This is a genomic window from Pseudomonas sp. MWU12-2345 (genome assembly GCF_023242385.1).
GTDB classification, from domain to species: Bacteria; Pseudomonadota; Gammaproteobacteria; order Pseudomonadales; family Pseudomonadaceae; genus Aquipseudomonas; species Aquipseudomonas gingeri_D.
Window position 1 is genome coordinate 1 of sequence record NZ_JALLJA010000010.1, and the last position, 115085, is coordinate 115085.

At 61.4% G+C, this 115085-nt stretch carries 105 protein-coding genes, 1 tRNA gene and 1 pseudogene (1 of these 107 running past the window's edge); 53 read left to right on the forward strand and 54 right to left on the reverse strand.

Features of this window, described 5'->3' with window-relative positions; all coding sequences use genetic code 11:
- Window positions 1-78 precede the first annotated feature (78 nt).
- The gene (tyrS, locus tag M5C71_RS19710) at window positions 79-1278 is read right to left on the reverse strand and encodes a tyrosine--tRNA ligase (RefSeq protein ID WP_103495745.1); all 1200 of its coding nucleotides are present in this window, start codon (window positions 1276-1278) and stop codon (window positions 79-81) included.
- 209 nt (window positions 1279-1487) lie between these two features.
- Here tyrS and M5C71_RS19715 point away from each other — a divergent pair, with 209 nt between their 5' ends.
- Both M5C71_RS19715 and M5C71_RS19720 read left to right on the forward strand, forming a co-directional pair.
- A complete protein-coding gene (locus M5C71_RS19715; protein WP_103495744.1) occupies window positions 1488-2906 on the forward strand; it encodes a peptidoglycan DD-metalloendopeptidase family protein in 1419 nt (472 codons plus the stop codon).
- Window positions 2907-2912: 6 nt separating this feature from the next.
- On the forward strand, window positions 2913-4001 hold the full coding sequence (locus M5C71_RS19720) for an anhydro-N-acetylmuramic acid kinase (protein ID WP_248768560.1): 1089 nt from the start codon (window positions 2913-2915) through the stop codon (window positions 3999-4001).
- A 55-nt stretch (window positions 4002-4056) separates the two neighbouring features.
- Here the strand turns inward: M5C71_RS19720 and erpA are convergent, their stop codons facing one another.
- Entirely contained in the window at window positions 4057-4407 is a 351-nt protein-coding gene (erpA, locus tag M5C71_RS19725; protein WP_007906865.1) for an iron-sulfur cluster insertion protein ErpA, read from the reverse strand.
- Between the two features lie 169 nt (window positions 4408-4576).
- Window positions 4577-5611 carry an N-acetyl-gamma-glutamyl-phosphate reductase gene (argC, locus tag M5C71_RS19730; RefSeq protein WP_103495742.1) on the reverse strand — a complete coding sequence of 345 codons (1035 nt, stop codon included), beginning with the start codon at window positions 5609-5611 and terminating at the stop codon, window positions 4577-4579.
- 134 nt (window positions 5612-5745) lie between these two features.
- On the opposite strand from argC, the gene hemJ reads away from it, so the two are divergent.
- The 6 genes from hemJ to coq7 all read left to right on the forward strand — a co-directional run bounded on the left by hemJ (window position 5746) and on the right by coq7 (window position 10320).
- Window positions 5746-6174 carry a protoporphyrinogen oxidase HemJ gene (gene hemJ / locus M5C71_RS19735; protein WP_248768561.1) on the forward strand — a complete coding sequence of 143 codons (429 nt, stop codon included), beginning with the start codon at window positions 5746-5748 and terminating at the stop codon, window positions 6172-6174.
- A 35-nt stretch (window positions 6175-6209) separates the two neighbouring features.
- Entirely contained in the window at window positions 6210-7181 is a 972-nt protein-coding gene (locus tag M5C71_RS19740; protein WP_248768562.1) for a nitronate monooxygenase family protein, read from the forward strand.
- 57 nt (window positions 7182-7238) lie between these two features.
- Window positions 7239-8195, forward strand: a complete 957-nt coding sequence (locus tag M5C71_RS19745) for a DUF805 domain-containing protein (RefSeq protein ID WP_103495739.1) — start codon at window positions 7239-7241, stop codon at window positions 8193-8195.
- 60 nt (window positions 8196-8255) lie between these two features.
- On the forward strand, window positions 8256-9044 hold the full coding sequence (locus M5C71_RS19750; protein WP_103495738.1) for an SDR family oxidoreductase: 789 nt from the start codon (window positions 8256-8258) through the stop codon (window positions 9042-9044).
- Window positions 9045-9107: 63 nt separating this feature from the next.
- Window positions 9108-9446, forward strand: coding sequence for a histidine triad nucleotide-binding protein (locus M5C71_RS19755; RefSeq protein ID WP_007947975.1), 339 nt, complete (start codon window positions 9108-9110; stop codon window positions 9444-9446).
- A 226-nt stretch (window positions 9447-9672) separates the two neighbouring features.
- Complete coding sequence (gene coq7 / locus M5C71_RS19760) at window positions 9673-10320, forward strand: 2-polyprenyl-3-methyl-6-methoxy-1,4-benzoquinone monooxygenase (protein ID WP_103495737.1); 648 nt, start codon at window positions 9673-9675, stop codon at window positions 10318-10320.
- Window positions 10321-10397: 77 nt separating this feature from the next.
- Here coq7 and speD read toward each other — a convergent pair whose 3' ends face one another.
- Complete coding sequence (gene speD, locus M5C71_RS19765) at window positions 10398-11192, reverse strand: adenosylmethionine decarboxylase (RefSeq protein ID WP_103495736.1); 795 nt, start codon at window positions 11190-11192, stop codon at window positions 10398-10400.
- Between the two features lie 241 nt (window positions 11193-11433).
- Window positions 11434-11856, reverse strand: coding sequence for an OsmC family protein (locus tag M5C71_RS19770; protein WP_103495735.1), 423 nt, complete (start codon window positions 11854-11856; stop codon window positions 11434-11436).
- Between the two features lie 221 nt (window positions 11857-12077).
- Here M5C71_RS19770 and crp point away from each other — a divergent pair, with 221 nt between their 5' ends.
- Complete coding sequence (gene crp, locus M5C71_RS19775) at window positions 12078-12728, forward strand: cAMP-activated global transcriptional regulator CRP (RefSeq protein ID WP_103495734.1); 651 nt, start codon at window positions 12078-12080, stop codon at window positions 12726-12728.
- On the opposite strand, the gene M5C71_RS19780 is transcribed toward crp, so the two are convergent.
- The 14 genes from M5C71_RS19780 to M5C71_RS19845 form a co-directional block, all read right to left on the reverse strand.
- Window positions 12725-13426, reverse strand: coding sequence for a lipoate--protein ligase family protein (locus M5C71_RS19780; protein WP_103495733.1), 702 nt, complete (start codon window positions 13424-13426; stop codon window positions 12725-12727). The two genes, crp and M5C71_RS19780, sit on opposite strands and share 4 nt — an antisense overlap.
- Window positions 13427-13453: 27 nt before the next feature.
- Window positions 13454-14293: an indole-3-glycerol phosphate synthase TrpC gene (trpC, locus tag M5C71_RS19785; RefSeq protein WP_103495732.1), complete on the reverse strand. Its 840-nt coding sequence runs from the start codon at window positions 14291-14293 to the stop codon at window positions 13454-13456.
- The gene (trpD, locus tag M5C71_RS19790; protein ID WP_103495731.1) at window positions 14290-15339 is read right to left on the reverse strand and encodes an anthranilate phosphoribosyltransferase; all 1050 of its coding nucleotides are present in this window, start codon (window positions 15337-15339) and stop codon (window positions 14290-14292) included. The genes trpC and trpD overlap by 4 nt, the downstream gene beginning before the upstream one ends.
- Window positions 15340-15348: 9 nt before the next feature.
- On the reverse strand, window positions 15349-15942 hold the full coding sequence (locus M5C71_RS19795; RefSeq protein ID WP_103495730.1) for an aminodeoxychorismate/anthranilate synthase component II: 594 nt from the start codon (window positions 15940-15942) through the stop codon (window positions 15349-15351).
- Window positions 15943-15955: 13 nt separating this feature from the next.
- Window positions 15956-17443 (reverse strand): anthranilate synthase component I, encoded by a 1488-nt coding sequence (gene trpE / locus M5C71_RS19800; protein ID WP_103495729.1) that lies wholly within the window; start codon window positions 17441-17443, stop codon window positions 15956-15958.
- 73 nt (window positions 17444-17516) lie between these two features.
- Complete coding sequence (locus M5C71_RS19805) at window positions 17517-18335, reverse strand: phosphoglycolate phosphatase (protein WP_248768563.1); 819 nt, start codon at window positions 18333-18335, stop codon at window positions 17517-17519.
- Window positions 18332-19006, reverse strand: a complete 675-nt coding sequence (gene rpe, locus M5C71_RS19810) for a ribulose-phosphate 3-epimerase (RefSeq protein ID WP_100940512.1) — start codon at window positions 19004-19006, stop codon at window positions 18332-18334. Before rpe ends, M5C71_RS19805 begins: the two co-directional genes overlap by 4 nt.
- 117 nt (window positions 19007-19123) lie before the next feature.
- Window positions 19124-20272, reverse strand: coding sequence for an iron-containing alcohol dehydrogenase (locus M5C71_RS19815; protein ID WP_248768564.1), 1149 nt, complete (start codon window positions 20270-20272; stop codon window positions 19124-19126).
- A 110-nt stretch (window positions 20273-20382) separates the two neighbouring features.
- Window positions 20383-21207: an ABC transporter permease gene (locus M5C71_RS19820; RefSeq protein ID WP_103495725.1), complete on the reverse strand. Its 825-nt coding sequence runs from the start codon at window positions 21205-21207 to the stop codon at window positions 20383-20385.
- A gap of 12 nt (window positions 21208-21219) precedes the next feature.
- Window positions 21220-22467, reverse strand: a complete 1248-nt coding sequence (locus M5C71_RS19825) for an ABC transporter permease (protein WP_103495724.1) — start codon at window positions 22465-22467, stop codon at window positions 21220-21222.
- An 83-nt stretch (window positions 22468-22550) separates the two neighbouring features.
- On the reverse strand, window positions 22551-23591 hold the full coding sequence (locus M5C71_RS19830; RefSeq protein ID WP_248746569.1) for an ABC transporter substrate-binding protein: 1041 nt from the start codon (window positions 23589-23591) through the stop codon (window positions 22551-22553).
- A 69-nt stretch (window positions 23592-23660) separates the two neighbouring features.
- Window positions 23661-24785, reverse strand: coding sequence for an ABC transporter ATP-binding protein (locus M5C71_RS19835; RefSeq protein ID WP_103495722.1), 1125 nt, complete (start codon window positions 24783-24785; stop codon window positions 23661-23663).
- Between the two features lie 354 nt (window positions 24786-25139).
- Complete coding sequence (locus M5C71_RS19840; RefSeq protein ID WP_100940518.1) at window positions 25140-25769, reverse strand: response regulator transcription factor; 630 nt, start codon at window positions 25767-25769, stop codon at window positions 25140-25142.
- Between the two features lie 40 nt (window positions 25770-25809).
- Entirely contained in the window at window positions 25810-28203 is a 2394-nt protein-coding gene (locus tag M5C71_RS19845; RefSeq protein WP_248768565.1) for a sensor histidine kinase, read from the reverse strand.
- 72 nt (window positions 28204-28275) lie between these two features.
- On the opposite strand from M5C71_RS19845, the gene M5C71_RS19850 reads away from it, so the two are divergent.
- Window positions 28276-29253, forward strand: a complete 978-nt coding sequence (locus M5C71_RS19850) for an alpha/beta hydrolase family protein (RefSeq protein WP_103495719.1) — start codon at window positions 28276-28278, stop codon at window positions 29251-29253.
- A 10-nt stretch (window positions 29254-29263) separates the two neighbouring features.
- On the opposite strand, the gene M5C71_RS19855 is transcribed toward M5C71_RS19850, so the two are convergent.
- The 3 genes from M5C71_RS19855 to M5C71_RS19865 are packed head-to-tail and all read right to left on the reverse strand — an operon-like array spanning window position 29264 to window position 31730.
- On the reverse strand, window positions 29264-30031 hold the full coding sequence (locus M5C71_RS19855; RefSeq protein ID WP_152741043.1) for a TerB family tellurite resistance protein: 768 nt from the start codon (window positions 30029-30031) through the stop codon (window positions 29264-29266).
- 2 nt (window positions 30032-30033) lie between these two features.
- Complete coding sequence (murU, locus tag M5C71_RS19860) at window positions 30034-30708, reverse strand: N-acetylmuramate alpha-1-phosphate uridylyltransferase MurU (protein WP_103495717.1); 675 nt, start codon at window positions 30706-30708, stop codon at window positions 30034-30036.
- Window positions 30705-31730, reverse strand: coding sequence for a phosphotransferase (locus M5C71_RS19865; RefSeq protein ID WP_248768566.1), 1026 nt, complete (start codon window positions 31728-31730; stop codon window positions 30705-30707). The genes murU and M5C71_RS19865 overlap by 4 nt, the downstream gene beginning before the upstream one ends.
- A gap of 301 nt (window positions 31731-32031) precedes the next feature.
- Here M5C71_RS19865 and M5C71_RS19870 point away from each other — a divergent pair, with 301 nt between their 5' ends.
- From M5C71_RS19870 to M5C71_RS19930, 13 genes are all read left to right on the forward strand, one after another.
- Window positions 32032-32190 carry a hypothetical protein gene (locus M5C71_RS19870; RefSeq protein ID WP_177103792.1) on the forward strand — a complete coding sequence of 53 codons (159 nt, stop codon included), beginning with the start codon at window positions 32032-32034 and terminating at the stop codon, window positions 32188-32190.
- 839 nt (window positions 32191-33029) lie between these two features.
- The gene (gene ltrA / locus M5C71_RS19875) at window positions 33030-34739 is read left to right on the forward strand and encodes a group II intron reverse transcriptase/maturase (protein WP_152741045.1); all 1710 of its coding nucleotides are present in this window, start codon (window positions 33030-33032) and stop codon (window positions 34737-34739) included.
- Window positions 34740-34882: 143 nt separating this feature from the next.
- Entirely contained in the window at window positions 34883-37678 is a 2796-nt protein-coding gene (locus tag M5C71_RS19880; protein WP_248768567.1) for an LPS-assembly protein LptD, read from the forward strand.
- Window positions 37659-38975: a peptidylprolyl isomerase gene (locus tag M5C71_RS19885; RefSeq protein ID WP_177103796.1), complete on the forward strand. Its 1317-nt coding sequence runs from the start codon at window positions 37659-37661 to the stop codon at window positions 38973-38975. Before M5C71_RS19880 ends, M5C71_RS19885 begins: the two co-directional genes overlap by 20 nt.
- On the forward strand, window positions 38972-39961 hold the full coding sequence (pdxA, locus tag M5C71_RS19890) for a 4-hydroxythreonine-4-phosphate dehydrogenase PdxA (protein ID WP_248768568.1): 990 nt from the start codon (window positions 38972-38974) through the stop codon (window positions 39959-39961). Before M5C71_RS19885 ends, pdxA begins: the two co-directional genes overlap by 4 nt.
- The gene (gene rsmA / locus M5C71_RS19895) at window positions 39958-40776 is read left to right on the forward strand and encodes a 16S rRNA (adenine(1518)-N(6)/adenine(1519)-N(6))-dimethyltransferase RsmA (protein WP_103495713.1); all 819 of its coding nucleotides are present in this window, start codon (window positions 39958-39960) and stop codon (window positions 40774-40776) included. Before pdxA ends, rsmA begins: the two co-directional genes overlap by 4 nt.
- A gap of 107 nt (window positions 40777-40883) precedes the next feature.
- On the forward strand, window positions 40884-41264 hold the full coding sequence (gene apaG / locus M5C71_RS19900) for a Co2+/Mg2+ efflux protein ApaG (protein WP_248768569.1): 381 nt from the start codon (window positions 40884-40886) through the stop codon (window positions 41262-41264).
- Window positions 41264-42139 carry a symmetrical bis(5'-nucleosyl)-tetraphosphatase gene (locus M5C71_RS19905; protein WP_103495711.1) on the forward strand — a complete coding sequence of 292 codons (876 nt, stop codon included), beginning with the start codon at window positions 41264-41266 and terminating at the stop codon, window positions 42137-42139. The genes apaG and M5C71_RS19905 overlap by 1 nt, the downstream gene beginning before the upstream one ends.
- A 35-nt stretch (window positions 42140-42174) precedes the next feature.
- Window positions 42175-42504, forward strand: coding sequence for a thiosulfate sulfurtransferase GlpE (glpE, locus tag M5C71_RS19910; protein WP_103495710.1), 330 nt, complete (start codon window positions 42175-42177; stop codon window positions 42502-42504).
- Window positions 42505-42805: 301 nt separating this feature from the next.
- Complete coding sequence (locus tag M5C71_RS19915) at window positions 42806-44728, forward strand: PrkA family serine protein kinase (protein WP_017128689.1); 1923 nt, start codon at window positions 42806-42808, stop codon at window positions 44726-44728.
- Between the two features lie 140 nt (window positions 44729-44868).
- The gene (locus tag M5C71_RS19920) at window positions 44869-46140 is read left to right on the forward strand and encodes a YeaH/YhbH family protein (RefSeq protein ID WP_103495709.1); all 1272 of its coding nucleotides are present in this window, start codon (window positions 44869-44871) and stop codon (window positions 46138-46140) included.
- Window positions 46137-47708, forward strand: coding sequence for a SpoVR family protein (locus M5C71_RS19925; protein WP_103495708.1), 1572 nt, complete (start codon window positions 46137-46139; stop codon window positions 47706-47708). The genes M5C71_RS19920 and M5C71_RS19925 overlap by 4 nt, the downstream gene beginning before the upstream one ends.
- Before the next feature lie 63 nt (window positions 47709-47771).
- Window positions 47772-49001 (forward strand): multifunctional CCA addition/repair protein, encoded by a 1230-nt coding sequence (locus M5C71_RS19930; RefSeq protein ID WP_248768570.1) that lies wholly within the window; start codon window positions 47772-47774, stop codon window positions 48999-49001.
- Here the strand turns inward: M5C71_RS19930 and folK are convergent.
- Together folK and folB are read right to left on the reverse strand one after the other, a co-directional pair.
- A complete protein-coding gene (folK, locus tag M5C71_RS19935; RefSeq protein WP_103495706.1) occupies window positions 48998-49522 on the reverse strand; it encodes a 2-amino-4-hydroxy-6-hydroxymethyldihydropteridine diphosphokinase in 525 nt (174 codons plus the stop codon). The two genes, M5C71_RS19930 and folK, sit on opposite strands and share 4 nt — an antisense overlap.
- On the reverse strand, window positions 49513-49866 hold the full coding sequence (gene folB / locus M5C71_RS19940; protein ID WP_100938508.1) for a dihydroneopterin aldolase: 354 nt from the start codon (window positions 49864-49866) through the stop codon (window positions 49513-49515). Before folB ends, folK begins: the two co-directional genes overlap by 10 nt.
- Before the next feature lie 74 nt (window positions 49867-49940).
- Here folB and plsY point away from each other — a divergent pair, with 74 nt between their 5' ends.
- Window positions 49941-50510, forward strand: coding sequence for a glycerol-3-phosphate 1-O-acyltransferase PlsY (plsY, locus tag M5C71_RS19945; RefSeq protein ID WP_100938509.1), 570 nt, complete (start codon window positions 49941-49943; stop codon window positions 50508-50510).
- A 46-nt stretch (window positions 50511-50556) separates the two neighbouring features.
- On the opposite strand, the gene tsaD is transcribed toward plsY, so the two are convergent.
- Window positions 50557-51582 (reverse strand): tRNA (adenosine(37)-N6)-threonylcarbamoyltransferase complex transferase subunit TsaD, encoded by a 1026-nt coding sequence (gene tsaD / locus M5C71_RS19950; protein WP_103495704.1) that lies wholly within the window; start codon window positions 51580-51582, stop codon window positions 50557-50559.
- A gap of 198 nt (window positions 51583-51780) precedes the next feature.
- Here tsaD and rpsU point away from each other — a divergent pair, with 198 nt between their 5' ends.
- From rpsU to M5C71_RS19975, 5 genes are all read left to right on the forward strand, one after another.
- Window positions 51781-51996: a 30S ribosomal protein S21 gene (gene rpsU / locus M5C71_RS19955; protein WP_002551877.1), complete on the forward strand. Its 216-nt coding sequence runs from the start codon at window positions 51781-51783 to the stop codon at window positions 51994-51996.
- A gap of 241 nt (window positions 51997-52237) precedes the next feature.
- Entirely contained in the window at window positions 52238-54202 is a 1965-nt protein-coding gene (gene dnaG / locus M5C71_RS19960; protein ID WP_152741053.1) for a DNA primase, read from the forward strand.
- Between the two features lie 67 nt (window positions 54203-54269).
- Entirely contained in the window at window positions 54270-56120 is a 1851-nt protein-coding gene (gene rpoD / locus M5C71_RS19965) for an RNA polymerase sigma factor RpoD (RefSeq protein WP_103495702.1), read from the forward strand.
- A gap of 119 nt (window positions 56121-56239) precedes the next feature.
- The gene (locus tag M5C71_RS19970) at window positions 56240-59980 is read left to right on the forward strand and encodes an EAL domain-containing protein (protein WP_248768571.1); all 3741 of its coding nucleotides are present in this window, start codon (window positions 56240-56242) and stop codon (window positions 59978-59980) included.
- A 15-nt stretch (window positions 59981-59995) separates the two neighbouring features.
- Window positions 59996-60072 (forward strand) — tRNA-Ile (locus M5C71_RS19975).
- Window positions 60073-60194: 122 nt separating this feature from the next.
- Here the strand turns inward: M5C71_RS19975 and M5C71_RS19980 are convergent.
- Both M5C71_RS19980 and M5C71_RS19985 read right to left on the reverse strand, forming a co-directional pair.
- Window positions 60195-60620 carry a hypothetical protein gene (locus M5C71_RS19980; RefSeq protein WP_248768572.1) on the reverse strand — a complete coding sequence of 142 codons (426 nt, stop codon included), beginning with the start codon at window positions 60618-60620 and terminating at the stop codon, window positions 60195-60197.
- A 352-nt stretch (window positions 60621-60972) separates the two neighbouring features.
- On the reverse strand, window positions 60973-61155 hold the full coding sequence (locus M5C71_RS19985) for a hypothetical protein (RefSeq protein WP_248768573.1): 183 nt from the start codon (window positions 61153-61155) through the stop codon (window positions 60973-60975).
- A 315-nt stretch (window positions 61156-61470) separates the two neighbouring features.
- Between M5C71_RS19985 and M5C71_RS19990 the strand changes: the two genes are divergently transcribed.
- The 4 genes from M5C71_RS19990 (at window position 61471) to M5C71_RS20005 (ending at window position 64955) form a co-directional block, all read left to right on the forward strand.
- Window positions 61471-61932: an Lrp/AsnC family transcriptional regulator gene (locus M5C71_RS19990; protein ID WP_248768574.1), complete on the forward strand. Its 462-nt coding sequence runs from the start codon at window positions 61471-61473 to the stop codon at window positions 61930-61932.
- Window positions 61933-62221: 289 nt separating this feature from the next.
- Complete coding sequence (locus M5C71_RS19995) at window positions 62222-63904, forward strand: NAD(P)/FAD-dependent oxidoreductase (protein ID WP_103497062.1); 1683 nt, start codon at window positions 62222-62224, stop codon at window positions 63902-63904.
- Between the two features lie 13 nt (window positions 63905-63917).
- Window positions 63918-64712: a carbon-nitrogen hydrolase family protein gene (locus tag M5C71_RS20000; protein WP_248768575.1), complete on the forward strand. Its 795-nt coding sequence runs from the start codon at window positions 63918-63920 to the stop codon at window positions 64710-64712.
- Between the two features lie 48 nt (window positions 64713-64760).
- The gene (locus tag M5C71_RS20005) at window positions 64761-64955 is read left to right on the forward strand and encodes a hypothetical protein (RefSeq protein WP_248768629.1); all 195 of its coding nucleotides are present in this window, start codon (window positions 64761-64763) and stop codon (window positions 64953-64955) included.
- Here the strand turns inward: M5C71_RS20005 and M5C71_RS20010 are convergent.
- The 4 genes from M5C71_RS20010 to M5C71_RS20025 all read right to left on the reverse strand — a co-directional run bounded on the left by M5C71_RS20010 (window position 64952) and on the right by M5C71_RS20025 (window position 67818).
- Window positions 64952-65272 carry a DNA-binding transcriptional regulator gene (locus M5C71_RS20010; protein WP_103497065.1) on the reverse strand — a complete coding sequence of 107 codons (321 nt, stop codon included), beginning with the start codon at window positions 65270-65272 and terminating at the stop codon, window positions 64952-64954. The two genes, M5C71_RS20005 and M5C71_RS20010, sit on opposite strands and share 4 nt — an antisense overlap.
- On the reverse strand, window positions 65256-65648 hold the full coding sequence (locus M5C71_RS20015) for a type II toxin-antitoxin system RelE/ParE family toxin (protein ID WP_248768576.1): 393 nt from the start codon (window positions 65646-65648) through the stop codon (window positions 65256-65258). Before M5C71_RS20015 ends, M5C71_RS20010 begins: the two co-directional genes overlap by 17 nt.
- Before the next feature lie 197 nt (window positions 65649-65845).
- Window positions 65846-67123, reverse strand: coding sequence for an aminotransferase class III-fold pyridoxal phosphate-dependent enzyme (locus tag M5C71_RS20020; RefSeq protein ID WP_248768577.1), 1278 nt, complete (start codon window positions 67121-67123; stop codon window positions 65846-65848).
- Window positions 67120-67818: an MOSC domain-containing protein gene (locus M5C71_RS20025; protein WP_248768578.1), complete on the reverse strand. Its 699-nt coding sequence runs from the start codon at window positions 67816-67818 to the stop codon at window positions 67120-67122. Before M5C71_RS20025 ends, M5C71_RS20020 begins: the two co-directional genes overlap by 4 nt.
- Before the next feature lie 101 nt (window positions 67819-67919).
- Between M5C71_RS20025 and M5C71_RS20030 the strand changes: the two genes are divergently transcribed.
- Window positions 67920-68849 (forward strand): LysR substrate-binding domain-containing protein, encoded by a 930-nt coding sequence (locus tag M5C71_RS20030; protein WP_103497069.1) that lies wholly within the window; start codon window positions 67920-67922, stop codon window positions 68847-68849.
- 232 nt (window positions 68850-69081) lie between these two features.
- On the opposite strand, the gene M5C71_RS20035 is transcribed toward M5C71_RS20030, so the two are convergent.
- The 10 genes from M5C71_RS20035 to bioB all read right to left on the reverse strand — a co-directional run bounded on the left by M5C71_RS20035 (window position 69082) and on the right by bioB (window position 81898).
- Complete coding sequence (locus M5C71_RS20035) at window positions 69082-70860, reverse strand: acyl-CoA dehydrogenase C-terminal domain-containing protein (RefSeq protein WP_248768579.1); 1779 nt, start codon at window positions 70858-70860, stop codon at window positions 69082-69084.
- 380 nt (window positions 70861-71240) lie between these two features.
- On the reverse strand, window positions 71241-73037 hold the full coding sequence (locus M5C71_RS20040; RefSeq protein WP_248768580.1) for an acyl-CoA dehydrogenase C-terminal domain-containing protein: 1797 nt from the start codon (window positions 73035-73037) through the stop codon (window positions 71241-71243).
- Window positions 73038-73126: 89 nt separating this feature from the next.
- Window positions 73127-74419: a GGDEF domain-containing protein gene (locus M5C71_RS20045; protein WP_248746588.1), complete on the reverse strand. Its 1293-nt coding sequence runs from the start codon at window positions 74417-74419 to the stop codon at window positions 73127-73129.
- Window positions 74420-74647: 228 nt separating this feature from the next.
- Complete coding sequence (locus M5C71_RS20050) at window positions 74648-76453, reverse strand: phenylacyl-CoA dehydrogenase (protein WP_103497073.1); 1806 nt, start codon at window positions 76451-76453, stop codon at window positions 74648-74650.
- A 392-nt stretch (window positions 76454-76845) separates the two neighbouring features.
- Window positions 76846-77139, reverse strand: a complete 294-nt coding sequence (locus M5C71_RS20055) for a pyrroloquinoline quinone biosynthesis protein PqqE (RefSeq protein ID WP_103497074.1) — start codon at window positions 77137-77139, stop codon at window positions 76846-76848.
- Between the two features lie 151 nt (window positions 77140-77290).
- The gene (bioD, locus tag M5C71_RS20060; RefSeq protein ID WP_152741072.1) at window positions 77291-77971 is read right to left on the reverse strand and encodes a dethiobiotin synthase; all 681 of its coding nucleotides are present in this window, start codon (window positions 77969-77971) and stop codon (window positions 77291-77293) included.
- The gene (bioC, locus tag M5C71_RS20065; protein WP_248768581.1) at window positions 77968-78780 is read right to left on the reverse strand and encodes a malonyl-ACP O-methyltransferase BioC; all 813 of its coding nucleotides are present in this window, start codon (window positions 78778-78780) and stop codon (window positions 77968-77970) included. The genes bioD and bioC overlap by 4 nt, the downstream gene beginning before the upstream one ends.
- Complete coding sequence (locus M5C71_RS20070; RefSeq protein WP_152741074.1) at window positions 78773-79504, reverse strand: alpha/beta fold hydrolase; 732 nt, start codon at window positions 79502-79504, stop codon at window positions 78773-78775. Before M5C71_RS20070 ends, bioC begins: the two co-directional genes overlap by 8 nt.
- Complete coding sequence (gene bioF, locus M5C71_RS20075; RefSeq protein ID WP_248768582.1) at window positions 79497-80687, reverse strand: 8-amino-7-oxononanoate synthase; 1191 nt, start codon at window positions 80685-80687, stop codon at window positions 79497-79499. The genes M5C71_RS20070 and bioF overlap by 8 nt, the downstream gene beginning before the upstream one ends.
- 155 nt (window positions 80688-80842) lie before the next feature.
- Entirely contained in the window at window positions 80843-81898 is a 1056-nt protein-coding gene (bioB, locus tag M5C71_RS20080) for a biotin synthase BioB (RefSeq protein ID WP_248768583.1), read from the reverse strand.
- Between the two features lie 94 nt (window positions 81899-81992).
- On the opposite strand from bioB, the gene M5C71_RS20085 reads away from it, so the two are divergent.
- From M5C71_RS20085 to rarD, 5 genes are all read left to right on the forward strand, one after another.
- On the forward strand, window positions 81993-82730 hold the full coding sequence (locus M5C71_RS20085) for a ComF family protein (RefSeq protein WP_248768584.1): 738 nt from the start codon (window positions 81993-81995) through the stop codon (window positions 82728-82730).
- Window positions 82731-82922: 192 nt separating this feature from the next.
- Complete coding sequence (locus M5C71_RS20090; protein ID WP_248768585.1) at window positions 82923-83687, forward strand: TOBE domain-containing protein; 765 nt, start codon at window positions 82923-82925, stop codon at window positions 83685-83687.
- Between the two features lie 159 nt (window positions 83688-83846).
- Window positions 83847-85748, forward strand: coding sequence for a PhoX family phosphatase (locus tag M5C71_RS20095; protein ID WP_248768586.1), 1902 nt, complete (start codon window positions 83847-83849; stop codon window positions 85746-85748).
- Between the two features lie 250 nt (window positions 85749-85998).
- Complete coding sequence (locus M5C71_RS20100; RefSeq protein WP_152741079.1) at window positions 85999-86973, forward strand: serine/threonine protein kinase; 975 nt, start codon at window positions 85999-86001, stop codon at window positions 86971-86973.
- Window positions 86974-87166: 193 nt separating this feature from the next.
- Window positions 87167-88054 carry an EamA family transporter RarD gene (gene rarD, locus M5C71_RS20105; protein WP_103497083.1) on the forward strand — a complete coding sequence of 296 codons (888 nt, stop codon included), beginning with the start codon at window positions 87167-87169 and terminating at the stop codon, window positions 88052-88054.
- Window positions 88055-88270: 216 nt separating this feature from the next.
- Here rarD and M5C71_RS20110 read toward each other — a convergent pair whose 3' ends face one another.
- The gene (locus M5C71_RS20110) at window positions 88271-88792 is read right to left on the reverse strand and encodes an ACT domain-containing protein (protein WP_248768587.1); all 522 of its coding nucleotides are present in this window, start codon (window positions 88790-88792) and stop codon (window positions 88271-88273) included.
- A gap of 146 nt (window positions 88793-88938) precedes the next feature.
- Between M5C71_RS20110 and M5C71_RS20115 the strand changes: the two are divergent.
- Window positions 88939-89105 (forward strand): annotated as a pseudogene (locus tag M5C71_RS20115) (IS3 family transposase); the annotation flags it as partial.
- Between the two features lie 20 nt (window positions 89106-89125).
- Here M5C71_RS20115 and M5C71_RS20120 read toward each other — a convergent pair.
- A complete protein-coding gene (locus M5C71_RS20120) occupies window positions 89126-89635 on the reverse strand; it encodes an RICIN domain-containing protein (RefSeq protein ID WP_152741081.1) in 510 nt (169 codons plus the stop codon).
- A gap of 605 nt (window positions 89636-90240) precedes the next feature.
- Between M5C71_RS20120 and M5C71_RS20125 the strand changes: the two genes are divergently transcribed.
- Window positions 90241-92418, forward strand: coding sequence for a malate synthase G (locus M5C71_RS20125; RefSeq protein WP_248768588.1), 2178 nt, complete (start codon window positions 90241-90243; stop codon window positions 92416-92418).
- Window positions 92419-92606: 188 nt separating this feature from the next.
- Here M5C71_RS20125 and M5C71_RS20130 read toward each other — a convergent pair whose 3' ends face one another.
- Window positions 92607-93050 (reverse strand): response regulator, encoded by a 444-nt coding sequence (locus tag M5C71_RS20130; RefSeq protein ID WP_103497087.1) that lies wholly within the window; start codon window positions 93048-93050, stop codon window positions 92607-92609.
- Between the two features lie 251 nt (window positions 93051-93301).
- Here M5C71_RS20130 and M5C71_RS20135 point away from each other — a divergent pair, with 251 nt between their 5' ends.
- The 7 genes from M5C71_RS20135 (at window position 93302) to M5C71_RS20165 (ending at window position 101809) form a co-directional block, all read left to right on the forward strand.
- Entirely contained in the window at window positions 93302-95236 is a 1935-nt protein-coding gene (locus tag M5C71_RS20135; RefSeq protein WP_248768589.1) for a putative nucleotidyltransferase substrate binding domain-containing protein, read from the forward strand.
- Window positions 95233-95940: a 3'-5' exonuclease gene (locus M5C71_RS20140; protein ID WP_248768590.1), complete on the forward strand. Its 708-nt coding sequence runs from the start codon at window positions 95233-95235 to the stop codon at window positions 95938-95940. Before M5C71_RS20135 ends, M5C71_RS20140 begins: the two co-directional genes overlap by 4 nt.
- Window positions 95941-96279: 339 nt before the next feature.
- The gene (locus M5C71_RS20145; protein ID WP_248768591.1) at window positions 96280-96798 is read left to right on the forward strand and encodes an RNA polymerase sigma factor; all 519 of its coding nucleotides are present in this window, start codon (window positions 96280-96282) and stop codon (window positions 96796-96798) included.
- On the forward strand, window positions 96795-97775 hold the full coding sequence (locus tag M5C71_RS20150) for a FecR family protein (RefSeq protein WP_248768592.1): 981 nt from the start codon (window positions 96795-96797) through the stop codon (window positions 97773-97775). The genes M5C71_RS20145 and M5C71_RS20150 overlap by 4 nt, the downstream gene beginning before the upstream one ends.
- Window positions 97776-98033: 258 nt before the next feature.
- Window positions 98034-100439 carry a TonB-dependent siderophore receptor gene (locus tag M5C71_RS20155; RefSeq protein WP_248768593.1) on the forward strand — a complete coding sequence of 802 codons (2406 nt, stop codon included), beginning with the start codon at window positions 98034-98036 and terminating at the stop codon, window positions 100437-100439.
- A gap of 69 nt (window positions 100440-100508) precedes the next feature.
- Window positions 100509-101627 (forward strand): PepSY domain-containing protein, encoded by a 1119-nt coding sequence (locus tag M5C71_RS20160; RefSeq protein ID WP_248768594.1) that lies wholly within the window; start codon window positions 100509-100511, stop codon window positions 101625-101627.
- A complete protein-coding gene (locus M5C71_RS20165; protein ID WP_177102982.1) occupies window positions 101624-101809 on the forward strand; it encodes a hypothetical protein in 186 nt (61 codons plus the stop codon). The genes M5C71_RS20160 and M5C71_RS20165 overlap by 4 nt, the downstream gene beginning before the upstream one ends.
- 181 nt (window positions 101810-101990) lie before the next feature.
- On the opposite strand, the gene creD is transcribed toward M5C71_RS20165, so the two are convergent.
- From creD to M5C71_RS20185, 4 genes are all read right to left on the reverse strand, one after another.
- Entirely contained in the window at window positions 101991-103364 is a 1374-nt protein-coding gene (gene creD / locus M5C71_RS20170; RefSeq protein ID WP_248768595.1) for a cell envelope integrity protein CreD, read from the reverse strand.
- A 92-nt stretch (window positions 103365-103456) separates the two neighbouring features.
- On the reverse strand, window positions 103457-104878 hold the full coding sequence (gene creC, locus M5C71_RS20175; protein ID WP_152741090.1) for a two-component system sensor histidine kinase CreC: 1422 nt from the start codon (window positions 104876-104878) through the stop codon (window positions 103457-103459).
- Window positions 104878-105558 (reverse strand): two-component system response regulator CreB, encoded by a 681-nt coding sequence (gene creB / locus M5C71_RS20180; RefSeq protein ID WP_103499639.1) that lies wholly within the window; start codon window positions 105556-105558, stop codon window positions 104878-104880. The genes creC and creB overlap by 1 nt, the downstream gene beginning before the upstream one ends.
- 58 nt (window positions 105559-105616) lie before the next feature.
- The gene (locus tag M5C71_RS20185) at window positions 105617-106117 is read right to left on the reverse strand and encodes an ATP-dependent zinc protease (RefSeq protein ID WP_177102980.1); all 501 of its coding nucleotides are present in this window, start codon (window positions 106115-106117) and stop codon (window positions 105617-105619) included.
- Window positions 106118-106313: 196 nt separating this feature from the next.
- Here M5C71_RS20185 and M5C71_RS20190 point away from each other — a divergent pair, with 196 nt between their 5' ends.
- Window positions 106314-107219 (forward strand): acyltransferase, encoded by a 906-nt coding sequence (locus M5C71_RS20190; RefSeq protein WP_177102978.1) that lies wholly within the window; start codon window positions 106314-106316, stop codon window positions 107217-107219.
- A 70-nt stretch (window positions 107220-107289) separates the two neighbouring features.
- On the opposite strand, the gene M5C71_RS20195 is transcribed toward M5C71_RS20190, so the two are convergent.
- The gene (locus tag M5C71_RS20195; RefSeq protein WP_103499641.1) at window positions 107290-107832 is read right to left on the reverse strand and encodes a DUF2780 domain-containing protein; all 543 of its coding nucleotides are present in this window, start codon (window positions 107830-107832) and stop codon (window positions 107290-107292) included.
- Window positions 107833-108053: 221 nt separating this feature from the next.
- On the opposite strand from M5C71_RS20195, the gene M5C71_RS20200 reads away from it, so the two are divergent.
- The 3 genes from M5C71_RS20200 (at window position 108054) to M5C71_RS20210 (ending at window position 110143) form a co-directional block, all read left to right on the forward strand.
- Window positions 108054-108641 (forward strand): fasciclin domain-containing protein, encoded by a 588-nt coding sequence (locus M5C71_RS20200; protein WP_248768596.1) that lies wholly within the window; start codon window positions 108054-108056, stop codon window positions 108639-108641.
- 186 nt (window positions 108642-108827) lie between these two features.
- Window positions 108828-109472 (forward strand): sigma-70 family RNA polymerase sigma factor, encoded by a 645-nt coding sequence (locus tag M5C71_RS20205; RefSeq protein ID WP_103499643.1) that lies wholly within the window; start codon window positions 108828-108830, stop codon window positions 109470-109472.
- Window positions 109469-110143: an anti-sigma factor gene (locus M5C71_RS20210; RefSeq protein ID WP_248768597.1), complete on the forward strand. Its 675-nt coding sequence runs from the start codon at window positions 109469-109471 to the stop codon at window positions 110141-110143. Before M5C71_RS20205 ends, M5C71_RS20210 begins: the two co-directional genes overlap by 4 nt.
- Before the next feature lie 48 nt (window positions 110144-110191).
- Here M5C71_RS20210 and M5C71_RS20215 read toward each other — a convergent pair whose 3' ends face one another.
- The gene (locus tag M5C71_RS20215) at window positions 110192-110851 is read right to left on the reverse strand and encodes an AAA family ATPase (RefSeq protein WP_248768598.1); all 660 of its coding nucleotides are present in this window, start codon (window positions 110849-110851) and stop codon (window positions 110192-110194) included.
- Window positions 110851-111195, reverse strand: coding sequence for a type II toxin-antitoxin system Phd/YefM family antitoxin (locus M5C71_RS20220; protein WP_103499646.1), 345 nt, complete (start codon window positions 111193-111195; stop codon window positions 110851-110853). The genes M5C71_RS20215 and M5C71_RS20220 overlap by 1 nt, the downstream gene beginning before the upstream one ends.
- 429 nt (window positions 111196-111624) lie before the next feature.
- Between M5C71_RS20220 and M5C71_RS20225 the strand changes: the two genes are divergently transcribed.
- Window positions 111625-111885 carry a hypothetical protein gene (locus tag M5C71_RS20225; RefSeq protein ID WP_040071331.1) on the forward strand — a complete coding sequence of 87 codons (261 nt, stop codon included), beginning with the start codon at window positions 111625-111627 and terminating at the stop codon, window positions 111883-111885.
- A 243-nt stretch (window positions 111886-112128) separates the two neighbouring features.
- On the opposite strand, the gene fdhA is transcribed toward M5C71_RS20225, so the two are convergent.
- From fdhA to soxG, 3 genes are all read right to left on the reverse strand, one after another.
- On the reverse strand, window positions 112129-113328 hold the full coding sequence (gene fdhA / locus M5C71_RS20230; RefSeq protein ID WP_103498198.1) for a formaldehyde dehydrogenase, glutathione-independent: 1200 nt from the start codon (window positions 113326-113328) through the stop codon (window positions 112129-112131).
- 337 nt (window positions 113329-113665) lie between these two features.
- Window positions 113666-114523, reverse strand: a complete 858-nt coding sequence (purU, locus tag M5C71_RS20235) for a formyltetrahydrofolate deformylase (protein WP_248746613.1) — start codon at window positions 114521-114523, stop codon at window positions 113666-113668.
- Between the two features lie 217 nt (window positions 114524-114740).
- Window positions 114741-115085 carry the 3' portion of a sarcosine oxidase subunit gamma family protein gene (soxG, locus tag M5C71_RS20240; RefSeq protein WP_100938565.1) on the reverse strand. It continues 288 nt past the right edge of the window, so the window shows 345 of its 633 coding nt (coding positions 289-633); the start codon falls outside the window, past its right edge; its stop codon occupies window positions 114741-114743.

A 115085-nucleotide genomic window follows, 5' to 3' on the forward strand; every position in this document is an offset into this window, starting at 1 on the left:
CAAAGGTCAAAAGCACCGCAAAAACGACTATGGGAGCCTGCGGCTCCCATAGTCTTGGTTTCTATCTATAAAGCAGCATTACTCGGCCTTGAGGGTAATCCGCGCAAACGCTTTCTTACCGGCCTGGCAAACATGGGTAGCACCGAGCTTGTATATAAAGGCGCGATCGACAACCTCACCATCTATACGCACGCCACCGGAACCCAGCAGATCACGAGCGACCGCCGAGTTCTTCACCAGACCGGCCTTATTGAGGACGGCAGCAATCGGCATGTCTTCAGTCGCACTGATTTCAACTTCAGGCAGATCATCCGGCAACTCGCCTTCCTTCATGCGATTACCTGCCGCACGATGAGCATTGGCCGCAGCCTCCTCACCATGGAAACGCGCGACGATCTCTTCAGCCAGCTTGATCTTGACATCACGCGGGTTGGCACCCGCCTCGACATCCTTGCGCAGCTGATTGATCTCATCCATCGAGCGGAAGCTCAACAACTCGAAGTAACGCCACATCAGCGCATCCGGGATCGATACCAGCTTGCCGTACATGACACCCGGTGCTTCCTGAATCCCGACATAGTTCCCCAAAGACTTGGACATCTTCTTCACGCCATCCAGCCCTTCGAGCAATGGCATGGTGAGAATGCACTGGGCCTCCTGACCGTAGGCGCGTTGCAGCTCACGCCCCATCAGCAGGTTGAACTTCTGGTCGGTACCGCCCAACTCGACATCCGCGCGCAGCGCAACGGAGTCATAGCCCTGTACCAGCGGGTAGAGGAACTCATGGATGGCGATTGGCTGGTTGTTGGTATAGCGCTTGTCGAAGTCGTCGCGCTCGAGCATGCGCGCCACGGTGTACTGCGACGTCAGGCGAATGAAGTCCGCCGGCCCCATCTGATCCATCCAGGTGGAGTTGAACGCCACCTCGGTCTTGGCCGGATCAAGGATCTTGAATACCTGGGCCTTGTAGGTCTCGGCATTCTCGAGAACCTGTTCACGGGTCAACGGTGGACGCGTGGCGCTCTTGCCGCTCGGATCACCGATCAAGCCGGTGAAGTCGCCGATCAGAAAGATCACCTGATGCCCCAGATCCTGGAACTGGCGCAGCTTGTTAATAAGGACTGTGTGCCCCAGGTGCAGATCCGGTGCCGTCGGGTCGAAGCCGGCCTTGATACGCAGCGGCTGGCCACGCTTGAGCTTCTCGACCAATTCGGACTCGACCAACACCTCTTCCGCACCACGCTTGATCAGCGCGAGCTGCTCTTCAACCGACTTCATAACCAACCTGCAAGGCTCAGATTCAAAGGGGACCAACCATACAAGATCGCCGCCCAAATACAAGTTTTGCCCGGCATACGGGCACGAAACACCCGTCCGCACATGACAGACTTGCTTCAGGGATGATTTGGTTATATTTTATACAGTTATTTCATCTTCATCATGTCATTCATCTTTTCCAATTCATCTTCTTCAAAGTCAAATTACCTATGACCACAGAGCCGACTAAAGCGCCCCCGCTTTATCCGAAGACCCACCTGCTGGCCGCAAGTGGGATCGCCGCCCTTCTCAGCCTGGCGCTACTGGTATTTCCTTCCAGTGACGTAGAAGCCAAGAAGACAACGCTGAACCTGGAGCTGGAAACCCCAGCCGATCAACTGACACAAGACAAAGACGCCGTCGAACTCGATCAAGCCACAAATGAAGGCAATCCATCGCCTTTCGCCCAGATCGACAACAGCGCCGAAGACACCCAGGAAACCGCCAAGACCGCTCCGGCCCCGGCCCCCGAGGAAAAAAAGCTCCCCGGCCATAGGGAGGTCACCGTAGCCCGCGGCGACACGCTTTCCACGCTGTTCGAAAAGGTCGGGCTGCCTGCTGCTTCAGTACATGAGGTCTTGGCCAGCGATAAACAAGCCAAGCTGTTTTCCCAGCTCAAGCATGGCCAGGTCCTGCAGTTCGAACTGACTCCCGACGGCCAGTTGACCAACCTGCACAGCCAGGTCAGCGACCTTGAGACCATCACCCTGACCAAGGGCGCGAAAGGCTTCACCTTCAAGCGCGTGATCACCCAGCCGGTGGTTCGTTCAGCCTACGTGCACGGCGTGATCAACAGCTCGCTGTCGCTCTCTGCCCAACGTGCCGGCATGCCCCACAGCCTGACCCGCGAAATGGCCCATGTATTCGGCTACGACATCGACTTCGCCCAGGACATCCGCCCCGGCGACGAATTCGAAGTGATCTATGAACAGAAAGTGCTCAACGGCAAGACCGTCGGCACCGGCAGCATCCTCTCCGCACGCTTTACCAACCGTGGCAAGACCTTCACCGCCGTGCGTTACACCAATAAGCAAGGCGTCAGCAACTACTACACCGCTGACGGCAACAGCATGCGCAAGGCCTTTATCCGCACCCCCGTGGACTTCGCCCGCATCAGCTCGCGCTTTTCCATGGGCCGCAAGCACCCGATCCTGAACAAGATCCGCGCCCACAAAGGCGTCGACTACGCAGCCCCGCGCGGTACGCCGATCAAGGCCGCCGGCGACGGTAAGGTGATATTGGCTGGTCGTCGCGGCGGCTACGGCAACACCGTGATCATCCAGCACGGCAATACCTACCGGACCCTGTACGGTCATATGCAGGGTTTTGCCAAGGGCATCCAGACCGGCAGCAACGTCAAGCAGGGCCAGGTGATCGGCTATATCGGCACCACCGGCCTGTCGACCGGCCCGCATCTGCATTACGAGTTCCAGGTCAATGGCGTGCACGTCGACCCGCTGGGCCAGAAACTGCCCATGGCCGATCCGATCGCCAAGTCCGAACGCGCCCGCTTCCTGCAACAGAGCCAGCCATTGATGGCGCGCATGAACCAGGAAAAACCCAGCAAAGTCGCCTCGGCCAAACGGTAAACCACAATGCTCTACATAGGTGTGATGTCCGGAACCAGTCTCGATGGGCTGGACATTGCCCTGGTAGCGCTCGACGGTTCCATCCGGCTGCTGGCCAGCCACTACATTCCCATGCCCGAGGCCTTGCGCGTCGAGTTGCTTGGCCTGTGCGCCAGCGGCCCCGACGAAATAGCCCGCTGCGCCATCGCCGAGCAGAACTGGGTGACCCTCGCCGCCCAGGGCATCAATACCCTGCTGGAGCAACAAGGGCTCGCGCCGGGCGCCATTCGCGCCATCGGCAGTCACGGCCAGACTATCCGCCACGAACCGGCACGCGGCTTTACCGTGCAGATCGGCAACCCGGCCTTATTGGCGGAGCTGACCGGTATTACCGTCGTCGGCGACTTCCGCCGCCGCGATGTGGCCGCCGGCGGTCAGGGCGCGCCACTGGTTCCCGCCTTCCATGAAGCACTTTTCGAAGAACGCGCAGGCCATCGCGCGGTACTGAATATCGGCGGTTTCAGCAATCTGAGCCTGATCGAGCCCGACAAGGCGGTCTCCGGTTTCGACTGCGGCCCTGGCAACGTGCTGCTCGACGCCTGGATTCAGGATCAACGCAACGAATCCTATGACCGTAACGGCCAATGGGCGGCCAGCGGCCAGGTGGAGCCCGCCCTGCTGCAGGCACTGCTCAGCGACCCGTTCTTCCAGACCAAGGGGCCGAAAAGCACCGGCCGCGAGGTGTTCAACCTGCCCTGGCTGAAACAGCACCTGAGTCACCTGCCGCCCCTCGCGGCCGAAGACATCCAGGCCACCTTGCTCGAACTCAGCGCACGGGCCATCGTCGAGTCACTGACTGGCGCCCAGGAGAACACCGAAGAATTGCTGGTCTGTGGCGGCGGCGCCCATAACGCGGCACTTATGGCTCGACTCAGCCAATTGCTGCCGGCCACTCGGGTTGCCAGCACCGCCACCCACGGCGTGGACCCCGACTGGGTCGAAGCCATGGCCTTCGCCTGGCTGGCCCGGTGCTGCCTTGACGGCATCGCCGCCAATCGCCCCAGCGTCACCGGTGCCCGCGGCCTGCGGGTACTGGGCGCGATCTACCCGGCCTGACACACAGCAAAACGCCGCGAAATTCGCGGCGTTTAGGGTAAAGCACAAGCAATGATCAGATCGAGAACGACGACCCGCAACCACAGGTGGTGGTGGCATTCGGGTTCTTGATCACAAACCGCGAGCCTTCCAGGCCTTCCTGGTAATCCACCTCTGCGCCTGCCAGGTACTGGAAGCTCATCGGATCGACCACCAGGCTGACGCCTTCGCGCTCGACGATGGTGTCGTCATCGGCCACTTCTTCATCGAAGGTGAAACCGTACTGAAACCCAGAACAACCGCCGCCCGTAACGAATACGCGCAGCTTCAAGCGATCATTGCCCTCTTCATCGACCAGGCTCTTCACCTTGTGCGCGGCACCGTGGGTGAATTGCAAAGCCGTGGGGGTGAAGGATTCGACGCTCATGCTGACTATCTCCCGGCGTTACGCCGCCATAATGCGTGATGACGGGCATTATCCGCTTCTCCTAGAAAAGCGGTCAACTATTGTTATGGTATATCAATCAACCCGGGCGACCTCACAGAATGCAAGAAGGCCCGTTAAACGGGCCTTCTTGGTGAACGCGAGCGACGCCTTACGGCAGCATGCCGGCATGGGACAGGCCCAGACGCTCGTCCAGACCGAACAGGATGTTCAGGTTCTGCACCGCCTGGCCCGAAGCGCCCTTGACCAGGTTGTCGATCACCGACAACACCACCACCAGGTCACCATCCTGCGGACGGTGCACGGCAATCCGGCAGACGTTGGCGCCACGCACGCTACGGGTTTCCGGATGGCTACCAGCTGGCATCACGTCGACGAACGGCTCGTTGGCATAACGCTCCTCGAACAGCGCCTGCAGATCCACCGAGCGGTCGACCACGGTCGCGTATAGCGTGGAGTGGATACCCCGGATCATCGGCGTGAGGTGCGGCACGAAGGTCAGGCCCACATCATGGCCGGCAGCGCGGCGCAGTCCCTGACGAATTTCCGGCAGGTGACGGTGCCCCTTGACCGCATAGGCCTTCATGCTTTCGGAGGTTTCCGAGTACAGCGAACCGACACTGGCACCGCGACCGGCACCGCTGACACCCGACTTGCAGTCAGCGATCAACCGCGTGGTATCCGCCAGTCCCGCCTCAAGCAGCGGCAGGAAACCCAACTGGGTCGCGGTCGGATAGCAACCCGGCACGGCAATCAGACGGGCTTGCTTGATCTTCTCGCGGTTCACTTCCGGCAGACCGTAGACCGCCTCTTCCAGCAACGCCGGGGCACCATGGGGTTGGCCGTACCACTTGGCCCACTCTTCGGCGTCCTGCAGACGGAAGTCGGCGGACAGATCGATCACCTTGGTACCGGCGGACAACAGCTCACCGGCCAGGGCATGGGCCACACCATGGGGCGTGGCGAAGAACACCACGTCGCAGGCAGCAAGGGCATTGATGTCCGGAACGCTGAACGCCAGGCCGTCGTAGTGGCCACGCAGGTTCGGGTACATATCGGCCACGGCGAGGCCCGCCTCGGATCGCGAAGTGATGACTGCCACTTCTGCCTGCGGATGCTGTGCCAACAGACGCAGCAATTCGACACCGGTGTAACCCGTGCCGCCGACGATACCGACCTTGACCATGACCTACCCTCAACGAAACCACTGGAAAGCCCACGATAATAGGGGCCGCGCGCGCCTGCGACAACCGTCAAGGTGACGTGCGGACGCTCAAGCCTCTACTATTCGACCTACCGTGAACCTGGGAATAACTAAAAATGCTCTATCTGTGGGTCAAAGCCTTTCATATCGTCAGTGTCGTCTGCTGGTTTGCCGGCCTGTTCTATCTACCACGCCTGTTCGTCTACCACGCCCAGAGCGAGGACAGCGTCAGCAACGAACGCTTCAGCGTCATGGAGCGCAAACTGTATCGCGGGATCATGGGCCCGGCGATGATCGCCACGCTGATCTTCGGCGGCTGGCTGATCGCTCTCAACCCGAGCCTCTTCAGCCAGGGCGGCTGGATCCACGCCAAACTGACCCTGGTGGTGGTGCTGATCGGCTACCACCATATGTGCGGCGCCCAGGTGAAACGTTTTGCCCGTGGCGAAAACACCCGCAGTCATGTCTTTTATCGCTGGTTCAATGAAGTGCCGGTTCTGCTATTGCTGGCTATTGTCATTCTGGTCGTTGTCCGACCGTTCTAGCTACACGTCACCCATCCCTGATCGGAGCACTCTCCATGTCGCTGCCCGCCCTGCTCGAACAACGCCTGCGCTTGCCCGCGGTGGCCGCGCCGATGTTCCTGATTTCCAACCCACAACTGGTGCTCGCCTGCTGCCGCAATGGGGTGGTGGGCAGTTTCCCGGCCCTGAACCAGCGCGAAAGCAGCGGCTTCAAGGCCTGGCTGGAGGAAATCGAAGCGGGCCTGGCGACCCTGGATAATCCGGCGCCATACGCCGTCAACCTGATCGTGCACAACAGCAACCCACGGCTACAGGCGGATCTGCAGATCTGCATCGAACACAAGGTGCCGATCGTCATCACCAGCCTGGGCGCGGTCAAGGAACTGGTGGACGCCGTACACAGCTACGGTGGCCTGGTGTTCCACGATGTGACTACCCGCCGCCATGCCGAAAAAGCCGCCGAGGCCGGTGTCGACGGACTGATTGCCGTGGCGGCCGGTGCCGGTGGCCATGCCGGCACCTGGAGTCCGTTTGCCCTGATCGCCGAAATCCGCCAGTTCTTCGACAAAACCCTGCTGCTGGCCGGTTGTTTGAACCATGGTCACGAGATTCTCGCCGCGCAGTTGCTTGGCGCGGATCTGGCCTACTTCGGCACGCGATTTATCGGCACTACGGAAAGTCATGCATCCGACGCGTATAAAGAGATGCTGCTCACATCCCAGGCAGTCGATATCGTGCACACTGCGGCGGTATCCGGGGTGCCCGCGAGCTTTATGCGCCAGAGCCTGGAAAACGCCGGCTTCGACCTCGCCGCGCTGCAAGGCAAGGGTGAAGTCAACTTCGGCTCCAAGCTCAAGCCCATCAGCGACGAGGCCAAGGCCTGGAAAACCGTCTGGTCGGCCGGCCAGGGGGTGGGGGGTATCGATGATTTGCCCAGTGTCGACCAGTTGGTCGCCCGGCTCGAGGCCGAGTACCGCAAGGCCCAGGCGCTGGCAGCAGAGTTGCCCCGGCACTGGCCACGCCCGTAATATCTGTGTTGCAGGCTTGCCCTGCAACGCCAATGATTTGTGACAAGGACGCCCTTCATGAGCGACAACCGCTTCAAAATCGTGTTCGACGGCGCCTTGCAGGCCGGCGTGGACAAAACCACCGCCCAGTTCAACCTGGCCGCGCTGTTCAAGACCGACGTCGCTTCGGTGGAACGTTTGTTCAGCGGCCAGCCGGTCGCCCTTAAGCGCGACCTTTCGGCCGCTGAGGCCGAGTCCTACCTGCAAGCCTTGCGCAAAACCGGTATCGAGGCGCGCCTGGAGGCCGAACCACCTACCGTTGAACTGAGCCTGGCGGATATCGATGACCTGCCGGCCAGCACACCGCCACCGGACACCACGACTTACCAATCCCCCTACGCCCCGCCACAAGCCCGGGTCGGCGACAACCTCCCGGCCTTCGGCCAACTCAAGGCCTTCACCACAAACGGGCGTATCGGTCGGCTGCGCTACCTGGCCTGGAGCATGGTGCTGATGTTCGTGACCCTCCCGGTGGCAGGCGCGATCTTCGCCTTCGCCATGGGCGCCGCGGCAGCCTCCGTGAATACGGCGATCGTCATTGGTGTGGTGCTCGGTGGTGCGGCCCTGATTGCCTTCGTGATTTTTTCCGTACAGATCGCTGTGCAGCGCCTGCACGATATCGGCTGGTCCGGCTGGCTCTGGCTACTGACGCTGGTCCCCTTCGTCGGCAGCCTGTTCCCCTTCGTGCTGATGTTCTGCCCCGGCAATGCCGGCGCCAACCAATACGGTGCACCGCCACCGCCCAACAGCACCGCGGTCAAGGTCCTGGCCGTGCTCTCGGTCGTCAGCGGGGTCATCTTTGGCGTTGTAGCCGTGACCGGTGGCCTGACCAACCTGGAAAGATACAACACGGAATCGGCCAGCTATTCCGAAAGCAGCGATGCCGTCAACAGCGATGACGCCGACAGCTCCAGCGATGCAGCAGCCGAATCCGCTCCGCCCGCTGTAGACTATGACAAAGATGAAAAAGAATAACGGTTTCTGAGCCTGCGACCCTCTGTCCCAAGGCTCGCCGCCGTTGTGATGGAGAACTGCATGACCCGTTACGCCCTGATCACCGGCGCCTCCAGCGGCATCGGCCTGGCACTGGCCGAAGCCCTCGCGCGCCGCGGCCGCAGCCTGATTCTGGTGGCCCGCCAGCGTGATCAGCTGGAAACCATTGCCCTCGAACTGACCCAACGCTTCGGCGTCGAGGTGCTGTTTCGTGCCTGCGACCTGAGCGAGCCGCTGCGCCTTTCCGGTTTTCTGCTGGAACTGGAAGAAGGTGAGCGGCAGATCGACCTGCTGGTCAACTGCGCCGGCCTCGGCACCTGCGGCCCGTTCCTGGCCCAGGATTGGGGGACGGAGCAGGATCTGATCGAGGTCAACATCCTCGCCCTGACCCGACTTTGTCATACCCTGGGTAATCTCATGGCAATACAGGGTGGCGGGCAGATCCTCAACGTCGCCTCCGTCGCGGCGTTTCATCCCGCGCCCTGGATGAGCAGCTATTACGCGAGCAAGGCTTATGTGCTGCACTTCTCCGAAGGTCTGCGCGAAGAGCTGAAGAAAACCGGCATCAAGGTGTCGGTACTCTGCCCGGGCCTGACCCGGACCGCGTTCTTTCGCACAGCACAGTTGGCCGTCGAAAAGCTTTCGAACAGCAAGCTGATGATGAGCCCCGAAGAAGTGGCGTTGTACGCCGTGCGCGCGCTGGACAAGAACCGCGCAGTGATCATTCCCGGCTGGCGTAACCGCTGGCTGGCCCGAGCTCCGCGCCTGATGCCGCGCTGGGCGATGCGCAAGCTCGCCGGTGTCGTGACCAAGGCCTATTGTCCGCGCTGAAACTTGAACTCACGGCCTTGTCCGTACAGACTCTGGCCCGACCCACTCAATGGAGAAACAGCTGTGGATACTCTGTTCACCAAGATCATCAACAGAGAAATACCCGCGAAGATCATTTACGAGGATGACCAGGTCCTGGCCTTCCACGATATCGCCCCACAGGCGCCGGTGCATTTCCTGGTCATTCCGAAAAAGCCGGTACGCACGCTCAATGACCTGACCGAAGAGGACAAGGCCCTCGCCGGGCATATCCTGTTCACCGCCCAGCGCCTGGCCCTGGAACTGGGCTGTGAGAAAGGCTTTCGTGTGGTGATGAACTGCAATGAAGAAGGTGGGCAGACCGTCTATCACATCCATATGCATGTGCTGGGTCAGCGCCAGATGCATTGGCCGCCGGGCTGATATCCCCAAGATAATCGCAATCCCCTGTAGGAGCTGGCTTGCCAGCGATGAGGCCCTTGAGTCTTGCATCGCTCTTTCGGACGCCATCGCTGGCAAGCCAAGCTCCTACAAGGTTCGCGGTGTCTGCAATATTGCGGACTACAGCAACATCCCCCGATGACCCAACGCAAACCTTCCGCTCTCGATTGCGGTAAACTGCAGGCCGAGATTTTTCCCGGAGGTCAGCATGACTACCCAACGTCACTACTCGCCGATTGACCGTCTTCTGCTGCAAGCCGATACCGCCATGCGCACCCTGCTGCCGTTCAGCGGCCAGCCTTACCGTCCGTCGCCGGCCATCGTGCAGCCCGACGCGTCGCTGAGCGAGGACGACAGCCGTCACGTCGCCGGCCTGATGCGCATCAACCATACCGGGGAAGTCTGTGCCCAGGCGCTTTATCAAGGCCAGGCCCTGACCGCCAAGCTGCCCCACGTCCGCGCCGCCATGGAAAAGGCCGCTGAAGAAGAAGTCGATCACCTGGCCTGGTGCGAACAACGCATCCGCCAGCTGGGCAGTCATCCCAGTGTGCTCAACCCGCTGTTCTATGGCTTGTCCTTCGGCATCGGCGCCGCCGCCGGGCTGATCAGCGACAAAGTCAGCCTGGGTTTTGTCGCCGCCACCGAAGACCAGGTGTGCAAGCACCTGAACGAACACCTGGAACAGTTGCCGGCCGAGGACGAAAAGTCCCGGGCGATCCTCGAGCAGATGCGCATCGACGAAGAACATCACGCCGAATCCGCACTGAACGCTGGCGGTTTCCGCTTCCCGGCCCCGGTGAAGTTCGGCATGAGCCTGCTGGCCAAGGTCATGACCAAGAGCACCTACCGCATCTGACCCACCGCGACTCCGCCACGGAGCCGACAAAAAGAAGGGCGCCACAGGGGCGCCCTTCTTTTTGTCGGCCGAAAAACCTACGTCGGCATATTTCGCGCGTAGAAGATTTCCAGCATTTCGTGTTTCACCCGTTCAGTCACCTGGCTGCGCTGTTCCGCCGAGAGGTTGCTGGTGGCGTCACCGAACAGGTAGTTGTCCAGTTCAAAGTCCTTGAGCAGCATCTTGGTGTGGAACAGGTTTTCCTGGTAAACGTTCACATCCGTCATCTGATAGCTCTTGCGGCTGTCTTCCGAGAGATAGTTCTGGATCGAGTTGATCTCGTGGTCGATGAAATGTTTCCGGCCTTCGACATCACGGGTGAAACCGCGCACGCGATAATCGACGGTGACGATATCCGAGTCGAACTGGTGAATCAGGTAGTTGAGGGCTTTGAGCGGTGAGATGACGCCGCAGGTCGACACATCGATGTCCACACGGAATGTCGCGATACCGTCGACCGGATGGATTTCCGGGTAGGTATGCACCGTGATATGGCTCTTGTCGAGGTGAGCCAGGATGGTCTCGGGCAACGGGCCCGGGGATTCTTCGATCTGGCTGTCGGTTGGCGTCACCGGCTGCTCGGAGATCAGGATAGTGACACTGGCACCTTGAGGGTCGTAGTCCTGACGCGCGATGTTCAGGATATTGGCACCAATGATATCCACCACTTCCGTGAGGATCTGCGTCAGGCGTTCCGCGTCGTATTCCTGGTTGATGTACTCGACGTAGGCCTGCTGGTCCTGCGGGGTTTCCGCATAGCAGATGTCATAGATGTTGAAGCTCAAGGTCTTGGTCAGGTTGTTGAACCCGTGGAGCTTGAGTTTGCTTTTCACCGTTGGAAACTCTCTATGTCGATGCGGCACCGCCGCGTGATCAAGCATGCCCGTCAGTTGTGAACGACACAGCTGCGTAGGACGGTTAACACCTCTTCGCGATGGCGACTCTGGTTGCTGTTCGGATCCGCGGCCGCAGGCGTGCTGCTGGCCGGGCGCCCTGAAAAAAGTGGCGCGCTATGCAGACCTGAACGAGTGCTCGCCAGAGTCTGCATGGACTTTATGATAGTTGAATGTCGACTCAGCCGAGTTCGATGATCTCGTAGTCGTGAGTGATGGCAACGCCAGCAGCACCGAGCATGATCGAAGCCGAGCAGTATTTCTCCGCCGACAGCTCGATCGCCCGCTTGACCTGGGCTTCCTTCAGGCCACGGCCCTTGACCACGAAATGCAGGTGGATCTTGGTGAATACCTTGGGATCTTCAGTCGCGCGCTCGGCTTCGAGAAAGGCTTCGCAGCTTTCAACCGGCTGACGGGCTTTCTTCAAGATGCTGACCACATCGAAGTTGCTGCAACCGCCCAGGCCCAACAGCAGCATTTCCATGGGACGAACGCCCAGGTTGCGACCACCGCTTTCCGGCGGACCGTCCATGACCACCACATGCCCGCTACCGGACTCTCCGAGGAACATGGCTTCGCCAGCCCATTGGATGCGTGCCTTCATCACCTAGACTCCACTGCTGAAAAAAGGGAGCCAGCTTAGCACAGCCCCCCGCTCCGACAGGAAGCCGACAACGGGCGACGACCGGTTAGTCAGCCACCTAAATTCCCCATTTTCCACACAATGCCTCTGTTATGCTGGCGCCAAATCGCTGGCGTTCTGCCAGCGTTGCAGCTATGCCTAAAAAAACAAACCACACCGCGCAGTCTTTTCGGGATACCACCATGGTTGCTCTGGCTTCCGCTTCCTCCCCCAAGATCAAGAACCTCGACAAACTGCTGATGCATTGTCAGCGCCGCCGCTACCAGGCCAAGAGCAATATCATTTGTGCCGGTGATCGTTCGCAAACCCTGTCGTTCATCATCAAGGGCTCGGTCACGATCCTGATCGAAGATGACGACGGACGGGAAATGATCATCGCCTACCTCAATGCCGGCGATTTTTTCGGTGAACTGGGTTTGTTCGAGCAGGCCGGCCATGAACAGGAGCGCAGCGCCTGGGTGCGGGCCAAGGTCGAATGCGAAGTGGCGGAGATCAGCTACTGCAAGTTTCGCGAACTGGCCCAACAAGACCCGGATATTCTCTACGCCCTCAGCGGCCAGATTGCCCAACGCCTGCGCAACACCACGCGCAAGGTCGGTGACCTGGCGTTCTTCGACGTCACCGGTCGTGTTGCCCGTTGCCTGCTCGAACTGTGCAAGCAACCCGATGCCATGACCCACCCCGACGGTATGCAGATCAAGATCACCCGCCAGGAAATCGGCCGGATCGTCGGCTGCTCGCGGGAGATGGTCGGACGGGTGCTCAAGGATCTGGAAGAGCAAAACCTGGTGCACGTCAAAGGCAAGACCATGGTGGTATTCGGCACCCGTTAAGGCTGGAAGATATCCTGCAACATCTGTTGGTACAGCTCGCTGAGCCGCTCAAGGAATAGCGGCGCGGCATACACCTCATGCAAGGCGACATGGCTTTGCGCCCTGACCCGGGCATCCAGCTGACAGGCCTGGTTGAAGCGATTGACCGCCGCCGCCATCGAATCGCGCTCGTTATCCATCAGCATCGCCCCATGCACCAACCCCACCGGCCGAGTGCCACCCTGGCTCTGGCGCCAGCGCTGGGCGGTGCCGACCATCTTGCGGCCATTGAGGTTGACGTTGAAGCGGCCGTCGCAAAACGCACCGTCGATTTCGCCCAGGGATGACACGCCCCCCAGCTCATCGAGGGCATCGCAGATCGGCTGGCACAGGCGCCGATAACCGGTTTCGATACGATTCTGGTCACCTTCGTGACGGGGCGGAGCATACACCAGGGCAATATTGACCGTGGCGCCGGACTGCGGCACCGGCTCGCCGCCGGTTTCACGCAGCAATACCGGCCAGCCGGTGGCCGCCAGGTCATCGCACGCCGCGTCGAACCCCGGCAAACGATTCAAGCGCCGTGGCATCACCAGGGCACGGTCGCTGGGTTGCCAGAACAACAACCCCCAATCCTGCTCACCGGCACAGACCGAGGCCAGCAAATCCTGCTCGGCGCGCAGTCCAGCTTCTACGGTGAGGGCAACAGCCAGGGGCATCGAGGTCATCCTGATAGCAAGTCCCGGTCAGTCGAGGGTCGAACCGCTGATGGCCGGTGCACCACGCTCGGGGAAAAACAGCCGCTGCAGTTCATCGCCCGGGCTGTCCGCGCGCATGAAGGCCTCGCCTACCAGGAACGAATAGACCTCGCTGATTTCCATCAGCTCGACATCCGCCCGGTTGAGAATACCGCTCTCGGTAATCACCAAACGATCCCGAGGGATGATCGGCAACAGGTCGAGGGTGGTTTCCAGGCTGACCTCAAAGGTGTGCAGGTTGCGGTTGTTGATCCCGATCAGCGGCGTGTCGAGGACCTTCAAGGCCCGCTCCAGTTCGGCGGCGTCATGGGATTCCACCAGCACATCGAGACCGACGCCCTTGGCTACCGCGGCCAGTTCGGCCATCAGCCCGTCGTCCAGCGCCGCGACGATCAGCAGGATGCAATCGGCGCCGAGGGCACGGGCTTCGACGATCTGATACGGGTCGACCATGAAATCCTTGCGGATCACCGGCAACTTGCACGCCGCGCGCGCCTGTTGCAGGTAAAGGTCGGAACCCTGGAAATAGTCGACGTCGGTCAACACCGACAGGCAGGTCGCCCCGCCCTTTTCGTAGCTGCGGGCGATATCGGCCGGAATGAAGTTCTCGCGGATCACACCCTTGCTCGGCGAAGCCTTCTTGATTTCGGCAATCACCGCCGGCTGCTTCTGCTTCGCACGCCCGATCAGCGCCTGGGCGAAACCACGCGGCGCATCGGCGGCCCGTGCCAGCGTCTCAAGCTCGGCCAGACTCACACGGGCGCGGCGCTCAGCCACTTCCTCGGCCTTGCGGGCGAGGATCTTCTCCAGAACGGTTGGCACACTCATCCTTCATTCTCCTGCTTGAATACGGCGGTGAACGCGCCCAGCTCTTCGAGTTTTTCCCGGGCAAGGCCGGTGTGCAGTGCATCGTGAGCCAAGGCTACGCCTTCTTTGAGGCTGCTGGCATGGTCGGCGGCATACAGCGCGGCGCCGGCATTGAGCACGATCATTTCGGCGGCCTTCTGGCCGTTCTCGGTCTTGCGACGACCCAGGGCATCGCGGATCAGTTCCAGGGATGCCGCCGGACTCTCGACCACCAAGCCAAATAGACTCTGGCTTTTTATACCCAAGTCTTCCGGCTGAACCCAGTATTCAGTTATTGCACCATCTTTCAGCTCCGCCACAAAGGTCGGCGCGGCAAGGCTGAATTCGTCCAGGCCATCCTGGGAATGCACCACCAATACATGCTTGCTACCCAGGCGGTGCAGCACTTCGGCCAATGGCCGGCACAAGGCCTGGGTGAAGACACCGACCACCTGATGTTTCACGCCGGCCGGATTCGTAAGCGGGCCGAGCATGTTGAACAAGGTGCGCAGGCCGAGATCGCGGCGCGGACCGGCGGCGTACTTCATGGCGCTGTGATGGGTCTGGGCGAACATGAAGCCGATGCCGACATTGTCGATGCAACGCGCCACCTGGACCGGGGTCAGGTTGAGGTAGATACCGGCGGCTTCGAGCAGGTCGGCACTGCCGCTTTTACCCGAGACCGCGCGGTTGCCGTGCTTGGCCACAGTGCAACCGGCAGCGGCCACCACAAAGGCGGAAGCGGTGGACACGTTGAAAATATTCGCCCCGTCACCGCCGGTGCCGACCACATCGACCACGCCGTCGAGGGTCTTGAGCTCGACCTTGTCGGCCAACTCGCGCATCACCGAGACCGCGCCGACGATCTCGTCGATGCTTTCGCTCTTCATGCGCATGGCCATCATAAAGGCGCCGATCTGCGCCTCGGTGCATTGCCCGGTCATGATTTCACGCATGACGTCGCGCATTTCTTCGGTGCTCAGGTCCAGATGGCCGACGATACGGCCCAGGGCTGTCTTGATATCCATGAAAACTCCTTAGCGCGTGCCGCCGGTCTGTTTGAGAAAGTTGGCGAACAGCTCGTGGCCCTGCTCGGAGAGAATCGACTCGGGGTGGAATTGCACCCCTTCAATGTTCAGTGTCTTGTGCCGCAGGCCCATGATCTCGTCGACCGAGCCGTCTTCCAGTTGGGTCCAGGCGGTCAGCTCCAGGCAGTCCGGCAAGGTTTCGCGCTTGACGATCAAGGAGTGATAGCGGGTAACGGTCAGCGGCAGGTTCAAACCGGCGAACACGCCCTTGCCTTCGTGGAACAGCGGGCTGGTCTTGCCGTGCATCACCTGGCGGGCCCGCACCACATCGCCGCCAAAGGCCTGGCCGATGGATTGGTGACCGAGGCAGACCCCGAGGATCGGCAGCTTTCCGGCGAAATACTTGATGGCCTCCAGGGAAATGCCCGCCTCGGTCGGCGTGCACGGGCCTGGAGAGACGACAATGCGTTCCGGCTTGAGGGCTTCGATTTCGGCCACGGTCAATTCGTCATTACGCACGACCTTGACGTCCGCGCCCAGCTCACCGAGGTATTGCACGACGTTGTAGGTAAACGAGTCGTAGTTATCGATCATCAGCAACATGACAAAAAGCTCCTCAGGCGTCGGACGCGGGGGTTTGTTCAGCGAGGGCGACAGCACGGAACATCGCGCGACGCTTGTTCAGCGTTTCTTCCCACTCCAGCGCCGGCACCGAGTCGGCGACGATGCCGCCACCGGCCTGCACATGCAGCTCGCCGTCCTTGATCACCGCGGTCCGAATGGCGATGGCGGTGTCCATATTGCCGTTCCAGGCGTAGTAACCGACCGCGCCGCCATACACACCGCGCTTGACCGGCTCCAGTTCATCGATGATTTCCATCGCGCGAATCTTCGGCGCACCGGACAGCGTGCCCGCCGGCAGGATCGCGCGCAGGGCGTCCATGGACGTCAGGCCGCTCTTCAGTTGCCCGGTGACGTTGGACACGATGTGCATCACATTCGAGTAACGCTCGATCACCATCTTCTCGGTCAGCTTCACCGAACCGATCTCGGACACCCGACCGGTGTCGTTGCGGCCCAGGTCGATCAGCATCAGGTGCTCGGCGATTTCCTTGGCGTCGGACAGCAGGTCGTCTTCCAGGGCCAGGTCGGCTTCCTCGGTAGCACCCCGTGGACGGGTACCGGCGATGGGGCGGACGGTGATCAGGTTGTCTTCGACCCGCACCAGCACCTCCGGCGAACTGCCGACCACATGGAAGTCGCCGAAGTTGAAGAAGTACATGTACGGCGTCGGGTTGAAGCAGCGCAACGCCCGGTACAGGTCGATGGGCGCGGCCTTGAAATCGATGGACATGCGCTGCGACGGCACGACCTGCATGCAGTCACCGGCAAGGATGTATTCCTTGATGGTGTCGACTGCCCGCTCGTAGTCACCCTGGGTGAAACTCGAACGGAACACCGGGTCGGCGGCCGGTGGCCGGTCGAGTTCCAGGCCGCGACGCGGAATGATCGGCTGGCGCAGTTGTTCCAGCAATTCCTGCAGACGCGCCTGGCCTTGTTCGTAGGCGTTGTCCTGGGACGGATCGGCCAGGACGATGGCGTGCATCTTGCCCGCCAGGTTGTCGAAGACCACCACGGCGTCGGAAACCATCAACAGGATATCGGGTACGCCCAGTGGATCCGGGTTCGGGCATTTACCCAGACGCTTTTCCACATAACGCACACAGTCATAACCGAAGTAGCCCACCAGCCCGCCGTTGAAACGCGGCAACCCGGCGATGGTCGGCACGTTGTAGCGCGCCTTGAAGGTCTCGACGAAATCCAGCGGATCCTCGGCCTCGCAACGCTCGATCTCGACGCCGTCGTGAGTCACGCTGACCTGGTGGTCGTGCACCCGCAGCACGGTGCGGCACGGCAGGCCGATGATCGAATAACGGCCCCATTTCTCGCCGCCCTGCACCGACTCCAGCAGGTAGGAGTTGGGCTGGTCGGCCAGTTTCAGGTAGATCGACAACGGGGTATCGAAGTCGGCCAGGGTTTCGCAGGCAAGCGGGATGCGGTTGTAGCCGGCAGCGGCCAAACGCAGGAATTCTTCGCGGGTCATCATATGCCTCGTGGCTTGAGGGTCGAACAGTCAGGTATGCAAACGCGCCGCATGAGTCGCGGCCAGGATCAAGTCAGGCGCGCCAACGCCAGCGGGCCAGGGCCTTGATGACTTTCATCCAGAGTTTGCGAGTAACCACCACGATGGCGTTTCCAGGAGGGGATTGAACAGAGTCCACCGACATTAGCTCAGCGCCAGCTTCCAGGCAACCGGGAATCAGCGCCCGCAGATCGTCGATGACCAGCGCGGGCTCTTCTTCGGCGATCGGCCGGCCATGGTTGTAGCCATAGCTGAGGGCCACGCAGGTGACGCCGGCGGCCTTGGCGGCCTGCACATCACTGCGCGAGTCACCGATAAACAGGCACTGCGAGGCCGGGATACCAGTCATTTTCATCACATGGAACAGCGCCGCCGGGTCGGGCTTGCGCTGCGGCAAGGTGTCGCCGCCGATGATCAGGCGGAAAAACCGTCCCAGTTTCATTTCATCCAGCAAGGGCGCGACGAACTGCTCCGGCTTGTTGGTGATCAGGGCCATTTCCATGCCCTGCTTGTGCATCCAGCTCAGGGTTTCGTGCACGCCGGGATAGACCTGGGTCAGGTCATGACCACCGGAATAGGCCTCCATGAAGATCGCCAACGCCTGCTCGGCTTCGTCGTCGTCGACGCCCGAGTGATCGATATGACCGGCCAGCGCCCGACGTACCAGGACCAGCACGCCGTTGCCAACCCACTCGCGCACCGCGTGCAGCCCGGCCACCGGACGCCCGAGGGCGAGCAGCATTTTATCCACCGCCAGGGCCAGGTCGGGCACCGAATCCACCAGCGTCCCATCCAGATCGAACATCACCAGCTTGGGCAAACGGCCCGGAAAAAGCTGCTCGAATACGGTCATGATCGAGCCAGCGCCAGTTCGGCGCGCATTTTCTCGATGACTTCACGGTAGTCCGGGGCGTTGAAGATCGCCGAGCCGGCGACAAAGGTGTCGGCACCGGCCGCGGCGATTTCGCGGATATTGTTGACGTTCACGCCGCCGTCGATTTCCAGACGGATATCACGGCCAGAGGCATCGATCAGGGCTCGCGCTTCACGCAGCTTGTCGAGGGTGCCGGGAATGAACTTCTGCCCGCCAAAACCCGGGTTGACGCTCATCAGCAGGACCATGTCGACCTTGTCCATCACGTACTTGAGCACATCCAGGGGTGTGGCCGGGTTGAACACCAGGCCGGCCTTGCAACCGCCTTCGCGGATCAGTTGCAGGGAACGGTCGACGTGCAGCGTGGCTTCCGGGTGGAAGGTGATGTAGGTCGCACCGGCTTCGATGAAGTCGCCGACGATGCGGTCCACCGGGCTGACCATCAGGTGTGCGTCGATGGGCGCGGTGATGCCGTACTTGCGCAGTGCCGCGCAGACCATCGGGCCGATGGTCAGATTAGGCACATAGTGGTTGTCCATGACATCGAAGTGCACGAAGTCGGCTCCGGCAGCGAGCACGTTGTCCACTTCTTCACCCAGGCGGGCGAAATCGGCGGAGAGAATCGACGGAGCAATGACGAAGGGCTGCATGACGCACCTTTTTTGAGCAGAATCACGATGGCGGGCATTGTATACCGCCCGCTTTGCCCCGCCCACCGTGACCGCGACGATTGGCCATGCAAGCCTGGAATGCTTGAGCCAAAGCCCTCAGTAAGCGGCGCGGTAGATCTTTTCGATGTCCACCGCGCTCAGGCGACGGGGATTGTTGCGCATCAAACGCTCGGTAGCGGCCGCCTCCTCGGCCATGGCCGGGATCGCGTCCAGGGGTACGCCGAAGCTTGCGAGACCGGCGGGAATCTCCACCGCGGCGCACAGATCGGTCATGGCGGCGACGGCCTTGTCGGCCGCTTCGATCAGGCTCAGACCCGTGACATTGACGCCCATGGCGATGGCAATGTCACGCATGCGCTCGACACAGGCGATCTTGTTCCAGCTCATGACATAGGGCAGCAACAGGGCATTGCTGACCCCGTGGGCGATATTGAAGCGTCCGCCCAACGGATAGGCCAGGGCATGTACGGCACCGACGCCGGCATTACCGAAAGCCATCCCGGCCATCAGGCTGGCGGTGGCCATTTCCTCACGGGCCTGGAGGTTGGAGGGGTTGGCGTAGGCCTTGGGCAGCGCCGTGGCAATCAGCTTGATCGCGCCAATGGCCAGGGCATCGGTAATCGGCGAGGCATTGAGTGACAGGTAGGCTTCAATCCCGTGGACCAAGGCATCGACGCCACTGGCGGCGGTGACGCTGCGCGGGCAGGTCAGGGTCATCTGCGGACTGACCAGTGCCACATCCGGCAGCAGGTAATCGCTGACGATGCCCTTTTTCAGCTGGGCCTGCTTGTCGGAGAGAATGGCGACATTGGTCACCTCGGAGCCGGTGCCGGCGGTGGTGGGGATGGCGATCAGCGGCGGCCCCTTGCGCGGCACCTGGTCAATGCCGAACAGATCCTCCAGGGCCCCGTGATAACCGGCGTAGGCACCCACGCTTTTAGCGATGTCGATGGCGCTGCCACCGCCCAGGCCGATCAGGCCGTCGTGCCCACCGTCGCGGTAGGCCCGCATGCAGTCCTCGACAATGGCGATTTCCGGGTCGGGCAGCACACGGTCGAAGATTGCATAGGTGCGCCCACCCAGGTGAGCCAGTGCCAGCTCGACGGTCCCTGACTTGACCAGTGCGGCATCGGTCACGATCAACGGATGGTCGACATTCAGCCGGGTCAGCTCATCGGCCAATTGCTCGATGGCGCCACGGCCGGTGATCAGTTTATGGGCGATCTTGAATGAGGAAATGCTCATGCTCGCAGCCTTCTTGTCGTGATGATCAGGGCACGGGCAAGCATAACCGGGATTGGCTTCGCTCTGTCATCCAGAATGATGAATGACAGAGTCGCCAGAAGATGCCTTTATCAGACTTGGGTGGTGCGCAATTTCTCGCTGCGTCCACGCAGCCATTCCAGGGTCAGCAGCAGGATCACCGAGAAGACAATCAGCAAGGTCGCCGCCGCGGCGATGGTCGGGCTGAGATTCTCGCGAATGCCGCTGAACATCTGCCGGGGCAGGGTCGCCTGTTCGGGGCCGGCAAGGAACAGGGTCACCACCACTTCGTCGAACGAGGTCGCAAAGGCAAACAGCGCCCCGGAAATCACCCCTGGCGCGATCAGCGGCAAGGTCACCCGGCGGAACGCCGTCAGTGGCGAGGCCCCCAGGCTGGCCGCGGCGCGTACCAGGTTGTGATTGAAACCCTGCAAGGTCGCCGACACAGTGATGATCACAAAGGGCACGCCCAACACCGCATGCACCACGATCAACGAGAAGAAACTGTTACCCAGCCCCAGGGGAGCGAAGAACAGGTAGCTGGCCACACCGATGATCACCACCGGCACCACCATGGGCGAGATCACCAGGGCCATCACCAGCGGCTTGCCCGGGAAATCGCCCCGGGTCAGGCCGATCGCCGCCAGGGTCCCGAAGACCATTGCCAGCGCCGTGGCCGCCGGAGCGACGATGATGCTGTTGCGCAAGGCCCGCATCCACTCCGCCGAGGCGAAGAAGTCCTGATACCAGTGCAGCGAGAAGCCTTGCAGCGGATAGACGAGGAAACTGCCCGAGTTGAACGACAGCGGGATGATCACCAGCACCGGCAGGATCAGGAACAGCAGGATCAGCCCGCACAGGGTGCGCAAACTGTAGAACCAGACCCGCTCGACGGGCGACATGTAGGGACTCAGCATTTCTTATTCTCCTTAGCTCAGGCGCAGGCGGCTGGCGCCCACCAACCGGCTGTAAATCAGGTACAGGACCACGGTCGCCAGCAGCAGCAGGCCACCCAGGGCGGTCGCCATGCCCCAGTTGATGCTGGTGTTGGTGTAGAAGGCGACGAAGTAGCTGACCATCTGGTCGTTCGGGCTACCGAGCAGGGCCGGGGTGATGTAGTAACCAATCGCCAGGATGAATACCAGCAGGCAACCCGCGCCCACGCCGGCATAGGTCTGCGGGAAGTACACCCGCCAGAAGCTGGCGAACGGATGACAGCCCAGGGAGATTGCCGCGCGCATATAGGTCGGCGAGATGCCCTTCATCACGCTGTAGATCGGCAGGATCATGAACGGCAGCAGGATGTGCACCATGGAGATGTAGACGCCGGTGCGGTTGAACACCAACTCGAGCGGCTTGTCGATCACCCCCATGGCCATCAACGCGCTATTGATCAGGCCACCGGACTGCAACAGCACGATCCAGGCCGCGACCCGCACCAGGATCGAAGTCCAGAACGGCAGCAGCACGAGGATCATCAACAGGTTGCTCTGCCGCGACGGCAGGTTCGCCAGCAGGTAGGCCAGCGGGTAGGCCAGCACCAGGCAGATGGCGGTGATCACCAGGCCCATCCAGAAGGTGCGGGCAAAGATATCGAGGTAGATCGCCTGGTCCGGGGTGGCCGGGGCCAGTTCGCCGAGGTCATCGATCCGATGGTCGACGGCCGCCAGCAGGTAATAAGGGGTGATGCTGCTGGTATTGCGCCGGATCGCCTGCCAGTACGCCGGATCACCCCAGCGTTCGTCGAGGGCTTCCAGGGCTTCTTTATAGGAGGCCGGTTCGGTCTTGAACGGCAGGGCGCGCGCGGTCTTGGTCAACAGGCTGCGATAGCCGGCCAGTTCCATGTTCAGGCGCTTGGACAAATCGCCCAGGGTCTGATTCTTGCGGGCGTCGCCGAGGTCTTCGCTCAAGGCCTTGTAGACCGGCTCGCCGGGAAGGCTCTTGCCGTCCCAGGCGGCGACGGCGACCACGGTGCGCGGCATGGCGCCGACCACTTCCGGGTTACCGACACTTTTATAGAGCAGCGCCACGATGGGCACCAGGAACACCAGCAACAGAAACAGCACCAGCGGTGCAATCAAGGCCTGGGCCTTCCAGCGGTTGACCCGCTCGGCACGCGCCAGGCGCTGCTTCAAGGTGGGACTGGTGACCTCGTTCAGAGGAACGGTGAGGGCCATGGCGAACTCCGGAATTCTTTTATTGTTACAGCGGGCGGTGTCGCGTTGCCGCGCACCGCCCGCTGTTCTTGGGACCTGCTGTGTTACTTGGCAGCCCAGGCGTTGAAGCGCTGTTCCAGCTGCTCACCGTTATCCGCCCAGAAGGCAACGTCGATCTGCACCTGGTTGGCGATGTTTTCCGGGGTGGTCGGCATGTCTTTCAGGATGGCTTTATCGAGCAACGGGACCGCCTGGATGTTGGCCGGGCCGTAGGCGATGTTTTCCGAGTAGACCTTCTGCTGCTGCGGCATCACCGAGAAGGCGATGAATTTCTTCGCCGCTTCAAGACGCTCGCCCTTCAGGCCTTTTGGAATCGCCCAGGCGTCGAAGTCATAGACGCCGCCGTTCCAGACCACTTTCAGGTTGCTTTCTTTCTGTACCGCGGCGATCCGGCCGTTGTAGGCCGAGCTCATCACCACGTCGCCGGAGGCGAGGTACTGCGGCGGCTGTGCACCGGCTTCCCACCACTGGATATTCGGCTTCAGCTCGTCGAGCTTCTTGAACGCACGATCCTGGCCATCCTTGCCGGCCAGTACCTTGTAGACGTCTTTCGGCGCCACGCCATCAGCCATCAAGGCGAATTCCAGGGTGTACTTGGCGCCCTTGCGCAGGCCACGCTTGCCGGGGAATTTCTTGGTGTCCCAGAAATCCGCCCAGCTGGTCGGTGCACTGCTCACTTTGTCAGCGTTGTAGGCCAGTACCGTCGACCAGACAAAGAAGCCCACGCCGCAAGGCTGGATGGCGCCCTTGACGTAATCTTCGCCCTTGCCGAACAGCGCCGGGTCGAGGGGTTCGAACATGTCTTCGTCGCAACCGCGGGACAGTTCCGGCGACTCGACCTCTACCAGGTCCCAGGACACGCTCTTGGTGTCGACCATGGCCTTGACCTTGGCCATTTCACCGTTGTACTCGCCGGCCACGATCTTGCCCTTGCCCGCCGCCTCCCACGGCGCATAGAACGCCTTGACCTGTGCGGCCTTGTTCGCGCCACCAAAGGACACCACGGTCAGGTCGGGCCCCGCCATGGCATTTGCCGCGCACATCAGCCCAAGGGTCAGGGCGCTGAATTTCAGGGATTTAAGCATTTATTCTTCTCTCCACAGTGCAGGTTGGTGAAGCACGGGGCGATGGATTCGCCTCTTGGGTTACCGCGATCAACTGGCGTCCAGTAACGGATCGAGCGCGCGAACGTGCTCCACTTGCCAGCCGATAGGTACGACGTCGCCGACCGCCAGGGCTGGGTCCAGCTCGGCAATGGGCTGTTTCACGAAAAAGTCGGTCTTGCCGCAGACTTCCAGGCGCACGCGCACGTGGTCGCCCAGATAGATGAACTCGGCCACGCGGCCCGAGAAGCGGTTGACGCAAGACTCGCTGGAGCCATTGAGGCTGATGCGTTCCGGACGGATCGACAGGGTCACCGGCTCGCCGGTCTTGCCGACGTTCACCGCCAGTGCCTCGACCTTCTCACCACGGCCGAGCTCGACCACGCAGCGATCACCGCTGTGACTGTGCAGGCGGCCGTTGAGGCGGTTGTTCTCGCCGATAAAGTTGGCGACGAAGGTGTTCTTCGGTTCTTCGTAGAGGGTGCGCGGCGGCGCGATCTGCTGGATCTCGCCCTGGTGGAACACCGCCACGCGGTCGGACATGGTCAGGGCTTCGCCCTGGTCGTGGGTCACGTAGACCACGGTCACGCCGAGGCGCTGGTGCAGGTGCTTGATTTCCATCTGCATGTGTTCGCGCAACTGTTTGTCCAGTGCACCGAGGGGTTCGTCCATCAGCACCAGTTGGGGCTCGAACACCAGGGCCCGGGCCAACGCCACCCGCTGCTGCTGGCCACCGGACAACTGCGCCGGGTAGCGCTGGGCGAACTTGTCGAGCTGGACCATGCCCAGCACCCGCTTGACCCGCTCGCTGACGTCGGTCTTGCTCAAACCGCGCACGGTCAACGGGAACGCCAGGTTCTCGGCGACGGTCATGTGCGGGAACAGGGCGTAGTTCTGGAACACCATGCCGATGTCGCGTTTGTGCGGTGGGACATTGTTGATGGAGCGGCCGGCCAGCAGGATCTCGCCGGCGGTCGGGGTTTCGAACCCGGCCAGCATCATCAGGCTGGTGGTCTTGCCAGAACCGGAAGGCCCGAGCAGGGTCAGGAATTCGCCCTTGCGAATGTCCAGGTTGAGGTCTTTGACGATCAGGTTCTCACCGTCGTAGCTTTTCTGTACGCCACGAAAGCTGACCAGTACATCGTTCGCCCCAGCGCTTGAATCAACCTCGCTCATACCCTCACCTTTTTGTTTTGGACTGCCGTGGGGCTAAGCCTAGTGAAGGCTGATGGCAGCGCAAATCGGGGGGCGGGAGAGATTGTCCTCAGCCGTCTGGAAGAATTGGGGTAGGGATTGCCCTACAAGGATGGCGGGATTGGATAAGCCCATGAAGCGCTCTCGACGGAGAGGCCCGGAACATCGTCAGACGACCATCCAAGGCTGTCGCAAATGGATATGTGCATACCTGTTTTTGTAGGAGCGAGCTTGCTCGCGATGGTGACCCAGGCTCCGCGGGGCATCAGACTTCCCGCGTTATCGTTAACGTCCATCGCGAGCAAGCTCGCTCCTACAAGGTCAGGGAATTCCGCCTCAGAGCAACTTGTGCTCCATCGCGTATTTCACCAGTTCGGCCAGGGAGGTGATGTTGAGCTTCTGCATCAACCGCGCCTTGTGGGTGCTGATGGTCTTGCTGCTCAGGGCCAGTTGCTGGGCGATGTCGTTGACGTTGGCGCCCTGGGCCAGGCGCTCGAATACCGAAAACTCGCGCTCCGAGAGCAAGGCGTGCAGTGGTCGCGAATCGGTCAGGCCGACTTCGAAGACCATGCGGTCGGCCAGGTCCGGGTCAATGTAGCGACCGCCGGCCGCGACCTTGCGGATCGCCGTCAGCAACAGCGCCGGATCGCTGTCCTTGGTCGCATAGCCGGCGGCACCGACCTTGAGGGCCCGAGCCGCCATCTGCGCCTCGTCGTGCATGGACAGCACCAGGATCGCCGGGGGATTGTTCAACGCGCGAATCCGCGGGATGGCCTCCAGGCCGTTGACACCCGGCATCGAGATATCCAGCAGGACCACTTCGCAGGGCGTATGGCGCAGGACTTCGAGCAGTTGTTCGCCATTGCTGGCCTCCCCCACCACGGACAGGTCCTTGGCCAGACCGATCAACTGCTTGATGCCCTCGCGGACAATGGTGTGGTCTTCGGCTACCAGTACGCGGATCAATGTTATCTCCCGGTTGAATCAGTTGAACCGCTATCAAGGCCTACACGTCCAACGGCACCCGTGCGCTGAGGGTCGTCCCCTCACCCACCACGCTTTCCAGGCGCAACGTGCCGCCGAGCATCAATACCCGCTCACGCATGCCGACCACTCCAAAGGAGGTCGGCCTGCCGCTGGCGGAGACGAATCCTACGCCATCATCACTGATGGTCAGGCATAAATCCTCGCCCTCAACGGTCAGTGTCAGCTCGACAGTATGCGCCTGGGCATGGCGCATGACGTTGGTCAGCGCTTCCTGGAGGATACGAAACAGGCCAATGGCCTTTGCATCACTGAGGGCCGGCAGATGCTCCGGCACTTGCACCAGGCAGGGAATCTGCGTCCGCCCCTCGAACCGCCGGGCCTGCCATTCGATGGCCGAGGCAATGCCGGCATCGAGAATCGGTGGGCGCAAGGCCGTCGCCACATCCCGGACCAGTTGGAACAGTTGAGCAATCAGCTTCTTCATGCTGTTGAGCCGATCATTCAGGCCGGGATCGAGCTGAGCATAGGCCAGTTCGCACATGGACGTTTCCAGCTTGAGCACCGTCAGCATCTGCCCCAGTTCGTCGTGAACCTCCCGGGCGATACGGGCCTTTTCCTCTTCACGGACGCTTTCCAGGTGGGCCGACAGCTCGCGCAGCTGTTCGCGGGACGCCGCCAGTTCCAGCTCGATGCGCTTGCTCTCGCTGATATCCCAGACGATACCGTCCCAGACCACGCTGCCATCCTCCAGCCGACGGCTGATGGCCTTGATCTCGGCCCAGCGCTGGCGGCCTTCGCGGGTCATGATCCGGCCTTGCCAGGACCAGTCGCTGTCCGCCTCCAGCGCCCGATCCTGGGTCTGGTGGTAACCGGCCTTGTCCTCCGGATGCACCAGGCTGCGCAAGCCGATCTCCTGCCGGCGCAGGGTCGCCGGGGCATAGCCCACCAGACTCTCGCTGCCTTCGCTGATATAGGGAAAATGCAGCTCGCCGGTCAACGGTACACGCTCCAGTCGGAACACCAAGCCCGGCACATTGGCGGCGATTGCCTTCAAACGCGCTTCGCTTTCCTGGGCTGACGCCAGCGCACGGCGGCGCTCGGTGACGTCGTTGAGGTAGACCACCAGGTATTCGCCCTCGCGAAAACGCAGGAAGCTCAACGACACATCGGCCGGCAGGATGCTGCCATCGGCGCGAACGCATTGGGTTTCCAGACTTTGCGGGCCTTCCTCGCTAGCCCGGGCACGCTTCCACAGGTTCAGCCAGCGGTCCATGTTCAGGTTCGGATCGAAGTCGATCAAGGGGCGGTCGAACACCGCGCCCGGCGGATAACCGAGCATCTCTTCCGCCGCCCGGTTGGCATAACGGACATGACTGTCCCAGTTGACCCAGAGAATCCCCACCGTGCTCTGGTCGATGGAAAACTGGGTCAGGCGCAGGGCTTCTTCACTCGCCTCACGTCGGGCGAGGGCTTCCCGGGCGGCGAGCAGCTCATGCTCCAGGCTGTGCTGCTGGCGACGCAGCCAGAAGATGATGGCCAGGCCCGCGAACAACAACACCGCCAGCAGCAGACAGAGGTTTTGCCAGAAGCCCGGTGACTCCGTCAGGCGCGGGTACTTCGGTTGCAGCCAGCGGGCATGCAGTTGCTCCAGATCCCGCGCCGGGATCGCATGCAGAGCCTTCTCCACAACCCCCGCCAGTTCCGGCCAGTCGCGCCGTGTCGCCACTCGCAGTAGCTGCGGCAAGCCGATATCGCCGACCACTGCCAGCCCGGCAAACTCTTCTTCGTTGGACAGGCGACTGAGCTGCGCCTCATCGATCACCGCGTAGCGAGCCTGCTGGCTTGTCAATAATTGCAGGGCCTGGCGCTCCAGCGGCACACCCTGCAGATTGAGATTGGGGTAGGTGTTGCGCAGGTAATCGGCGACCGTACTGGGCATGCGCACGGCCACGCGGGTCTGGCTGTCGAGTTTTTCCAGCTCCACGGCGCCGGCGCCGTTGCGTTCGCCCACCACCAGTTGCGGTACACGCATATAAGGATCGGAGAACAGCCACAGGCGCAGCCCCGCCGGGGTCTGGGTCAGCCCCGGTGCGAGGTCGATCTCGCCTTCGCGCAAGGCTTTTTCCAGTTGCGTCTGATCGGGAAAGTTACGCCAGGTCAGTTCGACATCGAGGCTCTTGGCCACCCAGGCCATCAGTTCCACATTGGCCCCGGACAAGCGCTGCAGCCGACGGTCGTATTGCGCATACGGCGCCTGCAGGACCAGACCGACCCGCAACTCGTGGTGCTGGTCGAGCCACTCGCGCTGCTCGCCGGACAAGACAACCCCTTGCCCATGGGAAGCAGGCGCCGCCCAGGCAATCAAGGGAAAACACAAACAGCCGATAACCCACAGGCAGCAAAACCGTATCATTCGACGCTCACACACTGACAAATGCTGACCAACCCATTAGGCTGCCAGGATGACTCTGGCCTGGAAAATTCGATGCCTCTTCTCTACCGCCTGGCACTGCCCGCGCTGTGCCTGTCGCTGATACTACCTTGTGCCGCGCCCGTCATGGCCGCCGACCCGGCGCAGAAGCCCGCCGAAAAGCCGGTGGAGCGCCAGCCCCTGCTCGAGCGTAGCCAGGAAGACGCGACCGCGCTGGAACGCCAATTGCCCCAGCAGGAACAACAGCAACTGCAAGCCGGCGGCGACAGTTTCCTGGCCTTGTGGAAACCGGCCAACACGCCTTCGCCCCTGGGCGCGGTGATCCTGATTCCCGGTGCCGGCGAAACCGCTGACTGGCCCCAGGCAATCGGCCCGTTGCGGCGCAAGTTCCCGGATGCCCAGTGGAGCAGCCTGAGCCTGACCCTGCCGGACCTGCAAAGCGACGCGATCCAGCCACGGGTGGACGAAGCGCCCAAGGCACCGGCGGCGACCGCCAGCAACAGCAAGGACGCCAGCACCACGGCCAAGCCCATCGAACAGGCGGCCAGCGCCGAAGCCGAGGTGGTCGACCAGGCCGCCGCGCAAACCGCTGAAGATCAGCTGAAGGCCGACGCGGAACGGATCTTCGCACGAATCGACGCGGCGATTGCCTACGCCAAACAGCAAAATGCCCGCAGCGTGGTCCTCCTGGGCCATGGCACCGGCGCTTACTGGGCGGCCCGCTACATGAGCGAGAAGCCTTCGCCGCAGATCCAGAAACTGCTGTTGGTGGCCGCACAGACGCCGACTACTGCGCCACAGAACCTAGCCCAGATCACCCCCGGACTGAAACTGGCGACGGCGGATTTCTTCTACCAGGACCGGCCGCTGGATCGCAAAGCCGCACTGGAGCGGTTGCAGGCCAGCAAGCGGCAGAAAACCACAAGCTACAACCAGATCGCGCTGAAGGCCCTGCCGGGCAATGCCGGGCAGGAACAGTTATTCCGGCGCATCCGTGGCTGGTTGAACCCGCAGGATGTGGGCGGTCTCTGAAACGTAGCACCTAACGGAAATCCCTGCGCTCGCGAATCAGCACATAGGCATTGTGCAAATCGCGGGTTTTTTCCGTGGCCTCGCGCACTTGTAGAGGCGTGGCACCACTGCCCGCGATCTTGTCCGGGTGGTGGCGACTGAGCAGGCGCCGATACGCCCGCTTGATTTGCGCCGGCTCACTGTTGGCCGCCACGCCCAGTAACACCAGCGCCTCCTCATAAGTCCCGGTCGTGTTCGACAGCACCTTGCGCCCCGGCTCGTAGTCATGGGCCAGGGCCTGGACCTGATGACTGGTCCAACCCAGCCATTTGCCCCAGAGCATGATCAACTCACGCTCCGTCGTCCCGACCCGACCGTCGGCCCAGACCATTCGCCAGCACGCCCGCAAAACGCCTTCGGCGGCATGGGGCTGGGCCTTCAGGTGATTCAGGTAGCCGCGCAGTCGATCATTCCCCGACTTGCCCCGGTTGAACGCGGCAATCGCCCGGCGCCGCGCCGCATCAGCCATATCCAGTTGACGCATTTCCTCGCGCGCCTGCTGGATATGTCCGTCGACCACCTGCCCATCGCTCTTGGCCAGTCGCCCCAGCAAGACAAACAGCAATTCATCGTTGCGTAACGCCGGCTTGCCCCCCAGGCGCTCGCGCAAATGGGCAAGGCTGTGCAATTGCAGGCGCCGATCCAGCGCCTGCCCGAGTAACGCGCCCAACATGGCCCCCGGAATACTGGCGATCGCAAAACCCGCCCCGGCTCCAATCAGAGTCCCTGGCCACAACATAATCAGTGTCTCTCTTTCAACAATTGCTCGACTTGCGCCAGGCGCTCCACGGTGCCGACATCCACCCAGTGTCCGTGCATGTGCTCTCCACTCACCAGCCCCCGCGCCATCGCCTCGCGCCACAACGGCGCGATCTTGAAGGCGCCGTCCGAGCAGGCGGCAAACAGTTGCGGGTGCAGGACTGAAATACCGCTGTAGGTCAGCTTCTCGCCCAGCGCCCCACCGTCATGCAGTTGGCCGTCGAGCAGGTTGAAGTCGCCCCCGGCCGGGTGGTGTGGCGGATTGTCGACCATGACCAGATGCGCCAGACCGGCAATCGGCCGACGTAGCGAAGCAAAGTCATAGTCAGTCCAGATGTCGCCATTGACCACCAGGAAGGGCTCATCACCCAACAGCGGCAACGCACGGAAGATACCACCACCGGTTTCCAGCGGCTCCCCCTCGGGCGAATAGGCGATGCTCAGGCCATAGCGGGAACCGTCGCCGAGGTAGTCTTCGATCTGCTGTCCCAACCAGGCGTGGTTGATCACCACCTCCTTGAACCCGGCGGCCGCCAGCGCCCGCAGGTGATAGTCGATCAGCGGCGTGCCGTTGGCACGGATCAGCGGCTTGGGGGTGTGCAAGGTCAACGGACGCATCCGCTCGCCTTTGCCGGCAGCCAGGATCATTGCCTTCATACCTCGGCCCCCACCGGCCGACGCAGGCTGGCCAGCAACTCGCCCAGTTCGGCCAGCTCCGGACGGCGCGCTACCACCGCTTCTATATAAGCGAAGAAGCGCGGTACATCGGCCAGGTAACGTGGCTTGCCGTCACGATGGCAGATGCGCGCAAAGATCCCGATCACTTTCAGATGACGTTGCACGCCCATCAGGTCGCTGGCCCGGAGGAATTCCTCGAAATCGGCCTGTACCGCGATACCGGCACCTGTCGCCTTCTGCCAATAATCCTGCAGCCAACCACGTACCCGGGCCTCGGGCCAACTGAGGAAGGCGTCCTTGAACAGGCAGGTGATGTCGTAGGTCACCGGCCCATAGACCGCATCCTGGAAATCCAGCACACCAGGGTTGGGCTCGCTGGCCATCAGGTTGCGCGGCATATAGTCACGGTGCACCAGCACTTTCGGCTGGGCCAGGGCGCTGTCGATCAGCCGGTCGCTGACTCGTTGCCACATCGCCAACTGCGCGGGATCGAAAGCGCGGCCCAGCTCATGCCCGACGTACCACTCGGGAAACAGCTCCAGCTCACGGCGCAGCAAGGCCACGTCATAACTCGGCAGTTCGCTGTCCATCGGCAGTTGCTGGAAAGCCAGCAAGGCGTCGATGGCATCGGCGAACAACCCATCGGCGTTGTCGCTGTCGATCACGTCCAGATAGGTCTGGTTGCCCAGGTCATGGAGCAAAAGAAAACCGTTTTCCAGATCCTGCGCGTGAATTTTCGGCACGTTGATTCCGGATTTCGCCAGCAAATGGGCGATATCCACGAAGGGTTTGCAGTTTTCCCGGGGTGGCGGGGCATCCATGACGATCAAACTACGGCCCCCGCCCTCCCAGCGGAAGTAGCGTCGAAAACTCGCGTCACTGCTGGCCGCGGTCAACGTAGCCGGGGGGATGGTGCCCCAGCCTTCGCCCAGAAAGAGCGTTTCCAACTGCCGATCCAGCCAAACTTTCAGGTGTTGCAAGCGTACATCTTGGTCAGGCATTACATGGGTCTCCGACGACGCTAGCCGTCAAGCGGGTGTTGCTTTATTATCCAGCATCTTGTGCGACACGCGTAGCGTGCCTCCAGCTTGGCGATGAGGAGTCATCGTCAGGGGTTTCTCTACTGAGAACCAATAGTCCGGCACCCAATCCGGGAAACAAAACCGCCCAAGAGGTCCATCGCTTAAAAGGACTCGTTGACGCTGCGGCGCAATAGCGAAACCCAAAGGCCGCCCAGCACTCGGACGCGCGGCTATGGTCCCTCAAGGACCGGGAGTGCTCTGTCACAGCGCAGGAATCGACATGCATAAGCGTCGAATTCATACAGCAGATGTATCGGCAGGCCAGGCAGATCTCCACAATTGTTTTTCAGGAGTTCTGTCCAGACTGACCGGCAACTTTGGCTTGATGATTGCCGTTTTCACAGCAGTCATGGTTATGGCCATCCATCTCGACAAGTAGCGCTTCACATCGGCCGTTTGGCCTCACCCTGGCGGGAAGAATCCCCGCAGGGGTTCCTCTTGCCTGAAAACAGGAGGAAACATCATCTCGACAGGCCGCTCAAGGTCCCTGTCAATTTCCAACCGGAGACACGAGCGAAAGCTCTGTCTGTCATTGTCCAACCATTGCCTTCATGGAGTGGGAGCGGACTCGTTGTGCGACCAACGATAGCCTAGGAAGACATGCGTCACTGGTAACGGTGAGGTATGAAGCTCTTCCAACAACGTAGCCCCCGCAAGGGCATGAACTTACCGCGAGGTAAGCCATGGATGCTCGGAGCAGTACCGGGTTGAGGCGCTAGGCTGGCTGGCACGGGTAACGTAAGTGAACTGCTGATAAACGCCGTAAGGATAACCATGCCCAAACTGCTGTCAGGCATGAACCAAAAAGGTGCGGGGCCAGTTATTCCTGTGGGATGTGGGAATACGTCGCTACAAAGGCCCCCGGTGGAAAGGCAGACCCTAAACCAATCGTGTGACAGGCAGGGAACGTGGTAAGCCCGTATGGCTGCCTTCGGGCAGGTGAACCGCAAGGGGATCTGTTGGCTATGCGGGTATGGGATCGCAGAGAAAGCGAACGCCGGACTGTAATCGTTCGGATAGGGGTTGGAACATCACCCCACGGGAAACCGGGCAGACTTCTGCGTGGTCTTTTATCGCATGAATGCTGAGTGAGACTGTCTCAATGAACACGGAGGTCCCGCGGTAGCGGACCTTCTATTAACCCACCCTGACGGGGACGTCCATTCCCGTCAGGGGATGCATACGTCTTCGCTTGGGGAAACTTGAGAGGAAGGCAGCATGTTAGAACACAGCCAAATGGCCGTGTCTGCGCCTTCCGGCGCTCCGCAACAATGGCACGACATCGATTGGTGCCGAGTCCAGCGGAACGTCCGGGCGATGCAGTTACGGATTGCGAAGGCTTGTAGGGAAGGCGACTGGCGCAGAGTGAAAGCCCTGCAACGAATGCTGACCCGCTCACCCTCGGCCAGATATCTGGCCGTACGGCGAGTCACTGAAAACCAGGGCAAGCGTACGGCGGGAGTCGACCGCGTGCTCTGGGATACACCCGACGCCAAATGGAAAGCGGTCGATGGAATGAAGCGGCACGGATACAAGCCCCGGCCCTTAAGGCGGGTATTTATTCCAAAGTCGAATGGAAAGGAACGCCCTCTGGGCATCCCGACCATGGCGGACAGAGCAATGCAAGCGCTGCATCTGCTAGCTCTGGCCCCCATTGCTGAAACTACCGGTGATCCGAACAGCTACGGCTTTAGGATCGAAAGATCCACGGCGGATGCAATGGGACAGCTGTTCGTTTGCCTATCCAAGAAGCTCTCAGCCAAATGGGTTTTGGAAGCGGACATAAAAGGTTGCTTCGACCATATCAACCACGACTGGCTGATCAACAACGTCCCTACGGACAAAGTGATCCTTCGGAAATGGTTAAAAGCTGGAGTGATTCATAAAGGCCAGCTACAGGCAACGGATGCCGGTACGCCACAAGGCGGGATTATCTCGCCGACCTTGGCAAACATGACGTTGGATGGCCTGGAAACACAGCTCAAGCAACATCTGGGCGTGACAAAGGCCAAGAAGCTGAAAATCAACGTGGTGCGGTATGCGGACGATTTCGTCATCACCAGCGACTCGAAAGAGGTACTGGAAAATGAGGTCCGCCCTTGGATAGAGCATTTTCTGGCGGTACGCGGACTACAGCTCTCTCCCGAGAAAACGCACGTCATTCACATTGAGAAGGGCTTTGATTTTCTGGGTTGGAATTTCCGCAAGTACGATGGGAAGCTTCTGATCAAGCCAAGCAAGAAAAACGCGAAAGCGTTCTACCGCAAGGTAAAGGAGGTCATCAGTACCAACAAAGCGGTATCACAGGAGGATCTGATCCACCTGCTGAACCCAATGCTGCGGGGCTGGGCACTGTATCACCAACCCGTAGTAGCCAAGAAAGCGTACAGCCGCATGGATTTCCAAATATTCCAAGCAATATGGCGCTGGGCAAGACGGAGGCACTCGAACAAAAGCCTCGACTGGATCAGAAAGAAATATTTTCAGACCGTCGATGGCCGAAATTGGGTGTTCTGCACCACGTTACTGACAGAGGCAGGTGACAAGAGGGCGATCAGGCTGTACACCCTGGAGGATACGCCGATCGAGAGGCACAGAAAAATCAGCGGGGAATACAACCCGTTTGATCCTGAGATGGAAGAAATGGGCGAGAAGCTTCGGATGTCCCGGATGTTCGGGAAGCTGAAATACCGCAAGCAGGTATCAACCCTGTTTCAATCACAACAAGGGCTCTGTCTACTTTGCAAGAACCCCATAACTAGGGAGACTGGGTGGCATGACCACCACATCATTTATCGCTCACAAGGCGGTGGTGACTCGCTAAACAACCGGGTACTATTGCATCCCATTTGCCACCAGCAGCTTCACGCTCGTGGTTTGACAGTGTGCAAACCGGCTCCCGATTCTGGGGGTTCAATAAAGACTTGAGCCGTATGCGCTGAAAGGCGCACGTACGGTTTTTAGGGGGGAGCAGGCCAGAGATGGTCTGTTCCTACCCAACTTTCTGACCATCGATAGGCGTGTGACCCCCACCGCGGGCAGATGGCACGCAGGAAGCCCGGACTAATAAGATGGCATTGAAATCCCCCGCGTTTCGTAAAAAATTCCCGTTGCTGGTTACCGGCGGTTTGCTGGCTCTGCAACCTCTTGCCACCCCGTTCGCGGTCGCCGCGGAACAGTATGACTGTTCTGTCTCTGCTTCCGGTGCCTGGGACTGTGCGCCCAAAACCACTACGGCCCAGTTGCCACCTCGCCCCGTGCATGACGGTAATGCCGAGGCTTTGGGCACTGCCGCCACGGCGGACAGCGGTTCCAGCAGCGAGAAGGCTGCGGGCCCGGTACTGGTCACCGAGGCCAAGGGTCGTGGTCTGAAGTCGCGCAGTGCCGACTACAGTCACCTCGACTGGGTCCCGCGTGACAAGCTGACGCCTGCCCAGTTGGCCGAAACCGGTCCTTATTGCTCTGGTTCCTATATCGAACCGATTCGTCCTGGCATGAATGACACGACGAATAAAAGTGATGCGCCGACCTTCATCGGGGCCAAGGCCTCGCGTTATGAACAGGACAAGCAGGTCGCGACACTGGCCGGCGACGTGGTCATGCGCCAGGGCAGCATGCAGGTCGAGGCTGATGAAGCCAGCCTGTACCAAGCGGAAAACCGTGGCGAGCTGAACGGCAACGTTCGGGTTCGCGACCAGGGCGCCCTGCTGGTCGGTGACCATGCCGAGGTGCAGCTGGACACGGGTGAATCGCGGGTCGACAACGCCGAATACGTGATGCACAAGTCGCGGGTCCGCGGTAACGCGCTGTACGCCAAGCGCGCCGAGAACTCGATCATTCGCCTCAAGGACGGTACGTACACCACGTGCGAACCGAACAGCAACGCCTGGCAGCTCAAGGGTAATAACATCACCCTGAACCCGGCGACCGGTTTCGGTACGGCGACGAACGTGACCTTGCGGGTCAAGGACATTCCGGTTCTCTACACCCCGTACATCTACTTCCCGATCGACGACCGTCGCCAGTCCGGTTTCCTGCCGCCGAGTTTCTCCAGCGACAGCACCTCAGGCTTCAACCTGACCACGCCTTACTACTTCAACCTGGCACCGAACTACGATGCCACGTTGTATCCGCACTACATGAGCAAGCGCGGCATGTTGACCGAAGGCGAGTTCCGCTACCTGACCAAGTCCAGCGAAGGGCAGTTCGGCGGTGCGTACCTGAACGATGAGAGCAATGATCGCTCCCTGCAGTCGGACGCCACTAAAGATCGCTACATGGTCAACTGGCAGCACAAGGGCGGCTTGGATTCCCGCGTACTGACAACGGTCAACTACACCAAGATCAGCGACCCGTACTACTTTCAGGATCTGCAGACCAACCAGATCGGCGTCAAAGGTGCTGACTATGTAAATCAGCAGGCCACGGCGAGCTATCGTGGTGACGACTTCACCGCCCAGGTGAACGTGCAGGCCTATGAGTTGGCGAGCGTGGCGGTTATCACACCATACAACCGCCTGCCACAGATCACCTTCAACGGTAGCCTGCCTTATCATCCGGAAGGCCTCAATTTCACCTACGAAACTGAAGCCGTTCGCTTCGAGCGGAGCCTGGAAGACGGTACCTTCTCTGACAAGAATGGCGTTACCTCTCCACGCCTGGACACCAACGTGACCGGCCTCGCCCGTGCCAACGGTGACCGACTGAACCTCAAGCCGGGGGTCAGCCTGCCGCTGAACTGGACTTATGGTTTTGTAACGCCGTCGCTCAAGTATCAGTACACCCAATACGATCTGGATCTGAGTTCGCAGGGCCAATCTCAAATCGCAGTGGCCCAGACCAGCCCAAATTACGTCGGCGGCACCTACAGTAGCTCACAAAGTCGTGGCGTCCCTATCGCCAGCATCGACAGCGGCCTGTACTTCGACCGTAACACGCAACTGTTCGGCACCAACTACCGCCAGACCCTGGAACCTCGCCTGTTCTATCTCTATGTACCCGAGAAGAACCAGCAAGACATTCCTGTGTTCGACACCGGCGAGTACAGCTTCAACTATGCCTCGCTGTTCCGTGACAACCGTTTCTCCGGCTCCGACCGTGTCGGCGACGAGAACAAACTGTCTCTGGGCATCACCAGCCGCTGGATCGAAGACAACGGTTTCGAACGTCAGCGCGTGAGCATTGGCCAAGCGTACTACTTCAAGGATCGCACTGTGCAGTTGCCGGGCGTTGATTTCACTACCCGTGCCGACGCCAAGACCAATGTCTCGCCGTACGCCCTGGAATACGCCTACAACTTCAACCGCGACTGGCGCGCCACGGCCGACTACAACTGGGATCCGAAAAGTCACCAGCCACGTTCCGGCAGCGCGATGTTCCACTACCAGCCTGAAGACAACCCGAACAAGGTCATCAACGCCGGCTATCGCTATCGCAACGACCAGGTGATCTACAACCAGAACACTGGCCAATGGCAGTTCGGCGGCGACTACGGCACACCTGGCCAACCCGGCTACGTGAAGGACTACTACAAGATCGAGCAGCACGACTTCTCGGTCATCTGGCCGGTCGTTCCACAGTGGAACGTCATCAGCCGCTGGCAGTACGACTACAACCGCAACCGTACCCTGGAAGCCTTCGGTGGCTTCGAGTACGACAACTGCTGCTGGAAACTGCGCCTGATCAACCGCTACTGGGTCCAGTATGACGAGTTCAGTCAACAGGCCCCGCAAAACGAACGAGGCGACCACGGTATCTTCCTTCAGTTTGTACTGAAGGGCCTGGGTGGCGTCATGGGCAACAAAGTCGAGAGCTTCCTCGACAAAGGCATCCAAGGTTATCGTGAACGTGAAGATCAAGCTTTCTGATTGTCTGCGCCCGCTGATGCTGGGCGCGCTGGTCCTGAGTGCGGCGGTTCACGCCGCTGTGCAGCCCCTCGACAACGTCGTGGCCATCGTCGACAACGATGTGATCATGCAGAGCCAACTGGACCAGCGTGTCCACGAGGTTCAGCAGACCATCGCCAAGCGCGGGGGCGGCGTGCCGCCCACCAGCGTCCTCGACCAACAGGTCCTGGATCGCTTGATCGTCGAAAACCTGCAATTGCAGATCGGCGAGCGCTCGGGTATTCGCATCAGCGATGATGAGTTGAACCAGGCCATCGGCACCATTGCCCAGCGCAACAACATGAGCATCGATCAATTCCGCGCGGCCCTGACCCACGACGGCCTCTCCTATGAGGACGCCCGTGACCAGGTTCGCCGGGAAATGATCATCAGCCGTGTGCGTCAGCGTCGTGTCGCCGAGCGGGTCCAGGTGTCGGAGCAGGAAGTGAAGAACTTCCTCGCCTCGGACCTGGGCAAGATGCAGCTCTCCGAAGAACTGCACCTGGCCAATATCCTCGTGTCGACCCCGGACAGCGCCAACTCGCAAGTCATCCAGGCCGCCGCAACCCAGGCTCAGGACCTCTACCGGCAACTCAAGCAAGGCGCTGACTTCAGTCAGTTGGCCATTGCCCACTCCGGCAGCGATAACGCCCTGGAAGGCGGCGACATGGGCTGGCGCAAGCCGGCTCAATTGCCACCACCGTTCGACCACATGCTCAGCAGCATGGCGGTTGGCGACATCAGCGAACCGACACGCACCCCAGGGGGCTTCATTATCCTGAAGGTCCTGGAGAAGCGCGGTGGCGAAACGCAGATGCGTGACGAAGTGCATGTTCGTCACATCCTGATCAAGCCCAACGCCATTCGCAGCGAAGCCGACACCCAAGCCCTGGCGCAGAAGCTCTACGAGCGGATCTCCAACGGCGAAGACTTCGCTACGCTGGCCAAGAGCTTCTCGGAAGACCCGGGCTCGGCGCTTAACGGCGGCGACCTGAACTGGGTCGACCCGAACGCACTGGTACCGGAATTCCGCGAAGTGATGGCCAAGACCCCGCAAGGTGTCCTGTCCAAGCCGTTCAAGACCCAATACGGCTGGCACGTACTGGAAGTCCTTGGCCGTCGCGCCACCGACAGCACCACCCAGGCACGCGAACAGCAAGCCATGACCGTGCTGCGTAACCGCAAATACGATGAAGAGCTGCAAACCTGGCTGCGTCAGATCCGCGACGAAGCCTACGTTGAAATCAAGCTCCCCGGCGCGGAACAGGCGCCAAAGTGAAACCCCGGCGTTTCGCGTTGACACCCGGCGAGCCGGCGGGCATTGGTCCAGACCTTTGCCTGCTGCTCGCCTCGCAACCCCAGCCTTACCCCCTGATTGCCATTACCAGCCGCGACCTGCTCTCCGAGCGGGCCGCGCAACTGGGCGTGGCCGTCGATCTGCTGCCAGTCGCGCCGGGCCGGTGGCCTGAGCAACCGGCAGCGGCGGGTAGCCTGTATGTCTGGGACACCCCGCTGGCGAGCCCGGTCATCGCCGGGCAACTGGACCAGGCCAATGCCGCCTTTGTCCTGGAAACCCTGACCCGTGCCGGTCAAGGCTGCCTGGACGGCGATTTCGCCGGCATGATCACCGCCCCGGTGCACAAAGGCGTGATCAACGACTCCGGGATCGCCTTTTCCGGCCACACCGAATTCCTCGCCGACCTGACCCACACCCCCCAGGTGGTGATGCTGCTGGCAACCCGGGGACTGCGCGTGGCCCTGGTAACCACCCACCTGCCCTTGCGGCAAGTCGCCGACGCCATTACCCCAGAGCGCCTGGAGCGGGTCACCCGTATCCTGCATGGCGACCTGCGGGAAAAGTTCGGCATTGCCAACCCTCGTATCCTGGTCTGCGGGCTCAACCCCCATGCCGGCGAAGGCGGGCACCTGGGTCACGAAGAAATCGACATCATCGAACCGACATTGGAGCGCTTGCGCGGCGAGGGCATGGACCTGCGTGGCCCGCTGCCTGCCGACACTCTGTTTAACCCCAAATATCTGGAGCACTGCGACGCGGTGCTGGCGATGTACCACGACCAGGGCCTGCCCGTGCTGAAATACAAAGGTTTCGGCGCCGCAGTCAACGTGACCCTGGGCTTGCCGATCATCCGCACGTCGGTCGACCACGGCACTGCCCTGGACCTGGCCGGCAGCGGCAACATCGACACCGGCAGCCTGCAAGTCGCCCTGGAAACCGCCTACCAGATGGCCGAGACCCGTTTATGACTGAGCAATACCAACACCGGGCGCGCAAGCGTTTCGGGCAAAACTTCCTGCACGACGCCGGCGTGATCGACCGCATCCTGCGCGCCATCCATGCCAAACCCGATGACCGCCTGCTGGAAATCGGCCCGGGCCAGGGCGCCCTGACCGAAGGCCTGCTCAACAGCGGTGGACAGCTGGATGTCGTCGAGCTGGACAAGGATCTGGTACCGATCCTCAATGAGCAATTCGGCAGCCGAGCCAATTTCAACCTGCACCAGGGCGATGCGCTGAAGTTCGACTTCACCAGCCTCAACCCGGCACCCAACAGCCTGCGGGTGGTCGGCAACCTGCCCTACAACATCTCCACGCCGCTGATCTTCCATCTCCTGCACAACGCCAGCCTGATTCGCGACATGCACTTCATGCTGCAAAAGGAAGTGGTCGAGCGCCTGGCTGCCGGCCCCGGCGGTGGCGACTGGGGTCGCCTGTCAATCATGGTCCAGTACCATTGCCGCGTGGAACATTTGTTCAACGTCGGCCCGGGCGCCTTCAACCCGCCGCCCAAGGTCGACTCGGCCATCGTGCGCCTGGTGCCCCACGCCGTCCTGCCCCACCCGGCCAAGGATCATCGCCTGCTGGAGCGCGTCGTGCGCGAAGCCTTCAACCAGCGTCGCAAAACCTTGCGCAATACCCTCAAGGCGCTGCTCAGCAACGCCGAGATCGAAGCCGCCGGCGTCGACGGCAGCCTGCGTCCGGAACAGCTCGACCTGGCCGCCTTCGTGCGCCTGGCCGACAAACTCAGTGAGCAAGCCGTCACCGCCCCCGACGTCGACTGACCCCATCGGTAGCAGGCCAGCGCGCATGTCTGGCCTACTACCCGGGACTTGACCTAGACTGGGCTTCGTCCAGCGTCTCTTGCGCTTCAGCTTCCAAGGCCTCTTGCATGTCCGATCCTCGTTACCAGGTCGACGTCAGCGTCGTCACCCGCTTCCTTGCAGAACAATCGCAACCCGAGCAGAACCGCTTTGCCTTTGCCTACACCATCACGGTGCGGAACAACGGCGAACTGCCCGCCAAGTTGATGTCGCGGCACTGGGTGATCACCGATGGCGACGGTCACGTGGAAGAAGTTCGCGGTGCCGGTGTCGTCGGTCAGCAACCGCTGATCGAGGTCGGCCAGAGCCATACCTACAGCAGCGGCACGGTGATGACGACGAAAGTCGGCAACATGCAGGGCACCTACGAGATGGTGGCCGAGGACGGCAAGCGCTTCAACGCCGTGATCGCCCCCTTCCGCCTTGCCGTACCCGGGGCCCTGCACTGATGGCGGTGTATGCCGTCGGTGACCTGCAAGGCTGTCTGGAACCGCTCAAGTGCCTGCTCGAACGCGTCAAGTTCGACCCTACCTGCGATAAGCTGTGGCTGGTGGGCGACCTGGTCAACCGGGGCCCGCAATCCCTGGAGACCCTGCGCTTTCTCTACGGTATGCGCGAATCGCTGGTCTGCGTGCTGGGCAATCATGACCTGCACCTGCTCGCCGCCGGGCACAATATCGAGCGCCTGAAAAAAAGCGACACGCTGCGTGAGATCCTCGACGCCCCGGATCGGGCCGATCTGCTGGACTGGCTGCGCCGCCAGAAGCTGCTGCACCACGACGCCGAGCGCAACGTCGCCCTGGTCCACGCCGGCATCCCCCCCCAGTGGACGCTGAAGAAAGCGCTCAAATACGCCGCCGAAGTGGAAACCGCCTTGCGCGACGACAACCTGCTGACGCTTTTCCTCGACGGCATGTACGGCAATGAGCCGAACAAGTGGGACGGCGATCTGCAGGGCGTGGCCCGCCTGCGGGTGATCACCAACTATTTCACGCGGATGCGCTTCTGCACCGCCGACGGCAAGCTCGACCTCAAGGGCAAGGAAGGCGCCGACACCGCCCCCCGCGGCTACGCCCCCTGGTTCAGCTACAAGGAGCGCAAGACCCAGGGCCTGAAGATCATCTTCGGCCACTGGGCCGCCCTTGAAGGCCGATGCGACGAGCCCGGGATCTTCGCCCTCGACACTGGTTGTGTCTGGGGCGGGGCCATGACCCTGATGAACGTCGACACCGGCGAGCTTCTGACCTGCAAGTGCGATGCCCAGGGTGGCGTTGCTCCGCCACCGACCCTGGCCGAGCGCTTCCGGGCCTGGTTATATCGCTAGACTGTACGACCTACCTGCCCCAGATGGAGCCCATCATGACCGAATTCAAACGTATCCCGCCCGAACAAGCCCAGGCCCTGCGCGAGCAGGGCGCCGTGGTCGTCGACGTCCGCGACCCGCAGACCTTTGCCCTGAACCACATCAGTGGCGCCCGTCACCTGGACAACCACAACATCGCCGATTTCATTCGCGCCGCCGACCTCGACGCACCCACGGTGGTGTGCTGCTATCACGGCAATTCGAGCCAGAGCGCGGCCGCCTACCTGGTCAGCCAGGGCTTCAGTGACGTCTACAGCCTGGACGGTGGCTTTGAGCTGTGGCGCACGACCTATCCGTCAGAAATTGCTCAAGATATTTCCGAATAATTTTTTTCTGCTGCTGGAGCCCGCGGGATTCCCGGGCTAGAGCCTTTCCTGACGAACGGTCAGGCGTAACTAATTGCTCATCTTGACTTGCCCCCGCCGATTCCGAACTATCCTTAAGCGCAGGCCATCCAAATCAGGGGAGAGCCGGTACACCGGCGTACGGGTCATCGGTAGTAATTTTCAAAGTGATCATCGCTTTGAAGGTGTTCTGGGGGGTAAACGGCAACGGCTTTCGCGGTTGCATGCCAGCACTGGACTGACTGATCCGGCACCGGCTCCACGTATCGAGCGAGGTGACGTCATGAGCATTTTCAGCCATTTCCAACAACGCTTCGAATCCACACGGCAAGAAGAACTCACGCTGCAGGAGTACCTTGAGCTGTGCAAAAAGGATCGCAGTGCTTACGCGTCGGCAGCTGAACGGCTGCTACTGGCAATCGGCGAACCCGAACTGCTGGATACGTCCACCAACTCACGGTTGTCGCGCATCTTCTCCAACAAGGTGATCCGGCGCTATCCGGCCTTTGAAGACTTCCACGGGATGGAAGAATGCATCGACCAGATCGTTTCGTATTTCCGCCACGCCGCCCAAGGCCTGGAAGAGAAGAAACAGATCCTTTACCTGCTCGGCCCCGTCGGCGGCGGTAAATCGTCCCTGGCCGAAAAGCTGAAACAGCTGATCGAGAAGGTCCCCTTCTACGCCATCAAGGGCTCGCCGGTCTTCGAGTCGCCCCTGGGGTTGTTCAACGCCACTGAAGACGGCGCGATCCTCGAGGAAGACTTCGGGATTCCACGGCGTTACCTGAACACCATCATGTCGCCCTGGGCGACCAAGCGCCTGGCCGAATTCGGCGGCGACATCAGCCAGTTCCGGGTGGTCAAGCTCTACCCCTCGATCCTCAACCAGATCGGCGTGGCCAAGACCGAACCGGGCGACGAAAACAACCAGGACATCTCGGCCCTCGTGGGCAAGGTCGATATCCGCAAGCTGGAAGAGTTTCCACAGAACGACGCCGACGCCTACAGCTACTCGGGCGCCCTGTGCCGGGCCAACCAGGGCCTGATGGAGTTCGTGGAAATGTTCAAGGCACCGATCAAGGTGCTCCATCCATTGCTCACCGCGACCCAGGAAGGCAACTACAACAGCACCGAAGGCCTGGGGGCCATTCCGTTCACCGGGATCCTGCTGGCCCACTCCAACGAATCGGAGTGGCACACCTTCCGTAACAACAAGAACAACGAAGCCTTCATCGACCGGATCTACATCGTCAAGGTCCCGTACTGCCTACGGGTCAGCGACGAAGTGAAGATCTACGACAAACTTCTGTTCAACAGCTCCCTGGCCAAGGCCCACTGCGCACCCGACACCCTGAAGATGCTCGCCCAGTTCACCGTGCTCTCACGCCTCAAGGAGCCGGAAAACTCGAACATCTACTCGAAAATGCGCGTGTACGACGGCGAAAACCTCAAGGACACCGACCCGAAAGCCAAGTCGATCCAGGAGTACCGCGACAGCGCCGGTGTCGACGAAGGCATGAATGGCCTGTCGACCCGTTTCGCCTTCAAGATCCTCTCGAAAGTCTTCAACTTCGATCCCCACGAGATCGCCGCCAACCCGGTACATTTGCTGTATGTGCTGGAGCAGCAGATCGAACAGGAACAGTTCCAGGCCGAAACCCGTGAGCGCTACCTGCGCTTCCTCAAGGAATACCTGGCACCGCGCTATATCGAGTTCATCGGCAAGGAAATCCAGACCGCGTACCTGGAGTCCTACAGCGAGTACGGCCAGAACATCTTCGACCGCTACGTGCTGTACGCGGACTTCTGGATTCAGGATCAGGAATACCGCGATCCGGAAACCGGCGAAATCCTCAACCGCGTGGCCCTGAACGAAGAGCTGGAGAAAATCGAAAAACCGGCCGGTATCAGCAATCCGAAGGATTTCCGCAACGAGATCGTCAACTTCGTCCTGCGTGCCCGGGCCAACAACAACGGCAAGAATCCGACCTGGCTCAGCTACGAGAAGCTGCGGGTGGTGATCGAGAAGAAAATGTTCTCCAACACCGAGGATCTGCTGCCGGTCATCAGTTTCAACGCCAAAGCCAGCAAAGAGGATCAACAGAAGCACAACGACTTCGTCACCCGCATGGTCGAACGTGGCTACACCGACAAACAGGTACGACTGCTCTCCGAGTGGTACCTGCGGGTCAGAAAATCGCAGTAGTAACGGCAGCTGCAAGCGGCTCGCGACAAGCCGCAGGCACGTTTATCGACGTGCCTGCGGTGCAGGAGCTGACCGCTTGTCTTTAAGCTTCCAGCTTGGCGCTTGAAGCTTGTAACTTGAAGCTGTCCGGAGGGCTCCTCATGAGCTATGTGATCGACCGACGTCTCAATGGCAAGAACAAGAGCACGGTGAACCGTCAACGCTTCCTGCGGCGTTACCGTGACCATATCAAAAAGGCTGTCGAGGAAGCCGTGAGCCGGCGCTCCATTACCGATATGGAGCATGGCGAGCAAATCAGCATCCCCGGCCGCGATATCGATGAACCCGTGCTGCACCATGGCCGTGGCGGCAAGCAGACCGTGGTGCATCCCGGCAACAAGGAATTCACCAGCGGCGAGCATATCCCCCGGCCACCCGGCGGCGGTGGCGGCCGTGGTCCGGGCAAGGCCGGCAACTCGGGCGAAGGGATGGACGAATTCTCCTTCCAGATCACCCAGGAAGAGTTTCTCGAGTTCATGTTCGAGGACTTGGAGCTGCCGAACCTGGTCAAACGCAACCTCACCGGCACCGACACCTTCAAGACCGTTCGCGCCGGGATCAGCAACGAGGGCAACCCCTCGCGCATCAACATCATCCGCACCCTGCGCTCGGCCCACGCGCGGCGGATCGCCCTGTCCGGCAGCAGCCGGGCCAAACTCAAGGAAGCCAAGGCCGAGCTGGAGCGTCTGAGACGCGAAGAGCCGGACAACTTCGGCGATATCCAGGAGATCGAGGCGGAAATCGAGAAACTCAGCGCGCGTATCCACCGCATTCCGTTCCTCGACACCTTCGACCTCAAGTACAACCTGCTGGTCAAGCAACCCAACCCCAGTTCCAAGGCCGTGATGTTCTGCCTGATGGACGTGTCCGGCTCCATGACCCAGGCGACCAAGGACATCGCCAAACGCTTCTTCATCCTGCTGTACCTGTTTCTCAAGCGGAACTACGACAAGATCGAAGTGGTGTTCATCCGCCATCACACCAGCGCCCGGGAAGTCGACGAGGAGGAGTTCTTCTACTCGCGGGAAACCGGCGGCACCATTGTTTCCAGTGCACTGAAGCTGATGCAGGAAATCATGGCCGAACGCTACCCGACCAATGAATGGAACATCTACGCCGCCCAGGCTTCCGACGGCGACAACTGGAACGATGACTCGCCCATCTGCCGCGACATCCTGATCAACCAGATCATGCCGTTCGTGCAGTACTACACTTACGTAGAGATCACCCCCCGCGAACATCAGGCCCTGTGGTACGAATACGAGCGCATCAGCGAGGCGTTCGGCGATACGTTTGCCCAGCAGCAGCTGGTGTCGGCCGGCGATATCTACCCGGTCTTCCGTGAACTCTTCCAGCGCAGGTTAGTGACATGACCGCCAGAGAGCCGAAACAACAGAAGCGCCAACCCCTCTCCACCGGTTCGGAGTGGACCTTTGAGCTGATCCAGGCCTACGACCGCGAAATCAGTCGTATCGCCAATCGTTATGCCCTGGATACCTACCCCAACCAGATCGAAGTCATTACCGCCGAACAGATGATGGACGCCTATGCCTCCGTCGGCATGCCCCTGGGTTATCATCATTGGTCCTACGGCAAACACTTTCTAAGCACGGAAAAGTCCTACAGCCGCGGCCAGATGGGCCTGGCCTACGAGATCGTGATCAACTCGGACCCGTGCATTGCCTACCTGATGGAAGAAAACACCATCTGCATGCAGGCACTGGTGGTGGCCCATGCCTGCTATGGCCACAACAGCTTCTTCAAGGGCAACTACCTGTTCCGCACCTGGACCGACGCCAGCTCGATCATCGACTACCTGGTCTTCGCCAAGCAGTACATCATGCAATGCGAGGAGCGCCATGGCATCGACGCGGTCGAAGACCTGCTCGACTCCTGCCACGCCCTGATGAATTACGGCGTCGACCGCTACAAACGCCCCTACCCGATTTCCGCCGAAGAGGAACGGCGGCGGCAGAAAGACCGCGAAGAACACCTGCAAAAGCAGATCAACGACCTGTGGCGCACCATCCCCAAGGGCGCGGACAAGTTCAGCGACAAGGACAATGCACGCTTCCCCGCCGAACCCCAGGAAAACATCCTCTATTTCATCGAAAAACACGCGCCGCTGCTGGAACCCTGGCAGCGGGAAATCGTTCGGATCGTGCGCAAGATCGCGCAGTACTTCTATCCCCAGCGCCAGACCCAGGTGATGAACGAAGGCTGGGCAACCTTCTGGCACTACACCCTGATGAACGATCTCTACGACGAAGGCCTGGTCACCGACGGCTTCATGATGGAGTTCCTCACCTCCCACACCAGCGTGGTCTTCCAACCGGGCTTCGACAGCCCCTACTACAGCGGCATCAACCCCTATGCCCTGGGCTTTGCCATGTACCGCGACATTCGGCGGATGTGTGAATCCCCCACGGAAGAAGACCGTCACTGGTTCCCGGACCTGGCCGGCAGCGACTGGCTCTCGAGCATCAAGTTCGCCATGAGCAGTTTCAAGGACGAGAGCTTTATCCTGCAGTACCTGTCACCCAAAGTGATTCGCGACCTCAAGCTGTTCAGCATCCTCGATGACGACCAGCGCGACGACCTGCTGGTGCCGGCCATCCATGACGAAGGCGGCTACCGGACCATCCGTGAAACCCTGGCCGCCCAGTACAACCTGGGCAACCGCGAGCCCAACGTGCAGATCTGGAGCATCGACCGCCGTGGCGACCGTTCGCTGACCCTGCGTCACCAGCAGCACGACCGCAAACCCCTGGGCGACTCCACCGAGGAAGTGCTCAAGCACCTGCACCGCCTCTGGGGCTTCGATATCCACCTGGAGACCCTGCAAGGCGACCAGGTCATGAAAACCCATCACGTCCCACCCAAGGGCGAGCACGGCGAAGGGGAGTACGGTCGACTGGACCTGGCCGTGATTCATCTCTGAGCAGCTCCTCACCTCCGTTGACGCGATTCACGGGTTATCCTGTCGTGCCAACGGAGGTTTTTCATGCAGATTTATAAAGTCGGCGGCGCGGTCCGCGATCGCCTGCTGGGTCAGCCGGTTACCGATATCGACTGGGTGGTGGTGGGTGCCAGCGCCGAAGAGATGCTCGCCAAGGGATTTCGCCCGGTCGGTGCGGACTTTCCAGTTTTTCTTCATCCATCCAGTGGCGAGGAATATGCCCTGGCCCGAACCGAACGCAAAAGCGGACGCGGTTATGGCGGGTTCACGTTCCACGCCAGTCCCGATGTCACCCTGGAAGAGGACCTGATCCGCCGGGACCTGACCATCAATGCCATGGCTGAAGACGAGCACGGCAAGCTGACCGACCCCTATCATGGCCAGGCGGATCTCGCCGCCCGCCTTCTACGTCATGTTTCCCCCGCATTTGCCGAAGATCCTCTCCGTGTTCTGCGCGTTGCCCGCTTTGCCGCGCGCTATGCCGCCATGGGTTTCAAGGTGGTCCCCGAGACCCTGGCCCTGATGCGTCAACTGGCCGAATCGGGCGAACTGCAGGCCCTGACACCAGAGCGCAGCTGGAAAGAAATCTCCCGGGCCCTGATGGAAGACCAGCCCCAGGTGTTTATCCAGGTGTTGCGCGACTGCGGCGCGCTCGCCGTGCTGTTTCCGGAAGTCGACGCGCTGTTCGGGGTGCCGCAACCCGAGGCCCATCACCCGGAAATCGACAGCGGCGTACACACCCTGAGCGTCCTGGAGCAAGCCGCACGCCATCAGCAACCACTGACCGTGCGCTGGGCCTGCCTGCTGCACGACCTCGGCAAGGGGCTGACACCCGAAAGCGAGTGGCCCAAGCATATTGCCCACGAGTTCAAGGGACTGAAGCTGATCAAGGCGGTGAACGAGCGCTACAAGGCGCCGCGCGACTGCCAGGAACTGGCCTTGCTGGTGGGCGAATACCACACCCATGGCCATCGTGCCCTGGAGCTCAAGGCTTCGACCTTGCTGGAGTTGTTGCAGAGTTTCGATGTCTATCGACGCCCGCAACGTTTCGAGGAGTTTATCGCCTCGTGCGAGATGGATGCGCGGGGACGCCTGGGGCTGGAGGAGCGGACTTATCCACAGGCGGATTATCTACGCGGGGCGGCGGCGGCCGCCAAGGCGGTCGCGGTTCAACCGCTGCTGGAGCAAGGCTTCAAAGGGCCGGAGTTGGGTGAAGCGCTCAAACGTGAGCGCCTGAAAGCCCTCAAGGCCTACAAGGAGCAGGCCGCAGGCTAGGTGCGCAAAAGATCAGGGGGCGTCAGTTGCCCCCCACGCCATTCAAACGCCACGGGGGCCAGCACCTGATCGATCTGCGCCTCTTCCCACAACATTGCGAAAGACTTCCCCGCCTCTGGATGCAAACGGTCCGGCGCAATCAGCGCCAACGGCCACAACACAAAGGCATTCTTGAGAATTTCCGCCCGCGGCAGGATCAGCCCGTCGAAATTCCCGACCTGCTCACCATACAACAGCACATCGATATCCAGCGGCAGGCCCTTGCGGTCCGGCGCATAACGGCCATTGTCGGCCTCGATGAACTTCAACCGGCGGTCCAGCTCCAGCAACGGCAGGTCGGTAAACGCCGACACCACCAGATTGAAGAACGGCCCGCTCTTGATGCCCACCGGCTGGCTTTCGAACACCGCCGAACAGCGGATATCCACCAGGAACGCGGCCAGTGCGTCCAACCCGGCACACAAGTGGGTTTCGCGCTCGATATTACTGCCGAGCCCGAGATAAACCTGAGTTAGCGACATCCGCGCTCAATCTCCACGCCCACGCCCCTGGCCGCCGCAACGGCCCCCGGCTTGGTCAGTTTGAGGTGCAACCAGGGAATCTGGAACTCGCTCATCAGCACCTGGGCCAGACGTTCGGCGAAGGTTTCCACCAGTTGGAACTGCGACTGCTCGGCAAACAGCTGGATGCGCGCAGAAACACTCGCATAATCGAGAGCCAGGCTCAGATCGTCGCCGGCCGCCGCCGGGCGGTTGTCCCAGGCAAAACTGAGATCAAGGCGCAGGCACTGACGGATGCCGCGCTCCCAGTCATAGGCACCGATCACGGTGTCGACTTCCAGGCCCTCGATAAACACTCTGTCCAAGCACTTCTCTCCGCAGCACGACAAGGGCGCAATGCGCCGTTAGAATCAGGGCGTCCCCGCCCGGAATAGTTAGCATGTTTTGGTTACTGGCGATCCTCGCCTACCTGCTCGGCTCTCTGTCCTTTGCCATTTTGCTCAGCCGCCTCACGGGAAATCCCGATCCGCGAATGAGTGGCTCGGGCAATGCCGGCGCGACCAACATGCTGCGCCTGGCCGGCAAGAAGCTGGCCATCCTGACCTTGCTCGGCGACCTCTGCAAAGGCCTGCTGCCGGTGCTGATCGCCGGCTACGCCGGGCTGTCGCTCCAACAGCAAGCCTGGGTCGGGCTCTGCGCCGTCCTCGGCCACCTGTTTCCGTTGTACTTCCGCTTTCGCGGCGGCAAAGGCGTCGCCACGGCCGCCGGCATGCTGCTGGGGCTGTATCCCCCCGCTGCCCTGCTGGCCCTGCTGACCTGGCTGCTGACCTTCTACCTCACCCGCACCAGCTCGCTGGCCGCCCTGATCGCCACGCCACTGACCCTGCCGCTGCTGGCCTGGCAGGAACCGGCCGCATTGCTGCCGATGAGCGTGGTGACCGGGCTGATCGTCTGGCGCCATCGCGGCAATCTACGCGACCTTTTCGCAGGGCGCGAACGACATTTCTGATCCTGATCGTGAAGGTGACTCACGCGCCACCTTGCACCGATCCCACTCAAATCGCCGACAACTGCTCCATCGGCCAGCGTGCCTGCACGCTGATCGCCAGGCTTTCCTTCTGTCCGGCCTGCAAGCGCTGGCACCCGGCAAACGCAATCATCGCGCCATTATCGGTGCAGAACTCGGGACGGGCATAGAACACGTCGCCCTTCATCTCACCGAGCATCTTTTCCAACGAAACACGCAGGGCCTTGTTGGCGCTGACGCCCCCGGCGATCACCAGACGCTTCATGCCCGCCTGCTTCAACGCACGCTTGCACTTGATGGTCAAAGTCTCCACCACCGCCTGCTGGAAGGCCAGCGAGATGTCGCAACGGGTTTGCTCGCCGTCGTCTCCAGTGCTCGCGCACTGCTGCCAGGTATTCAGGGCGAAGGTTTTCAAACCACTGAAACTGAAATCCAGCCCCGGGCGATCGCACATCGGCCGCGGGAAGACGAAGCGCCCCGCTACACCCTGCTCGGCCAGGCGGGCGATTTCCGGACCGCCCGGATAATTGAGCCCCATCATCTTCGCGGTCTTGTCGAAAGCTTCGCCGGCCGCGTCATCCAGGCTTTCCCCCAGCAACGCGTATTGGCCGATGCCATCGACCCGAACCAACTGCGTGTGCCCGCCGGAGACCAACAAAGCGACGAACGGAAACTCCGGCGGTCGCTCCTCCAGCATCGGCGCCAGTAAATGGCCTTCCATGTGATGCACACCCAGGGCCGGTATATCCCAGGCAAAAGCCAGGGCCTGGGCGCACGAAGCCCCGACCAGCAAGGCCCCGACCAGGCCCGGACCGGCCGTGTAGGCAATCGCGTCGATCTCGGTCGGCGCGCAGTCGGCCTCGGCCAGGACCTGGCGGATCAACGGCAGCATGCGCTTGACGTGATCGCGTGAGGCCAGCTCCGGCACCACGCCACCATAGGCGCGATGCAAGTCGATCTGACTGAACAACGCATCGGCGAGAAGCCCGCGTTCACTGTCATACAGCGCGACGCCGGTTTCGTCGCAGGAGGTTTCTAATCCCAGTACTAGCATGGGTTTGCGCCTTGTAGAGGCTAGATTCGAAGGCGCGCATAATAGTCGTCACTCCAGGCCCCTACCAGCGGTTTTCGATCAGAGGCTTTGCATTCCGCGTCATGAGGGGTTAACATCCGCAACCCTTAAAAACCGACGATCTCCAGTGCGCTTTTGCCTGAGGACGTCGACCCCGGTAATGAATGAAGGTAGCTCTGGATGCCAGCCGTCAAAGTTAAAGAGAACGAACCCTTCGACGTAGCTCTGCGTCGTTTCAAGCGCTCCTGCGAAAAAGCCGGTGTTCTGGCTGAAGTTCGTAGCCGCGAATTTTACGAGAAGCCGACTTCGGAGCGTAAGCGCAAGGCAGCAGCTGCTGTTAAGCGTCACGCCAAGAAAGTTCAGCGCGAACAGCGCCGCGCCGTTCGTCTGTACTAATACACAGACGTTCGTTGCAAGCTTCTGCCAAGCCCGGCCCTCAGCCGGGCTAATGGCATTTGCGGATATCGCTTGATGCTTCACCGTCGAAGCCGCCGATGCGACCCAGACGAACCTGCTTGACCCCGTCAGACCTGGCACTTGCCAGCGGTGCGCGTCTTTCTGACGAGCCTTCCAAGGCTACCGACGAGCACACCCTTTCCGTTCCAGCTATCGAGCACTCTGCGATGATGAGAACGCCATGGCCGGGCTAATTCCCCAAAGCTTTATTGACGACCTTCTCAACCGCACCGACATCGTCGACGTGGTGAGTTCCCGTGTGCAACTGAAAAAAGCCGGCAAGAACTACACCGCCTGCTGCCCGTTCCACAAGGAAAAGACACCGTCCTTCAGCGTCAGCCCGGACAAGCAGTTCTACTACTGCTTTGGCTGCGGCGCTGGCGGCAACGCCCTCGGCTTCCTCATGGACCACGACAACCTGGATTTCCCCCAGGCGATCGAGGACCTGGCCAAAGCCGCCGGCATGGAAGTACCCCGCGAGGAAAGCGGACATGCGCGCAAACCGCGCCAGCCGACCGATTCGCCGCTCTACCCGCTCCTGACCGCGGCCGCCGACTTCTATCGCCAGGCCCTGAAAAGCCATCCGGCGCGCAAGGCGGCGGTGGACTACCTCAAGGGCCGCGGCCTGACCGGTGAAATCGCCCGGGATTTCGGCCTGGGCTTTGCCCCGCCGGGCTGGGACAACCTGTTCAAGCACCTGTCCAGCGACACCCTGCAGCAGAAAGCCATGATCGACGCCGGCCTGCTGATCGAGAACGCCGAAACCGGCAAGCGTTATGACCGTTTCCGCGACCGCGTGATGTTCCCCATCCGCGACAGCCGCGGCCGGATCATCGCCTTCGGCGGCCGAGTACTGGGCGACGACAAGCCGAAATACCTGAACTCCCCGGAAACCCCGGTGTTTCACAAGGGCCAGGAACTCTACGGCCTGTTCGAGGCGCGCAAGAACAACCGCAACCTCGACGAAATCATCGTCGTCGAAGGCTACATGGACGTCATCGCCCTGGCCCAGCAAGGCCTGCGCAATGCCGTCGCGACCCTGGGCACCGCCACCAGCGAAGAACACCTCAAGCGCCTGTTCCGCGTGGTGCCCAACGTATTGTTCTGCTTCGACGGCGACCAGGCCGGCCGCAACGCCGCCTGGCGCGCACTGGAAGCGACCCTGAGCAGCCTGCAGGATGGCCGCCGCGCGCGCTTCCTGTTCCTGCCCGAAGGCGAAGACCCGGACACCCTGATTCGCGCCGAAGGCACCGACGCCTTCCGCGCCCGGATCAACCAGCACGCGCAGCCCCTGGCGGATTACTTCTTCCAGCAACTGACCGAAGAAGCCGATCCACGCTCGCTGGAGGGCAAGGCGCACATGGCCACCCTCGCCGCGCCGTTGATCGACAAGGTGCCGGGCGCCAACCTGCGAACCCTGATGCGCCAGCGCCTCACCCAGATCACCGGCCTGACCCACGAAACCGTCAGCCAACTGGTGCACAGCGCACCGGCCGATGCGCCGCCGGCTTATGACCCCGGTATCGACTATGACGCCATGCCCGACTATTCGGACTATCATGTTCCCCAGCAGGAGGCTTACGCGCCCCAGCAGGAGTGGACGCCGAAAAAGCCCGGTGCGGGCGGCAAGAAGTGGGACAAGAAGCCCTGGGACAAGAACGGCAAGCGCGGCGGCGACCGCGACGAGCCCCGCGGCCCGCGCATCCCGGCCGCCGTCGAGCCGCCGACGCTCACCGCCCTGCGCACCTTGGTCCATCACCCGCAACTGGCCGGCAAGGTCGAGACCGCCGGTCACCTCGCGGACGAAGAAAACACCCATGCACAGCTGCTCGTGGCCTTGCTCGAAGCCGTGCAAAAGAATCCTGGGCTAAGCTCATTTCAACTGATATCGCGTTGGCACGGCACTGACCAGGGTCGATTACTCACCCGTCTGGCGGAAAAGGAGTGGCTGATTGAAGGAGAGAACCTTGAACAACAGTTTTTCGACACCATAACCAGCTTGTCAGCCCGTCAAACCGAGCGAAAGCTGGAACAACTCATCAGGAAGTCGCGACAAGGCGATTTGAGCGCTGAAGACAAAATTCAGCTGCTTGAGCTGCTAAAACGCAATCTTCCTGCATCAAACCCGACCTCAACTGGCGCGTGAGGTCATAGCTCGGGTATAATCCTCGGCTTGTTTTTTGCCCGCCAAGACCTTCAGTGGATAGGGTGTTATGTCCGGAAAAGCGCAACAGCAGTCTCGCCTCAAAGAGTTGATCAGCCGTGGTCGTGAGCAGGGTTACCTGACTTACGCCGAGGTCAACGACCACCTGCCGGAGGATATTTCAGATCCGGAACAGGTGGAAGACATCATCCGCATGATCAACGACATGGGGATCAACGTATTCGAGAGTGCTCCGGATGCGGATGCCCTTTTGTTGGCCGAAGCCGATACCGACGAAGCCGCTGCCGAAGAAGCAGCGGCTGCGTTGGCGGCCGTGGAAACCGACATCGGTCGCACTACTGACCCGGTGCGCATGTACATGCGCGAAATGGGTACGGTAGAGCTGCTCACACGTGAAGGCGAAATCGAAATCGCCAAGCGTATCGAGGAAGGCATCCGTGAAGTGATGGGCGCAATCGCGCACTTCCCTGGCACGGTTGATCACATCCTCAGCGAATACGATCGTGTTACCAGCGAAGGCGGTCGGCTGTCCGACGTCCTGAGCGGCTACATCGACCCGGACGACGGCATTGCGCCGCCGGCCGCCGAAGTACCGCCGCCTGTCGACGCCAAGGCCGTTAAAGCCGACGACGACACGGACGACGAAGAAGCCGAAGCCAGCACCGACGACGAAGAAGAAGCCGAAAGCGGTCCCGATCCGATCATTGCCGCACAGCGCTTCGGCGCCGTGGCCGAGCAAATGGAGATCACCCGCAAGGCCCTGAAAAAGCACGGTCGCAACAACAAGGCGGCGATTGCCGAACTGTTGGCCCTGGCCGAGCTGTTCATGCCGATCAAACTGGTACCGAAGCAATTCGAAGGCCTGGTCGAGCGTGTTCGTGGTGCCCTGGATCGCCTGCGTCAGCAGGAACGCGCCATCATGCAGCTGTGCGTGCGTGATGCCCGCATGCCGCGTGCCGACTTCCTGCGCCAGTTCCCGGGCAACGAAGTCGACGAAAGCTGGACCGATGCACTGGCCAAGGGCAAGAGCAAATACGCCGAAGCCATTGGTCGCGTACAGGCCGATATCGTTCGCTGCCAGCAGAAGCTGACCGCGCTCGAGACCGAAACCGGCCTGACGATTGCCGAGATCAAGGACATCAACCGTCGCATGTCGATCGGCGAGGCCAAGGCCCGCCGCGCGAAGAAAGAGATGGTTGAAGCGAACTTGCGTCTGGTGATCTCCATCGCCAAGAAGTACACCAACCGCGGTTTGCAGTTCCTCGACCTGATCCAGGAAGGCAACATCGGCCTGATGAAGGCCGTGGACAAGTTCGAATACCGTCGCGGCTACAAATTCTCGACTTATGCCACCTGGTGGATCCGTCAGGCGATCACTCGCTCGATCGCCGACCAGGCCCGCACCATCCGTATTCCGGTGCACATGATCGAGACGATCAACAAGCTCAACCGCATTTCCCGGCAGATGTTGCAGGAAATGGGTCGCGAACCGACCCCGGAAGAGCTGGGCGAACGCATGGAAATGCCTGAGGACAAGATCCGCAAGGTATTGAAGATCGCTAAAGAGCCGATCTCCATGGAAACCCCGATCGGTGATGACGAAGACTCCCACCTGGGTGACTTCATCGAAGACTCGACCATGCAGTCGCCAATCGATGTTGCTACCGTTGAGAGCCTTAAAGAAGCGACACGCGAAGTACTCTCAGGCCTCACTGCCCGTGAAGCCAAGGTTCTGCGCATGCGTTTCGGCATCGACATGAATACCGACCACACCCTTGAGGAAGTCGGCAAGCAGTTCGACGTTACCCGTGAGCGGATTCGCCAGATCGAAGCCAAGGCGTTGCGCAAGCTGCGCCACCCGACGCGAAGCGAGCATTTGCGCTCCTTCCTCGACGAGTAAGACCAAAACCCCCGGCTCGCCGGGGGTTTTGCTTTCTGCAGTTTCCCTTCTCTCTGCCCGCCGTCCGTGCGCTGCCCGTCTACACTCGAATCATTCCTCCGAGCCATAACGAGACCGTTATGCCCAGACTGTCGGCCCTGCTTCTGTTTTTGCTGCTTACCTGGACCGCTACGGCTGGCGCGTTGAATCTTACCGATGATGAACGTGACTGGCTGAAAGCCCACCCGCAATTGCGCCTGGGTGTGGATGCCTCATGGCCGCCCTTTGAGTTCAGGGGCGAAAATGGCGCTTACCAGGGACTGACGAGCGATTACGTTCACCTGATCGAAAACCGCCTGAACATCACGCTCAACCCCATCGAGCCGGTGAATTGGACCGAGGTGCTGGAACAGGCGAAGGCCGGCCAGATCGACCTGCTGCCCGGCATCATGTCGACCCCGGAACGGCAAGCCTATCTGTCCTTTACCCGCCCTTACCTGGATTTTCCGATTGTCATCCTGGCCCATGAAGGCGGCGCCAACCCCCATGACATGAAAGAACTCTATGGCCTGAAAATAGCCGTGGTGGAGAACTACGCACCCCACGAGCTATTGCGCAGCCATCATCCGGACCTCAACCTCGTCCCCATGCCCAATATCAGCTCGGCCCTGCAGGCCCTGGCCACCGATGAGGTCGATGCGGTCATCGGCGATCTCGCCTCCAGTGTCTGGAGCCTGAACCAGCTCAAGCTCGAAGGGCTCTACGTCAGCGGTGAAACGCCCTATCGCTACCAGTTGGCGATGGCCGTGCCCAAGGAACAGAAAGTCCTCGTGGGGATTCTCGACAAGGTCATGGCCGACATGACCGTCGCCGAAAAGGAGACGATCCAGAACCGCTGGGTGGGCAACGTCCTGACCAGTCGCTCCATCTGGGCCGATCTACTGCTTTACGGCTTGCCCTGTGCCCTGCTGCTGATCGCCATACTGGCTGCGGTCATTCGCATCAACCGCCGCCTGAGCTCGGAAATATCCCAGCGCGTGGCCCTCGAGCAGGAACTGCGCAGTAGCGAATACCATTACCGCGGCCTGGTGGAGAGCCTGTCGGCCATCGCCTGGGAAGCGCGCATGGACTTCACCTACACCTACGTCTCGCCCCACGCCGAAGCCTTGCTCGGTTATCCGCTGGCCCATTGGCTGATTCCCGGCTTCTGGCGCAGCATCACCCACCCTGCCGACCTGACCCGTGCCCAGGCCTTCTGCGACAAGGAGATCATCGAGGGCCGCGACCACACGCTCGACTACCGGGTGATCAGCGCCGACGGTCGCACGCTCTGGGTCCGCGACCTGGTCAGCCTGATCGAACACGACAGTGAGCCGCTTATCCGTGGCCTGATGATCGACATCAGCGAAACCAAACGGACCGAAGAGGCGTTGCGCCTGTCCGAACAGAAATTCGCCTCGGTCTTCCAGCAATGCCCGGACATCCTGGTGATCGCCCGCCTGTCCGACGGCCACCTGCTGGAAGTCAACACCGCCTTCGAGGAACAGATCGGCATGAGCGCCCGGGAGGTGATCGGGCATACCGCTACCGAGCTCAATATCTGGGGCATCGACGGTGTCGGCTCGGGACTGCTGGAGCGGTTAAGGGGCGGCAGTATCCGTAACCTGGAGATGCCCTTCAGGCGCAGCAATGGCCAAATGTTCACCGGACTGATCTCCGCCGAGCCCTTCGAACTCGACACCACGCCGGCCCTGGTGGTGGTGGTCAGGGACATCAGCCAGCTCAAGCAAACCCAACAACAACTGCAAACCTCCGAAGAAAAGTTCGCCAAGGCCTTCCACGCCTCCCCCGACGGTTTGCTGTTGAGCCGGCAAAGCGACGGCCTGCTGCTGGAAGTCAATGAAGGTTTCAGCCACCTCACCGGCTACAACAGTGCCACCTCGCTGGATCGATCGACCCTGGAACTGGGCATCTGGGTCAACCTGAACGAACGCAAACACATGCTCGAACTGATGCGGCGCGATGGTTTCGTCCGCGATTTCAGCTGCCATATCCGCCGCAACGATGGGCAGATCCGCCTGTGCGAAGTGTCCAGCCGGCCGCTGCCGATCGGCGGAGAGGATTGCATGCTGACCATCGCCCGGGACATCACCGAACGCCACGTCATGCAGGAAAAGCTGCAACAGGCCGCCACCGTCTTCGAAAGCACTGCCGAAGGCGTACTGATCACCGATATCCAGCAACACATCAGTGCGGTCAATCGGGCCTTCAGTGAAATCACCGGCTACAGCGAAACCGAGGCCCTGGGCCACACCCCGCGCCTGCTTGCCTCCGGCCAGCATGACAGCGCCTTCTATGCGGCCATGTGGCACCAGTTGACCGCCGAAGGTCATTGGCAGGGGGAGATCTGCAACCGGCGCAAGAACGGCGAGCTCTATCCTAGCTGGCTGACCATCAGTGCCGTGCGTAACCGCGAGAACGTCATCACCCACTTCGTCGCCGTGTTCGCCGACATCTCCAGCCTGAAACATGCCCAGGCGCGCCTGGACTACCAGGCCCACCACGACCCGCTGACCGGCCTGCCCAACCGCACCCTGTTCGAAAGCCGCCTGTTGGCCGCCCTGAACAGCCAGGCCGAAAACGGCGGCCAGGGGGCGGTGCTGTTTCTCGACCTCGACCGTTTCAAACATATCAACGACAGCCTCGGCCATCCGGTTGGCGACCTGCTGCTCAAGGGCATCGCCGTCAGGCTCAAGGAGCAACTGCGCGACGTCGACACCGTGGCCCGACTGGGCGGCGACGAGTTCATCATCCTGCTGCCGGGCCTGCACCAGGCCAGCGACGCCACGCACTTGGCCAACAAGCTGCTGGGTTGCTTCGGCGCACCGTTCCAGGCGGGTGAACACGAGTTTTTTATCAGTGCCAGCATCGGCACCAGCCTCTATCCCAAGGACGGCAATGACGTCGCCAGCCTGATCAAGAACGCCGATGCGGCGATGTACCGCTCCAAGGCCAAGGGTCGTAACCGGGTCGAAAGCTACACCCGCGACCTCACGGCCCAGGCCAGCGAACGCGTGGCTCTGGAGCACGAACTGCGCCGGGCCATCGAGCGCCAGGAACTGCAACTGCTCTACCAACCCAAGATCAGTCTCCACGGCGGTCAACTGGTGGGGGCCGAGGCCTTGATTCGCTGGCAGCATCCGACTCTGGGCGAGGTACCACCGGAGCATTTCATTCCGCTGGCCGAAGAAAACGGCATGATCCTGCAGATTGGCGACTGGGTGCTGGAGCGCGCCTGCCGGCAGATGCAGCGCTGGAACAGGACCCATGGCGACTTCGGTCCGCTCTCGGTCAACCTCGCCGGCGCGCAGCTACGCCAACCGAACCTGCTGGCACGGATCGAGCAATTGCTCAGGGATTACCGGCTTGAGCCCGGCTGCCTGCAGTTGGAGATCACCGAAAACTTCATCATGAGCCAGGCCGAGGAGGCCCTGGAGGTCCTGCATCAACTCAAGCACCTGGGGGTGCAATTGGCCATTGATGACTTCGGCACCGGCTATTCGTCACTGAGCTACCTCAAGCGTCTGCCGTTGGATGTGTTGAAAATTGACCAGTCGTTCGTCCGTGGTTTGCCGGACGATCCCCATGATGCCGCTATTGTGCGCGCCATCATCGCCCTGGGCCGCAGCATGCAGTTCACAGTGATTGCCGAGGGTGTGGAGAACCAGGCACAGCAGGATTTCCTGGCTGTCGAAGGGTGCGAACAGATCCAGGGTTACATCGTCAGCCTGCCGCTACAGGCCGAAGAATTCGCCGCGACCTTCCTTCATATGAGGCTTTCGGAGTTTTCGGATAGCCCCCGCGAGAAACCATCGCTATAATTCGCGGCCTACTGAGGGCCTATAGCTCAGTTGGTTAGAGCAGAGGACTCATAATCCTTTGGTCCACGGTTCAAGTCCGTGTGGGCCCACCACCTCTGAAGGCCGCGTGTTACGCGGCCTTCGCATTTCTGGCACAGCGCATTTTCCGGCTCTAAAAAGGGCCAAAAGTCGCCTTCCGTCCAAGATTCGTCCAATCTCAAAAATTCACACCATTTCAAGCAAATGGTCGGTCATCTAGATGGGATGAGGTCGATCCCTCGAGCAGAGCATCCACAACAGCCCGAGCCATTTCTACCGAGTGAAGCATGCCCCAGAACAGGGATCGCTCCACCGGATTCGTATGCAAGCTGATTTCGTCACCGTTCAGTTCGGCTGCTTCGAGCAATTTCGAGACGTAGATCAGCGCGTCCTGAGCCTTGACGCCTGGTTGGATGGCAAAAATCGAGGGTTTGAGAGGGTCAGCGTGGTCGATGGTTTTGGATACGGTTAAAGAGAGGGTATCCAGCAAGCGAGCTGTATAAGGCGGAATTGTTTTTACTGGAGTGTTGGCACTATCCGCAATGCCATGGGGAGCACTGCCACCATCTGGCTTAGAATCTTTGGACGAGGGAGGCGGATCGGGGGTGATTTTCTTGACCACGAGTAAAACTCCTTCCGAATTACTTGGGGAGTTCGCCAACTTTCTCTTGTCCAGTGAAAAGGTGGCGAACTGTACGCGGGTGGACAAACCGGGGGATTAGGACCCGGCACACACAAAGTGTCCCACGCACAGCCCGCCATAACGCAGGCACAACGACACCGCTCTCACGGCATTGTGCGATTAATCCTAAATAAACCACGGGTGTCCAGTCCGCATCGCTGATTTTGCAGCGATGGTCAAAATGTAGTTTCCGTACTTGGTTGGAGCAACTTGAAAAACGTATGCAAATGTATGTTCCTCAAGAAGCACACACCCAATGCTGAAATCATCTGCTGGAGGCGACTCTTCCAGATCACTCCTTTTTCGACAGGATGTGCAACGTCTTGGCCAAGGCATGCTGATTTAGCCGTTGCTCCTGGCGAACACCATGCAACGGTATTTCAACACGTAATTGTTGATATATGGCATAGACGCGCACGCGTGATTCAGGCGGGCGACGTGCCACCAAATCGGTGAATTTCTTAGTCATTGTCATAACCCACTTCCTCAAGGTATCCAGGGAAATTTTCCACGGTTTGAGACCTGCAACAATAGAAGTAAACAATGAGAAACAATAAAATCAGAGTCTAGCCCTATCTTAACGCCCTCTCCCTTCTCCTCGTGGTAGGACGTGGTCAGCACGGCCTATTCATAGAGCTATCCAGCTATTCGGCTCATTCAGTGAGCCGAATAGCTCATTTATTCGGCTCACAACAGCCTGCGCACCACTCGCACGAGCGCTTCGAATCCCGCCCATGCACCCGAATCTGTAACATGTGAGGTCTTCAACACCCTTCACCGGAGCCCGACCTTGTCCGACACCCGCCCTCCCGCCCTCGATGAAATCGACCGTCAGTTGATTTCCGCCCTGCAGATCAATGCCCGCGAAAGCGTGGCGATGCTGGCACGGCAGTTGGGGATCGCGCGCACCACGGTCACCTCGCGGCTGGCACGTCTGGAAAAGGCCAAGGTCATTACCGGTTATGGCGTACGCCTGGGTCAGCGGGTGGTCGATGGCGGTTTGCAGGCCTATGTCGGGATCACGGTCCAGCCACGTTCGGGCAAGGAGGTGGTGCGGCGCCTCAGTGCCATGGCGCAGATCCAGCAGCTCTGTGCCGTGAGCGGCGAGTTCGACTATGTGGCCTGGCTGCGCAGCGATTCGCCGGAACAGCTGGACCAGTTGCTCGACCAGATCGGAAGCGTTGAAGGGGTGGAGAAGACCACTACCTCGATCATTCTCAGTAGCAAGGTGGATCGGGGGCAGCCGATTTAACCCCGCAAATTTGCTGGCTGAATGCAGTATCTGTAGGAGCGGCCAGTCGACGCTCGATTGCCCGCGGAGCTTTTAGCGCCCTCAAGGTCCTCTTCGCGGGCAAGCCCTGCTCCTACAGGTACGCGTCGTTTCGAACAGACAGTTCGTCACAAAGCATCATGCAAGATCAAAACGACGACACTTTGCGTCTTATTAACGCACTCCCCGCTCCCTACAATGGCCTCAGTCTTTTCCTATCTATACTCCAGCCGGACACACCGCCCGGCCCGAGTCGCCAGCAAGGTCAGCCATGAACAAGAACAATCGCCATCCTGCCGACGGTAAAAAACCCATCACTATCTTTGGCCCAGACTTTCCTTTCGCCTTCGATGACTGGATCGAGCACCCGGCCGGACTGGGTAGTATCCCGGCAGAAAATCACGGGGCGGAAGTGGCGATTGTCGGTGCCGGGATCGCCGGGCTGGTGGCCGCTTACGAACTGATGAAACTGGGCCTCAAGCCGGTCGTCTACGAAGCCTCGAAAATGGGCGGACGCCTGCGCTCCCAGGCCTTTGAAGGCGCCGAAGGCATCATCGCCGAACTCGGCGGCATGCGTTTCCCGGTCTCGTCCACGGCGTTCTACCACTACGTCGACAAGCTCGGCCTTGAGACCAAACCCTTCCCCAACCCGCTGACCCCGGCCTCCGGCAGCACGGTGATCGACCTCGAAGGCGAAACCTACTACGCCGAGAAACTCGCCGACCTGCCCGCCCTGTTCCAGGAAGTCGCCGACGCCTGGGCCGACGCCCTGGAAGACGGTTCGCGCTTCGGCGATATCCAGCAGGCCATTCGCGACCGCGACGTGCCGCGCCTGAAAGAACTGTGGAACACCCTGGTCCCACTGTGGGACGACCGCACCTTCTACGACTTCGTCGCCACCTCCAAAGCCTTCGCCAAGCTGTCGTTCCAGCACCGTGAAGTGTTCGGCCAGGTCGGTTTCGGCACCGGCGGCTGGGACTCGGATTTCCCCAACTCGATGCTGGAAATCTTCCGCGTGGTGATGACCAACTGCGACGACCACCAGCACCTGGTAGTCGGCGGTGTGGAGCAAGTCCCCCTGGGCATCTGGCGCCATGTGCCGCAGCGGTGTGCCCATTGGCCGGCCGGCACCAGCCTGAGCAGCCTGCACCACGGCGCGCCACGTACCGGCGTCAAACGTATTACCCGCGATGCCGACGGTCAGTTCGCGGTCACCGACAACTGGGGCGATACCCGTCAGTACGCGGCCGTCCTCGTCACCTGCCAGAGCTGGCTGCTGACCACCCAGATCGAATGCGAGGAGTCGCTGTTCTCCCAGAAGATGTGGATGGCCCTGGACCGTACACGCTACATGCAGTCCTCGAAGACCTTTGTCATGGTCGACCGGCCGTTCTGGAAGGACAAGGATCCGCAAACCGGTCGTGACCTGATGAGCATGACCCTCACCGATCGCCTGACCCGTGGCACTTACCTGTTCGACAACGGTGACGACAAGCCCGGGGTGATCTGCCTGTCGTACTCATGGATGAGCGACGCCCTGAAAATGCTTCCGCAACCCATCGAAAAACGGGTGAAGCTGGCCCTGGACGCGCTGAAGAAGATCTACCCGAAAGTGGATATCGCCGCGCGCATCATCGGCGATCCGATTACCGTGTCCTGGGAAGCCGACCCGCATTTCCTCGGTGCCTTCAAAGGCGCCCTGCCCGGCCACTACCGCTACAACCAGCGGATGTACGCGCACTTCATGCAGGCCGATATGCCCGCCGAACACCGCGGCATCTTCATTGCCGGTGACGATGTGTCCTGGACGCCGGCCTGGGTCGAAGGCGCGGTACAGACTTCGCTCAATGCCGTGTGGGGCATCATGAACCACTTCGGTGGACGCACCCACGCCGAGAACCCGGGACCGGGCGATGTCTTCAAGGACATCGGCCCGATTGCCCTGGCCGACTGAAAGGAACGCGCCTGTGCAGATCGCTCTCTATCAATGCCCGCCGCAACCGCTGGATGTCGCGGGCAACCTGCAACGCTTGCAGCGCCTGACCGTCGAGGCCCGTGGCGTGGATGTGCTGGTGCTCCCGGAAATGTTCCTGACCGGCTACAACATCGGTGCCGAAGCGGTAGGTGCCCTGGCCGAAGCTAGCGATGGCACCAGCGCACAGCATATTGCCGCCCTCGCCCGGGCGGCGAACATGGCCATTGTCTACGGCTACCCGGAGCGTGCCGAGGACGGCCAGATCTATAACGCGGTGCAGTTGATCGACGCCCAGGGTCAGAGCCTGTGCAACTACCGCAAGACCCACCTCTACGGCGACCTGGATCATTCGATGTTCAGCGCCGGGCCCGACCACTTCCCGGTGGTGGAACTGGGCGGCTGGAAACTCGGACTGTTGATCTGCTACGACGTCGAGTTCCCGGAAAACACCCGGCGCCTAGCCTTGAGCGGCGCCGAGGTGATTCTGGTGCCCACCGCCAATATGGTGCCGTTCGACTTCGTCGCCGATGTCACCATCCGCGCCCGGGCCTTCGAGAACCAGTGTTTTGTGGCGTACGCCAACTACTGCGGGAACGAGGGCGATATCCAGTACTGCGGCCAGAGCAGCATCGCCGCACCGGACGGCAGCCGCCTGGCCCGCGCCGGCCTGGATGAAACCCTGATTGTCGCCACCCTGGACCGTTCGCTGATGCAGGCCTCACGGGCCAGCAACCGCTATCTGCTGGACCGCCGTCCGGAGCTCTATACGGACCTGAGCCAGGACTGAGCGAGCGTTATCCGCTAAAATGGGCGTTCCTCTTCCAAGGAAACGCCCATGTCCCTGCCAACCGCTCCCGACTCCGAAGGTCCGGTGTCCTCGAACGAATCCGGGGAGCCAGCACAAAGACCGCCGCCCGTAGCGCCCTCAGAACCTGCCGATCGCGCCGGTTTGATTCGCGGACAAACCAGCGCCCACCGTGGGCTGCGCACCTTTGCCCAGGACCGCTCACGCAATCGCCGCGAACGTTAGGCCAATATCTGCAAGCCGTATTTCTGCACGATGCTCAACAATTTGAGCGCCATGCCGCTGGGTTGCTTGTCGCCCGCCTCCCACTGCTTCACGGTCGAGGCGCTGGTGTTCAGGTAACGGGCAAAAACCGGCTGGCTGACGTGGTTACGCTCACGCAGCTGCTTGATCTGTTCCGGCGCGATTTCATCCGGGACCTGCGCCAGGCAGGACTCATCGAACTCACGCATGGTCGCTTTGCTGATCGCCCCAATGGCCTGCAACGCGCTGGCCGATTCATGAATCGATTCCAGTGCCTCGCTTTTAAATGTCTTGGTCATGACCTATCTCCACAAACTCTTTCATTTCCACTAGCTGTTGGACCTGCTCTTCGCTGAGTCCCTCATAGGCTTTGGCCAGCGCCTTGAAGGCACTGAGCTCCTGTGCCGTGATATTGCTCTGATCGCTTTTGGCGAACAGAAACTGGAAGACCCAGTAACAACGCCCCCTCGCCAATACAATGGAGCGATGACGGTTCTCGTTGAGCCGCTTCTTCCAGACACCGCCGCCCAGATTGTCCGCCTGACCACTAATGGCTTCCCTCATAGCCGCGACTAGCGCTGCATCGGTGATCCGTGCCTTTCTCGCATCGACGCTGAAGCGCCGAGTTTTGAAAAACCTATCTATATGGCATGGAAATCTTTCCCCAAAAAACATACCACTCAGTGGTATACAAATTCAAGTCCGTCACACACCTCGTTGGTCGGACTCCTGAAGGAGCGTCCTTGTGTAAACAGTGCGCCCTGAACGCCGCCCACAAAAAAACACCCCGTGCCAAAAGAGTCAGGCACAGGGCGACGCGTTATACCGCGAGACGGTTCTTGAATTCGTTGGGGAAAAGGCGCCAGTCAATATCAGACGGCAATGCCCTTGCGGCACTGGACCTGAGCGGTCCGCACTCGGGAAAAGGCGCGGGCCAGGCGCAACAGCATCTCGTCGATGTCGCCCTTGCTGACGTTCAGTGCCGGTGAAAAACGCAGGCAATCGGCTTTCGGCGCATCCAGCAGCAGCCCTTCCTGCAGCGCCGCCTTGAGCAGCGCATCCGCCGAATCATCCCCCAGGGTCAGGCCCCAGAGCAGGCCCGTACCGCGCAACTCTCCCTGTGCATAACGTTGGGCCAGGCGCGTCAGCCCATCACGCAGGTACTGCCCGGTTTCGCGGACCCGTGTGAGAAAATCACCCGCGAGCAGCGTCTCCAGCACCGCCAGCCCGGCACTGCACATCATCGCATTGCCATGGTGACTGCCACCGATTTCGCCGGGTGCGAAGCAGCAAGCCTTGCCCCGCGCCAACAGGGCGGCCAGCGGCACGCCGCCGCCCAGGCCCTTGCCCAGGGTGACGATGTCCGCCGTCACGCCATACTGCTGTTCGACCAGCAAGGTGCCACAGCGCCCCATGCCGGTCTGCACTTCATCCAGGATCAGCAGGATGCCCAACTCACGGCATAGCCGTTCGACCCCCTTGAGGTAGTGCCCGGTCGCCGGAATCACCCCGGCGGCACTCTGGATCGGTTCCAGCATGATCGCGACGGTCTTGGCATCCACGGCGGCATGCAAGGCCGGCAAATCATTGAATGGCACCTGGCTGAAGCCCGGCAGTTGCGGCTCGAATCGATTGTCAAAAGCCTCCGACGCGGCCATGGCGCCGAAACCACTGCCGTGACAGGCGTTGCTTACCGAGATGATCCGAGACGCGCCACCGCGATTTAGTTGCCCCCACTTGCGTGCCAGCTTGATCGCGCCGTCGCAGGCTTCGGAGCCGCTATTGAAAAAATGTACCTGGTCGCAGCTGGTGCTCTCGCACAGTCGCTGGGCCAGATTCAACTGCCCTTGGTTATGAAACCCTGCCCCGACATTGATCAACCCGAAGGCCTGGTCGGACAAAGCCCGGGCCAGAACACCGGGGCTGTGACCGAGACTGTTGCTCCCACCACCCTGGCTGAAATCCAGATAAGCCTGGCCCTGCGTATCCCATACCGAAGAGCCCTGGCCACGAACGAACACCGGAGCGAGACGCGCATTAGCCGGCATCAGGTATTCATGGCTGACACTGTCTTGCCGGGAGACTTGCCGGTACTCTGCCGTCAGGTCATCGAGACTCGGCGGCGTACGACGTAAGCTGAACAGGTTCATGCGCGCAGACCTTCCAGCGGCAGGCCGAGCAACCGCGCCGACCAGTCTTCCACTCGCCCGCTGCGCAGGCGCTTGATGGCCGTGTCGCGCCAGCGCGAAGACAGCGCAGGACAATCCACCAGCATCTTCAAGCCCGCCTGTTCCAAGGGCTCCTGGAAGAAGGCCTGCAGCGCCCAGGCCACGGTCAAGCCGGGATAGCTGCGCTGAATCAGTTCGAACGGTTGGTCGGCGCTGACAAAGCCCGACTTGAGCACCCGGTAGAACCAACCGCAGCGCCCTGTGTCCTGGGCCTCTTGCGGCAGGTCCGGCAAGGTTCCGAGACGACTCAGGCGATAACAGGCCGAGCGCGGCTGGCTGACCTGCAACAACGCACCGCCCCAGCGAAACAGATCGCCCAGGCAGACCTGCTCCTCGGTCAGGCCCCGCGTCGACAAGTTCTCGCCAAAGGCCGGTGCCGCCCAATCGAGCTGTGGATAACGTTGCCGCCAGTAGGCGTAATGCTCGGCGGGATAGTGATGCAGCGCCCGCTCGGGCCCGGTATGGAAGCGCGGATCGCCGTGCTCGTCGCTGCCCAGGCCCTGTGGCCACAACCAGAGCCGGTTGGCAACCCGGTGTTTATCCGTATCGCCGAGCAAACCCTGTCCGAGATTTTTTGCCTTGCCTATGTAAACACCGTCCACGCAAACAGTATTCATCGCGTTCTATGGCCCTGTAAGCCTTGTGATTGGGGTTAGACTAGGCTTCCCCGGCACTCGCGGCCATTTCGTTTTTCGAGCATTTTCGATAAGTACAGCTTATGGATTTCAAGCAACTGCGTTATTTCGTCGCGGTGTATGAAGAAGGCCATGTCGGCCGGGCCGCCGAACGCCTGTCGATCTCGCAACCGGCCCTGTCGCAGCAGATCCGCCAGCTCGAACACAACCTCGATGTGGGCCTGTTCGAACGCAGCAGCAAGCGCCTGCTGCCGACCCTCGCCGCCCATACGCTCTACAACCACGCACTGCCGCTGCTCGATGGTCTGCAACGGGCCCGCGACGACCTGCGCAACTTCCAGGGCCAGGCCCTGCGCACCCTGGCCATCGGCGTGCTGCAGACCGTGCACACCAGCCTGGTACCGCAGATGCTGGAACGGGTGCGCAAGGCCCAACCGCACCTGGTGGTGCAGATCTACGAATTGACCGGCATGGAGATCGAGCGACGCCTGCTCAATGGTTCGCTGGATATCGGCATCAGCTATCTGCCGCCGCGCCAACCTGGCTTGCATGGGGTGCTGTTGTACGAAGATGAGCTGCAACTGGTGATCCCGAGCGATCATCCACTGCGCGAATTCAAGAAGGTCTCCTTGAGCCAGGCCGCCGAACTGCCGATGTTGCTGCTCGGTGAGGAATTCCAGATCCGCCAGATCTGGCAGGGGCAACTGGCCAATCTGGGGCGACGCCCTCAGGTCCAGGCCGAGCTGAACAATATGGCCGGCATCCTCGACAGCCTGCCACACACACGATTGGCAACGGTGCTGCCGGGCCGCTCGCGCCATGAACACGACGACGACCTGTTGCTGTGGAAGCCGCTGACCGAACCGCGGGTAGCCTTGAAAGTCGGGCTGGTATGTCGCGATGTGCAGCGCCAGCAGGCAACACTGGAGTTGTTGCGCAACTTGCTCGAAGACGTGATGGTGACGAACCGCCCGGGCGGGCATCCGCCGCCAGTACGAGAAGGGCTGAACTGACCGCTACTTTTTCGCGGGCAAAAGAAAACCCCGCCTAAGCGGGGTTTTGCAGACTGTTTCCCTGACATCCCTTTCACTCCGCCGTCCTGGCAGAATCCTACGTGTCCCTGTTGTTGCTTTTGAGCTTCCTGCTCGACGTCCTTGTTGCAAAGATTATCGCTGGATCCAATTTGGCGATAGGGGCAAAAAGCAGCGCGTTATGTAAGTAAATGCTTACATAGCATCCGAAGAATCAAAATTGCTCGGCATCCAGTAGGAACAACGACTCGCTCCCGGCTTTCACCGAGGCTGTCAGCGAGTGAATACGCGGCAACAGACGTGCGAAATAGAACCGCGCGGTGCCCATTTTGCTCGCGTAGAACGTCTCCTGACTCTCCTTGCCCAACGCCGCCTTGGCCATCAGTGCCCACATGTAGGCATAGGTGGTGTAACCGAAGGCTTGCAGGTATTCGACAGATGCCGCACCGATCTCGTCTGGATTGGTCTTGGCGCGCTCCAGGACCCAGGCGGTCAGGTCATCGAGGTTATCCAGCGCGGCGCCCAGCGGCTGGGTGAACTCGGCCAGCCCGGCGTCGGCGGTCTGGATGAAATGGCGAATCTCTTCGGCGAACAACTTGTAATAGGCGCCGCCGTTGCCGACGATCTTGCGCCCCACCAGGTCCAGGGCCTGGATGCCGTTGGTGCCTTCGTAGATCTGGGTGATGCGCACATCGCGCACCAACTGCTCCTGTCCCCACTCGCGGATATAGCCGTGGCCGCCGAACACCTGCTGGCCGTGCACAGTGGTTTCCAGGCCGAGGTCGGTGAGGAAGGCCTTGGCCACAGGAGTCAGCAAGGCCACCAGGCCATCCGCGCGTTCGCGGGTGGTGGCGTCTTCACTGAATTTGGCGGTGTCCAACTGCATCGCCACATAGGTGGAAAATGCCCGGCCACCTTCGTTCGAGGCTTTCATGGTCAACAGCATGCGCCGTACATCGGGGTGCACGATGATCGGATCGGCCACCTTGTCCTTGGCCTTTGGCCCGGTCGGCGAACGGCTTTGCAGGCGATCACGGGCGTACTCGACCGCGTTCTGGTACGAGCGCTCGCCCGATGCCAGACCCTGGATGCCCACCCCCAGGCGCTCGTAGTTCATCATGGTGAACATCGCCGCGAGGCCCTTGTTCGGCTCGCCGATCAGGTAACCCACGGCTTCGTCGAAGTTCATCACGCAGGTCGCGGACGCCTGGATACCCATCTTGTGTTCGATGGAACCACAGCTCACCGGGTTGCGGGCGCCGAGGCTGCCGTCGGCATTGACCATGAACTTCGGTACCAGGAACAGCGAGATGCCCTTGGGACCGGCCGGGGCGTCCGGCAGCTTGGCCAGCACCAGGTGAATGATGTTCTCGGTCAGGTCGTGTTCGCCGCCGGTGATAAAGATCTTGGTGCCGGTCACCTTGTAGGAACCGTCCGCCTGGGGCTCGGCCTTGGTGCGGATAATCCCCAGGTCAGTGCCGGCATGGGGTTCGGTCAGGCACATGGAGCCGGCCCAGACACCCGAATACATGTTCGGCAGATAAGTGGCTTTCAGCTCTTCGCTGGCGTGGGTGTTGATCGAGACACAGGCACCGGCCGTCAGCATCGGGTACAGGCCGAAGGCGAGGCTGGAGGAGTTGATCATTTCTTCGACCTGGGCCGACACCGCCTTGGGCATGCCCATGCCACCGAAGGCCGGATCACCGCCGACGCCGACCCAACCGCCTTCGGCGTAGGTCTGATAGGCCTGGGGGAAACCGGCGGGCGTGAACACCGCGCCGTTGTCCCAGCGGCAACCTTCCTCATCGCCGCCACGGCTCAGGGGCGCGATGCTCTTGGCGGTGACCTTGCCGGCCTCTTCGAGAATCGCTTCGACGGTTTCGGCGTCGACGGTCTCGGCCAGGGCAGGTAGTTGAGCCCAGAGTTTCGCGACCTCGAACACTTCATTGAGGACGAAGCGCATATCGCGCAGGGGCGCTTTGTAGTCAGCCATGGCAAACCTCGCAGGATCTAAACGACGGGCCCCGGATGGGGCCGATTTTCTATGGTTCGAGTTTACCCTAACAACTTTTACGACACATAGGGTCTATGTGTGACTTTTTTGTTATTTTTAGTCACGTGCATATCCGAGGCATGAGGTGTCTGTTCTGACGCCTTCGCGGGCAAGCCCTGCTCCTACAGTTTTTCGGTGGGCACGATATCTACGTCCGGCACAAAACCTGTATTTCGGCGACCACAATATCTGCGCCCGGCACAAAACCTGTATTTCGGTGGGCACCATATCTGCGCGCAACACAAAACTGTAGGAGCAGGGCTTGCCCGCGAAGAGGCCCTCAAGAGCACCCACACTCCTTCGGGCCCACTCGAAAGCAGCTACAACGCAAACAACTCCGCCGGCAAACGCATCAAACACTCACTCCCCGCCTCCACCGCCGCCCGATGTGCGGTCGTGCGCGGCAACAGCCGCTTGAAGTAGAACTCGCAAGTCGCCAGCTTGCCCTGGCAATACTCGGCATCGCCGCTCCCCTCATCCAACTGGGCCTGGGCCACCAGCGCCATGCGCAGCCAGAGGTAAGCAAGAATGATGTAGCCGCTGTACATCAGATAATCCAACGCCGCCGCCCCCACTTCATCCGGGTTCTTCATCGCCGCCATCCCGACCTGAGTCGTCAGCTCACCCCACTGCTGGTTCAACTCCCCCAGCTGCGCCACATACCCCTTGAGCTGCGGATGCCCGGCATTCGCCAGACAGAACCGGTGCACGATCCTGGTAAAGCCGCGCAGCAACTTACCCTGGCTGCCAAGCACCTTGCGCCCCAGCAGATCCAGCGCCTGAATCCCGTTGGTACCCTCATAGATCGGCGCAATCCGACAATCACGAACCAACTGCTCCATGCCCCACTCACGAATAAAGCCGTGGCCACCAAACACCTGCATCCCATGGTTGGTCACCTCAAGACCGGTCTCGGTCATAAAGGCCTTGCAGATCGGGGTCAGGAAGGCCAGCAGGTCCTCGGCCTCCTGGCGCTGAGTCGCATCGCTACCCAGATGGGCAACATCCAGCCACTGTGCGGTGAAGTAGGTCAGCGCCCGGTTGCCTTCGTTGAAAGCCTTCATGGTCAGCAGCATGCGCCGCACATCGGGATGGACGATGATCGGATCGGCCACCTTGTCCGGCGCCTTGGGACCGGTGAGCGAACGCATCTGCAGTCGATCGTTGGCGTACCGGACCGCGCCCTGGAAACTGCTCTCGCCCAGGCACAGGCCCTGCATCCCGGTGCCGAGCCGGGCATGGTTCATCATGGTGAACATGCAGTTCAGGCCCTTGTTGGCCTCGCCGATCAGATAGCCCTTGGCATCATCGAAGTTCAGCACGCAGGTCGCGGAAGCCTTGATCCCCATCTTGTGCTCGATGGAGCCGCATTGCACACCATTGCGCTCGCCCGCATCACCGGCGGCATTGACCAGGAACTTGGGCACGATAAACAGGGAAATGCCCTTGGTCCCCGCCGGCGCGTCCGGCAGCTTGGCCAGCACCAGATGCACGATGTTCTCGCTCATATCGTGCTCGCCGGCGGAGATGAAGATCTTGCTGCCGCTGATGGCATAACTGCCGTCGGCCTGGGGCACGGCGCGGGTCTTGATAAGCCCCAGGTCAGTGCCGCAATGGGCCTCGGTCAGACACATGGTGCCGGTCCAGCGACCCTCGGTCAGTTTGCTCAGGTAGGTGTTTTTCTGTTCCTCGGTGCCGTGGGCATGGATCGCCGACATGGCGCCGTGGGTCAGGCCCGGGTACATGCCCCAGGAAGTATTGCTGGAGCCGATCATCTCGCTGATCACCAGCCCCAGGGACAGCGGCAGGCCTTGCCCGCCATAGGCCGGGTCCGCCGCCAGGCCATGCCAGCCGCCTTCGACATACTGGGCAAAGGCCTGCTTGAAGCCCTTGGGCGTGGTCACCACGCCGTTGTCGAAATGGCAGCCTTCTTCATCGCCGGAGCGGTTCAACGGCGACAGCACCTGCTCGCAGAACTTCGCGCCCTCTTCGAGGATCGCGCCGACCATATCGGGGCTGGCATCGTTGGCGCCGAGGGCGAGGTAGTGGGCGTGGAAATCGAAAACGTGGTCGATCAGAAAGCGCATATCCCGTAGCGGGGCTTTGTACTCAGGCATGGTCATTTCTCCGGCAGCAGATACCTCAACCTACTGCCCTGCCCGGCCCCGGACAATCACCGTCCAACCGCTGAATGCTCCACCATCACTCAGCCGACAGCTTCTCCCGTGCGAACCGCGCCACGCCGGGTCTGTCCTGCCGCGACCACGCAGTTACGCCCCGCCCCCTTGGCGGCATAGAGCGCCTGGTCGGCGGACTTGAGCACTTCTTCCGGGGTGCGCTGCTCCGGCTGACGCTCGGCGACCCCGATACTCACAGTCACCGAGACACTGGTCGCCCCACTGCCGGCCCGGCGTTGACGACCTTGCTGGTCGTCCTGGGGACGATTGTCCTGGTTGCGCAACTGGATATGGTAGTTGGCGATCACTTCGCGAATGACCTCCAGGTGCGGCATGCACTCTTCCAGCGTCTTGCCGGCAAACACCACCGCGAACTCTTCACCGCCATAGCGATAGGCACGACCGCCACCGCTGACCTTCGCCAGCTTGCTCGCCACCAGGCGCAACACCTGGTCGCCGACGTCGTGACCGTGGGTGTCGTTGAATTTCTTGAAGTGGTCGACGTCGGTCATCGCCAGCACATAGTTGCGCCCCAGGCGCTGCATGCGTTCGTTCAGCGCGCGGCGTCCCGGCAGGCCGGTGAGCTCGTCGCGGAAGGCCATCTGATAAGCCTCATGGGCCACCGCCGCGGCAATCATCAACATCACCTGGCTGCACATGATATTCAGGGTGAACGGCAGGATGAAGGTCTTGGGCAACATCCAGAACAACCCCAGCAGCCCGGTCAGTTGCGCCGCGTGCAGCGGTCGCGGGTGGCGCCAGTACTGGACCGTGAGCAACAGGAAGGACGCGAAGAACACCGGATAGGACAGCTGGATCAGGCTCATCCAGTCCCCGTGCAGCGCCGGCCAACGGATTTCCGCCAGCCAGTCGAGCAAGGTCTGCGGATAACTCTGCTCCAGGCCCAATGCCACACTGCCCACCGCCAGCAGCACGGCGAACCGCGCGACCATGTCCTGGAACAGGTGCGTGCGCTCCTCCCAGGCGGCGTAAACGCCAAACAGCAGGGGCAGCAGCAGGCAACAGAGGTGGAAGACCACCGCGGCGTCCTCGCGGACCTTGCCGTGATCGCGGTAATAATCGGTCTGGGTGGAGAGCAGGAAATAGGCGATATACACCGTCACCATCAGGAACAGTTCGCGCTGACGTCGGTACACCGCGCAGTAGGACCCGCCCAGCAACAGCACCAGAGTCGGCAGCACATTGAACAGCGAGGTGAAGAAGACGTTGAGTTCCTTGACGTAGGCAGCCGCGAGCCCCGCAAGCAACAACAGGAGGGAGGGTAAAAAATGACCAGCATGGACAGTGGAAGAACGCGGCAAGGGTAAAGCTCCGACCGGCAACGCAATAAATGGCATTGTGCCTGTATTGTAAAACCTAAGGTACGGCAATGTGACATCAGTCACAAATGCCATCTCTTTAACGGCAGCGCGGCGATTCTTCTTAGCGATTTAGTCAGGAATTTTTTCTCCGCCCGTCGCCAAGGGCCACACGCAAAAAAGCCGCTTCCCCCGAAGGCGAAGCGGCTTTTGCAGAAGGCTCAGTGAGGCTTAGTAGCCCAGGCTGAAGTTCTCTTCTTTCATGTCCATCAGGTTGTTCGCGCCCGACAGCATGGTTGCCACGTGAGTGCGGGTACGCGGCAGGATGCGCTGGAAGTAGAAACGCGCGGTCTGCAGCTTGGCGGTGTAGAAGCCTTCCTCGCTGGTACCGGCCGCCAGTTTCTCGGCAGCCAGGCGCGCCATGTCGGCCCAGAAGTAAGCCAGGCAGGCATAACCGGAGTACATCAGGTAGTCCACCGAAGCGGCACCGACTTCTTCACGGTCCTTCATCGCGGCCATGCCGACTTTCATCGTCAGCTCGCCCCATTCCTTGTTGATGGCCGCCAACGGAGCGACGAACTCGCTGACCGCTTCGTTGCCTTCATTGGCCTGGCAGAACTTGTGGACGATCTTGGTGAAGCCCTTCAGCGCTTCGCCTTGGGTCATCAGCACCTTGCGGCCCAGCAGGTCGAGGGCCTGGATACCGGTGGTGCCTTCGTACAACATCGAAATGCGGCTGTCGCGAACGTTCTGCTCCATGCCCCACTCGGCGATAAAGCCGTGGCCGCCGTAGATCTGCACGCCATGGTTGGCCGCTTCGAAGCCGACTTCGGTCATGAACGCCTTGGCGATCGGAGTCATGAAGGCCAGCAGTGCGTCGGCTTTCTTCTTCTCTTCTTCATCCTGGCCGTACTTGACGATATCGACCTGCTTGGCAGTGAAGTAGACCATTGCCCGGTTACCTTCGGCGAAGGCCTTCATGGTCAGCAGCATGCGACGCACGTCAGGGTGCACGATGATCGGGTCGGCGGCCTTGTCCGGCGCTTTCGGGCCCGTCAGGGAACGCATCTGCAGACGCTCGCGCGCATATTTCAGGCCACCCTGGAAACCGATCTCGGCGTGGGCCAGGCCTTGCAGCGCGGTCCCCAGGCGAGCGGTGTTCATGAAGGTGAACATGCAGTTCAGGCCCTTGTTCGGCGGGCCGATCAGGAAACCGGTGGCCGCGTCGAAGTTCATCACGCAGGTGGCGTTGCCGTGGATGCCCATCTTGTGTTCGAGGGAACCGCAGGAAACGGCATTGCGCTCACCGACGCTACCGTCGGTGTTCGGCAGGAACTTGGGCACGATGAACAGCGAAATACCCTTGGTGCCGGCCGGTGCATCCGGCAGGCGGGCCAGGACGATATGGACGATGTTGTCGGCCATGTCGTGCTCACCGGCCGAGATGAAGATCTTGGTGCCGCTGACCTTGTAGGAACCGTCGGCCTGAGGCTCGGCCTTGGTCCGCAGCATGCCCAGGTCGGTCCCGCAGTGCGGTTCGGTCAGGCACATGGTGCCGGTCCACTCGCCGGAGACCAGCTTGGTCAGGTAGGCCTCTTGCTGCTCGGGGGTACCGTGTTCGGAAATGGTGTTCATCGCGCCATGGGACAGGCCCGGGTACATGCCCCACGACCAGTTGGCTTCGCCGACCATTTCGCTGACCGCCAGGCCCAGGGACTCCGGCAGGCCCTGGCCGCCGTGTTCGACGTCGTGGGCCAGGCTTGGCCAGCCGCCTTCGACGAACTGCTTGTAGGCTTCCTTGAAACCGGTGGGCGTCTTAACGCCGGACTCGCTCCAGGTGCAACCTTCGGTGTCGCCGACCCGGTTCAACGGGGCCAGTACCTGCTCACAAAACTTGGCGCCTTCCTCGAGGATGGCGTCAACCATGTCCGGGGTAGCGTCCTGGCATGCCGGCAGGCTCTGATAGTGCGCTTCGTAACCGAGCAGCTCGTCACGGACGAAGCGAATATCACGCAAGGGGGCCTTGTAGTCAGGCATAGCGATAAACCTCTGCTGATGAATCCTGGAATGAGCGACCGCGTCGATTTGCCACGCCGGTCAAACGGTTGTTTGAAACATACGTTTGCGCTCAATTCTTGTCAAGTGTCGTTCATAGTCCATTCGTCATACATGGATGAAGGAGGCGCAGGAAAAGGCCGGCAGCCTTGAGGGCAGCCAGGGGACACGTCATTAGAGAATAGTCGAGGGGGAGAATGGGTTATGCGAGGGAGCGACTAAAACCGAACATTTAAAAACGCAGCAAAACCCTGTAGGAGCCGGCTTGCCGGCGATGAGGCCAGTAAGTCTTGCATCAACTTATCGGCCGCCATCTCTGGCAAGCCAGCGCCTACACAGGATCGCGTTTCAATTCTGATGGAGAGGTGAAGCTATCAAGCGTAGGTATCGATCAACGTACCGAGGGCCTGATCCGCGGCCTTGGCCACCTTGGCACCCGCTTCGACCTGAAGCTTGCCCTGGGTCATGTCCACCATGGTGCTCGACAGATCTTGCTGGCTGCGGTCCACCGACAGCAGCCGGTTGACCTGGGTATCGGACGATTGGCTCTTCAGCGAGCGTCCGTCTATGGTATCGGCGACTTGACTGGCCGACTGGTCAACGCGGTTCTGCCCGGACCGAATAGTGCTCAGACCGGCATAAACAGCGGTATTTCCTGAGATTTCCATGGGCAGACTCGACTGAAAACGGGATCGACAGCCTGCATTTAAGCAGACCTGTCAAAGAAACACCCGTCAAAAACAATAATGGCAGATTGCCTGTTGATAGGCAGAATCTTAGGAAAGCCTCAACCAACCCGCGAACGCCGCAGCCCGGCGCCTAGTCCAGCAGATCCAACTGCAGGTACTGCGCGACCGCTTCGGCGCTCGCCGCCTTGAGCCTCGGCACCCGCCCCAGGCAAGGTGCCGGCAGGCGTTCGGCCAGGGTCGCGAGGTTCTCTTCCAGGCGCGAAGTCTTAGGTTCGATGATATTGGCGACCCAGCCGGCCAGTTGCAGACCATCTCGCTCGATGGCTTCGGCGGTCAGCAGGGCATGGCTGATGCACCCCAGGCGCACCCCCACCACCAGGATCACAGGTAAGGCCAGCGCCTGGGCCAGATCCGACAGGCTGGCCTGATCCGCCAAGGGCACCCGCCAGCCCCCGGCGCCTTCGATCAGGGTGAAGTCGGCCTGCTTGGCCAATATCCGCTGCATCGGTCCCAGCAAGGACTGCACGGTCAACTTCACCCCCGCCTCGCGCGCCGCTAGATGCGGGGCAATCGCCGGCTCGAAGGCCACTGGATTAACCTCGGCATAGGCCAGCGGCAGCGAACATTCGGCCAGCAACGCCAGGGCATCGGCGTTGCGCAGCCCTTCGGGCGTCACCTCACAGCCGGACGCCACCGGCTTACCCGCCGCGGTGCTCAGGCCGGCCTGACGGGCCGCGTGCAACAACCCGGCGGCAATCGTGGTCTTGCCCACGTCGGTGTCGGTGCCGGTAATGAAATAGGCAGCATTCATAATGGCTTCTCCAGAATGGCATAGACCACCTGATAGGTCGCCGGCAAACCCTCGGCCTGGCGAAACGCTTCATAGGCCTGCACCAACCCGAGAATCCGCGCCCGCCCGGTCAAACCGCCCGGCCGGCCAGGATTGAGGTTATGCGCGCCCAGCGCCTTGAGTTCATGGGTCAGCCTGCGCACATCGGGGTAGTGCAGCACCTGCGGCCGGCTTTCCAGGCTGACCACGCACAAACCGCTGTCCCGGCACAACTGCTGATAGTCGCTGAACAACCGGAAGCGGTTGACGTGCACCAGGCCATCCACCGCCCGCCAGCTTTCCCGCAACTCGTGCAGGGTACCAACGCACAGACTGGCAAAGGCCATCACGCCGCCCGGTCGCAGTACCCGGTGGGCCTCGCCGAGTACCGCGGCAAAATCGGCACACCACTGCACGGCCAGACTGGAGAACAGCAGATCGCAACTGCCGGCCTGCAATGGCAGGCGCTCGGCATCCCCGGCGACAAAGTGCCGGGCACCGCCGAGCGGACGCGCGTGCTCCAGCATGCCCTGGGCAATATCCAGTGCCACGCCTTCGCTCTGCTCGAAACGAACGGCCAAGGCCCGGCTGAAGTAGCCGGTACCGCAGCCCATATCGAGCCAACGGGACGGGCTCAACTCCTCCGGCAAGCGTGCGAGCAATTCATGACCGATATCGCGCTGCAATTGGGCGACGCTGTCATAGCTGGCCGCCGCGCGGGAAAACGAGGCAGCAACCTGACGCTTGTCGGGCAAGCCGCCCGACAAGACAGGGTGGGAAAGATCAGTCATCACCGGACTCATGCAAAAAGGCCTGGATCGCCCCGGCCACTCCATGGGGGTCATCCAGTAGAAAGGCGTGGCCGGCCTGTTCGATCAGGCCGATTTCGACATCCGGCAGCAGCGCCAGCAAATCACTGGCGGCCTCGGCCGGCACCAGGCCATCCTGGCCGGCGAACAAGTGCAATTGCGGACCGCGAAAAGCCTGCAGGGCCTGGCGGGTATCCAGTTGTGCCAGCACCTCCAGCCCGTTCAACAGGGTCTCGGGGGTAGTCTGCGGCGCACCGGCCAGGAGCAGTCGCGCCTGGCCGCGCGGGTCCGCCGAACCCTGGGCACAGAGCAGGCTGAAACGCTTGAGGGTCGTTTGCGGATCGGCGCGGCAGCCGGCCAGGAACAGGTCGAAGGTGTCGTTGGCCATCGCCCCGGACCAGCCGTCACTCACCACAAAACACGGGTTGCTCGCCAGGGTCAGCAGACCACAGCAGCGCTCACCACGCCGCGCCGCCAGCGCCGAGGCGAGCATACCGCCCAGGGACCAGCCGCCCAGCCAGGCATTGTCCGGCAGGGTGGCGTCCAGTTCGTCGAGCCACTCTTCGGGGTCACCGCTGGCCAGTTCCGGCAAGGGTTCGATTTCCACCCGCAGGTGTTCATCCAGCCCGCGCAAGGCCGCCGCCAGGGGCTCCAGCGGCGAGATGCCGAGGCCCCAACCGGGCAACAGGATCAGACGATCACGCATGGTTTGGCTCCACTGGATCAAAGGGGCCCAACAGGCTGAAACACTCGGCCAGCCTCTCTAACAATAGCTGCACCTGCGCCTCGCTGTGGGCCGCGGACAAGGTCACCCGCAGCCGGGCACTGCCCGCCGGAACGGTCGGTGGACGAATCGCCGTCACCATCAGCCCGCGCTCACGCAGCAACTGCGAGAAGCGCAACGCCCGGCCGCTGTCACCGATCAGGATCGGCTGGATCGGCGTGAAGCTGTCCATCAGGGTCAGGCCGATCTGTTCGGCACCCTGACGGAACTGGCGAATCAACGCATTCAGGTGCTCGCGCCGCCAGTGCTCGGTGCGCAACAGTTCCAGGCTTTTCAACGTCGCGCAGGCCAAGGCCGGCGGTTGGCTGGTGGTGTAGATATAGGGCCGGGCGAACTGGATCAGGCTTTCGATCAACTCTTCACTGCCGGCGACAAAGGCCCCCGCCGTGCCGAAGGCCTTGCCCAGGGTGCCGACCAGTACCGGCACGTCCTCCTGGCTCAGACCGAAGTGCTCGACGATCCCGCCACCGTTGGCCCCCAGCGGGCCGAAGCCATGGGCATCATCGACCATCAGCCAGGCGCCCTTGGCCCGGGCTTCGCGGGCCAGGGCCGGCAAGTCGGCCAGGTCGCCGTCCATGCTGAAGACCCCGTCGGTGACCACCAGGGTATTACCGGTGGCCTTTTCCAGGCGCTTGGCGAGACTGGCGGCGTCGTTGTGCAGATAACGATTGAAGCGCGCGCCCGAGAGCAAGCCGGCATCCAGCAGCGACGCATGGTTGAGACGGTCCTCCAGCACCGTGTCACCCTGCCCGACCAAGGCCGTGACCGCACCGAGGTTGGCCATATAACCGGTGGTGAACAGCAGCGCCCGCGGGCGCCCGGTGAGATCGGCCAGAGCCTCTTCCAGCGCGTGATGCGGCCCGCTATGACCAATCACCAGATGCGAAGCACCGCCGCCGACACCCCAGCGCGCCGCGCCGGCCTGCCAGGCTTCGATAACCTGCGGATGATTGGCCAGGCCCAGGTAGTCGTTATTACAGAAGGCCAGCAGCGGCTGGCCATCGACCACCACCTGCGGACCTTGCGGACTCTCCAGCAGCGGACGCTGGCGATAGAGGTTTTCGGCGCGCCGGGCGGACAGCCGGGCGCTGAGATCGAAGGACATTGGAGCCTCGCAAATGCGATCCGAAGAACACGGCATAACCTTGTAGGAGCAGGGCTTGCCCGCGAAGCTTTTAGCGATCCCAAGGACGCCTTCACGGCGTCCCGGCAAGCCCGATTCCTGCAAACCCCCTGTTCCCGCAGGAAGGACGGTATGGATCAAACAGCGGCGTTATAGAACTGCTCGCTGCTCTTCTGCTCCACCAGCGCCTGCTCGATGGCCGCCTGGTGCACTTCGTCAGCGTGCTCTTCACGGGCTTCGGGGAGGATGCCCAGGCGCGAGAACAACTGCATGTCCTTGTCGGCCTGCGGGTTGGCGGTGGTCAGCAATTTATCGCCGTAGAAGATCGAGTTCGCGCCGGCAAAGAACGCCAGGGCCTGCATCTGATCGTTCATCGCCTCACGGCCCGCCGACAGGCGAACGTGGGATTGCGGCATGAGAATCCGCGCCACCGCGAGCATGCGGATGAAATCGAACGGATCGACGTCATCGGCGTTTTCCAGCGGCGTACCGGCAACCTTCACCAGCATGTTGATCGGCACCGACTCCGGGTGTTCCGGCAGGTTCGCCAGCTGGATCAGCAGCCCGGCGCGGTCGTCGAGGGACTCACCCATGCCGAGGATACCGCCGGAGCAGATCTTCATCCCGGCATCGCGAACATAGGCCAGGGTCTGCAGGCGCTCGCCGTAGGTGCGAGTGGTGATGATACTGCTGTAGAACTCCGGCGAGGTGTCGAGGTTATGGTTGTAGTAGTCGAGGCCGGCGTCAGCCAGGGCAGCGGTCTGGTCCTGGTCGAGCTTGCCCAGGGTCATGCAGGTTTCCAGGCCCATGGCCTTGACCCCTTTGACCATCTGCAGCACGTACGGCATGTCCTTGGCCGACGGGTGTTTCCACGCCGCGCCCATGCAGAAACGGGTCGAACCGATGGCCTTGGCCCGCGCGGCCTCTTCCAGCACCTTCTGCACTTCCATCAGCTTTTCTTTTTCCAGCCCGGTGTTGTAGTGGCCGGACTGTGGGCAGTACTTGCAGTCTTCCGGGCAGGCGCCGGTCTTGATCGACAGCAGGGTCGACACTTGCACGCGATTGGCGTCGAAGTGCGCGCGGTGCACGGTCTGGGCCTGGAACAGCAGGTCATTGAACGGCTGGACGAACAGAGCCTTGACCTCGGCCAAAGACCAATCGTGACGCAAAGTGGCGGTGATGCTGGCGCTCATCGGCGGAGTTCCTTGTTTTATGCTGGGCAAGCGCCTGGGGCAAAGGAATACCCACAGGCGCGACACGGATGCTCGGCATATTTAAGGAAGACTCATGCGCTGTCAACCACGATACGAAGGACCGGTTTACATCTGGTTAAAAAGCAAACAGGGCTGTTTGTTGTGCGATGAAGCCACCGATACACCCCACCCGATCTGTACGCCCTGCGAGAGCGAGCTGCCCTGGCTGATGGACGCCTGCCAGGTCTGCGCCCTGCCCTTGGCGGCGACGGGGCTGACCTGCGGACAGTGCCTCAAGCAGCCGCCAGCCTTCGAGCAGGTGATTGCGCCCTGGACCTATCGTTTTCCACTGGACAGCCTGATCACCCGCTTCAAGCACCAGAGCCAATGGCCGCTGGGGCGACTGCTGGGTGAATTGCTGGCCCAGGCGTTGCGCGAGCGCTTTGACGATGGCTTGCCGCGACCGGACCTGTTGCTGCCGGTGCCCATGGCGACCCGGCGCTTGCGTCAGCGGGGTTATAACCAGGCGGCGATGCTGGCGAACTGGTTGAGCCAGAGCCTGGAAATCTCCGCAGATGAACACCGTTTACAGCGTGTTCAGGACACCATCGCGCAACAGGAACTGGACGCCAGGGCTCGCCGACGCAACCTGCTGAACGCCTTTGCCCTGGCGCCTGGGGCGAAAGTCGAAGGCCTGCACCTGGCGCTGGTGGACGATGTACTGACCACCGGCGCCACCGCCGAAAGCCTGGCCCGCTTGCTGATGAAGGCGGGAGCGCGGCGGGTCGATGTCTATTGCCTGGCGCGTACACCGAGCCCGGAAAATCGCTAGCCGTCTCAAAGACACCACAAACCCTGTAGGAGCCTGGCTTGCCAGCGAAGAGGCCCTTGAGCCTTGCGGCGATCTTGCGGCCGCCATCGCCAGCAAGCCGGCCACAGAAACCGCGTTTGGCTTGCGGCGGCTTGACGTCGAAAGCACCGAGAGGCACCTTGCCCAATACCCCCGCCGCCCGAAGTCCGTCCCATGTCCCTGCCCGTCCTGTTGACCCAACACATCGTCCGCCGCCCGCAGCGTATCGCCCTGCTGCAACATATCGCCGAACAGGGCTCCATCACCCGCGCCGCGAAAAGCGCAGGCTTGAGTTACAAGGCGGCCTGGGACGCCATCGACGAGTTGAACAACCTGGCGCAAAAACCCCTGGTGGAACGCAGTGTCGGCGGCAAGGGCGGCGGTGGTGCCAAGCTGTCGGCGGAAGGCGAACGGGTGCTGCGTCTCTATCAACGCCTGCAAACCCTCCAGGCCCAGGTCCTCGAAGCCGCCGAAGACAGCGGCGACCTCGATCTGCTCGGCCGCCTGATGCTGCGCACCAGCGCCCGCAACCAGCTTCACGGCACGGTGCAGGACATCACCCGCCACGGGCGCAACGACCTCGTGCACCTGACGTTGGCCGGCGGGCTCACCCTCCAGGCACAAATCACCCACGACAGCACCCTGCGCCTGGAGCTGGAGAGCGGCACCGAAGTCGTCGCCCTGATCAAGGCTGGTTGGTTGGAATTGAGTGCCATCGGGCATCCCGCAAAATCCGGACACAATTCTCTAAGTGGTAAAATCGAGGGCATTTCCGAGGATGAAGACGGCCCTTTGGAGGTCAGAATCGCCCTGCCGAACGGACAAATTCTCTGTGCGCTGGCGCAACCGGAGCAGATAAAAAGCCTTGCTCTGAACGTGGGAAGCCCCGTGCAGGCGGTGTTTTCGCCGTCCCTGGTGATTTTGGGTACACCGTTATGACGCCATCGCCAGCAAGCCGGCTCCTACAGAAGAACATATCCCACCTGTAGGAGCCGGCTTGCCTGCGATCGATCGCGCAGCGATCCCCCCGCTTTTCCTGCAACAAATCCGTCACAACGCATTACTAAGGTGACCCCCTGACCCGCAGGGAGCCTGATCATGAACCTCTTAGAAGAAAACCAACCCACCGACCTGGAACAGATGGTCGGCCTCAGCCGTCGTGGCTTTATCAGTGCCGGCGCCTTGTGCGGCGCGGCGATGTTCCTCGGCGGCAACCTGCTGAGCCGCAGCGTGATGGCTGCCAGCGTCAGCGCCGCCTCCGGCCAACTGCTGGGTTTCGACAGCATCGCCGCCGCCACCCGCGACACCCTGACCTTGCCGCCCGGCTATACCTCGTCAGTGCTGATCAGTTGGGGCCAACCCCTGGCCAAGAACGGCCCGGCCTTCGACCCGAGCGGCAACGGCAGCGCCAAGGCCCAGGAAGTCCAGTTCGGCGACAACAACGACGGCATGAGCCTGTTCCCCTTCCCCGGCGACGACAATCGCGCGCTGATGGCGATCAACAACGAATACACCAACTACCGCTACCTCTATCCCCATGGCGGCCAGCCGCAATCGCTTGAAGACGTGCGCAAGGCCCAGGCCAGTGAAGGCGTGTCGGTGATCGAAATACAGCGCAAGGACGATCAATGGCACTTCGTCCAGGGTTCGGCCTATAACCGGCGGATCCACGGCAACACACCGATCAAATTCGGCGGCCCGGCAGCCGGTCACCCCTGGTTGCAGACCCAGGCCGACAAGCAGGGGCGCAAAGTCCTCGGCACCTTCCAGAACTGCGCCAACGGCAAGACCCCCTGGGGCACCTACCTGACCTGCGAAGAGAACTTCACCGACTGCTTCGGCAGCAGCCATACCGAACAGAAATTCGATGTCGCGCAAAAGCGCTATGGCGTCGTGGCCACCAGCAAGGAAATCAACTGGCACGCCCACGATCCACGTTTCGACATGGCCCTGAATCCCAACGAACTGAATCGTCATGGCTGGGTGGTGGAAATCGATCCGTTCGACCCGCAGTCCACCCCGGTCAAACGCACCGCCCTGGGCCGGTTCAAACACGAGAACGCCGCCCTGGCCGAAACCCGTGACGGCCGCGCCGTGGTCTATATGGGCGACGATGAGCGCGGTGAATTCATCTACAAGTTCATCAGCCGCGACCAGATCAACCACAAGAACCTCAAGGCCAACCGTGACCTGCTGGATCACGGCACCTTGTATGTCGCACGTTTCGACAACGGCGACGGCAACCCTGATCGTCCGAAAGGTTCGGGTGAATGGGTCGAGTTGACCTTCGGCAAGAACGGCATCGACGCAGGCAGCGGTTTCACCAGCCAGGCCGAAGTGCTGATCCATGCCCGACTGGCCGCCAGTGTGGTCAAGGCGACGCGCATGGACCGTCCGGAATGGATCGTCGTCAGCCCCATCGACGGCCAGGTCTATTGCACCCTGACCAACAACGCCAAGCGCGGTGAGGACGGCATGCCGGCCGGCGGACCGAATCCCCGGGAGAAGAATGTCTACGGGCAGATCCTGCGCTGGCAGGCCGCGGGCAATGATCACGGTGCCCACACGTTTGGCTGGGACCTGTTCGTGGTGGCGGGCAACCCGGCGGCGCATCCCGGCACGGCCAAGGCCGGTTCTTCCAACATCACCCCGCAGAATATGTTCAACAGCCCGGACGGCCTGGGTTTCGACAAGGCCGGCCGTCTGTGGATCCTTAGCGACGGCGACTACAGCAACGCCGGGGATTTTGCCGGCATGGGCAATAACCAGATGCTCTGCGCCGACCCGGCCAGCGGGGAAATCCGTCGATTCATGGTCGGCCCGGTGGGTTGCGAAGTGACCGGTATCAGCTTCTCGCCAGATCAGAAGACCTTGTTCGTCGGCATCCAGCATCCGGGTGAAGCCGGCAACTCGACCTTTCCCGAGCATCTGCCGAACGGCAAGCCACGCTCATCGGTGATGGCGATCCGGCGGGAGGATGGCGGGATTATCGGCGCCTGATCAACCGCCCTGGCGCTCAACTCAAAAACGCCACGCCCCCTGTAGGAGCTGGCTTGCCAGCGATGAGGCCCTAGAGCCCTGCGCCGAACTTGCGGACTCCATCGCCAGCAAGCCGGCTCTCACAGGGCCCGCGCTACACCCTGGCATCCTCATGGCCCGGCCACAAACCCCAACAGCCGCCACACCTGCCACCCCGTCTGCGCTAACATGCTTGGCCGGACGCGGCCGCCTGCCGCTCGCAGGAGTCAGCATGTCCCACCCGTTTGAAACACTCACCCCCGACCTGGTGCTCGACGCCGTGGAAAGCATCGGCTTTCTCAGTGACGCCCGGGTCCTGGCGCTCAACAGCTACGAAAACCGTGTCTATCAGGTGGGCATCGAAGACGGCGAACCCCTGATCGCCAAGTTCTACCGCCCCCAGCGCTGGACCAACGAGGCCATCCTCGAAGAACACCGCTTCACCTTCGAACTGGCCGACTGCGACGTCCCGGTCGTCGCGCCGATGATCCACAACGGCGAAAGCCTGTTCGAACACGCCGGTTTTCGCTTCACCCTGTTCCCCCGGCGTGGCGGCCGGGCCCCGGAACCGGGCAATCTCGACCAGCTCTATCGCCTCGGACAACTGCTCGGCCGCCTGCACGCCGTGGGCGCCACCCGTCCGTTCGAACACCGCGAAGCCCTCGGTGTGAAGAACTTCGGCGAAGACTCGCTGACCACCCTGCTGGAAGGCAACTTCATTCCCCGCAGCCTGCTGCCGGCCTACGAGTCCGTGGCCCGCGACCTGCTCAAGCGGGTGCAACAGGTCTACGCCGAGACCCCGCACCAGAACATCCGCATGCACGGCGACTGCCACCCCGGCAACATGATGTGCCGCGACGAGATGTTCCATATCGTCGACCTCGATGACTGCCGCATGGGCCCGGCGGTGCAGGACCTGTGGATGATGCTCGCCGGCGACCGCCAGGAATGCCTCGGCCAACTGTCGGAACTGATGGACGGCTACAGCGAGTTCCACGACTTCAATCCCCGCGAACTGGCGCTGATCGAACCCCTGCGCGCCCTGCGCCTGATGCACTACAGCGCCTGGCTCGCCCGCCGCTGGGACGACCCGGCGTTTCCCCACAGCTTCCCGTGGTTCGGTAGCGAGCGTTACTGGGGCGACCAGGTCCTGGCCTTGCGCGAACAACTCTCCGCGCTGAATGAAGAACCGCTGAAATTATTCTGACGGTTGTGGCAGGATTTAGCGGTGTCGGCGTCTAAAAAGACGCCATCGCGAGCAAGCTCGCTCCTACAGTAATGGATTGCATCCCCCCTGTAAGAGCGAGCTTGCTCGCGATAGGGCCCTCAGCCCCACCGCACCAGCCAAGACCAGCGCACCAACCCCCATAATTAGTTAGCAGCCTAAGCAAGGACTCTGCATGCAAGCCGCCAACCCGCGTCGCGGGTACATCCTTGGCCTCAGCGCCTACATCATCTGGGGCCTGTTCCCCATCTACTTCAAAGCCATCGCCGCCGTACCGGCCGTCGAGATCATCATCCACCGCGTGCTCTGGTCCGCCCTGTTCGGCTCCCTGCTGCTGCTGGTCTGGAAACACCCGGGCTGGTGGCGCGAACTGCGGGACAACCCGCGCCGCCTGGCGATCCTGGCCCTGAGCGGCACCCTGATCGCCGCCAACTGGCTGACCTACGTCTGGTCGGTCAATAACGGACGCATGCTCGAAGCCAGCCTGGGCTACTACATCAATCCGCTGGTCAACGTGCTGCTGGGCATGCTGCTGTTGGGCGAACGCCTGCGCCGCCTGCAATGGATCGCCGTCGGACTCGCCGCCGTGGGTGTGGCGCAGCAGGTCTGGCAGGTTGGCAGCCTGCCCTGGATCTCGCTGGTGCTGGCGCTGACCTTCGGTTTCTACGGGCTGATCCGCAAACAGGCACCGGTCAAGGCCCTGCCGGGCTTGGTGGTGGAAACCTGGATGCTGGTGCCCATCGCCATCGGCTGGCTGTTGCTGAACCCGCTCGCCACCAGCGCCCAGGCCGAATTCTGGACCACCTCGCAAGCCTGGTGGCTGATCGCCGCCGGCCCGGTCACGCTGATCCCGCTGGTGAGCTTCAACGCGGCGGCGCGTCACCTGCCCTACACCACCCTGGGTTTCCTGCAATACATCGCGCCAACCCTGGTGTTGCTGCTGGCCGTGCTGCTGTACGACGAACACCTGACCGCCAGCAACCTGATGGCCTTCGTGTTTATCTGGACGGGACTGGCGGTGTACAGCGTCGATGCCTGGCTCAGCCTGCGCAAGCGCAGCTGATCAAAAAACACACAAAATCCTGCAAGCCTTGCTCCACCTGGGCTGCAGGCTTCTACCCCAAGGTTATCCACAAGCCGGTCCACGCCGTTTGTGCACAAGCCCTTGAAACTGCTCGTTTTTTGCTCAGTTCCTGGAAAGCCCCGGCCGGCCTGGTCGGGCGCCGGCTCTCCCCAGGTTATCCACAGGCCCGTCCCCGTTAAAACTGGATAACCCGCTTCACTCTTCGTCACTGCGCAGCATCAACTCCACCATCAGCTCATCAGCCAGGGTTTCCAGGCCCGACTGCAAGGCTTCCAGCGGCAGGTCAAACGGCACCGCCAGGATCGCCTCGGCATGAAACAAAGGGTCGCCGCTCATGGGCGCGGGGCTCACGTCGGTCACCAGTTGCTCCAGATTGATGCCTTGTTCAGTCAACAAACGGGTGATGTCCCGCACAATGCCCGGGCGATCGTTGCCCACCAGTTCCATCGCGATGGGTTTCCAGCGGCCGGGCGCTTCGCCGCCACCGGGAATCACCTGGATCTGAATCCCCTGGCTGGAGAGGGCTTGGAGTGCCTTGATCAACGCGTCATGGGCCTCGGCGGGCGCCTCGACCCGGACAATCCCGACAAACTGCCCGGCCAGGCCCGACATGCGGCTTTCCAGCCAGTTGCCGCCGTGCTCGGCGATGCACAGGGCAATCTGCTCGACCTGGCCGGCCTTGTCGGGTGCGAATACTGTCAGTACGAGATGGTCCACGGGATAGCCCTCTTGTCGTTGGTCGCTCTAGTATAGGCAAGCGGGCCACACCCGTGGGCACTTGGGGGATTGATATAACTCGATCTTTCGAGCCGGGCTCTCAGTAATGGCTGATATACATCAAAACGTAGTTCAAGATGCACCGTTCGATGTCACGCAAGGGCAACTGTTTCGACAAGGCACTGATAGAAAGCTTTTGGGGGCGCTGAAGAACGAACTCATCCATCATCGCCAACGCCGCCACTCACGACTTGTTTACCCGGCCCTGGCTGAACTTACCCGGAAATACTGGAACCCAGCCAGGGCCGTTTGAAGCGCAACTGTCTGCTCTTGTCAGGGCTGTACAGCGTTAATACCTATCATGAAATCTTCAGCGGGGATATGAGGACCACCCCTGAGAATGACCAGTGTATCATCTGTTGTACTGGAGTCATCGACCGCCAAGAGGAATCTGCTCACGCTGCTTTCAATAGTTACAAAACGGCTTCCTGAGCGCCTAATTATCCAAATTTGATTATTTTCCCCATTCTTCTCGACAACGACGACATCTGTGCCTTTTGCAGTCATGTACGCGTTAAACGGAAAGCATTGAATCTCTCCCTCCCACACACCGACAGGCGACGACTCGGTAGTATTAAACGTCCACAATGCGAATAACAAATTATCCCTAGTGGTAATCCTAAGATCAGGATTACTAGCGCTATGATGAAAGAGAAAACTTCTTTCATTTAAAGCCGTGAATATTTTTCTTGGCTCAGCTGGAAGGCTTAACGCCCCAACCGAGCCATCCTCAAGCACCTGATCTGGCGTTGCAGGTTCAGGGGTATTGGTACTCTTTTTCATAAAGGCTCTCCTTTACTTACTGGTTCTTGCTGATTGAAGTAACAGCAATGAAAACAGCAATGGCGAAGAACCGAGGAAGCTTGCCAACAACCGGCTGACACACAATACCCAAGCCCTCAGTGTAGCTTGATGAGGAAAGGTACAAGCTCGACCAGGCCCTGTACGCGCAAGATACGGACAAGCGGATGACATCGGGCCTGCCCTTCGAAAGATCAGGCACGCTTCCACACCATCCCCACCACACACCACGGCGCCGTACGGAAAAACAAATCGTGTACCATTTTCAGATTTATCTGGAACAATCCATACTTTTCTTGAGAACATCAGCGACTGATGCGTGACCGGACAGAACCCACTGGTCGCGAAACGACGTATTTAGTCTAATTTTCACAACCGCAATGCATCATGTAGTATGCGCCGGCACGCACTACATAACGTTGGATCGACGTCTGCCCGAGTGTCTGTGAGATCACGGAAAGCCCCGCCGGCTCAGGTCGGTCGGGCGAGCCCAGCCGCCCGCGAGGGCATGTTCTGGTACTGTGTTCAGAGAAGCACGCAAGGCTTTAAACAGAAGAGCTGAATAGCTGAGCAGAGTGAGGCAAGCAATGACTGAACACGTTCAAGTCGGTGGCCTTCAGGTCGCCAAAGTCCTGTTCGACTTCGTGAATAACGAAGCCATTCCCGGTACCGGTCTGACCGCCGACCAGTTCTGGGCCGGCGCCGACAAGGTCATCCATGACCTGGCCCCGAAGAACCAGGCCCTACTCGCCAAACGCGATGATTTCCAGGCCCGGATCGATGCCTGGCACCAGTCCCGGGCCGGCCAGGCCCACGACGCCGTGGCTTACAAAGCCTTCCTGCAAGACATTGGCTACCTGCTGCCAGAAGCGGCGGATTTCCAGGCCACGACCCAGAATGTCGACGACGAGATCGCCCGCATGGCCGGCCCACAGTTGGTGGTGCCGGTGATGAACGCGCGTTTCGCCCTCAACGCCTCGAACGCCCGCTGGGGTTCGCTGTATGACGCACTCTATGGCACCGATGCCATCAGCGAAGCGGACGGCGCGGAAAAAGGCAAAGGCTACAACAAGGTCCGTGGCGACAAGGTCATCGCCTTCGCCCGCGCCTTCCTCGACGAAGCCACGCCCCTGGCCGCCGGCTCCCATGTCGACGCCGTGGGCTACAAGATCGTCGACGGCAAACTCGTGGTCGCCCTCAAGGGCGGCAGCAACAGCGGCCTGCGCAACGACGCCCAGTTGATCGGCTTCCAGGGCGATGCCGCAGCCCCCACCGCGATCCTGCTGAAAAACCACGGCCTGCACTTCGAAATCCAGATCGACGCCAGCAGCCCCGTCGGCCAGACCGATGCCGCCGGCGTGAAGGACCTGCTGATGGAAGCGGCCCTGACCACCATCATGGACTGCGAAGACTCGGTCGCCGCCGTCGATGCCGATGACAAGGTGGTGATCTACCGCAACTGGCTCGGCCTGATGAAGGGCGACCTGGCGGAACAGGTCGCCAAGGGCGGCACCACCTTCACCCGGACCATGAACGCCGACCGCCGCTACACCGCCGTCGATGGCAGTGAGTTGAGCCTGCACGGTCGCTCGCTGCTGTTCGTGCGCAACGTCGGTCACCTGATGACCATCGATGCGATCCTCGACAGCCACGGCAACGAAGTGCCCGAAGGCATCCTCGACGGCCTGATCACCAGCCTCGCGGCGATCCACAGCCTCAACGGCAACAGCGTGCGCAAGAACAGCCGCACCGGCTCGGTCTATATCGTCAAGCCGAAGATGCACGGTCCGGAAGAAGCGGCGTTCACCAACGAGCTGTTCGGCCGTATCGAAGAGGTCCTGAACCTGCCGCGCAATACCCTGAAAGTCGGGATCATGGACGAAGAGCGACGCACCACCGTCAATCTGAAAGCCTGCATCAAGGCCGCCAGCGAGCGCGTGGTGTTTATCAACACCGGCTTCCTCGACCGCACCGGCGACGAGATCCACACCTCCATGGAAGCCGGCGCGATGGTGCGCAAGGCCGCCATGAAGACGGAAAAATGGATCGGCGCCTACGAGAACTGGAACGTCGATATCGGTTTGAGCACCGGCCTGCAAGGTCGCGCCCAGATCGGTAAAGGCATGTGGGCCATGCCCGACCTGATGGCGGCGATGCTCGAACAGAAAATCGCCCATCCACTGGCCGGCGCCAACACCGCCTGGGTCCCGTCGCCGACCGCGGCCGCGTTGCATGCGCTGCATTACCACAAGGTCGACGTATTCGCCCGCCAGGCCGAACTGGCCAAACGCGCGCGGGCTTCGCTCGACGATATCCTGACCATCCCGTTGGCGAGCAATACCGACTGGTCGGCCGAGGAGATCCGCAGCGAGCTGGACAACAACGCCCAGGGCATCCTCGGCTACGTGGTGCGCTGGATCGACCAGGGTGTCGGTTGCTCGAAGGTGCCGGACATCCATGATGTCGGCCTGATGGAGGACCGCGCCACCCTGCGCATTTCCAGCCAGCACATCGCCAACTGGCTACGCCATGGCGTGGTCACCCAGGACCAGGTCATGGAAAGCCTCAAGCGCATGGCCCCGGTGGTCGATCGGCAGAATGCCGGTGACGCGCTGTACCGCCCGCTGGCCCCGGACTTCGACAGCAACATCGCCTTCCAGGCGGCGGTCGAACTGGTGATCGAAGGGACCAAACAGCCCAACGGCTACACCGAACCGGTACTGCACCGTCGGCGTCGTGAGTTCAAGGCCCGCAACGGCCTGTAATCCCGCGCTGATGGCGAAAAGAAAAAGCCCTGATCGGTAACGATCAGGGCTTTTTCATTCCGGTCGCCTCAAGACACCGCTCCCTGTAGGAGCGAGCTTGCTCGCGATGGGCGTCAACGATAACGCTGGGCATCTGATACCCCACGGTGCCTGGGCCACCATCGCGAGCAAGCTCGCTCCTACAGGGGCTAAGCCACCATCCCCAGCTCACGCTTGACCAGCTTCAGCAACTGCGTGGTATCGATGGGCTTGAGCAAGAAATCCACCACGCTCAAATGCATCGCATCAATAGCATCACGCACCTGGGCATTGCCGGAGACGATGATGATCGGCAGCGCCGCCCGCTCCGAGCCGCGCACCTTGCGAATCAGGTCCAAGCCATCATCGGCCATGCGCAAATCAGTGATCAGCAGACCGATGCCGCGGTTGGACTCCAGCAACGCAAAGGCCGCCGCGCCACTGGCGGCGGTCACGCAGTGGATATCGTGGAGGGCGAGAATTTCCGACAGCAACTCCCGGGCATCCTGGTCGTCATCGACAATCAGGACCCGCTGATACGACAATTGCGGTGCCTGCATCACCTGCAGAATGGCCTCGCGCTCGGCATCGCTTAAAATATCGTGGTCAGACATACGGCTCTCTGGTATCCCTTCGGCAATCCAATCCCCTAGCACAGTGCTCAGACATCGCTAAACGGATGCTCAATGTGCACTTCGTCGGAAAGTTTTCCAAGTCGATATTTGTTAAGAATCTGCTTCTTCAACTGTAGGCCATTTCTCAAACCTAGACTTACGTCCAATGGGCACCCGGGAAGCGGGGGCCGAACATGGGTAGAACGGCGATTCTTCGCGCCCATAACAACGGACAAAAATCGGTAGCGGTCATGAGCAAAGCGGATGCCTTCAGCCAGGCCGGGAAGACCGCGGTGTTGCAAAACATCCACGGCACCTTGCAGTTCCTGCAGCGATTCCCACCCTTCAATCAGATGGAGAACGCCCATCTGGCCTATCTGGTTGAACAGTGTCAACTGCGTTTCTACAGCACGGGCGAGAGCATCATCAAGCCCGCCGACGGGCCGGTGGAGCACTTTTATATCGTCAAGCAGGGACGGGTGGTCGGCGAGCGCCCGCACACGGCCAAGGGCGGCAGCGAAACCGTCTTCGAAATCACCACCGGCGAGTGCTTCCCCCTCGCGGCGCTGCTCGGTGAGCGGGCCACCCGTACCGAACACCTGGCCGGCGAAGACACCTTCTGCCTGCAACTGAACAAACCGGCGTTTATCAAGCTGTTTTCCTCCTCCGAGATCTTTCGCAATTTTGCCCTGCGTTGCGTCAGCAGCCTGCTGGACCAGGTCAATCAGCAAGTCCAGCGCAAAGCCGTGGAAACCCTCGGCACCCAGTATTCGCTCAATAGCCGCCTCGGCGAGCTGGCGATGCGTCACCCGGTGACCTGCAGCCCGAGCACTCCGCTGCGCGAAGCGGTGACCCTGATGCACGAGCAGCAGGTCGGCAGTATCGTGGTGGTGAACGAAGCCAAGGCCCCACTCGGCATCTTCACCTTGCGCGACCTGCGCCAGGTGGTGGCCGACGGCGTCCATGACTTCAACCAGCCCATCGACCAACACATGACCCAGGCCCCCTTCGCCCTGACCCCGGACCACAGCGCCTTCGACGCCGCGATGGCCATGACCGAACGGCACATCGCCCATGTCTGCCTGGTGAAAGAGCAGCGCCTGTGCGGCGTGGTCTCCGAGCGCGACCTGTTTTCCCTGCAACGGGTCGACCTGGTGCACCTGGCGCGGACCATCCGCAGCGCGGCGCGCCTGGACAACCTGATCGCCATTCGCGGCGAGATCGGCCAGTTGGTGGAACGCATGCTGGCCCACGGTGCGTCATCGACCCAGATCACCCAGATCATCACCCTGCTCAACGACCACAGCGTCTGCCGGGTCATCGAACTGACCCTGGCCGAGAAAGGCGATCCGGGCGTGCCGTTCAGCTGGCTGTGTTTCGGCAGCGAGGGCCGCCGCGAGCAGACGCTGTACACCGACCAGGACAACGGCATCCTGTTCGAGGCCCGCGACGCCGCCCATGCCGCCGAGATTCGCGGCAAGCTGCTGCCCCTGGCGCAGCAGATCAACCAGAGCCTGGCGCTGTGCGGCTTCAGCCTGTGCAAAGGCAATATCATGGCCGGCAACCCTGAGCTGTGCCTGTCGCGGGCCGAATGGGCACGGCGCTTCTCCGCCTTTATTCGCGAAGCCACGCCGGAGAACCTGCTGGCCTCGAGCATCTATTTCGACCTGCGGGTGGTCTGGGGCGAGGAACAGGCCTGCCAGCAACTGCGCCAGGGCATCCTCGCCCAGGTCGCCGACAACCGGCTGTTCCAACGCATGATGGCCGAAAACGCCCTGCGCCAGCGCCCACCGGTGGGGCGTTTGCGCGAGTTCGTGCTGAGCCGCAACGGCAGCGACAAGGCCACCCTGGATTTGAAAGTCCAGGGCCTGACCCCGTTCGTCGACGGTGCCCGCCTGCTGGCGCTGGCCAATGGTATCGAGGCCAGCAATACCCTCGAACGCCTGCGCCAACTGGTAGCCAAGGAAGTCATCGAAAGCCTCGACGGCGCGGCTTATGAAGAGGCCTATCACTTCATCCAGCAGACCCGCTTGCAGCAACATCAACTGCAGACCCGGCAGAATCTGCCGTATTCCAATCGGGTCGATCCGGAAAGCCTCAACCAGCTGGACCGACGCATCCTGCGTGAAGCCCTGCGCCAGGCCCAACGCCTGCAAAGCAGCCTGGCCCTGCGGTATCAGCTATGAAGCTGTTTTCCTGGCTGAGGGCCAACGAGCCGACACTGGATGCCGCGACACAGGTGCGGCTCAGGCAACTGCCCGCCGCCAAGCCCCTGGACGAGTGTTCGCTGCGGGAACAGCGCTGGGTTGTCCTCGACCTGGAAACCAGCGGCCTGAACCTGAACCGCGACCAGGTGCTGTCCATCGGCGCGGTGGTCATCGAAGACGGCGCCATCGACCTGGGGCAGTGCTTTGAACGGACCTTGTTGCGCCCCAGACAGAGCGTCAACCCCAGCGTGCTGATCCATGGTCTGGGGCCGAGTGCCCTGGCCGCCGGCAGCGATCCGGCGCAGGCATTGCTGGACTTTATGGAGTTCGTCGGCGACAGCCCGTTGCTGGCGTTCCATGCGCCCTTTGACCAGCACATGCTCACCCGCGCCCTGAAAGACAGCCTCGGGTATCGCCTGCAACATCCTTTTTTTGATGTCGCCGATATCGCGCCGTTGTTATGCCCGCAAGCGACCTTGCGCGAAGCCGGGCTGGACGATTGGATCGACCATTTCAAGTTGCAGGTGGAGGAGCGGCATAACGCCAGCGCCGACGCCCTGGCCACCGCCGAACTGGCGCTGATCCTGTTCAGCCGGGCGCGGCAGCAGCAGATCGATAGCCCGTTGAAGCTGCAACAACGCCTGGGGCAGTGGAAACGTCGTCAGCAGAGCCCCTCTTTCTAAAGCCTGCCACATCCCCTTGTAGGAGCCCGGCTTGCCGGCGATGGCGGTCGCATGGGCGGTGCAAGGCTCAAGGGCCTCTTCGCGGGCAAGCCCTGCTCCTACAGTTTTGCGTCGAGCACAGATTTGGCGCACGACATAGAACTGTAGGAGCAGGGCTTGCCCGCGAAGACGTCAGTCCCGACACCGCAATACCCGAGAGCCCCACAACCATCGAGCTCACTTCCCACAACCCACCAATGGCACACAACCAATCGACCAGCAGCCATTGCGCCTTTTCCTGGGCCCTGACACAATCGCGAATAATTCTCGTTATTTTAAACTTCTTCTCGGTGATGTCCGTTGTCGTCAGTCCGAAGCCCCCACCATGCCCTTGTCGGCGCGCTGTATCGCGACCATCGCAGCTGGCTGTTGGCTTGGCTGCGCCGCAACATTGCCTGCCCGCAGCGGGCCGAAGACCTGAGCCAGGACACCTTTGTCCGCCTGCTGGGCCGCGACGAACTGAACACACCGCACCAACCCCGGGCCTTCCTCGTGGCCATCGCCAAAGGCCTGCTGTTCGACCACTTCCGCCGCGCCGCGCTGGAACAGGCCTACCTCAGTGAACTGATGCTGATCCCGGAGGGCGAGCAACCGTCCCCGGAAGAACAGCACCTGATCCTCGAAGACCTGCGGGCCATCGACCACCTGCTCGGCAAGCTCTCGAGCAAGTCCCGCGCCGCGTTCCTCTACAGCCGCATCGACGGCCTCGCCCATGCCGAGATCGCCGAAAAGCTCGGCGTTTCCGTGCCCCGCGTGCGCCAGTACCTGGCCCAGGGCATTCGCCAGTGCTATGTCGCGCTGTACGGCGAGCCGACATGAATCAGTTCAGCGCCAAACCGGTTTCCGCCCGCGTCCTCGATGCCGCCATTGCCTGGCAGTTGTGCCTGGACTCGGGCGGTCGCAACACCGTGGAACAGGCCGAGTTCGAGAAATGGCACGCGGCCCATGAAGAACACGCCCGCGCCTGGTCGCAGTTGGGCATGCTCGACCAACGCTTCAGCGGCACCAGCGGCCCGGCGCGGGGCGCCCTGCTGAAATCCCGCGACGGCCTCCGCCAACGGGTACGCAAGCTCGGCAGTGGCCTGGCCAGTGTGATACTGGCCTGCGGCCTGGCGCTGTTTCTCGGCAATCGCTACCTGCCCATCGATTACTGGCTGGCCGACCAGCGCACCGCCACCGGCGAGCAACGCACCCTGTACCTGACCGACGGTACGACGATCCAGCTCAACACCCACAGTGCCCTGGATGTGCGCTTCGATAAGAAGACCCGGCGCATCGTCCTGCGCGACGGCGAAATCATGATCGAGACCGGCCATGGCGATGCCCGACCGTTTATCGTCGAAACCGATGAAGGGCGCATGCGCGCACTGGGTACGCGTTTCCTGGTCAAGCGTGAAGACGACGGCACGCTATTGAGTGTTCTGCAATCGGCGGTGGCTGCTCGTCCACAGGCCGGCGCCGACGAACAGATCCTCCATGAAGGCCAGCAGGTGCTGATGCGCCGTGACAGCCTCGGTCCGTTGCAGGCCCTCAACCCCGGCACCGATGCCTGGACCCGGGGCATGCTGGTGGTGGACAACGTGCGCTTGGCCGACATGCTCGAAGAGTTGGGTCGCTACCGACGCGGCCATCTGGGGGTCGACCCGCAAGTCGCCAGCCTGCGGATCACCGGCAGTTTCCCGCTGCATGACACCGACCTGGCGCTGACCGCATTACTGCCGACCCTGCCGGTGCAGATCACGCGGCATACCCAGTGGTGGGTGACGTTACGGGCCAAGACCGATACCCAGCCCTGAGCCGAATCTGGCGGATTGAAACACTATCGACTGTGGGAGCGGAGCTTGCCCGCGAAGCTTTTGGCGGCCTCAAGGTCCTCTTCGCGGGCAAGCTCCGCTCCCACAGAGTCATCAGCTCGGGTATTGAGCGACCGCCTCCACAAAATCGACGTTCGCCCCTCGATGTGAATCTAAATTATTTACAATCAACCCTATCAGTTTCTGAATTTCGCTCGGCCCATAGGCATTGAGAAACATTTCCATTCAGGAACCCGCCCTATGTCCCGCCCGCTCGACACCTTGCTGCGCCCCAGTCTCCTCGCCGCCGCCATTGCCCTTGGCACCCCGTTGCTCAGCCCGACGCTGATGGCGGCCGAACAGGCTTCCAGCGTTCACGCCTACAACCTGCCCGCCGGACCGCTGGGTTCGACCCTGAGCCAGATCGCCAGCCAGGCGGGCCTGGCCCTGAGCCTCGACCCGGCGCTGGCCTCGGACAAAACCTCGGCACCGGTCAAAGGCCAGTTCGACGCCATCACCGCCCTGCACAAAGCTCTTGGCGGTACCGGTCTGCAATTGATCCAAAGCAGCGCCGGGACCTACACCCTGATCGCGATCCCGAGCGGCGTCGTGGCCTTGCCGGAAACCAACATCACCGGCCAGGGCATTGCTGAAAGCGCCTGGGGCCCGGTCGAAGGCTATACCGCCACACGCACCGCCGCCGGCACCAAGACCGATACGCCGATTGTCGAGGCACCGCGCTCGATTTCGGTCATTACCCGTGAACAGATGGAAGACCGTGGCGTCCAGAACCTCGACGACGCCCTGCGCTACACCCCCGGCGTGATCGCCAGCAGCTACGGCAGCGATTCGCGCGCCGACTGGTTGCGGATCCGTGGCTTCGAACCGACCCAGTTCCTTGATGGCCTGCCACTGCCCAAAGGTTCCTACGCCAACCCGAAACTCGAAACCTGGGACCTGGAACGTATTGCCGTCCTGCGTGGCCCGGCCTCTTCGGTCTATGGTCAAACCCCGCCAGGCGGCATGCTCGACATGGTCAGCCGTCGCCCCGAGGCCGAGAGCAGCCACGAAGTCCGTGCCGAAATAGGCAGCAACAACCGCAAACAGATCAGTTTCGACAGCACCGGCAAAATCGACGACGACGGCCGCTTCCTCTATCGCATCGACGGTGTCATCCGTGACGGCAACACGCCCATCGACGATGTCAGCGACAAGCGCTACAACATCGCACCCAGCCTGACCTGGAATGTCGACGACGATACGCACCTGACCTTCCTGTCCGCATTCACCCGCGACGATACCGGTATCAGCGGCCAGTTCCTGCCCCTGCAAGGCACCAAGCTGCCTTCGGCGGCCGGGCCGATTTCACACAGCAAAAACCTCGGCGATCCGGATTCGGACTACTACGACCGCACTTACTACGCCCTGGGTTACGCCTTCGATCACCGCTTCAACGATGTCTGGCAGTTCAAACAGAACCTGCGCTACACCAAGAGCGAGCTGAATTTCCGTCAGGCCTACGCCTCCTTCGGCGATGTCGTCGCGCCGGACGGCACCCTGACCCGTCTGGTCGACAAGGTCGACGAAAATATCAGCCAGATCGCACTGGACAACCACTTCCAGGCCGACTTCCAGACCGGCGCCCTTAGCCACACCGTCCTGCTGGGCCTGGACCATCAGCGCACCGATACCCGCTACAAATGGCAGGAAGGCAACGCGCCTGACAGCAACGTGAACAACCCGATCTACGGGCAGAACTTCTCCAATATCGCTTACAACACCTTCTACAACTACAACCAGAAGACCAACCAGACCGGCCTGTATGCCCAGGACCAGATCGCGTTGGACAAGTGGCGCCTGACCCTCGGTGGCCGTGAGGACTGGATTCACACCGGCACCACCTTCTTCAACAATAACAATGCCACCCACACCCAGCGCGACAGCGCCTTCAGCGGCAACGCCGGCCTGAGCTATGTGTTCGACTCCGGGATCACCCCTTACATTTCCTACACCGAGTCGTTCCAGCCATCCGCGGGCGCCAACGCCAGCGCAACCCAGTCCTTCAAACCGACTCAAGGCCATCAGTACGAAGCCGGTGTGAAGTACCAACCGCCAGGCAGCAAGACCCTGCTCACGGCGGCCGTCTTCGACCTTCGCCAGAAAAACGTCTCGGTCAGCGACCGTGGCATCACCAGCCAGATCGGCGAAACCAAGGTCCGTGGCCTGGAGCTGGAAGCCACGTCCGACGTGACCAAGAACCTCAAGCTGATCGCGGCCTACACCTACACCGACTCGGAAATCCTCAAGGGCGACGACCAGGGCAACCGCCTGCAACTGGTACCGCGTAACCAGGCGTCCCTCTGGAGCGACTACACCTGGCGCACCGGCTTCCTCGATGGCTTCGGTGTCGGCGGTGGCGTGCGTTATGTCGGCGATACCTTCGGCAACACGGCCAACACCCCCAATGGTCACGTCAGCGCCTACACCGTCTATGACGCTGCGGTGCATTACGACCTGGGTCGCCTGAGCAGTTCCCTGGCCGGTGCGTCGGTGGAAGTCAACGCGAAGAACCTGTTCAACAAGGACTACCTCTCCACCTGCGACGGCACCTGGTGCTACTACGGTGACCAACGCAGCGTGGTCGCCGCCGTGAACTACAAGTGGTAACCCGCTAGCCGCATCGCGTCGAAACAAGGGTCACGGTCCGCCGTGGCCCTTTTGCATTTGGGAAATGCCATGAAAAGCCAAACCATCCGCCGCTGGTCCTTTGTCCACACCTGGGCCAGCCTGATCTGCACGCTATTCCTGCTGTTGCTGGCGCTGACCGGCCTGCCGTTGATCTTCCACCACGAGATCGACCACCTGCTGGGCGACGCCGCCGCGCTGCCGGCGCTGCCCGCCGACACCCCGCACCTGGACCTGCAGCAACTGGTCCGCGCCGCCGAGGCCCATCGTCCGGGCGAGGTCATGCAGTATTTCGGCTGGGACGAGGACGAGCCCGACGGCGTGACCACCATCATGGCGAAAACCGCCGGCACCGAACCCAACGCCTCCCACACCTTCATGCTCGACGCCCGCAACGGCCAGGCCGTGGAACTGCCCTCGGCCAACGGCGGCCTGATGATGGTCATGCTGCGCCTGCACGTGGATATGTTCGCCGGGCTCCCCGGCAAACTGCTGCTGGCCTTTATGGGGGTGCTGTTCGTGCTGGCGATCATCTCCGGCGTGGCGCTCTACCTGCCGTTCATGCGCCGGCAGAAGTTCGCCAGCGTGCGCCGCGATAAATCCACCCGCCTGCGTTGGCTCGACCTGCACAACCTGATCGGCATCGTCACCCTGACCTGGTGCCTGGTGGTAGGCATCACCGGGGTGATCAGCGCCTGCGCCGACCTGCTGATCGCCGCCTGGCGCGCCGACACCCTCGGCGCCATGGTCGCGCCGTACCGCGACGCCCCACCGCTGACCGAACTCGCCCCGGCCACGCGCCTGCTGGAGATCGCCGCCGAGGCCGCCCCCGACATGCGCCCGGACTTTATCGCCTTCCCCGGCACGCGCTTTTCCAGCGAACACCACTACGCCGTCTTTATGAAAGGCAGCACCCACCTCACCTCGCACCTGCTGACCCCGGTGCTGATCGATGCCGCCACCCTGCAAGTCACCGCCGTCGGCCAACGCCCTTGGTACATGGACGCCATGGGCATGTCGCAACCGCTGCATTTCGGTGACTACGGCGGCCTGCCGATGAAGGTGCTCTGGGCGGTGCTGGATGGCTTGACCATCATCGTGCTCGGCAGCGGCGTGTACCTGTGGTGGGTACGCCGACGGACTAGCCTGAAAACCGAGGGCGCACGATGAAACCGCGCGCTTCGAATTTCTGGAAGGTCTTCGGCATTCCCGTGTTGATCGCCCTGCTCAGCGCGGCCGGCCTGTTCGCCGCGCTGTTGGGCGACGGCGCCTGGGATGCGCTGAGCTGGGTGGGGCTGGGGATTCCGGCGGCTATTTCCCTGCGCGGGCTGTTCGGCCGTCGCCATGGATAACCGCCGGAGAGGCTTTCAAGACAGAGCGCCACGTGACCTGCCTGTAAAGCTTTCAGTGGTCTCACGGGCCCTATCCCGAGCAAGCTCGGCTCCTACAGGGACCGTGCTCGGTCTTGACTGACTAGCCAACAGGCGGGCCAGCTCCGCGCCCCATTGCTGATCCTCGCGTAACCCCAGCGACCTACTCATGGGCAGCTCCCCTATCAAAGTTCAGCGCCTCGGCAGGCTTGCCCTGGCCAATCCCGTACCAGTCGAGTTTGCGGGTCAGCACCATAAACACCCCGAGCAGACAGAACAGCAGCAGCGAGCCCATCAGCAACGCATAGTCCTCGGCGCTCAGCAGCCCATAGAGCAAACCATACAACGCGGCCAGGCCGATGCCGAAACCCAGGCCATGGGTCAGGCTGCGCAAGACATGGCAGACATAGAAGCCGATCAACGCCACACAGGCCCCAGCCGACAACAGATAAGCCAGGCCAAACCCAAGGTGCTCCGACAGCGACAGCAACAGCAGATAAAAGAAAGCCAACGCCACGCCGACCAGGGCGTACTGGACCGGATGCACCGCCAGGCGCTTGAGCACTTCGAAGAGGAAGAAGCCGGCAAAGGTCAGGGCGATAAACAACAACGCATATTTGATCGCCCGGTCGGACTTGAGGTACTGGTCCACCGGTTCGATAAAACTCACCCCAAAGCTGCGGGCCTTGAAGCCATCGCAGTCGCTGGTCGCCAGGCAGTTGTTCAAGGCTTCACGCAGATTGGTGGAGAAGAACGAGGTCTGCCACTGGGCGCTGAACCCCTGGTCGGTGACTTCCCGTTTGACCGGCAGGTAGTTGCCGATAAAGCTCGGGTGCGGCCAATCGGCACTCAGATGGATGCTGCTGGTCTTGCCCACCGGCAGCACCTGCAACTGACCGGTGCCTTGTAGCACCAGGTCGAAGGAAAAATCGAGGCGCTGCTCTTCGCGGCCATCGACCCGCGGCAAGTTCACATGCACACCGTCACCCAGCCAACTGACCTGGGTCCCGGGCCGAAACTCCAGGTTCTGGCTGCCCACCTGCAAGGTCAGGGCGTATTCGATGCCACGGATATCGCTGATGCCCACCGCCAGGTACGGCTCGTCGAAGCGGTAATCGGCAAAGTCCTCGGTGATACCCAATTGCAGCGGCAGCACGAAGTTACCGCTGATCTGGTTATTGGCATGAAACAGCCGCGCCTCGTAAATGCCCCGCGAGCGCAGTTCGGTCTGAACCTTGCCATCGAGCTCGAAACGCTCCGGCAAGAAGTACAGGCGCCCGCTGACTTCGCTGCTTTGCTGGTAGCGCTCGCCCTTGGCATCGGTCTTCCATTCGCGAACGGTCTGGCGATACGGCACCACCAACAGCGGACCATTCAATTGCTGGCTGTAGCTGGAACTGCGGGCGATATCTTCCAGGACACCGTCGCGCAAGCGCTGACGTTCGCTGATCACCCCGTCGATCATCATCAACGGGACCAGCAACAACAGCATCAGTAGGGCAATCGCCCCGAGTTTTATAGCCAGACCGCGGTTCATGGGTTCTCTCCCTGTTGGTATGGGGGAGAGTCTGCGCAGCCTGTGTGGGGGCTTGATGGGACGAATGTGGAGACTGTGTGGAGATGCGGTGTTTATCCGGGAAAGCTCAGGCTGACCTCGACCCCGCCGGGCACATTGCCGATGCGCAGTTCGCCACCGTGCAGCTTCATCACTTCCTCGACAAAGTTCAGCCCCAGCCCGGTGCTTTTGCGGCCGCTACCTGGCCGTGGAAGGGAGTAGAAGCGTTCGCTCAGTCTCGGCAGCGCATACTCGGGAATCGCCTCGGCCTGGTTGAACAGCGTCAAGCACAGCTGCCGGCCCTGGCGTTCGGCCTTGAAGTGCACAAGCCCTTCCGGCGGCGTAAAGTCCAGGGCATTGTCCAACAGATTGCCGATGGCCTGACGCAGCAGGAAGGGTTCGCCGAATACTTTCAGGTCCGGTGCAATCGACTGCTGCACCTGCAAGCGTCCGCGTTCGATCCGCGCGGCCTGGGCCTGCAAGACTTCATCTACCAGGCTCCCCAAGGGGATCTCGACCTGCTCCTCCAATACCTGACGCTGCTCCACCAGTGCCAGGTTCAGCAACCGCTCGATCAACCGCTGCATCCGCGCGCTTTCGCTGTCGATATTGCCGACAAAACGCTCGCGCTGGGCTTCCGGCATCTCGCCCTGCAACAGCTCCGCCGCCCCACGAATCGCCGCCAGCGGGCTTTTCAGTTCGTGGGTCAGGGTGTGCACGTAGCGCTCGACATAGGCCTTGCCCTCCAACTGTGTGCGCATATGCTCCACGGCATTGGCCAACTGCGCCATCTCGCCGCCGCGATAGCGTGGCAGCTCGGCCTTTTGACCTTCGCTGACCGCCTGGGCGTAAGCGGTCAGGCGCCGCAACGCCGCGCTCAGCCACCAGGACAACAGCGCGCCGAACAACAGGCCCAGGCCGATCAGCCCGGCGCCGTACATCAGCAGGCGGTGCTCGGTGCGGTCCACATAAGGCTGCAACGAACTATTGGGCTTGGCCACCGTGACCACGCCAATGATCTGGCCGTTGTCGGTGATCGGCGCGCCGACGTGCATCACCGAGGAGTTCGGGTCACCGTCCACCGTGCGGGTCGAGCGGGCGCCGTACTCGCCGCGCAGGGTCAGGTAGACATCGTTCCAGTTCGAATAGTCCTGCCCCACCGCCTGCTCGGCGGAATCGAGCAAGACGATGCCACGGGCGTCGGTCACGTAGATCCGGTGGTTGACCTGATTCTTCTCCAGCCCCCAGATGGTCGCCGCCGGCTTGCGCTGGCCGTAGGCCTTGAGTGCCTGCGGCAGGCGACTCTGGCTGAGGGTGCCGTTCTTCACATCGTCATGGAGGATTTCCGCCAGCAGGTTGGCGGTGTCCACCAGGGTTTCTTCGGTGGACTGACGCACGCCGGGGCGGATTTCCTTCATCACCGTGTTCAGCACGAAATAGCCGGTCAGGCCGACGAAAAGGAAGTACACCAGGAAAATCCGGATCCCCAACGGCATCAGCTGTTCCCCGGGCTGTAGCTGTAGCCCAGGCCGCGATGGGTCTGGATCGGTTCGGCATCGCCAGCCACCGCCCGCAGCTTGGCCCGCAGGCTCTTGATGTGACTGTCGATATTGCGCTCGTAGCCGGCATCCGCCGCCACGCCCAGCGCATCGAGCAATTGCTCGCGGCTGAAGACCCGTTCGGGTTGCTCCAGCAGACTGGCGAGCAGGCGGAATTCGTGACGGGTCAGGTTCAAGGGCTGGCCGCGATAGCTGATCTGTACCCGTTCGTGATCGACCAGGAAGCGTTCACTGGAAACCGCCGACAGCGCCGGGGGCACCACACGCTTGAGGATCGCCCGCACCCGCGCCGCGACTTCCCGTGGGCTGAAGGGCTTGACCACATAATCGTCGGCGCCGATTTCCAGGCCCACCACGCGGTCGATCTCACCATCGCGGGCGCTGAGAAACATCACCGGCACTTCGGTAAAGCGCCGCAGCTGCTTGCACACCTCGAAGCCGCTGATATCCGGCAGGCCGATATCGAGGATCAGCAGGTCGGCCGGCGTCGTGCGCTGGTGCTCGACCGCCGCGCCGCCGAGGTTCAGCCAGGTGGTGGTGAACCCTTCACCCTGCAGGGCGTAGATCAGGGTATCGGCAATCGCCGCTTCGTCTTCGACAATCAGGATATGGGGCATGGCGTCCGAGCACAGTTGTTGATCGCGCAACGGTGCCGGACGCATGCCGCCCCGTCAATCAGCAGTGGGGTTGGTCGGCGGTATAACGCCGCGCCGGATTCACCGCCGCGCCGAACTCACGCAACGCCTTGGCGCCGATCAGCAGCGGATAGTTGAAGCCGCTGCGATTGGTCAGGTTGACCTCCACGCTACGCTTGACGTTACCCAGGCACATATCCAGTTCCACCACCGGGCGCTTGCTCGCGTCGCTGGCTTCGCCGTCTTCGTCTTCCTCGGTACGGGTCTTGATCTTGCTGATGCGCGCGACCTTGTGCTCGTAGACCTTGCCGTCGGCATCGGCCGTGCCCAGGCGGAAACGCACCCAGTCCTCGCCGTTGCGCTTGAACAGCTCGATGTCCTTGGCCGACAGCGAGGCGGTCAACGCACCGGTGTCCATCTTGGCCTTGAAGGTCTGGCCGATTTCCGGCAGCTGGATATATTCGTAGCGCCCGTAGAGGGTCGGTTCGGCCGCCATGACCGGCAGGGCCAGGAGGGACAACAGGGCAAGAATGGATTTCACTTCGGCTGTACCTTTGGGTGGACGCACAAGGGGCGCCATTTTAGACCGCTGTTCGCGCGTTGGTTCATGAACAAATCTGACAGACCACTATCAACCTATCCGACATCCCGTGAAACATTTGTCGCCCGGGCGATTTGGCGTCTGCCCGCGCCCGCCTTTATCATGGCGCGCCCTCACGTTTTGAAAGAGTCCCTGTATGCGCCGCCTGCTCACCGGCAGTTTCGTCACGTTCCTGCTTTTGCTCAACACGCTGGTACTGTTCGGCCCGCTGATGCTCTTCGCCCTGCTCAAGCTGCTGCTGCCCGGTCGTTTTCGCGACTATGCCAGCGCGGCGGTGATGTGGATCGCCGAAACCTGGGCCGAGATCGACAAGCTGATCTTCGCCCTGTGCATCCCCACCCGCTGGGATATTCGCGGTGCCGAAGGCCTGCGCCGCGACACCTCGTACCTGGTGGTCTGCAACCATCAGTCCTGGGTCGATATCCCGGCGCTGATCCAGACCCTCAACCGGCACACGCCGTTCTTCAAGTTCTTCCTCAAGAAAGAACTGATCTGGGTACCGTTCCTGGGCCTGGCCTGGTGGGCGCTGGACTATCCGTTCATGAAGCGCTACTCCAAGGCCTTTCTCGACAAGCACCCGGAACTCAAGGGCCATGACCTGGAAATCACCCAGGCCGCCTGCGAGCTGTTCAAGCGCCAGCCGGTGACCGTGGTCAACTACCTCGAAGGCACCCGCTTCAGCCCGGCCAAACGCCAGGAGCAGGACTCGCCCTTTACCCATCTGCTCAAGCCCAAGGCCGGCGGCGTGGCCTTCGTGCTGGCGGCCATGGGCGAACAACTGGACGCGATCCTCGATGTCACCGTGGTTTATCCACAAGAGCGGATTCCGGGGTTCTGGGATTTGATCAGCGGCAACCTGCCCAAGGTCATCATCGACTTCCAGACCCGCGAATTGACCGCCGATCTGTGGCAAGGCGACTACGAGAACGACCCGCTGTTTCGCCAGCAGATCCAGGACTGGGTCAACCAGCTCTGGAGCGAGAAGGACCAGCGTATCGCGGCGCTGCGCAGCGAGAGCGCGTCGACAGAACGGTCCGTTTGATCAGCCCATAAAAAAACGCATCGCGCGGCTTGAACCGTGCGATGCGTTTTTATGCGAGCCCGATGCCTGATCAGCTACCGGCGCCCCAGATACCACCCAGGCTCTTGAGCAGCGGACCACCGACACCCTGCTGTCCCAGGTATTGCAGGATCACCGGAGCAAACTGGCCGACCATGCCGCTGTCCATGCCCAGGGCACCGAAGGCCTTGTTCAGGTCACCGGTGTTCTGCACATTGCCCAGCGCGCTGCCCACCGCCGACGAGTTACCCGACTGGCCGAGCAAACCGCCCAGGCCGGACAAAGCACCCGCGCCCGAGAGCTGGTCGAGGCCCGGTACACTTTTGCTCAACTGCGAATAATCGTTGCCACTGAGTTTGTTCTTCGCCAAGCCCAGCATCGCACCGGTACCACCCACCGCCTGTTCCGGGGTGACATGCAATTGCGAACCCAGGGCGCTGAGCAGACCGCCAGCCGGGGCCGCCGCATTGCCATTTTGCCCGCCTTGCATGGACGAGACCGCATTGGCCGCATCGTTCAGGCTGAACGCCGCGAACACCGGGGTAGCGGCGAATGCCAGGAGCGAAGCCAGTACAACACCGCGTGGAATCTTCATTGCAATACCTCGAAAGTCATCAATACCACCCGCCAGCAGGGACAGGCGCCGAACACTTGCCGTTGGAGTCAAAAAAACCGGACTTGTTCCGCACGCGCCGAATCCTCCTACCGTCCCCATAAAAAATTCAGCGGTCCCTGCATCCGATCCCCGCCCCCTTGCGTATATCAAGCACGGACAGAACTTCCTGGCCGACTTCATACCGACAAGGATTCCCCATCATGAAATGCACTTCGATCAAAGCGCCCCTGATTGCCAGCTTGTTGACCCTCGCGTTGTCCGCTGGCCTGGCCCAGGCGGCGAGCATGAGCATGGACCACGACAGTGTGATGGTCGGCGGACAAAGCATGCTGCCGAGCAAGGACATCGTCGACAACGCGGTCAATTCCGCCGACCACACCACCCTCGTCGCCGCCGTGAAGGCCGCCGGACTGGTGCCGACCCTCAAGGGCCAGGGCCCGTTCACCGTCTTCGCCCCGGTCAACTCCGCCTTCGCCGCCCTGCCCGCCGGCACCGTCGACACCCTGCTCAAGCCGGAAAACAAAGGCACCCTGACCCATGTCCTCACCTACCACGTGGTGGCCGGGAAACTCGACATGGCCGAACTGAGCAAGCGCATCAAGGCCGGCGGCGGCAAGACCGAGCTGACCACCGTCGCCGGCGGCAAGTTGTGGGCAATGATGAACGGCCCGCACAACATCGTGATCAAGGATGAGAAAGGCACCACCGCCGACATCACCACCTACGACGTGATGCAATCCAACGGCGTGATCCAGGTGATCGACAAGGTGCTGCTGCCCAAAAGCTGAGACTCGCCACACCGCCACTCTACCTGTAGGAGCCCGCTTGCGGGCAATGGACTCAAGAACGCCGGGGTGTTTCAGGCACCCCGCGTCATCGTTGACCTCCATCGCCAGCAAGCTGGCTCCTACAGGGGCGCGTTGACTGTAATAACTGGTCTATGGCCGAGGCCGTGTGACCTGTGAGGCCCCCCAATGAATGGAACAACCGCGTGCCGTGAACTACCCTCAGGCGGCAACGAGCGCACAGCGCGGCCCATACATCGTCTTTTGATTGTCTGGAGAACACCCATTTCCACCGCCGACGCCGATCAACTCAGGCAGCTGTTGGCCCAGTGCTCACTGGGCAACCGCCGCGCATTCGAGACGCTGTATCGTAGCGTCGCCCCACGCCTGCACGGTGTAGCCCTGCGTTGCCTGGGCCGCGCCGACCTGGCCGAAGAAATCCTCCAGGAGAGCTTCGTGCGCATCTGGAACAACGCTTCGCGTTACGAGGCCCACCTCTCGGCGCCCATGACCTGGATGACCAACATCACCCGTAACCTGGCCATCGATCAGTTGCGCAGGTTCCGCGAGGTGCCCCTGGTCGAGGGCCAGGAAGACAGCCTGGCCGACGACAGCCCCTCGGCCCACGAACTGCTCGACAGCGCCCGGGAGGCCAGTGCCCTGAACCGTTGCCTGGAGACCCTGGAGGGCCCGCAACGCCAGTCGATCACCCTCGCCTACTTCCACGGCCTGTCCTACGCGGAACTGGCCGAACAACTGCCCGCGCCGCTGGGCTCGGTCAAATCCTGGATACGTCGCGGCATGGAACGCCTGCGCAGGTGCCTTGAATCATGAACTACCAGAACCCCCGCCTGCGCCGCGCCCTGGCCGCCGACTATGCCATCGGCGTAATGTCCAAGGCCGCCCGCCGGCGTTTCGAAGCGCTGATGCGCGACGACGCCAAGCTGCGGGCCCAGGTCGCCGAGTGGCAGGAAAACCTGATGGCTTTGACCGAATCGGTGGCTGAACAACCGGTGCCAGATCGGGTGTGGCAAGGCATCGTTGCGCGGATCGATCCGCAACGGCTGCACCTGCCTGAGAAACGGCCGTTCTGGAGTCGGTTGCGCATCCTCGCGGCGGCCTGTTCGCTGTTGCTGGTGGCGGCCCTGGGCGTGTTCTATAACCATGACCCGGTGAGCGCCAGCGCAACCCTGCTCAGCGGCACGCAAACCCCGGCATTGCGGGTCAAGGCCCATGCCGACTACCTGCAAGTGGAACCGCTGAGCCTGGCGGCGGTGACCGCCGACCGCAGCCTGGAATTGTGGGCGATTCCGGTGGGTGGCAAGCCGGTGTCCCTGGGGCTGGTGCCCAAGGAAGGCAAGGGGCGAGTGGAATTGAGCGAAGCACATAAGGCCTTGCTCGGCACCTCGGTGGTGCTGGCGGTCAGCCTTGAGCCGGCGGGCGGGTCACCGACCGGGCAACCGACCGGACCGGTGTTGTACCAGGGGCCGTTGGCGGCGCTCTGAACCCAAAAGCCGCGAGGTCCTTGCAGGATCGGCGGCGTTTCAGACCGACTACTCCGGAAGATATTCAATAGCCGCCTGTACCAGCGGCCGCGCCCATTGTGGTGTGCCCTGCAAGGCAACGGCATCTTCCGGATCCGGGAAAGTGATCTGTCCAGCCACCATCTCCAGAATCAGCACAGGGTCTGGAATATCCTCACCCGGTAAGACGTCGGCGCTGTTATCGAACACCTGCAAGTGCGCCAACAGCGGCATCAAACTGACCAGATTCGCTCGAGAGGATACCCAACGCTCGCGAATTTTCTTTTCCGCAATATCGTGACCACCGACGGACACGCGAAAACGTACCCGTTGCAGGTGCTGCTCCGCGGACGACAATCCGCAAAACAGCATCACCACGTCATGAGTGCGAGCGGCCTGAGCCAGCAAGCGCGCAATCGTGTTACCACCCAGCGTGGTTTCGAACGCGTAGTTACGCCCCTGGAGCAGTGCGGTTTCCAACAGGGAGCGGCCGTGCTCCCAAGCCAGGGCATTGGCCTGAGCAGGATCAATGCCCTGCGAGCCGACCAACTCACGTGCAAAACTATCCGGGTTGAACCAATCCAGCCCGTGTTCAGCCAGGAGCGCACCACCCACGGAGCTTTTACCTGCACCGTTGACACCTGCCAAGACGAAAATGTAAGGACGTCCGCTGGGTAATACTTCACTCATCAGTAGGAGGATCCTGCCTTGGGTCGCTTGCCCAGCTTGCCTTTGGCCGCCAGCAGTGAACGCACGCCAGTGACAGATTCAGGCTGTTGCAGAACCTCCAGGCGGGCATCGAAACGTTGGGTCAACTCCTCCAGAGCCGATTGCTCCCGGGCCTTGTAGGCTTGTACTTCGGCGATCAGTTGCTGATAGGTCTCGGCGGCCAGCAGCACCATTTCCACAGTCGAGTGGTTGGTCACCGCCACAGTGCCGGACTGATGGACCAGACGGACAACGTCGGCCCACTTGTTCTTCACCTGGGAGGCATTCTGGCGGGGCAGATCAAGGAGGTCAGGCAAGGCAATCATGGCATGTGCTCGCAAGCTGAGATGGCCAGCTCACTATAGCAACGCCGAAGCAATCTGGCTATTTTTGCCATATTCAGCTTTTTTCAAGGTTTGTTTCGGCTAGAAGATAGCCGATCCTCAGATCCACCCATCAGAATGACCCGTAACAATTCCCCGCCTTGCGTCCTCAGAAGCCTGCGGCTTATAGTCCGCCGGTCGCCCTGATTGGCGATACGGGTTTGGCGACTCGTTAAACTCCCATGCGAAAGCTCTGTGCTTGTTTGCAGGTGCCTTCGCACCCGCAAAGCCGCTTTATGGCGGCTGTGCGCGGGAGACCTTCGGGTCTGCCGGCTTGGGATGTTTCCGGTTCGCCAACCTGCGTACAGCTGCCACCTTTCGTTTGGCGACGGATGTGTGGTGGCCTCGTCCTAAACTCCCGAGGTTTTACCCATGACTAAATACATACCCCTCACCGCCATCGACTGCCTGATTCCCAGCCTGTTGATCGACGCCGAAAGCCCGACCGACGTGCTCCACGCCAATGCCGCCGCCCGCTTCCTCGCGGCGACACAGATGCTCGAAGCCCTGTCCCACATCGAACTGCACAACGCCAATGACATCGACTTCCAACATATCCTCCAGGTCCCCGCGATGGTCATGCGCGATGGCTGCGACCTGATGGATGTACTGGGCTGGCGGCTACGGGCCTGATCGCAGAATATGCAACGAAACAAAACTGTAGGAGCAGGGCTTGTCGGATCGCCGCACCGCCGCGAAGAGGCCCTTGAGATCGCTAAAAGCTTCGCGGGCAAGCCCTGCTCCTACAGAAACGATGTGCTGCCAACGACCGTGTACCACCGGGATATCGGCCAGAAAGCCCGTCTGTTCCAACTGAATTTCACCCACTAAAAAGGGCGACCGAAGTCGCCCTTTTTCCGTCTTGCCCTTTACTGCTTACGCCGCGCTGAACAGCTTGTGCGGGTCAATCACGAACTTCTTCGGCACGCCCGCATCGAACTCGCCGTAACCCTTCGGTGCGTCATCCAGACTGATGACCTGCACACCGACGATCTCGGCGATATTGATCCGATCCCACATGATCGCCTGCATCAGCTGGCGGTTGTACTTCATCACCGGGGTCTGGCCGGTGTGGAAGCTGTGGGACTTGGCCCAACCGAGGCCGAAGCGGATGCTCAGGCTGCCCATTTTCGCGGCAGCATCCACCGCACCCGGGTCTTCAGTCACATACAGGCCCGGAATACCGATCTTGCCCGCCACCCGGACTACGCCCATCAGCGAGTTGAGCACGGTGGCCGGAGCCTCGTGTTTCACGCCTTCATGGCCGTGACCACGGGCTTCGAAGCCCACGGCATCGACGGCGCAATCCACTTCAGGTTCGCCCAACAGCGCGGCGATCTGTTCGTGCAGCGGGGTGTCCTTGGACAGGTCGGCGATTTCGAAACCCTGGGCCTTGGCGTGGGCCAGGCGGATCGGGTTGACGTCACCGATGATCACCACCGCCGCGCCCAGCAGGCGCGCCGAAGCCGCCGCCGCGAGGCCGACCGGACCGGCACCGGCGATGTATACGGTGCTGCCTGGACCAACACCCGCGGTGACCGCGCCGTGGTAGCCGGTAGGCAGGATGTCGGAGAGGCAGGTCAGGTCGCGGATCTTCTCCATGGCCTTGTCGCGATCCGGCAGCTTGAGCAGGTTAAAGTCGGCGTACGGCACCAGCACGTATTCAGCCTGGCCGCCGGTCCAGTCGCCCATGTCGACATAACCGTAGGCACCGCCGGCACGGGCCGGGTTGACGGTCAGGCAGACGCCGGTGTGTTGCTCCTTGCAGGAACGGCAGCGCCCGCAAGCTACGTTGAAAGGGACCGAGACCAGGTCGCCGAGTTTCAGGTTCTCGACGTCGCTGCCCTTCTCGATCACTTCACCGGTGATTTCATGACCCAGGACCAGGCCGGTCTGGGCAGTGGTACGGCCACGGACCATATGCTGGTCCGAACCACAGATGTTGGTGGAGACAACGCGCAGGATGACACCGTGCTCAATCTTCCTGCCGCGTGGGTCCTGCATTTTCGGATAGTCGATTTTCTGCACCTCGACCTTGCCATTGCCGAGATACACCACACCACGATTGCCAGACATGCTTTCACCTCGCTGTTGTTTTTATGTAGCAACACGTTGCCAGGGGGCAGCGCGTAGATTGCTCGGGTTATTGCCTGTGGTTGTTGCGTTGTTCTTGCAGACCTCATCGCCGGCAAGCCGGCTCCTACAGGGGTATTGCTTCACGGCAGGCACCGCGTCCTCTGTGGGAAATTGCCCGGGTTATTGCTTGTGGTTGTTGCGTTGTTCTTACGGGCCTCTTCGCGGGCAAGCTCCGCTCCCACAGTGGCCCGCGTTGCCTGGGCGTTACCCGGTCAATTGTGGGAGCGGAGCTTGTCGGATCGCCGCACCGCCGCGAAGGTCGTAAAACGACCGTTCTTCAGAGCACCACCGTCCTGTTGGCGTTCAGAAAGACCCGCCGCTCAATGTGATACCCCACCGCTCGCGCCAACGTCAGCCCTTCGATATCGCGGCCCTTGGCGATCAGGTCCTCGGGGTAATGACTGTGGTCCACCGCTTCCACGCCCTGGGCGATGATCGGGCCTTCGTCCAGGTCGTTGTTGATGTAGTGCGCAGTGGCGCCCACCAGTTTCACGCCCTTGTTGTAGGCCTGGTGATAAGGCTTGGCGCCCTTGAAACCAGGCAGCAACGAGTGGTGGATATTGATGGCCTTGCCGTCAAGCTTGCGGCACAGCTCGGGCGAGAGCACCTGCATATAGCGGGCGAGAATCACCAGCTCCGCACCGGACTCCTCGATCACCTGCCAGACCTGGCGTTCCTGGCCCGGCTTGTCATTCGGGTCCAGCGGGAAATGGTAGTAGGGAATCTGGTGCCAGTCGGCCAGGGGCTTGAGGTCCGGGTGGTTGGAGACCACGGCGGCCACGTCCATGGACAATTGGCCGATGCGCTGGCGGTAGAGCAGGTCGTTGAGGCAGTGATCAGCCTTGGAGACCATGATCACCACTTTCGGCCGGTAGTTCGGCGCGGTCAGTTCGAACAGCATGCCGAAGGACTCGCCGCGCAGGGCGAGGCCGGCGCGGAAGGCCAGTTCGTCGAAACCGTCGGGCTGGCGAAACTCCACGCGAATGAAGAAACGCCCCGAGAGGCGGTCATCGAACGAGTGGTGCTCGGTGACGTAGCAGCCCTGCTCGAACAGATAGCGGGTCACCGCATCCACCGTGCCGAGCACGCTGGGGCAGTCGGCGGTCAAAATCCATGTATCGGGGGCGCGGCTCATTGCTTGACTCCTGTTCGTGAGGGGCAACCGCCAAGCGGTTGATCGCGAGCCTCTTGGTAGAGAGCTCCAGGCAATCCTTACCCTTGTATACGACACCAAACCCTGTAGGAGCCAGCTTGCTGGCGATGGAGGCCAACGATAACGCTGGGCGCCTGAAACACTGCGGCGCCCGTGAATCCATCGCCAGCAAGCTGGCTCCTACAGATCACACAAAACCTCAGGCCTGGACGCTGAGACCGTACTCGGCCGCCGCATCCTGCAACCACAACCACCAGTAATCCGAAAAGCTGCGACGGATCACCAGCTCCCAGGTGTCTTCGGCGGTGTGGCGGATCATCAGTTGCGACTTGGCGAACACCGTCCCGACGGCCTTACCCACAGGGAAGCTGTTCGGGTGCACGTCATAGCTGGTGGACTTCATCAGCACCTGGCGCACGTTCGGACCGCTCAGCTCCAGCAGTTGCTGGCCGCCGCTGACATTGACGATAGCGATATGCAGGTCGCCCAGGGCTTCGCGCAGCGCCTTCTCGGCAGCGAACTCTTCGCCGCTCGGGACGATCAG

Excerpts from the sequence above, each read along its gene's own strand:
- tyrS (WP_103495745.1), bottom strand. The coding sequence starts at position 1,278 with ATGAAGTCGGTTGAAGAGCAGCTCGCGCTGATCAAGCGTGGTGCGGAA.
- M5C71_RS19715 (WP_103495744.1), top strand. The coding sequence starts at position 1,488 with ATGACCACAGAGCCGACTAAAGCGCCCCCGCTTTATCCGAAGACCCAC.
- M5C71_RS19720 (WP_248768560.1), top strand. The coding sequence starts at position 2,913 with ATGCTCTACATAGGTGTGATGTCCGGAACCAGTCTCGATGGGCTGGAC.
- erpA (WP_007906865.1), bottom strand. The coding sequence starts at position 4,407 with ATGAGCGTCGAATCCTTCACCCCCACGGCTTTGCAATTCACCCACGGT.
- argC (WP_103495742.1), bottom strand. The coding sequence starts at position 5,611 with ATGGTCAAGGTCGGTATCGTCGGCGGCACGGGTTACACCGGTGTCGAA.
- hemJ (WP_248768561.1), top strand. The coding sequence starts at position 5,746 with ATGCTCTATCTGTGGGTCAAAGCCTTTCATATCGTCAGTGTCGTCTGC.
- M5C71_RS19740 (WP_248768562.1), top strand. The coding sequence starts at position 6,210 with ATGTCGCTGCCCGCCCTGCTCGAACAACGCCTGCGCTTGCCCGCGGTG.
- M5C71_RS19745 (WP_103495739.1), top strand. The coding sequence starts at position 7,239 with ATGAGCGACAACCGCTTCAAAATCGTGTTCGACGGCGCCTTGCAGGCC.
- M5C71_RS19750 (WP_103495738.1), top strand. The coding sequence starts at position 8,256 with ATGACCCGTTACGCCCTGATCACCGGCGCCTCCAGCGGCATCGGCCTG.
- coq7 (WP_103495737.1), top strand. The coding sequence starts at position 9,673 with ATGACTACCCAACGTCACTACTCGCCGATTGACCGTCTTCTGCTGCAA.
- M5C71_RS19770 (WP_103495735.1), bottom strand. The coding sequence starts at position 11,856 with ATGAAGGCACGCATCCAATGGGCTGGCGAAGCCATGTTCCTCGGAGAG.
- crp (WP_103495734.1), top strand. The coding sequence starts at position 12,078 with ATGGTTGCTCTGGCTTCCGCTTCCTCCCCCAAGATCAAGAACCTCGAC.
- M5C71_RS19780 (WP_103495733.1), bottom strand. The coding sequence starts at position 13,426 with ATGCCCCTGGCTGTTGCCCTCACCGTAGAAGCTGGACTGCGCGCCGAG.
- trpC (WP_103495732.1), bottom strand. The coding sequence starts at position 14,293 with ATGAGTGTGCCAACCGTTCTGGAGAAGATCCTCGCCCGCAAGGCCGAG.
- trpD (WP_103495731.1), bottom strand. The coding sequence starts at position 15,339 with ATGGATATCAAGACAGCCCTGGGCCGTATCGTCGGCCATCTGGACCTG.
- M5C71_RS19795 (WP_103495730.1), bottom strand. The coding sequence starts at position 15,942 with ATGTTGCTGATGATCGATAACTACGACTCGTTTACCTACAACGTCGTG.
- trpE (WP_103495729.1), bottom strand. The coding sequence starts at position 17,443 with ATGACCCGCGAAGAATTCCTGCGTTTGGCCGCTGCCGGCTACAACCGC.
- M5C71_RS19805 (WP_248768563.1), bottom strand. The coding sequence starts at position 18,335 with ATGACCGTATTCGAGCAGCTTTTTCCGGGCCGTTTGCCCAAGCTGGTG.
- rpe (WP_100940512.1), bottom strand. The coding sequence starts at position 19,006 with ATGCAGCCCTTCGTCATTGCTCCGTCGATTCTCTCCGCCGATTTCGCC.
- M5C71_RS19815 (WP_248768564.1), bottom strand. The coding sequence starts at position 20,272 with ATGAGCATTTCCTCATTCAAGATCGCCCATAAACTGATCACCGGCCGT.
- M5C71_RS19820 (WP_103495725.1), bottom strand. The coding sequence starts at position 21,207 with ATGCTGAGTCCCTACATGTCGCCCGTCGAGCGGGTCTGGTTCTACAGT.
- M5C71_RS19825 (WP_103495724.1), bottom strand. The coding sequence starts at position 22,467 with ATGGCCCTCACCGTTCCTCTGAACGAGGTCACCAGTCCCACCTTGAAG.
- M5C71_RS19830 (WP_248746569.1), bottom strand. The coding sequence starts at position 23,591 with ATGCTTAAATCCCTGAAATTCAGCGCCCTGACCCTTGGGCTGATGTGC.
- M5C71_RS19835 (WP_103495722.1), bottom strand. The coding sequence starts at position 24,785 with ATGAGCGAGGTTGATTCAAGCGCTGGGGCGAACGATGTACTGGTCAGC.
- M5C71_RS19845 (WP_248768565.1), bottom strand. The coding sequence starts at position 28,203 with ATGATACGGTTTTGCTGCCTGTGGGTTATCGGCTGTTTGTGTTTTCCC.
- M5C71_RS19850 (WP_103495719.1), top strand. The coding sequence starts at position 28,276 with ATGCCTCTTCTCTACCGCCTGGCACTGCCCGCGCTGTGCCTGTCGCTG.
- M5C71_RS19855 (WP_152741043.1), bottom strand. The coding sequence starts at position 30,031 with ATGTTGTGGCCAGGGACTCTGATTGGAGCCGGGGCGGGTTTTGCGATC.
- murU (WP_103495717.1), bottom strand. The coding sequence starts at position 30,708 with ATGAAGGCAATGATCCTGGCTGCCGGCAAAGGCGAGCGGATGCGTCCG.
- M5C71_RS19865 (WP_248768566.1), bottom strand. The coding sequence starts at position 31,730 with ATGCCTGACCAAGATGTACGCTTGCAACACCTGAAAGTTTGGCTGGAT.
- M5C71_RS19870 (WP_177103792.1), top strand. The coding sequence starts at position 32,032 with ATGCATAAGCGTCGAATTCATACAGCAGATGTATCGGCAGGCCAGGCA.
- ltrA (WP_152741045.1), top strand. The coding sequence starts at position 33,030 with ATGTTAGAACACAGCCAAATGGCCGTGTCTGCGCCTTCCGGCGCTCCG.
- M5C71_RS19880 (WP_248768567.1), top strand. The coding sequence starts at position 34,883 with ATGGCATTGAAATCCCCCGCGTTTCGTAAAAAATTCCCGTTGCTGGTT.
- rsmA (WP_103495713.1), top strand. The coding sequence starts at position 39,958 with ATGACTGAGCAATACCAACACCGGGCGCGCAAGCGTTTCGGGCAAAAC.
- apaG (WP_248768569.1), top strand. The coding sequence starts at position 40,884 with ATGTCCGATCCTCGTTACCAGGTCGACGTCAGCGTCGTCACCCGCTTC.
- M5C71_RS19905 (WP_103495711.1), top strand. The coding sequence starts at position 41,264 with ATGGCGGTGTATGCCGTCGGTGACCTGCAAGGCTGTCTGGAACCGCTC.
- glpE (WP_103495710.1), top strand. The coding sequence starts at position 42,175 with ATGACCGAATTCAAACGTATCCCGCCCGAACAAGCCCAGGCCCTGCGC.
- M5C71_RS19915 (WP_017128689.1), top strand. The coding sequence starts at position 42,806 with ATGAGCATTTTCAGCCATTTCCAACAACGCTTCGAATCCACACGGCAA.
- M5C71_RS19920 (WP_103495709.1), top strand. The coding sequence starts at position 44,869 with ATGAGCTATGTGATCGACCGACGTCTCAATGGCAAGAACAAGAGCACG.
- M5C71_RS19925 (WP_103495708.1), top strand. The coding sequence starts at position 46,137 with ATGACCGCCAGAGAGCCGAAACAACAGAAGCGCCAACCCCTCTCCACC.
- M5C71_RS19930 (WP_248768570.1), top strand. The coding sequence starts at position 47,772 with ATGCAGATTTATAAAGTCGGCGGCGCGGTCCGCGATCGCCTGCTGGGT.
- folK (WP_103495706.1), bottom strand. The coding sequence starts at position 49,522 with ATGTCGCTAACTCAGGTTTATCTCGGGCTCGGCAGTAATATCGAGCGC.
- plsY (WP_100938509.1), top strand. The coding sequence starts at position 49,941 with ATGTTTTGGTTACTGGCGATCCTCGCCTACCTGCTCGGCTCTCTGTCC.
- tsaD (WP_103495704.1), bottom strand. The coding sequence starts at position 51,582 with ATGCTAGTACTGGGATTAGAAACCTCCTGCGACGAAACCGGCGTCGCG.
- rpsU (WP_002551877.1), top strand. The coding sequence starts at position 51,781 with ATGCCAGCCGTCAAAGTTAAAGAGAACGAACCCTTCGACGTAGCTCTG.
- dnaG (WP_152741053.1), top strand. The coding sequence starts at position 52,238 with ATGGCCGGGCTAATTCCCCAAAGCTTTATTGACGACCTTCTCAACCGC.
- rpoD (WP_103495702.1), top strand. The coding sequence starts at position 54,270 with ATGTCCGGAAAAGCGCAACAGCAGTCTCGCCTCAAAGAGTTGATCAGC.
- M5C71_RS19970 (WP_248768571.1), top strand. The coding sequence starts at position 56,240 with ATGCCCAGACTGTCGGCCCTGCTTCTGTTTTTGCTGCTTACCTGGACC.
- M5C71_RS19985 (WP_248768573.1), bottom strand. The coding sequence starts at position 61,155 with ATGACAATGACTAAGAAATTCACCGATTTGGTGGCACGTCGCCCGCCT.
- M5C71_RS19995 (WP_103497062.1), top strand. The coding sequence starts at position 62,222 with ATGAACAAGAACAATCGCCATCCTGCCGACGGTAAAAAACCCATCACT.
- M5C71_RS20005 (WP_248768629.1), top strand. The coding sequence starts at position 64,761 with ATGTCCCTGCCAACCGCTCCCGACTCCGAAGGTCCGGTGTCCTCGAAC.
- M5C71_RS20010 (WP_103497065.1), bottom strand. The coding sequence starts at position 65,272 with ATGACCAAGACATTTAAAAGCGAGGCACTGGAATCGATTCATGAATCG.
- M5C71_RS20015 (WP_248768576.1), bottom strand. The coding sequence starts at position 65,648 with ATGTTTTTTGGGGAAAGATTTCCATGCCATATAGATAGGTTTTTCAAA.
- M5C71_RS20020 (WP_248768577.1), bottom strand. The coding sequence starts at position 67,123 with ATGAACCTGTTCAGCTTACGTCGTACGCCGCCGAGTCTCGATGACCTG.
- M5C71_RS20025 (WP_248768578.1), bottom strand. The coding sequence starts at position 67,818 with ATGAATACTGTTTGCGTGGACGGTGTTTACATAGGCAAGGCAAAAAAT.
- M5C71_RS20030 (WP_103497069.1), top strand. The coding sequence starts at position 67,920 with ATGGATTTCAAGCAACTGCGTTATTTCGTCGCGGTGTATGAAGAAGGC.
- M5C71_RS20035 (WP_248768579.1), bottom strand. The coding sequence starts at position 70,860 with ATGGCTGACTACAAAGCGCCCCTGCGCGATATGCGCTTCGTCCTCAAT.
- M5C71_RS20040 (WP_248768580.1), bottom strand. The coding sequence starts at position 73,037 with ATGCCTGAGTACAAAGCCCCGCTACGGGATATGCGCTTTCTGATCGAC.
- M5C71_RS20050 (WP_103497073.1), bottom strand. The coding sequence starts at position 76,453 with ATGCCTGACTACAAGGCCCCCTTGCGTGATATTCGCTTCGTCCGTGAC.
- M5C71_RS20055 (WP_103497074.1), bottom strand. The coding sequence starts at position 77,139 with ATGGAAATCTCAGGAAATACCGCTGTTTATGCCGGTCTGAGCACTATT.
- bioD (WP_152741072.1), bottom strand. The coding sequence starts at position 77,971 with ATGAATGCTGCCTATTTCATTACCGGCACCGACACCGACGTGGGCAAG.
- bioC (WP_248768581.1), bottom strand. The coding sequence starts at position 78,780 with ATGACTGATCTTTCCCACCCTGTCTTGTCGGGCGGCTTGCCCGACAAG.
- M5C71_RS20070 (WP_152741074.1), bottom strand. The coding sequence starts at position 79,504 with ATGCGTGATCGTCTGATCCTGTTGCCCGGTTGGGGCCTCGGCATCTCG.
- bioF (WP_248768582.1), bottom strand. The coding sequence starts at position 80,687 with ATGTCCTTCGATCTCAGCGCCCGGCTGTCCGCCCGGCGCGCCGAAAAC.
- bioB (WP_248768583.1), bottom strand. The coding sequence starts at position 81,898 with ATGAGCGCCAGCATCACCGCCACTTTGCGTCACGATTGGTCTTTGGCC.
- M5C71_RS20085 (WP_248768584.1), top strand. The coding sequence starts at position 81,993 with ATGCGCTGTCAACCACGATACGAAGGACCGGTTTACATCTGGTTAAAA.
- M5C71_RS20090 (WP_248768585.1), top strand. The coding sequence starts at position 82,923 with ATGTCCCTGCCCGTCCTGTTGACCCAACACATCGTCCGCCGCCCGCAG.
- M5C71_RS20095 (WP_248768586.1), top strand. The coding sequence starts at position 83,847 with ATGAACCTCTTAGAAGAAAACCAACCCACCGACCTGGAACAGATGGTC.
- M5C71_RS20100 (WP_152741079.1), top strand. The coding sequence starts at position 85,999 with ATGTCCCACCCGTTTGAAACACTCACCCCCGACCTGGTGCTCGACGCC.
- rarD (WP_103497083.1), top strand. The coding sequence starts at position 87,167 with ATGCAAGCCGCCAACCCGCGTCGCGGGTACATCCTTGGCCTCAGCGCC.
- M5C71_RS20120 (WP_152741081.1), bottom strand. The coding sequence starts at position 89,635 with ATGAAAAAGAGTACCAATACCCCTGAACCTGCAACGCCAGATCAGGTG.
- M5C71_RS20125 (WP_248768588.1), top strand. The coding sequence starts at position 90,241 with ATGACTGAACACGTTCAAGTCGGTGGCCTTCAGGTCGCCAAAGTCCTG.
- M5C71_RS20130 (WP_103497087.1), bottom strand. The coding sequence starts at position 93,050 with ATGTCTGACCACGATATTTTAAGCGATGCCGAGCGCGAGGCCATTCTG.
- M5C71_RS20135 (WP_248768589.1), top strand. The coding sequence starts at position 93,302 with ATGAGCAAAGCGGATGCCTTCAGCCAGGCCGGGAAGACCGCGGTGTTG.
- M5C71_RS20140 (WP_248768590.1), top strand. The coding sequence starts at position 95,233 with ATGAAGCTGTTTTCCTGGCTGAGGGCCAACGAGCCGACACTGGATGCC.
- M5C71_RS20150 (WP_248768592.1), top strand. The coding sequence starts at position 96,795 with ATGAATCAGTTCAGCGCCAAACCGGTTTCCGCCCGCGTCCTCGATGCC.
- M5C71_RS20155 (WP_248768593.1), top strand. The coding sequence starts at position 98,034 with ATGTCCCGCCCGCTCGACACCTTGCTGCGCCCCAGTCTCCTCGCCGCC.
- M5C71_RS20160 (WP_248768594.1), top strand. The coding sequence starts at position 100,509 with ATGAAAAGCCAAACCATCCGCCGCTGGTCCTTTGTCCACACCTGGGCC.
- M5C71_RS20165 (WP_177102982.1), top strand. The coding sequence starts at position 101,624 with ATGAAACCGCGCGCTTCGAATTTCTGGAAGGTCTTCGGCATTCCCGTG.
- creD (WP_248768595.1), bottom strand. The coding sequence starts at position 103,364 with ATGAACCGCGGTCTGGCTATAAAACTCGGGGCGATTGCCCTACTGATG.
- creC (WP_152741090.1), bottom strand. The coding sequence starts at position 104,878 with ATGCCGTTGGGGATCCGGATTTTCCTGGTGTACTTCCTTTTCGTCGGC.
- creB (WP_103499639.1), bottom strand. The coding sequence starts at position 105,558 with ATGCCCCATATCCTGATTGTCGAAGACGAAGCGGCGATTGCCGATACC.
- M5C71_RS20190 (WP_177102978.1), top strand. The coding sequence starts at position 106,314 with ATGCGCCGCCTGCTCACCGGCAGTTTCGTCACGTTCCTGCTTTTGCTC.
- M5C71_RS20195 (WP_103499641.1), bottom strand. The coding sequence starts at position 107,832 with ATGAAGATTCCACGCGGTGTTGTACTGGCTTCGCTCCTGGCATTCGCC.
- M5C71_RS20200 (WP_248768596.1), top strand. The coding sequence starts at position 108,054 with ATGAAATGCACTTCGATCAAAGCGCCCCTGATTGCCAGCTTGTTGACC.
- M5C71_RS20205 (WP_103499643.1), top strand. The coding sequence starts at position 108,828 with ATGAATGGAACAACCGCGTGCCGTGAACTACCCTCAGGCGGCAACGAG.
- M5C71_RS20210 (WP_248768597.1), top strand. The coding sequence starts at position 109,469 with ATGAACTACCAGAACCCCCGCCTGCGCCGCGCCCTGGCCGCCGACTAT.
- M5C71_RS20215 (WP_248768598.1), bottom strand. The coding sequence starts at position 110,851 with ATGAGTGAAGTATTACCCAGCGGACGTCCTTACATTTTCGTCTTGGCA.
- M5C71_RS20220 (WP_103499646.1), bottom strand. The coding sequence starts at position 111,195 with ATGATTGCCTTGCCTGACCTCCTTGATCTGCCCCGCCAGAATGCCTCC.
- M5C71_RS20225 (WP_040071331.1), top strand. The coding sequence starts at position 111,625 with ATGACTAAATACATACCCCTCACCGCCATCGACTGCCTGATTCCCAGC.
- fdhA (WP_103498198.1), bottom strand. The coding sequence starts at position 113,328 with ATGTCTGGCAATCGTGGTGTGGTGTATCTCGGCAATGGCAAGGTCGAG.
- purU (WP_248746613.1), bottom strand. The coding sequence starts at position 114,523 with ATGAGCCGCGCCCCCGATACATGGATTTTGACCGCCGACTGCCCCAGC.